Source organism: Methylosinus sp. sav-2, assembly GCF_004366495.1.
In the GTDB taxonomy this organism is placed as follows: Bacteria; Pseudomonadota; Alphaproteobacteria; order Rhizobiales; family Beijerinckiaceae; genus Methylosinus.
The window spans coordinates 1,182,813-1,295,961 of record NZ_SOEJ01000001.1; the positions used below are offsets into that span (position 1 = coordinate 1,182,813).

Annotated in this window: 103 protein-coding genes, 2 tRNA genes and 1 riboswitch (2 of these 106 only partly in view); of the genes, 60 read left to right on the plus strand and 45 right to left on the minus strand. The window is 65.4% G+C overall.

Annotated elements, in window-relative coordinates:
- The 14 genes from nifS to EDE12_RS05650 all read left to right on the plus strand — a co-directional run.
- Positions 1-357: the 3' end of a cysteine desulfurase NifS gene (gene nifS / locus EDE12_RS05590; protein WP_024881121.1), read on the plus strand. Its footprint begins 846 nt before the window's first position; the window shows 357 of its 1,203 coding nt (coding positions 847-1,203); its start codon lies beyond the left edge, outside the window; the stop codon is at positions 355-357.
- Between the two features lie 12 nt (positions 358-369).
- Positions 370-1,542, plus strand: a complete 1,173-nt coding sequence (gene nifV / locus EDE12_RS05595) for a homocitrate synthase (protein ID WP_026599432.1) — start codon at positions 370-372, stop codon at positions 1,540-1,542.
- A complete protein-coding gene (gene cysE, locus EDE12_RS05600; protein ID WP_026599431.1) occupies positions 1,539-2,282 on the plus strand; it encodes a serine O-acetyltransferase in 744 nt (247 codons plus the stop codon). The genes nifV and cysE (EDE12_RS05600) overlap by 4 nt, the downstream gene beginning before the upstream one ends.
- Positions 2,279-2,614: a nitrogenase stabilizing/protective protein NifW gene (gene nifW / locus EDE12_RS05605; RefSeq protein WP_018267935.1), complete on the plus strand. Its 336-nt coding sequence runs from the start codon at positions 2,279-2,281 to the stop codon at positions 2,612-2,614. The genes cysE (EDE12_RS05600) and nifW overlap by 4 nt, the downstream gene beginning before the upstream one ends.
- Positions 2,615-2,654: 40 nt before the next feature.
- Positions 2,655-3,506, plus strand: coding sequence for an electron transfer flavoprotein subunit beta/FixA family protein (locus tag EDE12_RS05610; protein WP_024881118.1), 852 nt, complete (start codon positions 2,655-2,657; stop codon positions 3,504-3,506).
- Positions 3,507-3,519: 13 nt separating this feature from the next.
- Positions 3,520-4,626: an electron transfer flavoprotein subunit alpha/FixB family protein gene (locus EDE12_RS05615; protein WP_024881117.1), complete on the plus strand. Its 1,107-nt coding sequence runs from the start codon at positions 3,520-3,522 to the stop codon at positions 4,624-4,626.
- A 15-nt stretch (positions 4,627-4,641) separates the two neighbouring features.
- Positions 4,642-5,949 carry an FAD-dependent oxidoreductase gene (locus EDE12_RS05620; protein WP_018267938.1) on the plus strand — a complete coding sequence of 436 codons (1,308 nt, stop codon included), beginning with the start codon at positions 4,642-4,644 and terminating at the stop codon, positions 5,947-5,949.
- A gap of 14 nt (positions 5,950-5,963) precedes the next feature.
- Entirely contained in the window at positions 5,964-6,257 is a 294-nt protein-coding gene (locus tag EDE12_RS05625) for a ferredoxin family protein (protein ID WP_024881116.1), read from the plus strand.
- A 157-nt stretch (positions 6,258-6,414) separates the two neighbouring features.
- A complete protein-coding gene (locus EDE12_RS21760; protein ID WP_166671825.1) occupies positions 6,415-6,582 on the plus strand; it encodes a hypothetical protein in 168 nt (55 codons plus the stop codon).
- Between the two features lie 97 nt (positions 6,583-6,679).
- Positions 6,680-6,769: riboswitch (glycine riboswitch) on the plus strand.
- A gap of 181 nt (positions 6,770-6,950) precedes the next feature.
- Positions 6,951-8,078 (plus strand): glycine cleavage system aminomethyltransferase GcvT, encoded by a 1,128-nt coding sequence (gene gcvT, locus EDE12_RS05630; RefSeq protein ID WP_026599430.1) that lies wholly within the window; start codon positions 6,951-6,953, stop codon positions 8,076-8,078.
- Positions 8,075-8,452, plus strand: coding sequence for a glycine cleavage system protein GcvH (gcvH, locus tag EDE12_RS05635; protein ID WP_024881114.1), 378 nt, complete (start codon positions 8,075-8,077; stop codon positions 8,450-8,452). Before gcvT ends, gcvH begins: the two co-directional genes overlap by 4 nt.
- A gap of 3 nt (positions 8,453-8,455) precedes the next feature.
- Positions 8,456-9,796, plus strand: coding sequence for an aminomethyl-transferring glycine dehydrogenase subunit GcvPA (gene gcvPA, locus EDE12_RS05640; RefSeq protein ID WP_024881113.1), 1,341 nt, complete (start codon positions 8,456-8,458; stop codon positions 9,794-9,796).
- Positions 9,796-11,307: an aminomethyl-transferring glycine dehydrogenase subunit GcvPB gene (gene gcvPB / locus EDE12_RS05645; RefSeq protein ID WP_024881112.1), complete on the plus strand. Its 1,512-nt coding sequence runs from the start codon at positions 9,796-9,798 to the stop codon at positions 11,305-11,307. Before gcvPA ends, gcvPB begins: the two co-directional genes overlap by 1 nt.
- A 232-nt stretch (positions 11,308-11,539) precedes the next feature.
- Positions 11,540-11,830, plus strand: coding sequence for a hypothetical protein (locus tag EDE12_RS05650; protein ID WP_026599429.1), 291 nt, complete (start codon positions 11,540-11,542; stop codon positions 11,828-11,830).
- A gap of 40 nt (positions 11,831-11,870) precedes the next feature.
- Here the strand turns inward: EDE12_RS05650 and cysE (EDE12_RS05655) are convergent, their stop codons facing one another.
- The 6 genes from cysE (EDE12_RS05655) to EDE12_RS05680 form a co-directional block, all read right to left on the minus strand.
- Positions 11,871-12,722: a serine O-acetyltransferase gene (gene cysE / locus EDE12_RS05655; RefSeq protein WP_026599428.1), complete on the minus strand. Its 852-nt coding sequence runs from the start codon at positions 12,720-12,722 to the stop codon at positions 11,871-11,873.
- Between the two features lie 70 nt (positions 12,723-12,792).
- Positions 12,793-14,277: a PLP-dependent aminotransferase family protein gene (locus tag EDE12_RS05660; protein ID WP_024881110.1), complete on the minus strand. Its 1,485-nt coding sequence runs from the start codon at positions 14,275-14,277 to the stop codon at positions 12,793-12,795.
- Between the two features lie 362 nt (positions 14,278-14,639).
- On the minus strand, positions 14,640-15,509 hold the full coding sequence (locus EDE12_RS05665; protein ID WP_024881109.1) for a LysR family transcriptional regulator: 870 nt from the start codon (positions 15,507-15,509) through the stop codon (positions 14,640-14,642).
- 6 nt (positions 15,510-15,515) lie between these two features.
- Entirely contained in the window at positions 15,516-16,559 is a 1,044-nt protein-coding gene (locus EDE12_RS05670; RefSeq protein WP_026599427.1) for a YeiH family protein, read from the minus strand.
- 99 nt (positions 16,560-16,658) lie between these two features.
- Positions 16,659-17,831 (minus strand): murein L,D-transpeptidase family protein, encoded by a 1,173-nt coding sequence (locus EDE12_RS05675; RefSeq protein ID WP_026599426.1) that lies wholly within the window; start codon positions 17,829-17,831, stop codon positions 16,659-16,661.
- A gap of 96 nt (positions 17,832-17,927) precedes the next feature.
- Positions 17,928-18,455 carry an adenine phosphoribosyltransferase gene (locus EDE12_RS05680; protein WP_024881106.1) on the minus strand — a complete coding sequence of 176 codons (528 nt, stop codon included), beginning with the start codon at positions 18,453-18,455 and terminating at the stop codon, positions 17,928-17,930.
- 187 nt (positions 18,456-18,642) lie between these two features.
- On the opposite strand from EDE12_RS05680, the gene EDE12_RS05685 reads away from it, so the two are divergent.
- Both EDE12_RS05685 and EDE12_RS05690 read left to right on the plus strand, forming a co-directional pair.
- Positions 18,643-19,278 (plus strand): transglycosylase domain-containing protein, encoded by a 636-nt coding sequence (locus EDE12_RS05685; RefSeq protein ID WP_084768584.1) that lies wholly within the window; start codon positions 18,643-18,645, stop codon positions 19,276-19,278.
- Between the two features lie 138 nt (positions 19,279-19,416).
- Positions 19,417-20,073 (plus strand): transglycosylase domain-containing protein, encoded by a 657-nt coding sequence (locus tag EDE12_RS05690; RefSeq protein WP_024881104.1) that lies wholly within the window; start codon positions 19,417-19,419, stop codon positions 20,071-20,073.
- Positions 20,074-20,083: 10 nt separating this feature from the next.
- Here the strand turns inward: EDE12_RS05690 and EDE12_RS05695 are convergent, their stop codons facing one another.
- Positions 20,084-21,046 carry an OmpA family protein gene (locus EDE12_RS05695; RefSeq protein ID WP_051592565.1) on the minus strand — a complete coding sequence of 321 codons (963 nt, stop codon included), beginning with the start codon at positions 21,044-21,046 and terminating at the stop codon, positions 20,084-20,086.
- A gap of 123 nt (positions 21,047-21,169) precedes the next feature.
- A complete protein-coding gene (locus EDE12_RS05700) occupies positions 21,170-22,051 on the minus strand; it encodes an S-methyl-5'-thioadenosine phosphorylase (RefSeq protein ID WP_026599424.1) in 882 nt (293 codons plus the stop codon).
- Between the two features lie 384 nt (positions 22,052-22,435).
- On the opposite strand from EDE12_RS05700, the gene EDE12_RS05705 reads away from it, so the two are divergent.
- The 5 genes from EDE12_RS05705 (at position 22,436) to EDE12_RS05725 (ending at position 27,559) form a co-directional block, all read left to right on the plus strand.
- Complete coding sequence (locus EDE12_RS05705; protein ID WP_026599423.1) at positions 22,436-22,999, plus strand: F0F1 ATP synthase subunit delta; 564 nt, start codon at positions 22,436-22,438, stop codon at positions 22,997-22,999.
- On the plus strand, positions 22,999-24,528 hold the full coding sequence (gene atpA / locus EDE12_RS05710) for a F0F1 ATP synthase subunit alpha (protein ID WP_024881100.1): 1,530 nt from the start codon (positions 22,999-23,001) through the stop codon (positions 24,526-24,528). The genes EDE12_RS05705 and atpA overlap by 1 nt, the downstream gene beginning before the upstream one ends.
- A gap of 153 nt (positions 24,529-24,681) precedes the next feature.
- Positions 24,682-25,563 (plus strand): F0F1 ATP synthase subunit gamma, encoded by an 882-nt coding sequence (locus EDE12_RS05715; protein ID WP_024881099.1) that lies wholly within the window; start codon positions 24,682-24,684, stop codon positions 25,561-25,563.
- 28 nt (positions 25,564-25,591) lie between these two features.
- Positions 25,592-27,028 carry a F0F1 ATP synthase subunit beta gene (gene atpD / locus EDE12_RS05720; protein ID WP_024881098.1) on the plus strand — a complete coding sequence of 479 codons (1,437 nt, stop codon included), beginning with the start codon at positions 25,592-25,594 and terminating at the stop codon, positions 27,026-27,028.
- 132 nt (positions 27,029-27,160) lie between these two features.
- On the plus strand, positions 27,161-27,559 hold the full coding sequence (locus tag EDE12_RS05725) for a F0F1 ATP synthase subunit epsilon (RefSeq protein ID WP_024881097.1): 399 nt from the start codon (positions 27,161-27,163) through the stop codon (positions 27,557-27,559).
- A gap of 181 nt (positions 27,560-27,740) precedes the next feature.
- Here EDE12_RS05725 and EDE12_RS05730 read toward each other — a convergent pair whose 3' ends face one another.
- Both EDE12_RS05730 and EDE12_RS05735 read right to left on the minus strand, forming a co-directional pair.
- A complete protein-coding gene (locus EDE12_RS05730) occupies positions 27,741-28,454 on the minus strand; it encodes a hypothetical protein (protein WP_026599422.1) in 714 nt (237 codons plus the stop codon).
- 59 nt (positions 28,455-28,513) lie between these two features.
- A complete protein-coding gene (locus tag EDE12_RS05735; RefSeq protein WP_024881095.1) occupies positions 28,514-29,347 on the minus strand; it encodes a hypothetical protein in 834 nt (277 codons plus the stop codon).
- A gap of 362 nt (positions 29,348-29,709) precedes the next feature.
- On the opposite strand from EDE12_RS05735, the gene EDE12_RS05740 reads away from it, so the two are divergent.
- The 8 genes from EDE12_RS05740 to EDE12_RS05775 all read left to right on the plus strand — a co-directional run bounded on the left by EDE12_RS05740 (position 29,710) and on the right by EDE12_RS05775 (position 36,583).
- Positions 29,710-30,027: a 2Fe-2S iron-sulfur cluster-binding protein gene (locus EDE12_RS05740; protein WP_018267966.1), complete on the plus strand. Its 318-nt coding sequence runs from the start codon at positions 29,710-29,712 to the stop codon at positions 30,025-30,027.
- On the plus strand, positions 30,024-30,362 hold the full coding sequence (locus EDE12_RS05745; protein WP_026599421.1) for a DUF2849 domain-containing protein: 339 nt from the start codon (positions 30,024-30,026) through the stop codon (positions 30,360-30,362). Before EDE12_RS05740 ends, EDE12_RS05745 begins: the two co-directional genes overlap by 4 nt.
- Positions 30,359-32,083 carry a nitrite/sulfite reductase gene (locus EDE12_RS05750; RefSeq protein WP_026599420.1) on the plus strand — a complete coding sequence of 575 codons (1,725 nt, stop codon included), beginning with the start codon at positions 30,359-30,361 and terminating at the stop codon, positions 32,081-32,083. The genes EDE12_RS05745 and EDE12_RS05750 overlap by 4 nt, the downstream gene beginning before the upstream one ends.
- On the plus strand, positions 32,067-32,567 hold the full coding sequence (locus tag EDE12_RS05755) for a DUF934 domain-containing protein (RefSeq protein ID WP_026599419.1): 501 nt from the start codon (positions 32,067-32,069) through the stop codon (positions 32,565-32,567). Before EDE12_RS05750 ends, EDE12_RS05755 begins: the two co-directional genes overlap by 17 nt.
- On the plus strand, positions 32,564-33,313 hold the full coding sequence (locus EDE12_RS05760) for a phosphoadenylyl-sulfate reductase (protein WP_026599418.1): 750 nt from the start codon (positions 32,564-32,566) through the stop codon (positions 33,311-33,313). The genes EDE12_RS05755 and EDE12_RS05760 overlap by 4 nt, the downstream gene beginning before the upstream one ends.
- Positions 33,310-34,227, plus strand: a complete 918-nt coding sequence (cysD, locus tag EDE12_RS05765; RefSeq protein WP_026599417.1) for a sulfate adenylyltransferase subunit CysD — start codon at positions 33,310-33,312, stop codon at positions 34,225-34,227. Before EDE12_RS05760 ends, cysD begins: the two co-directional genes overlap by 4 nt.
- Positions 34,227-35,855 carry a sulfate adenylyltransferase subunit CysN gene (cysN, locus tag EDE12_RS05770; RefSeq protein WP_026599416.1) on the plus strand — a complete coding sequence of 543 codons (1,629 nt, stop codon included), beginning with the start codon at positions 34,227-34,229 and terminating at the stop codon, positions 35,853-35,855. The genes cysD and cysN overlap by 1 nt, the downstream gene beginning before the upstream one ends.
- 257 nt (positions 35,856-36,112) lie before the next feature.
- Positions 36,113-36,583, plus strand: a complete 471-nt coding sequence (locus EDE12_RS05775; RefSeq protein ID WP_024881088.1) for a hypothetical protein — start codon at positions 36,113-36,115, stop codon at positions 36,581-36,583.
- 507 nt (positions 36,584-37,090) lie between these two features.
- On the opposite strand, the gene polA is transcribed toward EDE12_RS05775, so the two are convergent.
- The 3 genes from polA to EDE12_RS05785 all read right to left on the minus strand — a co-directional run bounded on the left by polA (position 37,091) and on the right by EDE12_RS05785 (position 41,368).
- Positions 37,091-40,069 carry a DNA polymerase I gene (polA, locus tag EDE12_RS05780; RefSeq protein WP_026599415.1) on the minus strand — a complete coding sequence of 993 codons (2,979 nt, stop codon included), beginning with the start codon at positions 40,067-40,069 and terminating at the stop codon, positions 37,091-37,093.
- 330 nt (positions 40,070-40,399) lie between these two features.
- On the minus strand, positions 40,400-40,567 hold the full coding sequence (locus tag EDE12_RS21765) for a hypothetical protein (RefSeq protein ID WP_018267973.1): 168 nt from the start codon (positions 40,565-40,567) through the stop codon (positions 40,400-40,402).
- Positions 40,568-40,690: 123 nt separating this feature from the next.
- A complete protein-coding gene (locus EDE12_RS05785; protein WP_245275809.1) occupies positions 40,691-41,368 on the minus strand; it encodes a LexA family transcriptional regulator in 678 nt (225 codons plus the stop codon).
- 257 nt (positions 41,369-41,625) lie between these two features.
- Here EDE12_RS05785 and EDE12_RS05790 point away from each other — a divergent pair, with 257 nt between their 5' ends.
- Positions 41,626-41,919, plus strand: a complete 294-nt coding sequence (locus tag EDE12_RS05790) for a hypothetical protein (RefSeq protein WP_026599413.1) — start codon at positions 41,626-41,628, stop codon at positions 41,917-41,919.
- Between the two features lie 76 nt (positions 41,920-41,995).
- Here EDE12_RS05790 and EDE12_RS05795 read toward each other — a convergent pair whose 3' ends face one another.
- From EDE12_RS05795 to EDE12_RS05805, 3 genes are all read right to left on the minus strand, one after another.
- Positions 41,996-44,710 (minus strand): valine--tRNA ligase, encoded by a 2,715-nt coding sequence (locus EDE12_RS05795; protein WP_026599412.1) that lies wholly within the window; start codon positions 44,708-44,710, stop codon positions 41,996-41,998.
- A 158-nt stretch (positions 44,711-44,868) separates the two neighbouring features.
- Positions 44,869-46,152, minus strand: coding sequence for a phosphopyruvate hydratase (gene eno, locus EDE12_RS05800; RefSeq protein WP_024881083.1), 1,284 nt, complete (start codon positions 46,150-46,152; stop codon positions 44,869-44,871).
- 116 nt (positions 46,153-46,268) lie between these two features.
- Positions 46,269-47,075 (minus strand): creatininase family protein, encoded by an 807-nt coding sequence (locus EDE12_RS05805; protein ID WP_026599411.1) that lies wholly within the window; start codon positions 47,073-47,075, stop codon positions 46,269-46,271.
- Between the two features lie 300 nt (positions 47,076-47,375).
- On the opposite strand from EDE12_RS05805, the gene EDE12_RS05810 reads away from it, so the two are divergent.
- The 3 genes from EDE12_RS05810 to EDE12_RS05820 are packed head-to-tail and all read left to right on the plus strand — an operon-like array spanning position 47,376 to position 49,950.
- Complete coding sequence (locus tag EDE12_RS05810; RefSeq protein WP_024881081.1) at positions 47,376-48,395, plus strand: ABC transporter substrate-binding protein; 1,020 nt, start codon at positions 47,376-47,378, stop codon at positions 48,393-48,395.
- Between the two features lie 2 nt (positions 48,396-48,397).
- A complete protein-coding gene (locus tag EDE12_RS05815; protein WP_026599410.1) occupies positions 48,398-49,165 on the plus strand; it encodes an ABC transporter ATP-binding protein in 768 nt (255 codons plus the stop codon).
- Positions 49,162-49,950 (plus strand): ABC transporter permease subunit, encoded by a 789-nt coding sequence (locus EDE12_RS05820; protein WP_026599409.1) that lies wholly within the window; start codon positions 49,162-49,164, stop codon positions 49,948-49,950. Before EDE12_RS05815 ends, EDE12_RS05820 begins: the two co-directional genes overlap by 4 nt.
- Before the next feature lie 239 nt (positions 49,951-50,189).
- On the opposite strand, the gene EDE12_RS05825 is transcribed toward EDE12_RS05820, so the two are convergent.
- Positions 50,190-51,506 carry a L,D-transpeptidase family protein gene (locus tag EDE12_RS05825; RefSeq protein ID WP_245275808.1) on the minus strand — a complete coding sequence of 439 codons (1,317 nt, stop codon included), beginning with the start codon at positions 51,504-51,506 and terminating at the stop codon, positions 50,190-50,192.
- A 313-nt stretch (positions 51,507-51,819) separates the two neighbouring features.
- On the opposite strand from EDE12_RS05825, the gene ychF reads away from it, so the two are divergent.
- Entirely contained in the window at positions 51,820-52,917 is a 1,098-nt protein-coding gene (gene ychF, locus EDE12_RS05830) for a redox-regulated ATPase YchF (RefSeq protein WP_024881076.1), read from the plus strand.
- Between the two features lie 48 nt (positions 52,918-52,965).
- Here the strand turns inward: ychF and EDE12_RS05835 are convergent, their stop codons facing one another.
- On the minus strand, positions 52,966-53,331 hold the full coding sequence (locus EDE12_RS05835; protein WP_018266706.1) for a hypothetical protein: 366 nt from the start codon (positions 53,329-53,331) through the stop codon (positions 52,966-52,968).
- A gap of 88 nt (positions 53,332-53,419) precedes the next feature.
- On the opposite strand from EDE12_RS05835, the gene EDE12_RS05840 reads away from it, so the two are divergent.
- The 4 genes from EDE12_RS05840 to EDE12_RS05855 all read left to right on the plus strand — a co-directional run bounded on the left by EDE12_RS05840 (position 53,420) and on the right by EDE12_RS05855 (position 55,102).
- On the plus strand, positions 53,420-54,112 hold the full coding sequence (locus tag EDE12_RS05840) for an HAD-IA family hydrolase (protein ID WP_024881075.1): 693 nt from the start codon (positions 53,420-53,422) through the stop codon (positions 54,110-54,112).
- 51 nt (positions 54,113-54,163) lie between these two features.
- A tRNA-Val gene (locus EDE12_RS05845) sits at positions 54,164-54,238 on the plus strand.
- 106 nt (positions 54,239-54,344) lie between these two features.
- Positions 54,345-54,419 (plus strand) — tRNA-Thr (locus tag EDE12_RS05850).
- A gap of 230 nt (positions 54,420-54,649) precedes the next feature.
- On the plus strand, positions 54,650-55,102 hold the full coding sequence (locus tag EDE12_RS05855) for an FKBP-type peptidyl-prolyl cis-trans isomerase (RefSeq protein WP_026599407.1): 453 nt from the start codon (positions 54,650-54,652) through the stop codon (positions 55,100-55,102).
- Positions 55,103-55,213: 111 nt separating this feature from the next.
- Here the strand turns inward: EDE12_RS05855 and ahpF are convergent, their stop codons facing one another.
- Together ahpF and ahpC are read right to left on the minus strand one after the other, a co-directional pair.
- Positions 55,214-56,767 (minus strand): alkyl hydroperoxide reductase subunit F, encoded by a 1,554-nt coding sequence (ahpF, locus tag EDE12_RS05860; protein WP_026599406.1) that lies wholly within the window; start codon positions 56,765-56,767, stop codon positions 55,214-55,216.
- 210 nt (positions 56,768-56,977) lie between these two features.
- Positions 56,978-57,541: an alkyl hydroperoxide reductase subunit C gene (gene ahpC, locus EDE12_RS05865; RefSeq protein ID WP_024881072.1), complete on the minus strand. Its 564-nt coding sequence runs from the start codon at positions 57,539-57,541 to the stop codon at positions 56,978-56,980.
- A gap of 152 nt (positions 57,542-57,693) precedes the next feature.
- Between ahpC and EDE12_RS05870 the strand changes: the two genes are divergently transcribed.
- Positions 57,694-58,677 (plus strand): hydrogen peroxide-inducible genes activator, encoded by a 984-nt coding sequence (locus tag EDE12_RS05870; RefSeq protein ID WP_026599405.1) that lies wholly within the window; start codon positions 57,694-57,696, stop codon positions 58,675-58,677.
- A 126-nt stretch (positions 58,678-58,803) separates the two neighbouring features.
- On the opposite strand, the gene EDE12_RS05875 is transcribed toward EDE12_RS05870, so the two are convergent.
- The 4 genes from EDE12_RS05875 to EDE12_RS05890 all read right to left on the minus strand — a co-directional run bounded on the left by EDE12_RS05875 (position 58,804) and on the right by EDE12_RS05890 (position 62,749).
- Positions 58,804-59,787: a threonine/serine dehydratase gene (locus tag EDE12_RS05875; RefSeq protein ID WP_026599404.1), complete on the minus strand. Its 984-nt coding sequence runs from the start codon at positions 59,785-59,787 to the stop codon at positions 58,804-58,806.
- A 14-nt stretch (positions 59,788-59,801) separates the two neighbouring features.
- Positions 59,802-60,596 carry an enoyl-CoA hydratase gene (locus tag EDE12_RS05880; protein WP_024881069.1) on the minus strand — a complete coding sequence of 265 codons (795 nt, stop codon included), beginning with the start codon at positions 60,594-60,596 and terminating at the stop codon, positions 59,802-59,804.
- The gene (locus tag EDE12_RS05885) at positions 60,593-61,984 is read right to left on the minus strand and encodes a DUF2252 domain-containing protein (protein WP_026599403.1); all 1,392 of its coding nucleotides are present in this window, start codon (positions 61,982-61,984) and stop codon (positions 60,593-60,595) included. The genes EDE12_RS05880 and EDE12_RS05885 overlap by 4 nt, the downstream gene beginning before the upstream one ends.
- A gap of 150 nt (positions 61,985-62,134) precedes the next feature.
- A complete protein-coding gene (locus EDE12_RS05890) occupies positions 62,135-62,749 on the minus strand; it encodes a hypothetical protein (RefSeq protein ID WP_026599402.1) in 615 nt (204 codons plus the stop codon).
- Between the two features lie 1,327 nt (positions 62,750-64,076).
- Between EDE12_RS05890 and EDE12_RS05900 the strand changes: the two genes are divergently transcribed.
- Both EDE12_RS05900 and EDE12_RS05905 read left to right on the plus strand, forming a co-directional pair.
- Complete coding sequence (locus EDE12_RS05900) at positions 64,077-65,021, plus strand: hypothetical protein (protein WP_026599401.1); 945 nt, start codon at positions 64,077-64,079, stop codon at positions 65,019-65,021.
- A gap of 108 nt (positions 65,022-65,129) precedes the next feature.
- Entirely contained in the window at positions 65,130-65,855 is a 726-nt protein-coding gene (locus EDE12_RS05905) for a HisA/HisF-related TIM barrel protein (protein ID WP_026599400.1), read from the plus strand.
- A gap of 61 nt (positions 65,856-65,916) precedes the next feature.
- Here the strand turns inward: EDE12_RS05905 and fae (EDE12_RS05910) are convergent, their stop codons facing one another.
- From fae (EDE12_RS05910) to mch, 5 genes are all read right to left on the minus strand, one after another.
- On the minus strand, positions 65,917-66,483 hold the full coding sequence (fae, locus tag EDE12_RS05910) for a formaldehyde-activating enzyme (RefSeq protein WP_024881064.1): 567 nt from the start codon (positions 66,481-66,483) through the stop codon (positions 65,917-65,919).
- 258 nt (positions 66,484-66,741) lie between these two features.
- Positions 66,742-67,251, minus strand: a complete 510-nt coding sequence (gene fae / locus EDE12_RS05915) for a formaldehyde-activating enzyme (protein ID WP_018266692.1) — start codon at positions 67,249-67,251, stop codon at positions 66,742-66,744.
- 137 nt (positions 67,252-67,388) lie between these two features.
- The gene (locus EDE12_RS05920) at positions 67,389-68,258 is read right to left on the minus strand and encodes a triphosphoribosyl-dephospho-CoA synthase (RefSeq protein WP_026599399.1); all 870 of its coding nucleotides are present in this window, start codon (positions 68,256-68,258) and stop codon (positions 67,389-67,391) included.
- Entirely contained in the window at positions 68,251-69,222 is a 972-nt protein-coding gene (locus EDE12_RS05925; RefSeq protein ID WP_026599398.1) for a RimK family alpha-L-glutamate ligase, read from the minus strand. Before EDE12_RS05925 ends, EDE12_RS05920 begins: the two co-directional genes overlap by 8 nt.
- On the minus strand, positions 69,176-70,153 hold the full coding sequence (gene mch / locus EDE12_RS05930) for a methenyltetrahydromethanopterin cyclohydrolase (RefSeq protein WP_036291185.1): 978 nt from the start codon (positions 70,151-70,153) through the stop codon (positions 69,176-69,178). Before mch ends, EDE12_RS05925 begins: the two co-directional genes overlap by 47 nt.
- Before the next feature lie 211 nt (positions 70,154-70,364).
- On the opposite strand from mch, the gene EDE12_RS05935 reads away from it, so the two are divergent.
- Entirely contained in the window at positions 70,365-70,559 is a 195-nt protein-coding gene (locus EDE12_RS05935) for a hypothetical protein (RefSeq protein ID WP_024881060.1), read from the plus strand.
- A 124-nt stretch (positions 70,560-70,683) separates the two neighbouring features.
- Here the strand turns inward: EDE12_RS05935 and EDE12_RS05940 are convergent, their stop codons facing one another.
- Entirely contained in the window at positions 70,684-71,301 is a 618-nt protein-coding gene (locus tag EDE12_RS05940; RefSeq protein WP_036291181.1) for an FMN-dependent NADH-azoreductase, read from the minus strand.
- Between the two features lie 77 nt (positions 71,302-71,378).
- Here EDE12_RS05940 and EDE12_RS05945 point away from each other — a divergent pair, with 77 nt between their 5' ends.
- From EDE12_RS05945 to EDE12_RS05955, 3 genes are all read left to right on the plus strand, one after another.
- Positions 71,379-71,789 (plus strand): helix-turn-helix domain-containing protein, encoded by a 411-nt coding sequence (locus EDE12_RS05945; RefSeq protein WP_024881058.1) that lies wholly within the window; start codon positions 71,379-71,381, stop codon positions 71,787-71,789.
- A 234-nt stretch (positions 71,790-72,023) separates the two neighbouring features.
- On the plus strand, positions 72,024-74,309 hold the full coding sequence (locus tag EDE12_RS05950) for a membrane protein (protein ID WP_026599395.1): 2,286 nt from the start codon (positions 72,024-72,026) through the stop codon (positions 74,307-74,309).
- Between the two features lie 31 nt (positions 74,310-74,340).
- On the plus strand, positions 74,341-75,963 hold the full coding sequence (locus tag EDE12_RS05955; RefSeq protein WP_026599394.1) for a cyclic peptide export ABC transporter: 1,623 nt from the start codon (positions 74,341-74,343) through the stop codon (positions 75,961-75,963).
- A 6-nt stretch (positions 75,964-75,969) separates the two neighbouring features.
- On the opposite strand, the gene hemH is transcribed toward EDE12_RS05955, so the two are convergent.
- The 4 genes from hemH to EDE12_RS05970 all read right to left on the minus strand — a co-directional run bounded on the left by hemH (position 75,970) and on the right by EDE12_RS05970 (position 78,614).
- Positions 75,970-76,965, minus strand: a complete 996-nt coding sequence (gene hemH, locus EDE12_RS05960; RefSeq protein ID WP_026599393.1) for a ferrochelatase — start codon at positions 76,963-76,965, stop codon at positions 75,970-75,972.
- Complete coding sequence (panB, locus tag EDE12_RS05965; RefSeq protein WP_024881054.1) at positions 76,962-77,771, minus strand: 3-methyl-2-oxobutanoate hydroxymethyltransferase; 810 nt, start codon at positions 77,769-77,771, stop codon at positions 76,962-76,964. The genes hemH and panB overlap by 4 nt, the downstream gene beginning before the upstream one ends.
- 67 nt (positions 77,772-77,838) lie before the next feature.
- Positions 77,839-77,964 carry a hypothetical protein gene (locus EDE12_RS22435; RefSeq protein ID WP_280949434.1) on the minus strand — a complete coding sequence of 42 codons (126 nt, stop codon included), beginning with the start codon at positions 77,962-77,964 and terminating at the stop codon, positions 77,839-77,841.
- Positions 77,965-78,035: 71 nt separating this feature from the next.
- Entirely contained in the window at positions 78,036-78,614 is a 579-nt protein-coding gene (locus EDE12_RS05970) for a L,D-transpeptidase (protein WP_198022777.1), read from the minus strand.
- A 184-nt stretch (positions 78,615-78,798) separates the two neighbouring features.
- Between EDE12_RS05970 and EDE12_RS05975 the strand changes: the two genes are divergently transcribed.
- The 5 genes from EDE12_RS05975 (at position 78,799) to EDE12_RS05995 (ending at position 83,017) form a co-directional block, all read left to right on the plus strand.
- Positions 78,799-80,013, plus strand: a complete 1,215-nt coding sequence (locus tag EDE12_RS05975; RefSeq protein ID WP_024881052.1) for an alpha/beta hydrolase — start codon at positions 78,799-78,801, stop codon at positions 80,011-80,013.
- A gap of 216 nt (positions 80,014-80,229) precedes the next feature.
- A complete protein-coding gene (rpsF, locus tag EDE12_RS05980; protein WP_024881051.1) occupies positions 80,230-80,676 on the plus strand; it encodes a 30S ribosomal protein S6 in 447 nt (148 codons plus the stop codon).
- Entirely contained in the window at positions 80,676-80,912 is a 237-nt protein-coding gene (rpsR, locus tag EDE12_RS05985) for a 30S ribosomal protein S18 (RefSeq protein ID WP_018266677.1), read from the plus strand. Before rpsF ends, rpsR begins: the two co-directional genes overlap by 1 nt.
- 162 nt (positions 80,913-81,074) lie before the next feature.
- Positions 81,075-81,743 (plus strand): hypothetical protein, encoded by a 669-nt coding sequence (locus tag EDE12_RS05990; protein WP_024881050.1) that lies wholly within the window; start codon positions 81,075-81,077, stop codon positions 81,741-81,743.
- A gap of 203 nt (positions 81,744-81,946) precedes the next feature.
- Complete coding sequence (locus tag EDE12_RS05995; protein WP_024881049.1) at positions 81,947-83,017, plus strand: ATP-binding protein; 1,071 nt, start codon at positions 81,947-81,949, stop codon at positions 83,015-83,017.
- Here the strand turns inward: EDE12_RS05995 and EDE12_RS06000 are convergent, their stop codons facing one another.
- The 6 genes from EDE12_RS06000 to EDE12_RS06025 all read right to left on the minus strand — a co-directional run bounded on the left by EDE12_RS06000 (position 83,018) and on the right by EDE12_RS06025 (position 93,416).
- On the minus strand, positions 83,018-83,884 hold the full coding sequence (locus EDE12_RS06000) for an ATP-binding protein (RefSeq protein WP_026599391.1): 867 nt from the start codon (positions 83,882-83,884) through the stop codon (positions 83,018-83,020).
- 313 nt (positions 83,885-84,197) lie between these two features.
- The gene (locus tag EDE12_RS06005) at positions 84,198-86,744 is read right to left on the minus strand and encodes a TonB-dependent siderophore receptor (protein WP_051592564.1); all 2,547 of its coding nucleotides are present in this window, start codon (positions 86,742-86,744) and stop codon (positions 84,198-84,200) included.
- A gap of 160 nt (positions 86,745-86,904) precedes the next feature.
- The gene (locus EDE12_RS06010; RefSeq protein ID WP_026599390.1) at positions 86,905-87,852 is read right to left on the minus strand and encodes a FecR family protein; all 948 of its coding nucleotides are present in this window, start codon (positions 87,850-87,852) and stop codon (positions 86,905-86,907) included.
- 80 nt (positions 87,853-87,932) lie between these two features.
- Positions 87,933-88,433, minus strand: coding sequence for an RNA polymerase sigma factor (locus EDE12_RS06015; protein ID WP_026599389.1), 501 nt, complete (start codon positions 88,431-88,433; stop codon positions 87,933-87,935).
- Between the two features lie 118 nt (positions 88,434-88,551).
- Positions 88,552-88,950, minus strand: coding sequence for a DUF2946 family protein (locus tag EDE12_RS06020; protein WP_134187999.1), 399 nt, complete (start codon positions 88,948-88,950; stop codon positions 88,552-88,554).
- Between the two features lie 290 nt (positions 88,951-89,240).
- Positions 89,241-93,416, minus strand: coding sequence for an SEL1-like repeat protein (locus tag EDE12_RS06025; protein WP_036291178.1), 4,176 nt, complete (start codon positions 93,414-93,416; stop codon positions 89,241-89,243).
- A gap of 402 nt (positions 93,417-93,818) precedes the next feature.
- Between EDE12_RS06025 and EDE12_RS06030 the strand changes: the two genes are divergently transcribed.
- The 7 genes from EDE12_RS06030 (at position 93,819) to pgeF (ending at position 103,097) form a co-directional block, all read left to right on the plus strand.
- Positions 93,819-95,609: an acyl-CoA dehydrogenase C-terminal domain-containing protein gene (locus tag EDE12_RS06030; protein ID WP_026599387.1), complete on the plus strand. Its 1,791-nt coding sequence runs from the start codon at positions 93,819-93,821 to the stop codon at positions 95,607-95,609.
- A gap of 92 nt (positions 95,610-95,701) precedes the next feature.
- Positions 95,702-96,910 (plus strand): acetyl-CoA C-acetyltransferase, encoded by a 1,209-nt coding sequence (locus EDE12_RS06035; RefSeq protein WP_024881040.1) that lies wholly within the window; start codon positions 95,702-95,704, stop codon positions 96,908-96,910.
- A gap of 110 nt (positions 96,911-97,020) precedes the next feature.
- On the plus strand, positions 97,021-99,228 hold the full coding sequence (locus EDE12_RS06040) for a 3-hydroxyacyl-CoA dehydrogenase NAD-binding domain-containing protein (RefSeq protein ID WP_026599386.1): 2,208 nt from the start codon (positions 97,021-97,023) through the stop codon (positions 99,226-99,228).
- A complete protein-coding gene (locus EDE12_RS06045; protein ID WP_026599385.1) occupies positions 99,228-100,274 on the plus strand; it encodes an aldo/keto reductase in 1,047 nt (348 codons plus the stop codon). The genes EDE12_RS06040 and EDE12_RS06045 overlap by 1 nt, the downstream gene beginning before the upstream one ends.
- A gap of 137 nt (positions 100,275-100,411) precedes the next feature.
- On the plus strand, positions 100,412-101,233 hold the full coding sequence (gene lgt / locus EDE12_RS06050) for a prolipoprotein diacylglyceryl transferase (RefSeq protein WP_026599384.1): 822 nt from the start codon (positions 100,412-100,414) through the stop codon (positions 101,231-101,233).
- A complete protein-coding gene (locus EDE12_RS06055) occupies positions 101,230-102,312 on the plus strand; it encodes an SAM-dependent methyltransferase (protein WP_026599383.1) in 1,083 nt (360 codons plus the stop codon). The genes lgt and EDE12_RS06055 overlap by 4 nt, the downstream gene beginning before the upstream one ends.
- The gene (pgeF, locus tag EDE12_RS06060) at positions 102,309-103,097 is read left to right on the plus strand and encodes a peptidoglycan editing factor PgeF (RefSeq protein ID WP_134188000.1); all 789 of its coding nucleotides are present in this window, start codon (positions 102,309-102,311) and stop codon (positions 103,095-103,097) included. Before EDE12_RS06055 ends, pgeF begins: the two co-directional genes overlap by 4 nt.
- 6 nt (positions 103,098-103,103) lie before the next feature.
- On the opposite strand, the gene EDE12_RS06065 is transcribed toward pgeF, so the two are convergent.
- The gene (locus EDE12_RS06065; RefSeq protein ID WP_134188001.1) at positions 103,104-103,847 is read right to left on the minus strand and encodes a hypothetical protein; all 744 of its coding nucleotides are present in this window, start codon (positions 103,845-103,847) and stop codon (positions 103,104-103,106) included.
- A gap of 85 nt (positions 103,848-103,932) precedes the next feature.
- Complete coding sequence (gene carA, locus EDE12_RS06070; RefSeq protein WP_026599381.1) at positions 103,933-105,123, minus strand: glutamine-hydrolyzing carbamoyl-phosphate synthase small subunit; 1,191 nt, start codon at positions 105,121-105,123, stop codon at positions 103,933-103,935.
- A gap of 135 nt (positions 105,124-105,258) precedes the next feature.
- Between carA and EDE12_RS06075 the strand changes: the two genes are divergently transcribed.
- The gene (locus EDE12_RS06075) at positions 105,259-105,708 is read left to right on the plus strand and encodes a GatB/YqeY domain-containing protein (RefSeq protein WP_024881032.1); all 450 of its coding nucleotides are present in this window, start codon (positions 105,259-105,261) and stop codon (positions 105,706-105,708) included.
- Between the two features lie 162 nt (positions 105,709-105,870).
- Here EDE12_RS06075 and metH read toward each other — a convergent pair whose 3' ends face one another.
- From metH to EDE12_RS06090, 3 genes are read right to left on the minus strand one after another with little or no spacing between them, the layout of a single operon-like run.
- Positions 105,871-109,593 (minus strand): methionine synthase, encoded by a 3,723-nt coding sequence (gene metH / locus EDE12_RS06080; protein ID WP_026599380.1) that lies wholly within the window; start codon positions 109,591-109,593, stop codon positions 105,871-105,873.
- Positions 109,590-110,486 (minus strand): methylenetetrahydrofolate reductase [NAD(P)H], encoded by an 897-nt coding sequence (gene metF, locus EDE12_RS06085; RefSeq protein ID WP_134188014.1) that lies wholly within the window; start codon positions 110,484-110,486, stop codon positions 109,590-109,592. Before metF ends, metH begins: the two co-directional genes overlap by 4 nt.
- The gene (locus tag EDE12_RS06090) at positions 110,486-111,499 is read right to left on the minus strand and encodes a metalloregulator ArsR/SmtB family transcription factor (RefSeq protein ID WP_024881029.1); all 1,014 of its coding nucleotides are present in this window, start codon (positions 111,497-111,499) and stop codon (positions 110,486-110,488) included. Before EDE12_RS06090 ends, metF begins: the two co-directional genes overlap by 1 nt.
- A gap of 143 nt (positions 111,500-111,642) precedes the next feature.
- Here EDE12_RS06090 and EDE12_RS06095 point away from each other — a divergent pair, with 143 nt between their 5' ends.
- Positions 111,643-112,836: a GGDEF domain-containing protein gene (locus tag EDE12_RS06095; RefSeq protein ID WP_024881028.1), complete on the plus strand. Its 1,194-nt coding sequence runs from the start codon at positions 111,643-111,645 to the stop codon at positions 112,834-112,836.
- Between the two features lie 178 nt (positions 112,837-113,014).
- Positions 113,015-113,149, plus strand: partial view of a transglutaminase family protein gene (locus EDE12_RS06100; protein ID WP_026599378.1) — the start only. Its footprint extends 3,201 nt past the window's final position; the window shows 135 of its 3,336 coding nt (coding positions 1-135); it begins with the start codon at positions 113,015-113,017; its stop codon lies beyond the right edge, outside the window.

Genomic DNA, 113,149 nt, shown 5'->3' on the forward strand with positions numbered 1-113,149 from the left:
TGCATCGTCAATGGCGATCGCCATGACCGTCTGCCCAACACGACCAATATCGCTTTCGAATATGTCGAGAGCGAAGCGATCCTGCTGCATCTCAATCGCGGGGGCGTCGCTGCTTCGTCGGGCTCGGCCTGCACCTCGGGCTCCATGGAGCCGAGCCATGTGCTTAAGGCGATGGAGATTCCCGAGGCTGCGCTGCATGGCGCGGTGCGTTTCTCCTTCTCGCGGGACAATGTGTCCGAGGATGTCGATCGCGTCGTCGAAGCCCTGCCGGGGATTGTCGAGAAGCTGCGCGAGATGTCTCCTTTCTGGGCGGATGCGGAGAAGAAGACCAACGACTCCAAGCCCGTTTTTGCGTGATAGGCGGCTCCCGTGAACGGCGATCAACCCCGCATCTTCATCAATGACACGACGCTTCGCGACGGTGAGCAGGCGCCGGGCGTCGCCTTCACCGCCGCGGAAAAGCTCGCGATCGCGCGCGCTCTTGCGGCCCTCGGCGTCGATGAGATCGAGGCGGGGACGCCGGCTATGGGCCGGGACGAAATCGAGTCGATCGCCGCGATCGCCACGGACGGTCTGCCGTGTCGGGTGATGGCCTGGTGTCGGCTGAGCGAGAGCGACGTCGACGCCGCGCTCGCAGCGAATGTCGCGCATGTGAACGTGTCGTCGCCCATGTCGCGATTGCAGATCGGCGTGAAACTGTCGACGGATGTCGATGGCGCGGCGGCGCGGGTGGAGCGTGTGGTCGCCTATGCGCGATCGAAAGGGCTGACCGTGGCTCTCGGCGGCGAGGATTCCTCGCGCGCCGACCCGCGCGACATCGGTCGCATCGCACGGGCGGCCGCGGCGGCGGGCGCGACGCGTTTTCGCTTCGCCGACACGCTCGGGACGCTCGATCCCTTCGCGACCTATGAGTCGATACGGCGCGTGCGCGAGGAGACCGATCTGCCGATCGAGTTTCACGGCCATGACGATGTCGGCCTCGCCACCGCCAACACGCTCGCAGCGGTGCGCGGCGGCGCGACGCATGCCTCCGTCACCATGCTCGGTCTCGGCGAGCGCGCCGGCAATGCGGCGCTCGAGGAGGTCGCGCTCGCGCTCGGCCATGTCGCGCATGGGCGCACCAATATCGATCTCAAGCGTCTGCAAGGCGTCGCGCGGCTCGTGGCGGCGGCGGCGCGCCGCAAGATCGGCCGCGCCAAGGCGGTGGTCGGGTCCGACATATTCACGCATGAATCCGGCATTCATGTCGCGGCGCTGATGAAGGATGTGCGCACCTATCAGGGCCTCGATCCCGCGCGGCTCGGACGGCGGCACCGCATCATCATCGCCAAGCATTCGGGCTTGAGCGCGATTCAGAAGAAATGCGCCGAGATCGGCGTCGATCTCGACCGTGAGACGGCCGCGCGCCTGCTCGATCACGTCAAGCGTCGCGCTCTGGACCAGAAGGGTCCAGTCAATCGCGGTGAGTTCATTCGCCTCGTCGATCGGGCGCAGGCGGAGGCGGCCGTAGCGGCGCGGCGTGATGTCGGAGGCGTGTCATGAGTCCCATTTCGATTGTTGACACGCCGCGCGTCGCTCCCAGCAAGGGGCTGTTCGCGCAGATTCGTGAGGATGTCGGCTGCGTCGCGCAGCGCGATCCGGCGGCGCGCAGCACGCTCGAGGTGGTTCTGCTCTATCCGGGCGTGCATGCGTTGATTTGGCATCGCATCGCCAATCGCCTGTGGCGCGGCGGACATAAGTTCGCGGCGCGCGCGCTGTCGTGGTTCGGCCGTCTGGTCACCAATATCGACATTCATCCCGGCGCGACGATCGGCGTGCGCTTCTTCATCGATCACGGCGCCGGCGTCGTCATCGGCGAGACGGCGACCATCGGCGACGATGTGACCATGTATCACGGCGTCACTCTGGGCGGCACCTCCTGGTCCGTGGGCCGGCGCCATCCGACAGTCGGCGATGGCGTGCTGATCGGCGCCGGCGCCAAGATATTAGGGCCGATCAGCGTCGGCCCGCGCGCGCGCATCGGCGCCAATTCGGTCGTCATCGAGGATGTTCCGCCAGAGATGACTGTGGTCGGAATTCCCGGCCGCGTGGTGCGCGAGCAGCGGCGCCGCTCGGGGGTCGATGGCCGCATCGATCTCGAGCATCACCTCATTCCCGATCCGGTCGGCGACGCGATCTCCGTGCTCATCGACCGCATCGATTTTCTCGAAGCGCGGCTCGCACATCTACAAGTGCGCGTCAGCGAAGGCTCCCATCGGCAAGTCGGAGACAACAAGCCATGAGCATATTGGACGATCTGCGCAAATTGTCGGCGGCCGAGGAATTCTTCGACCTTCTCGGCGTCGAATACGACCCCAACATCGTGCGGCACTCGCGTCTGCATATTCTGCGACGCATGGGCGAGTATCTTCACAAGGCGGCGCCCGAGGGCGCGTCCGACGACGAGGTGCGCGAAGCCTGCCGTGAATTTCTCGCGAAAGCGTATCAGGACTTCACGAAATCGTCTCCGATCGAAGAACGGCTTTTCAAAGTGCACAAGGACGCTGTAAAGCCGAAAGAGGAGCCGAAGAAGCCCTTCGTGCCGCTCACAACGGTCACGACGTCGAACGGATGAAGATCGAAACACAAGTCGGGATGGCGAGAGGAAGAGACACATGAAGATACTTGTCTGCATCAAGCAAGTTCCCGACAGCGCCCAGATCCGCGTGCATCCCGTCACCAACACGATCATGCGGCAGGGCGTGCCGACGATCATCAATCCCTATGACCTCTTCTCGCTAGAGGAAGCGCTGAAGCTGCGCGACAAATTCGGCGGCGAGGTCACGACCTTGACCATGGGTCCGCCCATGGCCGCCGATGCGTTGCGCAAGACGATGGCGATCGGCGCCGATCGCGCGATTCTGCTCACCGATCGTTTCTTCGCCGGCGCGGACACTCTGGCGACGACCTATGCGCTCGCTCAGGCGATCAACAAGATTCAGAAGACCTGGGGCGCTCTCGATCTCGTCTTCACCGGCAAGCAGACGATCGACGGCGACACGGCGCAGGTCGGTCCGGGTGTGGCGAAGCGTCTCGGCCTTCTGCAGTTGACTTATGTCTCCAAGATCGTCGAAGCCGATGAGGAGAAGCGCGAGGTCGTGATCGAGCGTCGCGCGGAAGGCGGCACGCAGGTTCTGAAGACGAAAATGCCTTGCCTCATCGCCATGCTCGAGGGGACGAACGAGGTGCGTCGCGGCTCCATTTCGGATTCGCTGCGCGCGGCGCGCGCCGATATCATCACCTGGAGCGCGAAAGACGCGGAGATCGAAGACCTCACGAAATGCGGGCTGAAAGGCTCGCCGACGATCGTGAAGAAAGTCTTCGCTCCGCCGGTGCGGACCGATCGCGCGGCCTTCGTGGAGCCGGGAAAGAACGCGGGCGATTCCGCCGACGTGCTGATCGAGGCGATCTTCAAGCGCCATCCTGCGCTCGAGGACGACATGACGAAACTGGCCAGTGGGTTCTAAAGGAGAAGCGAAAATGTCCGACAAGCCCGCCCCCGCCGCGCCGCAGCAGAGCCGCGCCAGCGCGAAAAAGGAGCTCCCGGAGCATTTCCGCGGCTACAAGCACGTCTGGGTGTTCGTCGAGCTGGAGCGCGGCGAGGTGCATCCGGTGTCCTGGGAGCTGCTCGGCGCCGGCCGCAAGCTCGCGGATCAGCTGAACGTCGATCTCGCCGCCGTCGTGCTCGGCTCGCCGGGAGACGCCACGCGCAAGGCCGTCAACGAGTCCTTCTTCTACGGGGCCGATCTCGCCTATCTCGTCGAGGATTCGATCCTCGGCGATTATCGCAACGAGCCTTACTCGAAGGCCGTCACGCAGCTCGTCAACACGCATAAGCCCGAGATCCTGCTGCTGGGCGCGACGACGCTCGGCCGCGATCTCGCCGGCTCGGTGGCGACGACCTTGCTCACCGGCCTCACCGCCGATTGCACCGAGCTCGCGGTCGACGCCGATGGTTCGCTGGCGGCGACGCGGCCGACCTTCGGCGGCTCGCTGCTCTGCACGATCTATACGTTGAACTATCGGCCGCAGATGGCGACCGTGCGTCCGCGTCAGCTGCCGACTCCTGTGCGCGACGAGACGCGCACAGGTCGTGTGATCGAGTTCAAAGCCGATCTCGACGAAGACACGATCATCACCAAGCTGCTGAAGTTCATTCCGGACCGCGAGTCGGCGAAGAGCAATCTCGCTTTTGCCGATGTCGTCGTCGCCGGCGGGCTCGGCCTGCAGAGCGCGGAGAATTATCAGCTCGTGCGCAATCTCGCGACCGTGCTCGGCGCCGAGTTCGGCGGCTCGCGTCCTCTGGTGCAGAAGGGCTGGATCAGCTCCGATCGCCAGATCGGCCAGACGGGCAAGTCGATCCGTCCTAAGCTCTATATCGCCGCCGGCATCTCCGGCGCGATCCAGCATCGCGTCGGCGTCGAAGGCGCCGATTGCATCGTCGCGATCAATACCGACAAGAATGCGCCCATCTTCGACTTCGCGCATATCGGCATAGTGACCGACGCCATTCGCCTGCTGCCGGCGCTGACCGAAGCATTCCGCAAACGTCTCTCGCCCGAGAACGCTGACCGGCTCGCCGGCTAACCCGAGGAGATCATCATGATCGAAGAGAAATTCGACGCGATCGTCATCGGGGCCGGCATGGCCGGCAACGCTGCGGCCTATACGATGGCCTCGCGCGGTCTGAACGTCCTGCAGCTGGAGCGCGGCGAATACGCCGGCTCCAAAAATGTGCAGGGCGGCATTCTCTATGCCGACATGCTGGAGAAGATCATTCCGGATTTCCGCGAGGAGGCGCCGCTCGAGCGGCATCTCATCGAGCAGCGGTTCTGGATGATGACCGACCGCTCGCACACGGGCATGCAATATCGTTCGGATGACTTCAACGAAGAGAAGCCGAACCGCTACACGATCATCCGCTCCCAGTTCGATCGCTGGTTCAACAAGCAGGTGCAGGGCGCGGGCGCGATCGTCATCAGCGAGACGACCGTCACCGAGCTGGTCAGCGACGCTTATGGCAAGGTGATCGGCGTGCGCACGGATCGCGCCGGCGGCACGGTCTTCGCCGATGTCGTCGTGCTGGCGGAAGGCGTCAACGGCCTGCTCGGCGCGCGCGCTGGTCTGCGGCCGACGCCGCGGCCCGAGCATGTCGCGCTCGCCGTGAAAGAAATGCATTTTCTCCCGCGCGAGACGCTCGAAGCCCGCTTCAATCTGCATGGCGACGAAGGCGTCGTGATCGAGGCGGCCGGCACCATCTCCAAGGGGATGACCGGCATGGGCTTCGTCTATACGAACAAAGAGAGCATTTCTGTCGGGTTTGGCTGCCTGGTGTCGGATTTCGCCGAAAACCAGGAGACGCCCTACGGCATGCTGGAGAATTTCAAAAAGCATCCGTCGATCGCGCCGCTGCTCGAGGGCTCGGAAGTGAAGGAATATGCCGCGCATCTCATTCCCGAGGGCGGCTTCAACACGATTCCGGAGCTGTTCGGCGATGGTTGGGTTGTCGTCGGCGACGCCGCGCAGCTCAACAATGCGATCCATAGAGAAGGCTCGAATCTTGCTATGACGTCCGGCAGGCTCGCGGGCGAGGCGATTTTCCAGGTGAAGTCCCGCCGCGATCCAATGACGAAGCAGAATCTGGCGCTCTACAAAAAATTCCTCGATGACAGCTTCGTCATGAAGGATCTGAAGAAATACAAGGACATGCCGGCGTTGCTGCATACGCAGGCGCAGAATTTCTTCCTCACCTATCCGACACTCGTGTCGAAGGCGATGGAGAATTTCCTACGCGTCGACGGCACGCCGAAGATCGAGAAGGAAAAGGCGTCAGTCCGTGCTTTCCGTGAGAAGCGCTCGCTGACGGGATTGTTCGGAGATGCATGGCGTCTGGCGCGCGCCTGGCGCTGAGAGGAGGAATCGCGATGTCGACGCAAGCTGCGCGAGTCGAGGAGAAGCTGTTCCAGAACCGCTATCTCGTCGATCAAGGAAAACCCCATATTGTCGTGCAACCGCACACGACGCCGTCCAAGAATCTCGTGGCGATGACCAAGATCTGCCCGGCTGGCTGCTATGAGCAGAACGCCTCGGGCCAGGTCGAGATCACGCCGGACGGTTGTCTGGAATGCGGCACTTGTCGTGTTCTCTGCGAGCCGCAGGGCGATATCGTGTGGAACTATCCGCGCGGCGGCTATGGCGTGCTGTTCAAATTCGGCTGAGCGCGACCGACGCGCCGCGCGTCGGCGCGTCGGCGAAGTGTGCATTTCCGGACGAGGCAGACGCCGGTTCGGCGTTCGATGCGCCTCGAAGCATGAGCCTAGAGTCTTGTTCCCGTTCCGCTGAGACGTGGAAAGACTCTAGACGCGAGGATGTTCGATGACGGTCGCGCAATTGATCGAAGTGCTGAAGGACATGCCGAGCGAAGCCGTGGTGATCCTCGAGGGAGACGGCGCCTTGGCGCGTCTCGTCGGGGTGAATTTGGAAAAAAGCGTGATGGTGGGATTGCCCGACGAGGTCGTCCTGTCCACCGACTGCGAAGAATAAGGCCGCCCCGCTCGGGGCGCGACCGTCCGACGCAGGATCTCGTCGCCGACGAGGCTTGACGAGCGCGCGTTTCGATCTCATCTTTTGAAGTGTCTCGACGATCTTCGCGGGAGAGGCCGGCGTTCGCGCCGGAGCCGAAGGCGCAACCGCCCCGGAAACGCTCAGGCAAAAGGACCGCGAGGAAAGAGACACTCTGGAAAGCGGCGCGGCCCATCCGCGCCCACCGAAGGGCGTAACCTGCGCTGCAGGGAAATCTCTCAGGTCTCCAGACAGAGGGGGCGCGAGCCGGGCGGAGCAATCCGCCCAATGCCGTACGCCGACTGTCGGAGCGCCCTTTGAGCGAAAGCCACGCCCCACCCACGTCCACGATGCCGGAGAAGACGCCGCTCGATGCGCTGCATCGCGCTCTCGGCGCGCGAATGACGCCTTTTGCCGGCTATGAGCTGCCGCTGCATTATCCGGCCGGCGTCGTCGCCGAGCATTCCCACACGCGCGAGAAGGCGAGCCTCTTCGATGTCTCCCATATGGGCCAGTCGATCCTCGGCGGCCGCGGAGCGGCGGAGCGGATCGAATCTCTGGTCCCCGCCGCCATCGCGGACCTTCACACCGAGCGCACGCGCTATAGCCAGCTGCTCGCGGAGGATGGCGGGGTTCTCGACGATCTGATGATCACCCGCCTGCCGGGGCGCGACGAGCGGTTGCTGCTCATCGTCAACGCCGCGGCCAAGCAGCAAGATTTCGCGCTTTTGCGCCAACAGTTGCCGCAGCTCGGCCTGTCGGTTCTCTCCGGTCGCGCGCTGATCGCGCTGCAGGGACCGCGCGCCGCCGCCGCGCTCGCGACGGTCCTGCAAGAGCTCGACCTCGAGAGCATGCCCTTCATGGGCTGGCGCGCCGCCGAGTTTCGCGGCGCCGGGCTTTTCGTGTCGCGTTCCGGCTACACGGGCGAGGACGGCTTCGAGATTTCTGTTCCCAATCATCTCGCCGAGCCGCTGGCGGAGGCTCTGCTGGCGCATCCGGATGTCGCGCCCGCCGGCCTCGCCGCCCGCGATTCGCTGCGGCTCGAGGCCGGCCTTTGCCTCTATGGCCACGATCTCGACGCGACGACCGATCCGGTCGAGGCGGGTCTCGCCTGGTCGATCGGCAAGCGCCGCCGCGAGCAGGGCGGCTTCCCCGGCTATGAGCGCATCCGCGCCGCTCTGGAGCATGGCCCTGCGCGTCTGCGCGTCGGCCTGCTGCCGGCAGGCCGCGCGCCATTGCGCGAGGGCGCGGCGCTGGCGGCGCCGGATGGCCGAATCATCGGCCGAATCACGTCCGGCGGCTATTCGCCGACGCTCTCGCGTCCCATCGCCATGGGCTATGTCGAATCCGGCTTCGCCACGCCCGGCGTCACGCTGGAGAGCCGCCTTCGCGACAAGCCTGTCGCGGTCGAGGTCACATCCCTGCCTTTCGTTCCCCATCGCTTTTTCCGCGGCCCAGCCGGAAAGGACAGATCATGAGCGGCGAGCGTTACACCAAGGATCATGATTTCGTGCGCGTCGAGGATGATGTCGCGATCGTCGGAATCACCGATTTCGCGCAGTCGCAGCTCGGCGATATCGTTTTTGTCGAGCTGCCGTCGCCGGGCCGGCGCGTCGCCAAGGGCGAGCAGCTGGCGACGATCGAAAGCGTCAAGGCGGCGAGCGAAATCTATGCGCCGATTTCCGGCGAGGTGGTCGCGATCAATGACCGCCTCGAATCGTCGCCCGATCTCGTCAATAAGGAGCCGCTCGGCGAAGGCTGGCTGCTGACCTTGCGCGTCGACGACGCCTCCGAGCTCGAAGATCTGATGGACGAGGACGCCTATCGCGCCTTTCTGGAAAGCGAGGGATGAGCCATGCGCTATCTGCCCTTGACGGATGTCGATCGCACGCAAATGCGCGAGGCGATCGGCGTCGCCGATTTCGCGGCGCTCTATGCCGATGTGCCGTCTGAGCTGCTGCTCGAAGCGCCGCTCGATCTCCCGCGCGCAAAATCGGAGATAGAGGTGGAGCGTCTGCTCTCCGCCATGGCGAAGCGCAATCTCTCGGCCGCGAGCGCGCCTTTCTTCATCGGCGCCGGCGCTTATCGCCATCATATTCCCGCGAGCGTCGATCATCTGATCCAGCGCTCGGAATTTCTGACCAGCTACACGCCCTATCAGCCGGAGATATCGCAAGGGACGTTGCAATATCTCTTCGAGTTTCAGACGCAGGTCGCCATGCTCACCGGCATGGAGATCGCCAATGCGTCGATGTATGACGGCTCCACCGCCTGCGCCGAGGCGGCGCTGATGGCGCATCGAATCACCAAGCGGCGCAAGGCGATTCTCTCCGGCGGATTGCATCCGCATTATGCGGATGTGCTGCGCACGATCTCGCATTTCGCCGGCGATGAGATTGTCGCGCTGGCGCCGGATGTGCGGGCGCGGGAAGACATTGCATCGGCGATCGACGACAGCGTCTCCTGCGTCATCCTGCAGACGCCGGATGTATTCGGCAATCTGCGCGATCTCGCGCCCATCGCCGAGGCCTGCCATCGGCATGGCGCGCTGCTCGTCGCCGTCTTCACCGAGGCGGTCTCGCTCGGCCTGCTGAAGTCGCCCGGCGAGATGGGCGCCGATATCACCGTCGGCGAAGGCCAGTCGCTCGGCAATCCGCTCTCCTTCGGCGGCCCTTATCTCGGCCTGTTCGCGACGCGGCAGTCCCATCTGCGGCAGACGCCCGGCCGTCTCATCGGCGAGACCGTCGACGCCGACGGACGCCGCGGCTATGTCGTGACGCTCTCGGCGCGCGAGCAGCACATTCGTCGCGACAAGGCGACGTCCAACATCTGCACCAACTCCAATCTCTGCGCGCTCGCCTTCAGCATTCATTTGAGCCTGCTCGGCGAAGCGGGCCTGCGTCGTCTGGCGCGCGCAAATCATGCGAGCGCCGTCGATCTCGTCGACCGGCTCGCGAGCGTTGCCGGAGTCGAGACGCTCAATGAGAGCTTCTTCAACGAATTCACGCTGCGCGTTCCGGGCGACGCCGCGCGTCTCGTCGAAGCCATGGCGGAACAGGGCGTGCTTGCGGGCGTTCCGGTCTCGCGCCTGCTTCCAGATGCGGGGCTCGATGATCTCCTCATCGTCGCCAGCACAGAGGTCGATACGGTGGAAGATCGTGAGGCTTTCGTCGCCGCAATGAGAGGAGCGCTCTGATGCTCGATCATCCGAAGGATTTTTCGTTCGAGACCTTCTCGGGAAATCGCGGGCTCGATCAGGAGGAGCCGCCGATCTTCGAGATCGGCCGCACCGATACGAGCGGCGTCGATATAGAAGAGCCGGCGCATTTGGAGCCGCGTCTCGGCGCGCTCGAGCGCAAAGGGCCGATCGGCCTGCCCGGCCTCTCGGAGCCGGAGGCGATGCGCCATTATGTGCGTCTGTCGCGCAAGAATTATTCGATCGACGCGGGCCTCTATCCGCTCGGCTCCTGCACGATGAAGCATAATCCGCGTCTCAATGAGAAGATCGCGCGGCTCGCGGGCTTCGCCGATCTGCATCCGCTGCAGCCGCAATCGACGGCGCAGGGCGCGCTGGCGCTGATGGAGGAGCTGTCGCGCTGGCTGCTGACGCTCACCGGAATGAGCGCCATAGCGCTCTCGCCGAAAGCCGGCGCGCATGGCGAGCTCTGCGGCCTCATGGCCATAGAGTCGGCGCTCGCGGCGCGCGGCGAGGCGCAGACGCGCAAGGTGGTTCTCATTCCGCAATCGGCGCATGGGACAAATCCAGCGAGCGCCGCTCTGCTCGGCTTTCAGCCGCGCGTGATCGAGGCCGGCGCCGATGGCGTGGTGAGCGAGGAGGCGGTCGCCAAAGCGCTCGGCCCCGATGTCGCGGCCATCATGCTCACCAATCCGAATACGTGCGGATTGTTCGAGCGCAATATCGTCGCCATTGCGCGGCGCGTGCATGAGGCGGGCGGTTATTTCTATTGTGACGGCGCCAATTTCAACGCTATCGCCGGCGTCGCGCGGCCCGGCGATATGGGCGTCGACGCCATGCATCTCAATCTGCACAAGACCTTCTCGACGCCGCATGGCGGCGGTGGGCCGGGCTCTGGTCCTGTCGTCTTTTCCGAACGCCTCGCGCCTTTCGCGCCGGTTCCGTTCCTGCTGCGCGAAGGCGAGACATTGCGTCTCGTCGAGCATGGCGATGGGGCGCAGAGCTTCGGCCGGCTCACTGCATTTCATGGTCAGTTCGGAACTTTCGTGCGCGCGCTCGCCTATATTTTGTCGCATGGCGCGGACGGGCTCGCGCAGGCGTCGCGCGACGCCGTGCTCTCGGCCAATTATCTGCGCGTGGCGCTGCGCGATGTGATGACGCAGCCTTTCGGCGATCGCCTCTGCATGCATGAGGTCTTGTTCGACGATAGCTTCCTCGAGGGGACGGGCGTCTCGACGCTCGATTTCGCCAAGGCGATGATCGACGAGGGCTATCATCCGATGACGATTTATTTCCCGCTCGTCGTGCATGGCGCCATGCTGATCGAGCCGACGGAATCGGAATCGAAACGCTCGCTCGATTTGTTCGTCGCGACGATGCGTGATCTCATCGCTAGCGCGAAACGCGGCGAGACGCGTCGCTTTACCGAGGCGCCGCGCCACGCTCCGCGCCGCCGCCTCGACGAGACCGCCGCGGCGCGCAAGCCTGTGCTGCGCTGGAGCGCCTCGTAATTCATCGCGCCATCCGAAGCTTCCCTCATCCTGAGGAGCCCGCATCGATCTCGGGCTTGCCCGAGATCGACAATTCAAAGAGCCGAAGTCGGGCAAGCCCGACTTTGGCGCGGGCGTCTCGAAGGACGAGGGAAGCGTCATGCGTGCTCGCCCTCATCCCAAAGAATTTTCTCCGCCGATGGATCGAATCCCCCCGCCGGCGGTTACGCTGAAGGGGCGCCGGAGGCGACATATGAACACGGCCAATCTTCAGCTCGAGGGCGTCTACGCCATACTGGCGGCGCTGTTCGGCGCATTGCGCGACAAGGGCGCGCTCGGACAGGAGGAGATCGACGCTCTGCTCGTCGATGTCGAGCTTTCGCTCGCCAATGATCCGCTGCGGCCGCGCGACATGCGCGACTCCAATGTGGAGGCGATCTGCTTTCCCGCGCGGCTGCTGCGTCTCGCTCTGCGCGAATCGGCCGCTGGAGAAAGCTTCTCCTTTGCGCAGCTCGCCGGGCGCGTCGGCCAGGAGACGCCTTGACGAGAGACGCCGTGACAAGAGACGCCGCCGCAGTGAGGCGTCAAATGGAATAGCTGAACGAATCGTACGACAGGCCGTTCAGAAACTGATCCATGTCGCGCGCCGGCTCGGCGCAGCCGGCCGTTCCCACCACTTTGGCCGGAACGCCCGCCACAGTGGCGTTGCGCGGCACGGGATGCAGAACGACAGAGCCGGCCGCGACGCGCGAGCAGGCGCCGATTTCTATATTGCCGAGAATCTTCGCGCCGGCGGCGATCATCACGCCGCGCCGCACCTTGGGATGGCGGTCGCCACTCTCCTTGCCGGTGCCGCCCAGCGTCACGCTCTGCAGAATGGAGACATCGTCCTCCACCACCGCCGTCGCGCCGACGACGAGTCCCGTCGCGTGATCGAGGAATATGCCGCGGCCGAAACGCGCCGCGGGGTGAATGTCGGTCTGGAACGCGTCCGACGAGCGGCTCTGCAGATAGAGCGCCAGATCGGTCTGGCCATTGGTCCACAGCCAATGCGCCAGCCGATGCGTCTGAATGGCGTGAAAGCCTTTGAAGAAGAGCAGCGGCTCGATCAGCCTTCCGCAGGCGGCGTCGCGCTCGACGACGGCCTTTATGTCGGCGCGAAAAGCTTCGCCGATCGCCGGATCGGCGTCCAGCGCGCGGGCGAAGGCGTCGAAGAGCAGATCTTCCGTCACCGCGCCGCCGAGACGCGCCGCGCAGCGCCGCGCCACCGCATCCTCGAAGGAGCGGCGATTGAGAACGAAGGTCAGCGCCAGGCTCGCCATCGCCGGCTCGCGCGCCAGCATGTCGTCGGCCTCGCGGAGGATATGCTCCCAGAGCGCGTCGCGACCCGTGGCGTCGGCGACGATCGCGCGGCTATTTTCCTGCGTCGCTCCCATCGGGCGTCTCCTCATTCGAAGGTCCTCAATGTGGCTCGAGCGGCCGTCTTCGTCCAGATCGGCCGAACGATCAGCAGGGTAGCGCGCTTTCGGCGATGCTGGCGCCGGCCGCGCGGCGTAGGCGCGCGATGACGCGCTCCGCCTCGCCGGCGTCGAGGCTGCCGAAGCCGAGCCGCAGCCCGCGCCCGCGCTGCGGCGGCGCCGCGAAGCAGCTGGAGGGCAGGAAGCGCAGGCCATTGGCGGGGGCGTCGCGCTCCAGCGCGTCGAGCGTCGCCTCGTCGCGGAACGTCGTCCAGAAGGCGAGCCCGCCCGCCGGGATGCGAAAGCGGATGGCGTCGCCAAAGGCGCGGGCGAGCGACGCGCCGAAAGCGTCGCGCCTCTGCGCATAGATCTGGCGCGCCTTGCGCACATGGCGGCGCAGCTCGCCGGAATCGACGAGAGCGGCCACGGCGAGCTCGGTCAGCGCATTGCCTTGGCGATCCACGCCGGCGGCGGCGTTGGCCATGGATTTCACCACCGGCGGCGGCGCGACGACATAGCCGATGCGCAATCCCGGCAGCAGCAGCTTGGACATGGAGCCGACATAGATCACCCGTCCGGGCGCATAGCTCGCCATGGGCAGCAGCGGCTGGCGCTCGAAATGATATTCGTGATCGTAATCGTCCTCGATGATCGCGAACTCATATTTGGCGGAAAGGTCCAGCAGGCGCAGCCGCCGCTCCGGGGTCAGCGGAACAGTGGTCGGAAACTGATGGTGCGGCGTCACATAGATCGCGCGCACCGGCCGCCCGCGGCACAGGCGCTCGACATCCTCCACATCGACGCCGTCCTCGTCCAGGCGGACGCCGATCACCTCGGCGCCCGCGGCGGCGAAGGCCGCGCGCGCCGCCGAATAGCCGAGGCCTTCCACCAGCACGACGTCGCCCGGCGCGACGAGAATGCGCGCGGCGAGGAAAATGCCCATCTGGCTGCCGCGCGTGACGCACACATCCTCCGCGTCCACGATGAGCCCGCGATGCGAGGCCAGCATCGCCGCTATGGCGCGGCGCAGCTCGCCGGTTCCGCGCGGATCGCCATAGCCGAGCCCGCCGCAGCGCGCGGCGCGCCGTCCGGCGTCGCGATAGGCGCCGAGCAGAGTGTCGATCGAGAAGAGCCGCGCATCGGGAAGCCCGTCGTCTATGGCCAGTCCCTCGCCGGCCGGAACAAAGGCGGGGTCGGGCGTCGCGCGGAAGGGAAAGCCGGGCGTGCGCGGATCGGTGGAGGCTTTGCGCGGCGCCGGCAGCGTCTCGGGCAGCTCGGCGGAGACGAAAGTGCCGCGCGTGCCATGGGTGGCGAACCAGCCCTGGGCGACCAGCTCGTCATAGGCGAGCACGATGGTCTTGCGATTGACGCCGAGCGATTCGGCGAGCTCGCGGCTGCTGGGCAGCGCCGCCCCCGGCGCGAGCCGTCCGCTCCTCACATCGTGAATGAGCGCGTGGACGATCTGCAGATAGAGCGGCGCGCCGCGGCGCGGATCGATCTCGCGCGACAGGCTATAGGCGAAGGGTCGCGACATTGGACCCCTCCACTCGGCATTATTGCTCTTTTCTCAGGGCCGCCGGCAGCTTCCTCCTGGCGCGCCGGCTCTGTCAAGTCACGGGGCCGCCTCGCGTCTTTGGACCCGTCGGCGCGCGAATCTTGGCGGTTTAACGCCGTTTTCGCTCCGCTAGCCTCGCTTTTGTCGCAACCGAACAAGGAGCTTGAGCCATGCAGACGAGCAGCGCGGGCGTCGTGAAAGCTTTGATGGGAATTGGCGGGGTGCTCGCCTTCTTCCTCATTGTGATGCACCAATTGTCGCAATTGTTCCGTTGACCGCCGGGCGCCGGGAAGAGTCCGGCGGCCGCGCGTCGGCGGGCGATCGGCGCGCCGACGCGCCTCTCAGCGCAGCAGCGCCAAAAACGCCTGCGCCGCATGGGTGATGTGGCGGCCCTCACGGCGCAGGGCGAGAAAGCGCCGCTTCGGCAGAGCGATGTCGATCGCCGCCAGCGCCCCGGCCGAGGCCCCGGCGACGAGGCTCGGCAGCATGGCGACGCCGGCGCCCGCCGCCACGGCCGCGGCGACCGCCTCATGCGTCGGCAGCTCCAGCGCGATGCGCAGCTCGCCGGGGTCGACGCCCTTCTCGCGTAGAACCGCCTCGAAAATCGCGCGCGTGCCGGAGCCTTTTTCGCGCAGCACCCAGCTCGCGGATCGATAATCTTCGACGCGCTTCGGCGCCGCAGCGGTCCAGGGATGGCCGGGGAAGGCGACGAGCTTCAGCTCGTCCCAGGCGACCGGCTCCACTGCGAGGGATTTGTCGTCGATTTCGCCTTCGACGATGGCGAAATCCACAATGCCCTCGCGCGCCATATCGGCGGCGGTCAGCGTGTTGCAGATTTTCAGCTCTATCGCGATCTTCGGATAGAGCGCGCGATAGCGATGCAGGATCGGCGGCAGCCAATAATTGCCGACCGTCTGGCTCGCGGCGAGGCTCAGCGCCCCGCATTCGAGCCCGGCGAGATCGAAGAGAACCGCCTCCGCCGCCGCGGCGCGCGCCAGCACGGCCTTGGCCTCGACGAGAAACAGACGCCCCGCCTCGGTGAGCGCGATGCGACGGCCGACGCGATCGAACAGCTTGGCGGCGTAGCGCGCCTCGAGCGCGGCGATGGCCGCGCTCGTCGCCGATTGGGTGAGGTTGAGCTCGCGCGCGCCGCGAGTCACATGCTCGCGCTCGGCGACGGCGACGAAAATGCGCAATTGCTCGAGCGTCATGACGCCTCAGCGAAAGAACGCCTCGATGAGCGCGAGGCTGAAGCCGGAGACGAAGACCGAGGCCGCCAGGCCCAGCGCCAGAGGGCGGAGCCCCTTGGCGCGCAGCGCAGTGATATCGGTCTCGAGCCCCATGGCGGCGAGCGCCATCGACAGCAAGACGGTGGTCGCCGTCGCGATGGCGGCCTTCGCGTCCGGCGGAATGGCGACGATGCTGGAGACGCCGACGAGAGCGAGAAAGCCTATCACGAACCAGGGGAAGGGCGGCGAAAACTTTTCCTCGCCGCGCGCGCCGCGCCCCGCCATGAAAGCCAGCGTCAGCAGCGTCGGCGCCAGCAGCATCACGCGCGACAATTTGGCGACGGCGCCGAAATCGCCGGCTTCGCGGCCGTGCTGAAAGCTCGCGGCGATCACTTGCGCGACCTCATGGATCGAGGCGCCGGCCCATAGGCCATAGGCGCGCGGGCCGAGCCGCGCGAGATCGGCGAGCGCCGGATAGGAGACCATAGCGAGCGTGCCGAAGACAGTGACGCAGGCGATGGCGTAGGCGACATCCTCGTCGCGGGCGCGGGTGATGGCGTTGGCCGCCACCACAGCCGAGGCGCCGCAGATCGACGTGCCGGCGGCGATCAATTGGGCGAGCTCGGCGTCGACGCCCAGCCAGCGGCCGAGGCGTGTGGTGAAGCAGAAAGTGGCGACGAGCGTCGCGGCGATGATTGCGAGGCCGGAGAAGCCGACATCGATGATCTGCGCCGCCGATAATTGCAGGCCGAGCAGCGCTATGGCGAAGCGCAAGATCTTGCGCAGCGAGAAGACGATTCCGGAGGCCGCCCAGGCGGGGACGCCGAAGAGATTGCGCAGGCCGACGCCGAGCAGAATGGCGAGGATCATCGGGCTGAGCGCGCCGACCGCGGGGAGCAGACGCGGCGCATAGGCCGCCGCCGCTATGGCCGCGGCGAGGGCGACGCCGGGGAGGATGGCGAGAAACGCCGGGGCGCGGAAGACGGGCGCCGCTTTCGGGAAAGCGGGCGCCGGAGACGAAATGGCTTCCATCGGACCGAACTCCTTTTTGAGGGCTCGGTTCAGATCGCAGCCGCAGACCGTTCGGTCCAACGCATTATATTTGTCGAATCATTCGATTTTTTCGATCGATCACCAGCCGGCGATGCGGCGGCAGGAGCCGCCAGCGGCGCCGAAGGCGTAGCGCGATCCGCAGGCATAGGCGGTCGGCGGCTCGCCGGTCTGCTCGAAGAGGTCGTAGCCCTCTTTCAAATTCTGCCAGAAGCCGCTCCATTGCTGGTGCTCCGGCGGCGCTGACCAGAGATTGGTCCAGTCGCCCTGCGTCTCCTTGGCCAGGGCCACATCGGTCATGCGGAATGGGAAGATGTGGACCGGCACCTCGTGCTGCCCGCCGCGCAGCGCGGCTTCCACCAGGCCGTAGATTTCCTCGATCACTCTGTCGGTCATGGCGAAGCAGCCGACGGATTTGCAGGCGCCATGGACCATCAGCGCGCCGCCGGTGCGGCCATTCTGCTTGTCATAGGCGTTGGGAAAGCCGACGTCGAAGGCGCGGTGATAATGGGAGTTCGGATTGAGCTGGCGCGCCGAGACGCTGTAGAAGCCCTCGGGCGATTGATAATCGCCGGATTTCAGCTTGGGTCCGAGATGGCCGGACCATTTGCAGATCGGATAGGTCCGGTAGAGCGTGAAATGGCCGCTCTGCCGGCGCCAGAGCTCGAGCTCGCCTTCCTTTTTGAAGATGCGGACATAGACCGCAGAGCCCATGCGGAAGTTGCCGTCGTCGCGGCTCATCAGCGGCGGCGGCTCATTGGCCGGCGGCGCGGCGGCGAGGGCGAGCGCCTGTGTCGGCGGCGAGACGGCGACCGGCGGCAGCGGGATCGTCCCCGCTTGCGTCTCGGCTGCGGTCACGGGCTCGACGGCGGCGAGATTGCGCGGCCGCGCCGGCGGAAGTGGCGCATCGACGGGCGGCAGGGCGAGGACCGGCTCCGGCTCCGACGGCCGCAAGGGAGGCAGCGCCGCGAGGAAGGAGGGCGGCCGCGCATCCGGCGCCGCTGGCGCAGCGGCGATCGCCGGCGGCGGCTCCTCGATCGGGGCCGGCTCCTCCAGCCGCGCGGTCTCGATGATGGCGCCGCGCAGATTTTGCACCAGCGCGCCGAAGGGATTGGCGTGTCTTTCGGCGACGACGCGCGCCTCTGCTGGCCGCGCCGGGCCACGCGAGGCGAAGGCGACGAAAACGCCGATTTCGACGAGGCTCAGAGCCAGCGCCGTGGCGAGGAGAAAGGGACGCGACGGTTTCGACGGCATGGGGTCGTTACGGAATCGGTGAAAAACACATTACGAAACGCGATATTGGCGAAGGAACGGCCGGGGCGCGGCCAAAAGCGCGCCCGGCCATGTAAATCAATGCCCTTCGAAGGTGACGAGCCGACGCACCGGCACGCCGAGCGATTCGATCTTCTTGGCGCCGCCGAGCTCGGGCAGATCGATGACGAAGCAGGCGGCGATGACCTCGGCGCCGATCTTCTGCAGCAGCTTCACCGCGCCTTCCGCCGTGCCGCCGGTGGCGATGAGATCGTCGACGAGAATGACGCGCTCGCCCTTCACCACCGCATCCTCGTGCACCTCCATCTCGTCCACGCCATATTCCAGCGAATAGGCGATGGAGACGGTGGTGTGCGGCAGCTTGCCCTTTTTGCGCACGGGCACGAAGCCGGCCGACAATTGATGCGCCACCGCGCCGCCCAGAATGAAGCCGCGCGCCTCCATGCCCGCCACCTTGTCGATCTTCGTGCCGGCCCAGGGCTGCACCAATTCGTCCACCGCGCGACGAAACGCCCTGGCGTCGCCGAGCAGAGTGGTGATGTCGCGGAACATGATGCCGGGCTTGGGATAATCGGGAATCGTGCGAATCGAGGAGGCGAGGGTCATGTTCGGGATCTCGTCGGAAATGGGTTCGGCTCTTCGGTTCTTAGCTCATTCTCGGCCGAAACGCATCTTGCTCGGCGCGAGGCGCATCTCGGCCGCCCCGCCTCATTGTGGCCGCGGGATCGCCGAGACGATACCCATTTTCGCTGCAACGATCGCCGGGTTCAAGTTTTCGAGAGGATTTCTTCACATGGCGGATTGGAAACGCAGAACTTTCTTCGTCGTCGTGGCGGTCGCCGTCGCGGCGCTTCTCGGCCTCGCCGGCTATGAGGCGGTCTCTGTCGCGCTCGCCCGCGTCGCGACGCCGGAGATTTTCGCACGCTATGAGGCGGCGACCGACAATGGCGCCACATTGCCCGCCGGGCTCTCGAGCGAGCGGGTGGAAACGCTGCTCGCCGTGCAGGATCCGAGCTTCTGGACCCATGGCGGCGTCGATTGGAGCGCGCCGCTCACCGCGACGACGGTAACGCAATCCGTCGTCAAGCGGCTCTATTTCGAGAACTTCCAAAAGGGCTTCTCGAAAATCCGCCAGACGCTGATCGCGCAATTCGCGGTCGGGCCGCTGACCTCCAAGAATGCGCAGCTCGCCGCTTTCATCGATGTGAACGGATTGGAGCCCGCCGCACAAAAATGGTTCGGCAAGAAGCTGGCGGAATTGGACGACGACGAGTTTCTCTCGCTCGTCGCCACCAACAATAATCCGAAGGATTATGCGCCCGGCACGCAAGCCAACGCCGAGCGTGTGCGCCGCATCGAGAAATATCTCGCCGGCCTCTGCGAGCGGCGCGGCTTTTCCGATGTGTGGCTGGAGAGCTGCGGGGGGTGATCCTCCGCTCGTCCCGCCGCATTCGCGTCGGCGGCGGCCGCGAGATGGCCACGGCCATGTCGCGCCGCCGCCCTTTTTCCTCGCAAAGCTCCTCGTCAGGAGAGGCGCGGCGGGGAGTTGCGGCGGGAGTTTGTTCTGATGCGGGAAGCGAAATTACGGGCGCGCTCATTCGCGGCGGCGACGGCCGGCTCGGCGCTGGCCGCCTTCGCCGGGGCGGCTTTCGCGGCCGTCGTCGGCTATGAGGCCGTCTCCGTCGCGCTCGCCCGTGTCGCCACGCCGGCGCTGTTCGCGCGCTATGAGGCGGAGACGAATCACGGCGCGAAATTGCCGCCCGGCTTCTCGCGCGAGCGCATAGAGACGCTGCTCGCGGTGCAGGACCCCGGCTTCTGGACGCATGGCGGCGTCGATTGGAGCGCGCCGCACGCCAACACGCTCGCGCAATCGGTGACGAAGAAGCTCTATTTCGCCGATTTCAAGCCGGGCTTCGGCAAGATTCGGCAGACGCTGATCGCGCAATTCGCCGTCGGCCCGCTGACCTCCAAGAGCGCGCAGATCGCCGCCTTCATCGATGTGAGCGGATTCGATTCCGCATCGCGGCAATGGTTCGGCAAGCCGCTCGCGGAATTGGACGACGATGAGTTTCTCGCCCTCGTCGCCGCCGGCAATGAGCCGAAGGATTACGCGCCGGGCACGCCCGCCAACGCCGAGCGTGTGCGCCGCATCGAGAAATATCTCGCCGGCCTCTGCGCGCGGCGCGGCTTCGCCGATGTGTGGCTGGAGAGCTGCGCGGATTGAGCCGCCTCGATCAGCGCTCGACCAGCTCGACGCGGCGATTTTTGGCGCGGCCGGCTTCGTCGTCATTGGCGGCGATCGGCGACGCCATGCCGGCGCCGAAGGGCGTGAGGCGCTGCGCCGCGACGCCATAGCGCTGCGCGAGATCGGCGACCACCGCAGCGGCGCGCCGCTTCGACAAATCCACATTGTAATCGAACTGGCCCTTGCCGTCGGTGTGGCCGGCCACGACGACGGAAATGGACGGATTCGCCTTCAGAAATTTGGCGATCTCGTCGAGCGTCGCGCGTGATTCCGGCTTGATCTGCGCATCGTCGAAATCGAATTGAATTCCGTAGAGCGCGACGCGTCCATTGCTCGCTATCGCGCGCGCCATGGCGTCGGCGTCGATGAAGGCGATCTGGCCGCTCTGCATCGGCTTCATATCGACGGCGATCACGCGCACCAGCGGTCCGCTCTTGCTGTCGCCGATGATGATCGCCGCATAGACGTCGCCGGTGGGACGCGTCGCCTTGGCGAGCAGATAGCGCACGCCGTCGCCATAGCGGTAGTTGATGGCGCTGTCGCCGCCGACGAAATTGAAGCGGTAGGCGCTCGTCTGGCCTTTGAAGCAGCTGGCGTCGGCGCAGCTGTAGACGATTTCGAAACCTTTGGATTTCAAGGATTCTTCGTAATTGGCGATGATCTCGAGCGACGAGCGCTCCTTGGGCGCGTCGTACCAGATGCGCGCGACTTTGCCTCTGACGGCGAAACTATTCGCTTCGGTGAAGGCTTCGCCGTCGGTCTTGATGTCGAGCGGCGCCCGCACGAAGCGCTGCTCGTCGAACTCCGCCGAGACATATCTCGTGATCTCCGCGCCCGCGTAGCGGCCGACCAATGGATGATCCTTGCCGCCCGCTGCATCCTTGCCGAGAGCGGGGCTCGTCAGCAGGCAGGCGACGAGGGAAAAGGCGATCTTGTTCGACGATATGGACACGAAAGCTCGCTCCTGGTTCGGCGTCGCGCCACCGCACGGATGGCGGGACTCCGCCTTTCAAAAAAAGGCGCGAACAAAGCTTGGATCGTCGATCGCTTCGCGTCTGTGCGGCCGCGCACGTCCTCACCCCGCCGCGCCGCTCGCCCGCGCGACGATGACGCCGAGCTTCTCCATCAGCGCCGGATCGCGCGCCTCGGGCGCCGTCAGAATGGCGGTGTCGAGCGCGCGGTCGGAGCCGATGGGGCAGGGCTCGTGCTCTTGCGGGAAATCCGTGAGCAGACGAGCGAGCAGACGGCTCGCCTTGTCGGCGTTGTCGCGCACCACTGCGATAACCGCAGCGACATCGACATTGTCGTGCTCTGGATGCCAGCAATCGAAATCCGTGACCATTGCGATGGTCGCGTAAGACAGCTCCGCCTCGCGCGCCAGCTTGGCCTCCGGCATTGCGGTCATGCCGATGACGTCATAGCCCGCGGCCTTATAGGTCAGCGATTCCGCATAAGACGAGAATTGCGGACCTTCCATGCAGACATAGGTTCCGCCGACGGAGTGCTCTATGCCTTCCGCTTTCGCCGCGGCGGCGATGCGCTTCGCCAGCAAGGGCGCCACCGGATGCGCCATCGACACATGCGCGACGCAGCCATTGCCGAAGAAGGAGGATTGCCGGCCGAAGGTGCGATCGACGAATTGATCCGGCAGCACGAAGAGCCCTGGATAGAATTCCGATTTGAACGAGCCGCAGGCCGAGACGGACACGAGATCGGTAACGCCCGCCTGCTTCAGCGCGAAAATATTGGCGCGATAATTTATGCCCGAGGGCGAGAACACATGACCGCGACCATGCCGCGGCAGGAAAACGACCTGCGTCTCGCCGATGCGGCCGAAATGCAGCGCGTCGGACGGATCGCCCCAAGGCGTCGTCACGCGCTCCTCGCGCAGATCCTGAAGGCCGGGCAGATGATAGACGCCCGATCCTCCGATGATGCCCACCACCGCTCGCGTCATCTTTCGTCTCCGACTGTGGATAGGATTTCGCAGTGCCATGGCCTTGCGTGCGGCGCAAGCGGCGACAGCGCGGCGGCCTGCGCCGAAAATTCGCGAAGCGCTAAAAAATTCAACGCCATCAAAGGCCAAGCCGAGGGTTCGCGCGTGACGAAGCGAGGGTGGCGCTTTTTTGTGCGATCGTCGAAACTGCCCTCTCCGCAGCCGTCGCAGGGTTGCGCCGCAAAATATGCTGTGTTAGGGGACGATCGCCTTGGAGCTGGGGCGTCGCCCTTGGCTCCTTCCCCCGACAATACGTTGTTCGAGGCCATTGCGGATTTCGTCGCACGCAGACCTGCGTTGCGCGCGAGGCGCCTCGAGTAACGGCGATCCGAGAGCGATACGCAAGTGGCTTCAGGCGGAGACGATCTATCCGGAGTAGCGGGGCGATACGCCTCGGCCCTTTATGATCTCGCGGTGGAGAAAGGCTCCACGGACGAGATCGCGACGGCGCTGCGCGGCTTTGCCGCGCTGATCCAAGAGAGCGCGGATCTCGAGCGCCTGATCGAGAGCCCGATCTATTCTGCCGAAACGCAGATCAAGGCTCTCTCTCCCATTCTCGACGCCGCTGGCGTCACGGGCGTCGCGGCCAATTTCGTGAAGCTCGTCGCGACAAAACGTCGCCTCTTCGTTCTCCCCGCCATCATCGAGGCCTATGGCAAGCTGCATGACGCCGCCAAGGGCATTGTGCGCGCCGACGTCACGGTGGCCGCGCCGCTCGCCTCTCATCACGAGAGCGCGCTGCGCGATGCGCTCGCTGGCGTCACCAGCGGCAAGACGATCGACCTCGAGGTGAAGGTCGATCCGGCGATCATCGGGGGGCTCGTCGTCAAAATCGGCTCGCGCATGCTCGATGCGTCGCTGAAGACCAAGCTCAATTCCATTCGAACACGCATGAAAGAGGTCGGCTGATGGCTATCCGCGCCGCAGAGATTTCCGCGATCCTCAAGAATGAGATCGCCAATTTCGGCAATGAGGCCGAAGTCGCAGAGGTCGGTCAGGTTCTGTCCGTCGGCGACGGCATCGCCCGCGTTTATGGTCTGGACAATGTCCAGGCCGGCGAGACGGTGCTGTTCGAGAACGGCATCACCGGCATGGCGCTCAATCTCGAGAGCGACAATGTCGGCGTCGTGATCTTCGGCTCCGACCGCGACATCAAGGAAGGCCAGACCGTCAAGCGCACCGGCACCATCGTCGACGTTCCGGTCGGCAAGGGCCTGCTCGGCCGCGTCGTCGACGCCCTCGGCAATCCGATCGACGGCAAAGGCCCGATCTTCTACGAGAGCCGCTCGCGCGTCGACGTGAAGGCTCCCGGCATCATTCCGCGCAAGTCGGTGCATGAGCCGATGGCGACCGGCCTCAAGGCCATCGACGCGCTGATCCCGATCGGCCGCGGCCAGCGCGAGCTGATCATCGGCGACCGCCAGACCGGCAAGACCGCCGTGGCGCTCGACACCATCCTGAACCAGAAGTCGCTGAACGACGGCGACGACGAGAAGGCCAAGCTCTACTGCGTCTATGTCGCGGTGGGCCAGAAGCGCTCCACCGTCGCGCAATTCGTGAAGGTGCTGGAGGAGCGCGGCGCGCTCGACTATTCGATCGTCGTGGCGGCCACCGCCTCCGATCCGGCGCCGATGCAGTTCCTGGCTCCCTTCGCCGGCTGCGCCATGGGCGAGTATTTCCGCGACAACGGCCTGCACGCCGTGATCGTTTATGACGACCTTTCCAAGCAGGCCGTCGCCTATCGCCAGATGTCGCTGCTGCTGCGCCGTCCTCCGGGACGCGAGGCCTATCCGGGCGACGTGTTCTATCTCCACTCCCGTCTGCTCGAGCGCGCCGCCAAGCTCAATGACGAGCGCGGCTCCGGCTCGCTGACCGCTCTGCCGATCATCGAGACGCAGGCCAATGACGTGTCGGCCTATATTCCGACGAACGTCATCTCCATCACCGACGGTCAGATCTTCCTGGAGACGGACCTCTTCTACCAGGGCGTCCGCCCGGCGGTGAACGTCGGCCTCTCGGTGTCGCGCGTCGGCTCCTCGGCGCAGACGAAAGCGACGAAGAAGGTCGCCGGCAAGATCAAGGGCGAGCTCGCTCAGTATCGCGAGATGGCGGCCTTCGCTCAGTTCGGCTCCGATCTGGACGCGGTGACGCAGCGTCTGCTCAATCGCGGCGCGCGCCTGACCGAGCTGCTGAAGCAGCCGCAGTTCTCGCCGCTGCAGATGGAAGAGCAGACGGTGGTGATCTACGCCGGCGTCAACGGCTATCTCGATCCGCTGCCGGTCGGCCGCGTGCGCGCTTTCGAGGACGGACTGCTGGCGCTGCTGCGCACGCAGCATCCGAACATCCTCGAGACGATCCGCACGACCAAGGATCTGCCGGATGCGACGGCCGCCGAGCTGAAGAGCGTCCTCGGCGCCTTCTCGAAATCCTTCGCCTGACGCGCGCAACCTCGAGGACTAGAGACAATGCCTCCGTCATTGCGAGCGAAGCGAAGCAATCCAGGGGCCGCATCGCGGCTCTGGCTCGCTTCGTCGCTTCGCTCCTCGCGATGACGGCGGCGTGGTCCTGGTCAGAATGAGACGGGTTCCCTCATGCCTTCGTTGAAGGATCTTCGAAACCGCATATCTTCCGTCAAGGCGACGCAGAAGATCACCAAGGCCATGCAAATGGTCGCGGCGGCCAAGCTGCGCCGCGCCCAGGCGGCGGCCGAGGCGGCGCGGCCCTATGCCGAGCGCATCGAGAAAGTGCTCGCCAATCTCGCCGGGGGCGTCTCCTCCGGCGCGCCGGTGCTGCTCGCCGGCAATGGCCGCGACGAGACGCATCTTCTCGTCGTGGCGACCGCCGAGCGCGGCCTCTGCGGCGCATTCAACTCCTCGATCGTCCGCCTCGCCCGCGAGCACATCCAGCGCCTGCAGGGCCAGGGCAAGACGGTCAAGATTCTCTGCGTCGGCAAGAAGGGCTACGACCAGCTCCGCCGCAATTATGAGAAGAACATCATCGAGCTCATCGAGCTGCGCGGCGTGCGCCAGCTCGGCTTCGAGCAGGGCGACGCGATCGGCCGCAAGGTCATCGATCTGTTCGAGAGCGGCGAGTTCGATGTGGCGACGCTGTTCTTCTCGCGCTTCAAATCTGTGATTCAGCAGTTTCCGACAGCGCTGCAGCTCATTCCGGCGCAGATTTCCGCCAATGAGAACGAGGCGGCCGTGGCCGGCCCTCAGGCCAATTATGAATATGAGCCCGGCCAGGACGAAATTCTGGCGACGCTGCTGCCCCGCAACATATCGGTGCAGATTTTCCGCGCATTGCTCGAGAACGCCGCTTCCGAGCAGGGCGCGCGCATGAGCGCGATGGATAACGCCACGCGCAACGCCGGCGACATGATCAAGAAGCAGACGACGCTCTACAATCGTTCCCGCCAGGCGATCATCACCAAGGAACTCATCGAGATCATCTCGGGCGCCGAGGCGCTCTGATCGGAACAACAGTCGAGAGGACGAGACAATGGCTACCCCCACGACCACGGGTCACATCACGCAGGTGATCGGCGCTGTCGTCGACGTGAAGTTCGACGATCACCTGCCGGAAATCCTGAACGCGCTGGAGACCACCAATCAGGGCGCGCGCCTCGTCCTCGAAGTGGCGCAGCATCTCGGCGAGAACTCCGTGCGCACCATCGCCATGGACTCGACGGAAGGCCTCGTGCGCGGCACGCCGGTGAGCGACACGGGCGCCCCGATCTCCGTGCCGGTCGGCGACGAGATGCTCGGCCGCATCATCAATGTCATCGGCGAGCCGGTCGACGAGGCCGGCCCGATCGTGACGGCGACCAAGCGCGCCATCCACCAGCCGGCTCCGTCCTACGCCGAGCAGGCGACCGAGGCGCAGATCCTCGAGACGGGCATCAAGGTCGTCGACCTGCTCGCGCCCTACGCCAAGGGCGGCAAGGTCGGACTGTTCGGCGGCGCGGGCGTCGGCAAGACCGTCATCATCATGGAGCTCATCAACAATATCGCCAAGGCGCACGGCGGCTATTCCGTCTTCGCCGGCGTCGGCGAGCGCACCCGCGAGGGCAACGACCTCTATCACGAGATGATCGAGGGCGGCGTCAACAAGAAGCCCGAGAACGGCTCCGCCGTCGGCTCCAAGGCCGCGCTGGTCTATGGCCAGATGAACGAGCCTCCGGGAGCCCGCGCCCGCGTCGCTCTGACCGGCCTCACCGTCGCCGAGGACTTCCGCGACAAGGGCCAGGACGTGCTCTTCTTCGTCGACAACATCTTCCGCTTCACCCAGGCGGGCTCGGAAGTGTCGGCTCTGCTCGGCCGCATTCCCTCGGCGGTGGGCTATCAGCCGACGCTCGCCACCGACATGGGCGCGCTGCAGGAGCGCATCACCACGACGACCAAGGGCTCGATCACCTCGGTGCAGGCCATTTACGTGCCGGCCGACGATCTGACCGACCCGGCGCCGGCCACCTCCTTCGCCCATCTCGACGCGACGACCGTGCTCAACCGCTCGATCGCGGAAAAGGGCATTTATCCGGCCGTCGACCCGCTCGACTCGACCTCGCGCATGCTCTCCGCGGCCATCGTCGGCGAGGAGCATTACGAAGTCGCCCGCAAGGTGCAGTCGACGCTGCAGCGCTATAAGTCGCTGCAGGACATCATCGCCATTCTGGGCATGGACGAGCTCTCGGAAGAGGACAAGCTGACCGTGGCGCGCGCCCGCAAGATCGAGCGCTTCCTGTCGCAGCCTTTCCATGTCGCCGAAGCGTTCACCGGCGCGCCGGGCAAGCTCGTCGCGCTCGCCGACACGATCAAGGGCTTCAAGGGCCTCGTCGAAGGCCAATACGATCACCTCCCGGAGGCCGCCTTCTACATGGTCGGCACGATCGAGGAAGCGGTCGAGAAGGCCGCCAAGCTCGCCAAGGAAGCGGCTTGATCCGTTAATCGCTGAGCGGACGCGCGTCGGCCCGCCGACGCCTGTCCGCCCAGAGCTTTTTGGTTTTGCAGGATTTTCTTGGAAAGCCGGTTCCCGCTTTTCCGAAATCCGGCATAGACGACGGAGCCCTTCATGGCCACGTTCCACTTCGAACTCGTCTCTCCCGAGAAGCTTCTGTTCTCGGGAGAGGTGGACGCCGTCGTCGCCCCCGGCGCCGAGGGCGTGTTCACGGTTCTCAAAGACCATGCGCCGGTGATGACGGTGCTGAAGCCCGGCGTCGTCGAGATCGACGGGGCCGGCAAGAAAGAGAAGCTGTTCGTGCGCGGCGGCTTCGCCGACGTCGGGCTCGGCGGCTTCACCATTCTGGCCGAATATGCCATTCCGGTGGCTGACCTCGACGCCGCTAAGATCGACGCCGACATCAAGGACGCCAGCGAGGATGTGGCCGACGCCAAATCCGACGAGGCGCGTCGCCTCGCCTCGGAAAAGCTCGGTCAGCTCCAAGAGCTGAAGGCCGCTCTCGGCCTCTGACGCAATCGGCGCCTGGAGCAAGTCTCCGGGCGCCGGCCGCGGCTCTCCGATCGTAATGCGAGCCTGTAGGCTCACGGTCCAGCATTTGCCTTGGACCGTGAGCCTACAGGCTCGTTTCTTTTTGTCGGAAGCCTCGGCCCGAAGCAGGGGCTCTCATGAAAATGCGCGACGGCGTGGCGCTTTATTTCAAGAACTGCGCGCCATCCAGCTCATGCCGCAGCTCGAAGCTGCGGAATTGCGTGAAGATCGGCGCGATCCAGGCTTTGAGCGCGGCGCGAATGACGATCGACATTTCCGGCGGCGGCGAGACCAGCAGCCGGCTCAGCGATAGATCCGGCTCATCCAGAGTCTTCGCCACCGCGCCGTCCAACGCGCCGATGAGGAATCTGCGCGTCGAAGGATAATGTCCGAGCGTCTCATGGGCATAGGCGCCGAGCGGCGCGGCGCCCTCGTTCTGCACGATCACCATGGGGACATCGCGCCACGCCGCCGAAAGCGATTTCGCGCTGGCGAGAGCGGAGTCGGTCTGGTCGACATGGAAGAGCACGATCGGCTCGACGCCGCGCGCCCGCGCCTCCTCGACGAAGCCGATCTCCTTCACCGTCTTGAAGAAGCGGTCATAGGCGCGCTGCCAGACATCGACGATCTTGGGAACTCCGTCATCGACCAGCAGCCGATCGAACAAGGAGATCTGCCCACGTATGTCGGCCGTGTCGATGACGCGCGTGCGGTCCGGGAACCATTCGTGATAGCGCGGCGCATGCGGATCGGTGTCGAAGCCTTCGACCTCGGTGAGACGCGAGAGATAGAAATCCGTCAGCAGCCGCGCGGTCGTCGAAACGCCCGAACGCGGATGCGGGGAACAGGCGACGAACACCAAAGTGCGTCGACTCATCTTTCACTCTCTCGGCGCCGCCCGAGGCTCTCTGTGTTGCCGCTCAACCACGTTCGGCGCTATGCGCCCTCCCTGCCGGCGATCCGATCCAGCAGATGGATGCGGTCGAACTCGTCGGCGATCCTGTTCTGCCAGGTGCGGACATAGCCGCGAAGGACGAAGGAATGGTCCGCCGGCTCCCCTTCCGCCGTCCGATTGGCGACGAAGGTGGAAAAAGGCGCGCCGGCGATCTCCACCTGTTCATAGGACAATTCGTTGAGCTTGGGGATGGTGATCTCGCCCGCGGTCTCCACTTTCTCGAAATATTTGCGGTGCGTCACCGGGTCCCATTCGAAAAAGGTGGTGTCGTTGACATGGTTCTTGACGAGGAAATAGTCCGCGTCCTCGACATAGGGCGCGACTTCTGCGATCTCGTCGAGCGAGGCGATGGACGATCCGAGCACATGGAACAGAATGAAGCCGACCTCTCCTTCCGCCACCGCATCCAGAAAGCCCGTGTCCTGCAGCGCCTGCAGGGCCGGCTCCAGCCCGCCGGCGCGAACATCGACGACGCTGACCTTGATCTCAGCCGTGGCGAGAGTATCGATGATCTTCATCTGGTCCGAGGTCGAGGTGAGATCGACGACGCTGGTCTGGTCGGGATGAAACCGATAGAGCGTGCCGCGCGGCGTCTCCGTGTCGAAGGCCCGGGTCAAGACATTATTGGCGGCGAGATAGTCGAGCAGCACGCGCGCGATCGTCGTCTTGCCCACGCCGCCCTTGTCGGCTCCGACCAGAATGAGCGTCGGCCGGCCTCTCTGAGGGGCGAGCGGAGGAACCTTCTCCCGCACGACCGGCGGCCGCTCCTCACGGGCCGAACTCTGCTTGGTTTCTTTGGTCGGTCTTTGAGCCATGGCCTAGCACCTATATCGCTCGCGCCCGCTTTCGGGCGGCAGGAACATAAAACTCTTACCATTTATGAGTTGCGCGCGCCGAGCCTTTTCTCGCCGCCACTGGCGCGATCGAGGCCTTTTCGGTTGATACCACGCGTAGCGTTTGTAGTTTTTCGAGGCGCGAGGCTACCTTATAGTGAATTGACATTCACGCGACCTCGAATAAGTAGGTCTCACATTTTCGAAGGATTGCGGTTCGTGCCGAGGTCTCCGCGCTTTGCGGCGATCGGCGCGCCCGCTTTGCTCGGCGCGAGGGGGTCGCGCAGGGCCGACAGCCGAAGGAAGGGCGCCTCGGCGGCGACCGCGCCTGTTCGGAGAAAAGGATGAGCGTGATCCGTGTCGAGGACGCAGACGGCGTCACCCACGAGCTGGAGCCTGTGGAAGGCTGGCGGTTGATGGAGATTTTGCGGGATTATGGGATGGGCATGGAGGGCACATGCGGCGGCGCGGTCGCCTGCGCCTCCTGCCACATCGTGCTCGATCCCGAATGGGCCGACAAGGTCGCGCCGCCGCGCGAGGACGAGATCGACAAGCTCGACGAGCTGCCCTTTCTGCACGAGACCTCGCGGCTCTCCTGCCAGATCATCTGGTCGGACGAGCTCGACGGGCTGAAGCTCACTCTGGTCAAGGAGCCGACATGACGCGGCCCGCCAATCCGAAATTCTCGCCCAAGATTCTGCTCGCCTCCGATCTCGCCGAGGGCGACGTCGTGTTTTGGGGGCAGGACGGCTGGGAGCGCGATCTCCTGCGCGCGAAAATTGCTTATGACGAGGCCGAGGCGGCGACGCTGGACGCGGCGGGCAAGGCGGCGGTCGCCGCCAATCGCGTCGTCGACGCCTATCTGGTCGATGTCACGGTGGATGCGGCCGGCGCGCCGGCTCCGTCGCATTTTCGCGAGAAGTTCCGCGCCGCCGGCCCGAGCGTGCGGCGCGATCTCGGCAAGCAGGCGTGGCTGCAAGGAGCGGGGAATCGATGACTGCGCATGATCCGGCCCTGCCGCCGCGCCCCAATTCCGCGCCGACGATCTACGCCTATGACGAATATGACCGCGCCTTCGTGCGCGAGCGCGTGGCGGAATTCCGTGGGCAGGTGGAGCGTCGCCTCGCCGGCGCGTTGACGGAGGAGGAATTCCGTCCGTTCCGCCTGATGAACGGGCTCTATCTGCAGCTGCACGCCTATATGCTGCGCGTCGCCATTCCCTATGGCTCGCTCACCTCGCGGCAGATGCGCCAGCTCGCCTATATCGCCGACAAATGGGACAAGGGCTACGGCCATTTCACCACGCGGCAGAACCTGCAATATAATTGGCCGAAGCTCGTCGATGTGCCGGATATTCTCGAGGCGCTCGCCGACGTCGACATGCACGCGATCCAGACTTCCGGCAATTGCATTCGCAATGTGACCGCCGATCATTTCGCCGGCGTCGCCGCCGATGAGCTGGAGGACCCACGGCCGACGGCGGAGTTTCTGCGCCAGTGGTCGAGCGCCCATGCCGAATTCAGCTTCCTGCCGCGCAAGTTCAAGATCGCGGTGAGCGGCGCCGAGCATGACCGCGCCGCGATCAAGATTCACGATATCGGCCTGCGCATCGTGAAGAATGCGCAAGGCGCGATCGGCTATGAGGTGATCGTCGGCGGCGGTCTCGGCCGCACGCCTTTCGTCGGCAAGCTGCTGCGGGAGTTCCTGCCGCGCGCCGATCTGCTCGCTTTTCTCGAGGCGATTCTGCGCGTCTATAATCGCTTCGGCCGCCGCGACAACAAATATAAGGCGCGCATCAAAATATTGGTGCACGAGACCGGGCTCGACGAAATTCGCACGCAGGTGGAGGCGGAGTTCGCCGCCATGGACCGCGCGCCTTTCGCCTATGACGCGCAGGAGCTGGAGCGCGTCGTCGCAGCCTTCGCGCCGCCGGCTTACGAGAGCTTGCCCGCACGCTCGGACGCGCTCGAAAAGGCCAAGGCGGAGAACACCGAATTCGCCGCTTTCGCCGCGGTGAATGTCGCGCCGCATAAGGTTCCCGGCTACGCCATCGTCACTGTCTCGCTGAAGCCGATCGGCGGCATTCCGGGCGACGCCACCGCCGCGCAGATGCGCGCGCTGGCCGATGCGGCCGACACCTATGGTTTCGGCGAATTGCGCGTCAGCCATGAGCAGAACATCATTCTTCCGCATGTGAAGCAGGATGATCTTTTCGCTCTGTGGCGCGATCTTTCGGCGGCTGGCCTCGCGACCGCCAACGCCGGGCTCATCAGCGATATCATCTCCTGCCCGGGGCTCGACTATTGCGCGCTGGCGACGGCGCGCTCCATCCCGATCGCTCAGGCGATCTCGGAGCGTTTCGCCGATCTCGAGCGCCAGCGTCTCATCGGCAAGCTGGGGATCAAGATTTCCGGCTGCATCAACGCCTGCGGCCATCATCATATCGGCGCGATCGGCATTCTCGGCCTCGAGAAGAAGGGCGTCGAATCCTATCAGATCACGCTCGGCGGCGATCCGACGCTCTCGGCCTCGATCGGCGAATTGCTCGGTCCCGGCGTGTCGGCGGAAGAGGTTCCCGACGTGATCGAGAGCCTGGTGCAATTCTATCTCGCCGAGCGGCGCGAAGGCGAGGCTTTCATCGACACATGGCGGCGCTTGGGCCATAAGCGTTTCAAGGAATCTGCGCGCCGGGAGGGCGAGGATGGCTCTGGTATCTGACGGCGCTTTCATCGCGGACGAGTGGCGCCGTCTCGCCGATGAGGAATCCCTGCCCGGCTCCGGCAAGGTGATCGTCTCGCTCGGGCGGCTGCCCGCCGCGCGGGAAGATGCGCGGCTGACGGCGCTCGGCGTCTATGTCGCCAATACGACGGATCCCAAGGCGCTGGCGCCTTATTTCGCGCGTCTCGCGCTCATCGACATCGCCTTTCCGGCCTTCACCGATGGGCGCGGCTTCTCGCTCGCGCGGCTGCTGCGCCGCGAGGGTTTCGTGGGCGAGTTGCGGGCGAGCGGCCGGCTGACGCCGGACCAATATTTGCACGCGGTCGGCGGCGGCTTCGACACGATCGAGATTCCCGATGAGCTCGCGGCGCATCACGGCGAGGCCAATTGGGCAAAGGCGCGTCAGGCGCGCAGCCTCTCCTATCAGCGCGGCGTCGCGGGCGGCGCATCTATACTCGAACGCCGGCGAAAGGGCGTGGCATGAAGACGTCGATCGTCGAAACGCTCGCGCCGCGCCTCGCGCCGCTCGATCTCGATCATCGCTTGAAGCTCACGCGCGAGGTCATCCCCGGCCGCATCGTCTTCACGACGAGCTTCGGCATAGAGGATCAGCTCGTCACCCATTCCATCTTCACCCAGGGCCTCGAGATCGATGTGGTGACGATCGACACGGGGCGTCTCTTCGAGGAGACGATCGCCCTTTGGGAGAAGACCGAGGCGCGTTATGCGCGGCGCATTCACGCCGCCTATCCGCAGGCGCTGCCGCTCGCCGATTATGTCGCCGAGCATGGCGTCAACGGCTTCTATCGCTCGGTCGAGAATCGCAAGGGCTGCTGCCATATTCGCAAGGTGGAGCCGCTGTCGCGCCTGCTCGCCGGCGCCTCCGCCTGGGTGACGGGCCTGCGCGCCGATCAATCGCAGGCGCGCGAGGGCGTGCATCTCATCGAGAGCGACGCCGAGCGTCGGCTGGTCAAGCTCAATCCGCTCGCCGATTACACGCGCGAGGCCATCGTCGCCGCGACAGAGGAATTCAGCGTGCCGGTGAACGAGCTGCACGAGAAAGGCTTTCTCTCCATCGGCTGCGCGCCCTGCACGCGCGCGCTGGAGCCCGGCGAGAGCGAGCGCGCCGGCCGCTGGTGGTGGGAAGAGGACGAGAAGAAAGAATGCGGCCTGCATGTCGGGCCGGACGGAAGGCTGACGCGCGGCGCGGCGCCGGAGGGCTCGCAATGAACGCGCTGGCGGCAAAGCCCCTCGGCCATTTGGATCGGCTGGAGGCGGAGAGCATCCACATCATGCGCGAGGTGGTCGCCGAATGCGAGCGGCCGGTGATGCTCTACTCCATCGGCAAGGATTCGGCAGTGATGCTGCATCTCGCCATGAAGGCCTTCTATCCGTCGAAGCCGCCTTTCCCGCTGCTGCATGTCGACACGACATGGAAGTTCAAGGAAATGATCGCCTTTCGCGACCGCCGCGCGGCCGAGACGGGCCTCGAGCTGCTCGTCCACACCAATCCGGAAGGGGTCGCGATGAATATCGATCCCACCGTGCACGGGTCGCAGCTCCATACGCAGATCATGAAGACCGACGCGCTGAAGCAGGCGCTCGACAAATGGAAATTCGACGCGGCTTTCGGCGGCGCGCGGCGCGATGAGGAGAAATCCCGCGCCAAGGAGCGCGTGCTCTCCTTCCGCAACGCGCAGCATCGCTGGGATCCGAAGGCGCAGCGGCCGGAGTTCTGGCGCCTCTACAACGCCCGCAAGGGACCGGGCGAGAGCCTGCGCGTCTTCCCTCTGTCCAATTGGACCGAGGCCGATGTGTGGGATTACATCGCGCGCGAGGGCATAGACGTCGTGCCGCTCTATTACGCCAAGGAGCGGCCGGTGATCGATCGCGGCGGCATGCTCATCATGGTGGACGACGATCGCCTGAAGCTGCAGCAAGGCGAGACCGTGCAGCAGAGGCTGGTGCGCTTCCGCACGCTCGGCTGCTATCCGCTGACCGGCGCGATCGAGAGCTCCGCGGCGACGCTGGAGGAGATCATCGCCGAAATGCGCGCGAGCCGCTCCTCCGAGCGTCAGGGCCGCCTCATCGATCACGACGGCTCCTCCTCCATGGAGCAGAAGAAGCAGGAGGGTTATTTTTGATGCACGGCGGCCTCGCCACGCCCGCGCCGCTGCGCGCTCCCGCCGGGCCGGCGCCCGCCGACAAGCCTTTGCTGCGCTTCATCACCTGCGGCTCGGTGGACGACGGCAAGTCGACGCTCATCGGCCGTCTGCTCTATGACGCCGATCTCGCGGCCGACGATCTCATCGCCGCGCTCGAGCAGGATTCGAAGAAGCACGGCACGCAGGGCGACGATCTCGATTTCGCGCTGCTCGTCGACGGCCTCGCGGCGGAGCGCGAGCAGGGCATCACCATCGATGTCGCCTATCGCTATTTCGCGACGGAGAAGCGCAAGTTCATCGTCGCCGACACGCCCGGCCATGTGCAATACACGCGCAATATGGCGACCGGCGCCTCGACGGCGGAGCTCGCCGTTCTGCTCGTCGATGCGCGCAGAGGCCTGCTGGATCAGACGCGCCGGCACAGCGTCATCGTCTCCATGCTCGGCGTTCGGCATGTCGTCGTCGCCGTCAACAAGATGGACCTCGTCTCCTATTCGCAGGAGATTTTCGCCGACATAGAGCGCGACTTCCGCGCCTTCGCCGAGCATTTGCGCTTTCTCACCATTCAGGTGATTCCGCTGGTCGCCAAGGACGGCGACAATCTCGTTCATGCGAGCAAGAAAATGGACTGGTATTCCGGTCCGCCGCTGCTCGCCTATCTCGAGAGCGTCGCCTCGGACGACAACGCCCGCGTGCTGCCCTTCCGTTTCCCCGTGCAATGGGTGAACCGGCCGTCCCATGATTTCCGCGGCTTCTCTGGCTTCATCGCCGGCGGCAACGTAAAGCCGGGCGACATCGTCCGCATTTTGCCGTCCGGCCGCGACACGACGATCGCGCGCATCGTCACCTATGACGGCGATCTCGCCCATGCGGTGGCCGGCCAATCGGTGACGCTGACCCTCACCGAAGAGATCGACATTTCCCGCGGCGACATGCTCGTCTCGCCGGTGTCGCCGGCCAAGATCGGCGATCGCCTGTCGGCCCGGCTGCTATGGCTGGTGCGCGAGCCGCTCACGCTGGACAAGAGCTATCTTTTAAAGCTCGGCGCGCGCATGACGCCCGCCTTTGTGAAGCAGGTCGCCTCGCACATACAGATCGAGACCGGCCTCGCCGAGCCGCTCGCCGATTCGTCGCAGACGCTCGCCTTCAACGAGATCGGCGAGGCGGAGCTGTGGCTCGACACGGCCATCGCCTGCGATCTCTATGAGGACAATCGCGAGACCGGCGGCTTCATTCTCATCGATCGCGTGACCAATGAGACGGTCGCCGTCGGCATGGTGAAGCAATCGGCCTGGACCGAGCGCAGCGCGCGCAATGGCGTGGAGGCGAGCTACGCCTCCATGGAAGGCGTGCCGCCGCCCGATCATCTGCTGCATCCGACGCCTTTGCGCAGCCTGGTGAAGTCGCTGTCCTGGCGCGTGCCCGGCAGCGTCATCACTTTCGGCGCGGCCTTCCTGTTCACGCAGGACACGGGCATATCGGCCGCGATCACCGGCACGGAGATCGTCTCCAAAATCGTGCTCTATTATCTGCACGAGCGCCTGTGGACGCGCTTCGCCGTCGGCCTCACCAAGAACGAACCGCCGCACGACGATACGGGGCTGTAAGGGCGCTCTCGCGACGAGACGCTGAAGCGCCCCCGACATTCATAGGGCGGTTTCCACCCTCCCCTTCAGGGGGAGGGTCGGATGGCGAAGCCATCCGGGGTGGGGTTCAGCAAAGTACGGGTGATAGCGGCCGGCGTCTCGTCTGCGCCAGACGCGCGGACCTCTCGCGGTGGGCCGCCGACGATCGCAGCAACCGCGTGGCTATTCGTGAGTTTTCGGCTAATTTGCATTTGTTGCTTGGTTCGCGGAATTACGACATGCGAATTGATCCTGCGCGTATCCAGAAATTCTCCTTCGCCGCCCTCGCCCTTTTTTCCATGACCGGCGGAGCGATCGCTCAGGAGGCCGCCGCGCGTGGACGCGCTTACTTCGCCGGCGCGACGATCCGTGGCTACGATCCGTTTCACGGAACGCAGGTCGAATATCATGTGCCGAATGGAAACTGCTATCTCTGGTATCCCGGCAACACCGTGATTCTGCATGGATACTGGCAATTCAACGGTGACGATCTCTGCTACCGCTATCCCGTGTCCGGCATCAATCCATCGACCGGAGAGCCGGGCGAGAAGTGGTCCTGCCGAAATGTCGACAGTCGGATGCGGCGCATTCGCGAACGCGCGCCCGGCGATATTCTCGGCCTGTCGCGCGCCTCGCGTCCGCGTTTCATCCTGCCGAAGGATGAAACCACGCTCGCGGACCTCTTACGCGAGGTCCGGTCCCGTCGCTGATCCGAACGTAAGGGCCTCTCTCTGGGCAGGTGCGCGGTTTCGAGAGACGCGCGGCGGCTACCCTCGTTCACGCGCTCGACGCCGCTCCGCCGGCGCGGCTTCTCCTTCGCGCGGAGGCATTTGGGAACAAATGCAAAAGCCGGCCGAATATCCCAGGCGCGCGCGGGAATAGCCGATGGCGGCCGCGGCGTCGCGAGCGACCTTGCATCACCTGCGCAACGCGGCGGGACGCTTTTGCGCGCCCTGGATTCGCCCTGTGGCCGTCATGGCCGGGCTTGTCCCGGCCATCCACGCCGCGCAGCCGAGGAACCGAAGGAAAGCGTCCGCTATCGACGGATGCGTCCCACGGCGTGTCGCTGGAGCTTCGGCGTCACGCCAAATGTCTTAAGACGCTTCGGCGTCCTGGCGTGGATGGCCGGGACAAGCCCGGCCATGACGTCGGGGGGCGACGAGGATGCGCGCATTCGATAGCCCGCTTCGCTGGCGCGACCGCAGCGTCGTTCCCCATCAATGCGCCTCGTCCCAATTCTGCGCGGCGCGGGCTTCCACTTCCAGCGGCACGGAGAGCGCCACCGCCGGATGCGGCGCCTCTTCCATCACGCGCTTGACGATGCGGATCGTCGCCTCGGCCTCTTCCTTCGGCGCCTCGAACACTAGCTCGTCATGCACTTGGAGCAGCATGCGCGCGCTGAGCTTCTCATGCGCGAGCGCCTCGTCCATGCGCGCCATGGCGCGGCGGATGATGTCGGCGGCCGCGCCTTGGATCGGCGCATTGATCGCCGCGCGCTCGAAGAAAGCGCGCTCCGAGGCGTTGGAGGAGCCGATGCGCGGGAAATGGCATTTGCGGCCGAAGATGGTGGTGACGAGGCCGTTCTCCCGCACGGCTTTGCGGGTCTTGTCCATATAGGCGCGAATGCCGGGGAATCGCTCGAAGTAGCGCTTGATATAGGCGGCCGCCTCCTCGCGCGGAATGGAGAGCTGATTGGCGAGGCCGAAGGCGGAAATGCCATAGATGATGCCGAAATTGATCGCCTTGGCGCGGCGGCGCACCTCCGACGGCATGCCCTGCACCGGCACGCCGAACATCTCGCTCGCCGTCATCGCGTGAATGTCGATTCCATCCGCGAAGGCCTGCCGCAATTGCGGAATATCGGCGATATGCGCGAGCAGCCGCAATTCGATCTGCGAATAATCCGCCGAGATGAGCACATTGCCGCGTTCGGCGACGAAGGCCGTGCGAATCTTGCGCCCAGCCTCGTTGCGCACAGGGATGTTCTGCAGATTGGGGTCCGACGAGGAGAGCCGTCCCGTCGTCGTCGCGGCGAGCGCGTAAGATGTGTGGACGCGATGCGTCGTCGGATTGACGAAAGTGGGCAGCGCATCAGTGTAAGTGGATTTGAGCTTGGAGAGCTGTCGCCAATCCAATATGCGCGCGGCGAATGTATTGCCGCTCTCGGCCAATTCGTCGAGCACGCTGGCCGAGGTGGACCAGGCGCCGGTCGCGGTCTTCTTGGCGCCGGGCAGGCCCATCTTGCCGAAGAGAATATCGCCCAATTGCTTGGGCGAGCCGAGGTTGAAGCTATCGCCGGCGAGCTCGTGGATCTCGGCTTCGAGCCGCGCCATATCCTGCGCGAATTCGCCGGAGAGGCGCGAGAGAATATTGCGATCGATCGCGATTCCGCGCCGCTCCATCTTGGCGAGCACGCTCACCATGGGGCGCTCCAGCGTCTCATAGACGCAGGTCATATGCTCGGCGGCAAGGCGCGGCCTCAGCGCGCGCCACAGACGCAGCGCGACATCGGAATCTTCCGCCGCATATTCGGTCGCTCTGTCGAGCGGCACGCGCGCGAAGCCGATGAAGCTGCGGCCGGAGCCGGCGACGGCGGAGAAGGGAATGCATTCGTGGCCGAGATGCTTCTTCGAAAGCTCGTCGAGGCCGTGATTATTGCGGCCGGCGTCGAGCACGTAAGAGATCAGCATCGTGTCCTCGATCGGCGCGACATCAATGCCGCAGCAGGCCAGAACGAGGAGATCATATTTCATATTATGCGCGATCTTCAGCACGCCGCGCGCTTCCAGCAGCGGCTTCAGATGCGCGAGCGCTTCCGCAAAAGGAATTTGCACGGGCGGCGGATCGCCGCCGAGCAGATCGGCGCCGGTGGGCGCGACATGCTGCAGCGGAATATAGCAGGCGCGTCCAGGCGCCGTCGCCAGCGAGACGCCGACGAGATCGCAGGACATTGGATCGAGCGAGGTCGTCTCCGTATCCATCGCGACGACGCCAATGGAGAAAGCTTCCGCGATCCAGGCGTCGAGCCGCTCGATCGTCGTCACCGTCTCATAGAGCGAGCGATCGATCTTGGTCGCGACGCCTTGCTCGCGCCGCGCCTCGGCGAGCGCGGCCGGGCCGAGCGCGCCCTTCTCTCCCGTGGGAGATGCTGGCGCGGCGATGTCCGGCGCGGGCAGAGCGGGCGCCTCGGCGACCTCGCCATTGCGGCCGCGCCATCCCGCCGGGCCGACAAAGGCCGGGTCCGGCTCTATCTCATTCGCCTCGACGCCATAGGTCTCCGCGGCGCGGCGCGTCAGCTGCGTGAACTCCATCGCCTGCAGAAAGCCGACCAGCGTTTTGCCGTCCGGCTGATGCAGGCCGAGATCGTCGAGCGGAATCTCCAGCGGCGCGTCGTCGACGAGCTTCACCAGTCTCTCCGACGTGCGGATCAGCGCGACGCTCGCAGGATCGGTCAGCGTCTCGCGGCGCTTTGGCTGCTTGATCTCGCCGGCGCGCGCCAGCAGCGTGTCGAGATCGCCGTACTCATTGATGAGCTGCGCTGCCGTCTTGACGCCAATGCCCTTGGCGCCCGGCACATTGTCGGTGGAATCGCCGGCGAGCGCTTGCACATCGACGACCTTCTCGGGCGGCACGCCGAAATAATCGACCACCTCGGCGACGCCGATGCGCCGCTCCTCGCGCGCGCCGGAAGCGGGATCATACATCGACACTTTATCGTCGATGAGTTGCATCAGATCCTTGTCGGCGGAGACGATCAGCACATCGGCGCCGCGCGCCCGCGCTTGCTTAGCGTAAGTGGCGATGAGATCGTCCGCCTCATAGACGTCCTGCTCGATCGGCAGCAGGCCGAAGGCGCGCACGGCGGCGCGCATCAGCGGAAATTGCGGAATGAGATCGTCGGGCGGGTCCTGACGATGCGCCTTGTAGTCCGGGTAGATTTCCTTGCGGAAGGAGTTCTCCGATTTGTCGAAGATGATGGCGAGATGCGTCGGCGTGAGATCGGCCGCGCCCTCGCGGATGAACTGAAACAGCTTGGCGCAGAACAGCCGCACCGCGCCGGTCGGTAGGCGGTCCGTGCGATAATTATATTTCGCGTCCTGCCGTATCGACTGGAAATAGGCGCGAAAGACGAAGGACGAGCCGTCGACGAGAAAGACGCGGCTGTCGGGACCGACGGGCTTATGTGTGAGAGTCATCGCGCGAGGAGCATGAACGCTAGGCCCTCATAGAGAGGGCGGAAAGGGCGCGCGCAAGATAGCCCCGATCCCTCGGCATGGATACCCCCGGCTCGTCTCCCGGCGCGGCGCCGCGCAGGCAAAAAGGCCTCGCGCGGCCGAAGCCGGCGAGGCAGTGGGGATCGTCACACTTACGGCGTCGACGGTAACGTCTCCGCCGCGCCGTTGAACCGCCAATCGGCGAGCGGCGACGGGTCCAGCGTCGCGCGCAAAAAAAATCGCCCCGCTCGGGCGCGCGGGGCGAAGCGAAACGAGACGAATTCAGATGAATTGCGGCTCGCCGCGCGTTCCTCAATTGATCATGCGCGTGGTGGCGCCGGTGTCGCCGGTCACGCTCGCGCTCTTGGGGGAGATCCATTCTGGAACCTTCGTCAGCGCGACGGCGACGAAGGCGACGAGGCCGACCGCCCATATGACGATCTTGCCGTAATTCGTGCCGCCATGAACGTTCAACGCCATTGTTCCCTCCGTTGGTTTTTCTTCATTGGTCGCACGGCCGAATGGCTCGGCCATGCTGACGATGGCGAGACGTCGGCGGCTTTGACACCGCCAATTCGCGAAAGCGGAGGGGTCCAGCGCGCGTCAGAGCAGCGATTCGGTCCAACGAATACGGCCGTGGACGCAGAGGCGCTCGGCGTCGGCGCGCTCCAGCCTCTCGGGCTCGTAGCAGGCGCGATTGTCGGAGATCAGAGTGATCGCGCCATCCACATTGCGGCGCACGCGACGGATCAACGGGCCATCGTCGAGCGAGACGAGATAGACGGCGTCGCCGATGATGTCGCGCTGCGAGCGGTCGATCAGCACGATCGCGCCATCCTCTATCGTCGGCCGCATGGAATCGCCGCGCGCGCGCAAAAATTCCAGCGCGTCGATCTCGGTTCCGAGGCGTCGCAGCAGAGCGCGCGGAAAGGCGATCCGCTCGCCGGCGATTTCGCGTTCCGCCGCCTCGCCGATCCGCAGCGGCGGGATTTGCGCCATATCCGGGCCGAGCGGAATCGCCGGCGGCGCGCCGGCCTCGAATATGGGAGCGCCGCGATCCAGCACCAGCCAGTCGAGCGAGACGCCCGTCACCTCGGCGATGCGGCCGAGCTTCTCGGCGGAGGCTTCGGTCTCACCGTTGAGATAGCGGCTATAAGTGGAGGAGGTGACGCCCGCGTCCCGCAAGATTCTGGCCGGACCGCCCGCCGCATCGACCGCCTGGCCCAATCTCTGCGCGAGGCCTGCTCTGTCGAATACGGGATTTACCTTCGTTTCCGGCACGCACTCTCTCATATTTGCTTGACAGAGACGCGCGAATGCGGGACCTTCGGCGCGGAGTTGGTTTCCATTTACGGTTAACACGCCGGATGTGGCGTGTCACCGTGCGGCTTGTTGCGCCCATGATTTGCAGTTGGAGAGATTTCGTCCGACGCGACGCGGATTGGTTTGGGCGTCGGGACCGTCGCCGTCCCACGGAAACGGGCGTCGCGCCGCTGTGCAATGACAATCAGGCGAGGGAACTCCCGGGCGCGGCGCGGATGGGCGACGCCGGCGATCGCCAATTCGCCCTGGTTCTCTCGCTCGCGCGCATGTTGTTGGCGACGCGCGGGCAATTCGCGCTCGCTCTGCGTGATCTCTCCTCGGCGCGATCGGGATGCGAGTCGCCGAATGGTTTCACGCTGCGGATAATCGAGCAAAAGACGGATGAGGCGATCTACGCCTTGGCGCGGGGCGGATCGGCGGTGCTCGAGGAGACGTTGCGGCGCGCGATCGACGACATTGCGAAGGAGATCGCAATGGAAAGGAGCGGCGCGCCTCGCCTCGCCGATTAGGCGGCTGTCTCTGCGAGGGCCGCGCGGCGATCCGAGCCGCCGTCCTTCGGGACGACGGCAGGACTCGGGATGAGGTTCAGCCGAGGCGCTTGGCCGCGGCTGTCAGTTTCTCGATGCGCTCGCGCGTCTCCTCGAGGCGTTCGCGATTTTCCTCCACCACCTCTTCCGGCGCGCGGGCGACGAAATCGGCGTTGCCGAGCTTGGCCTCGATCTTTTTCGCCTCGCCTTCGAGCTTGGCGGTCTCCTTGGCGAGACGCACCTTCTCCGCCGCGAAATCGATGACGCCTTCCAGCGGTATGGCGGCGAGAACGCCGCGCACGATCAATTGCGCGCTGCTCTTGGGCGCGGCGTCGACGAAGCCGATCTGCGAGAGGCGCGCGAGCTTGCGCAAAGTCTCGTCCCAGCGCGTCACGCGCGACTGCACATCAGCGTCGGCGCCGACGAGGACGAGAGGAACTTCCGCGCCGGCGGGCAAATTCATCTCCGAGCGCACGGAGCGCACTTCGGAGACGAGATCGACGATCCAGCCGATCTCCGCTTCCGCGGCGGCGTCCTCGAGGCCGGAAAGATCGGGCCATTGCGCCAGCGCCAGCGGCGTCTCGCGCGCGGGGCCTTCGAAACCTTTGACGCCCCACAGCTCCTCGGTGATGAAGGGCATGAAGGGATGCAGCAGCGCGTAAGTCTGATCGAGCAGGAACGCCGTGGTGGCGCGCGTCTCATCCTTGGCGGCGCCGTCCTCGCCTTGCAGCAGGGGCTTGGCCAGCTCGAGATACCAATCGCAGAGCTGGTTCCAGACGAAGCGGTAGGCCGCGTTGGCGGCGTCGTTGAAGCGATAGGCCTCGATCGCCGTGGCGATCTCGGCGGAGGCGCGCGCCGCCTCGCTGACGATCCAGCGATTGAGCGTGATCTGATTATTCTTGGGGTCGAATCCGGCCACGCGCGCGCAGCCGTTGATCTCGGCGAAGCGCGAGGCGTTCCACAGCTTGGTCGCGAAATTGCGGTAGCCCACGACGCGCTGCGTCGAGAGCTTTATGTCGCGCCCCTGCGCCGCCATGGCGGCGAGGGTGAAGCGCAGCGCATCGGCGCCATATTCGTTGATGAGGTGAACCGGATCGATGACATTGCCCTTCGACTTCGACATCTTGGCGCCCTTCTCGTCACGGACGAGCGCGTGAATGTAGACGTCGTGGAAGGGGACCTCCTTTTTGAAATAGAGGCCCATCATCATCATGCGGGCGACCCAGAAGAAGATGATGTCGAAGCCCGTCACCAGAACATTGGTGGGATAATAGCGATCGAGCTCCTTCGTCTCGTCGGGCCAGCCCAGCGTCGAGAAGGGCCAGAGCGCGGAAGAGAACCAAGTGTCGAGCACATCCTCGTCGCGCGTCAGCGCCACGTCGCGTCCGTGCTTCGCGCGTGCGGCGGCGAGGGCGGCCTCCTCGCTGTCCTCGACGAAGACATTGCCGTCCTCGTCATACCAGGCCGGTATGCGATGGCCCCACCACAGCTGGCGCGACACGCACCAGGGCTGGATGTTCTCGAGCCAATCGAAATAGGTCTTCTCCCAATTCTTCGGCACGAAATTGGTGCGGCCTTCGCGCACGGCGGCGAGCGCCGGCTGCGCCAGAGTCTTGGCGTCCACATACCATTGGTCGGTGAGGCGCGGCTCCAGCACGGCGCCGGAGCGGTCGCCATGCGGCACCATATGCTTATGGTCCGACACTTCGGCGAGCAGCTCATGCTCCTCCATCATCGCCACCACGCGCGCGCGGGCGGCGTTGCGATCGAGGCCGTGTAGAGCGGCGACCGTCAGGTCGAGCTCGGGCGAGGGCGCGACATGCTCGAAGAAATCCGCATTGTCCTTCAGCGTCACGGCGCCTTCGGCGTCGAGCACATTGATGAGGCGCAGACCGTGCCGGCGGCCGACCTCGAAATCGTTGAAGTCATGCGCGGGGGTGATCTTCACCGCGCCCGTGCCCTTCTCGGGATCGGAATATTCGTCCGCCACTATAGGGATGAGGCGACCGACCAGAGGCAGGCGCACATTCTTGCCGACGAGCTTGGTGTAGCGCTCATCCTCTGGATGCACGGCCACCGCCGTGTCGCCGAGCATGGTCTCGGGGCGCGTCGTCGCCACGGTGATGAACTCGCCGGTCGGCTGGCCGTCGTGATAGACCACCGGATATTTGAAGTGCCACAAATGGCCCTTCACCTCGATCTGCTGCACCTCGAGATCGGAGATGGCGGTCAGCAGCTTCGGGTCCCAATTGACGAGGCGCTTGTCCTTGTAGATCAGCCCATCGCGATAGAGCTGCACGAAGACTTTCACCACGGCGCGGGAAAGCCCCTCGTCCAGCGTGAAGCGCTCGCGTGACCAGTCGCAGGAGGCGCCGAGCCGCTTCAGCTGCTCGACGATGACGCCGCCCGACTCCGCCTTCCAGGCCCACACCTCTTCCAGAAATTTGGCGCGGCCCAATTCGCGGCGATGCTGCTGGCGCTCCATCAGCTTGCGCTCGACCACCATCTGCGTCGCTATGCCTGCATGGTCGGTGCCCGGCTGCCACAGCACATCGTCGCCGCGCATGCGATGATAGCGCGCGAGAATATCCTGCAGCGTATTGTTGAGCGCATGGCCCATATGCAGCGAGCCGGTGACGTTCGGCGGCGGAATGACGATGGAAAAGGGCTTCGCGCCGGCGCGCTCCGGCCGGCCGGCGCGAAAGGCGCCCGCCTCTTCCCAGAGCTCGCGCATCCGCGCTTCGATGGTCGAGGGGTCGAAGGTCTTTTCCATGGGCATGGGGGAGAGCCGAATATCCGTATCGAAGGCCCCCTCCCCAGCCCTCCCCCGCTTTGCGGGAGAGGGAGCAGATTCGGGCCCTCATCCAAAGTTCGCGCAACGTCGCGGAATTCCCTCTCCCGCGTGAGCGGGGGAGGGTGAGGGAGGGGGCTTTATACCAGCGCCTTCAGCGCGCTGCGGCCGGCGTAGATCGCCGCCGATCCCAGCTCCTCCTCGATGCGGATGAGCTGATTATACTTCGCCACTCTGTCCGAGCGCGCCAGCGAGCCGGTCTTGATCTGCCCGCTATTGGTGGCGACGGCGATGTCGGCGATGGTCGAATCTTCCGTCTCGCCGGAGCGATGCGAGATCACCGTCGTATAGGCGGCGCGATGCGCCATCTCCACGGCGGCCAGCGTCTCGGTCAGCGTGCCGATCTGATTGACCTTCACCAGCAGCGAATTGGCGACGTCCTCGTCTATGCCGCGCGCCAAGCGCTCGACATTGGTGACGAAGACATCGTCGCCGACGAGCTGGATCTTGTCGCCGAGCGTGTCGGTGAGAAGGCGCCAGCCTTCCCAATCATCCTCGGCCATGCCGTCCTCGATCGTGACGATCGGATAGGCCTCGGCGAGCTTGGCGAGATAGGCGACCTGCTCCTCTATGGTGCGCGTGACCTTCTCGCCCTCATAGACATATTTGCCGTTCTTGAAGAACTCGGTCGAGGCGACGTCGGCGCCGAGATAGATGTCCTCGCCCGGCACGAAGCCGGCGGTCACGATCGCCTCGACGATGATGTCGAGCGCCGCCTCGGCGGAGGGGAGATTGGGGGCAAAGCCCCCTTCGTCGCCCACGGAGGTGGAGAGGCCGGCCTTCTTCAGCGCCGCCTTCAACGTGTGGAAAACTTCCGCGCCCCAGCGGATCGCCTCGCGCACGGTGGGCGCGCCGACCGGCAGGATCATGAATTCCTGAAAGTCGATCGGATTGTCGGCGTGGGCGCCGCCATTGATAATGTTCATCATCGGCACCGGCAGCACGCGCGCCTGCACGCCGCCGATATAGCGATAGAGCGGCAGCGAGGAGGCGTCGGCGGCCGCCTTGGCGACGGCCAGCGAGACGCCCAGAATGGCGTTGGCGCCGAGCCGCGACTTGTTCGGCGTGTCGTCGAGCTCGATCAGCGCCTCGTCGACCGCCACTTGATCCTCGGCCTCGAAGCCGACGAGCTCGCCCGCTATGTCCTCATTGACGCTCTGCACGGCGTCCAGCACGCCCTTGCCGAGATAGCGGGTCTTGTCGCCGTCGCGCTTCTCCACCGCCTCATGGGCGCCGGTGGAGGCGCCCGACGGCACGGCGGCGCGGCCGAAGGAGCCGTCCTCCAGCACGACCTCGACCTCGACCGTGGGATTGCCGCGCGAATCGAGTATCTCGCGAGCGTGAATATCGATGATTTCGGTCATATCGGGGCCTCTTTGGAGCGTCTGGCTGCGCAGTTGCGCGCGTTGTAGACCGAACCGCGCCGAGGCGAAAGCCTCCAAAGACGGCGAAAGGCCGGTTCCCTGTTGCGTTTCCGGCGCTATTTCGGCGGCGCGCCGGCGAAACGCTCGAGATCGAAGGCCTCGACGTCGCGCAGCAGCTCGACGAAGGCGGTCGCCCAATAATCGGCCGCGGCCTCGCCCTTGGCGGCGCTGGCCGCCGCGGCGTCGCCGATCGCGCCTTCTTTCGAGAGGTCTTGCGTCTTCCAGCCGAAGCCGATCGGCCGGTCGGCGCGCAACCAGGTGAAATCGCGCTCGAAATCGGCGCTGGCGGAGCGAAAATGCCGCGCCCGCGCCATATCGACGAAATCCGGCGCGAGCGCGAGCATCAGCGAGGTCTCGATCTCCCCGCCATGGATGCCGAGGCGGATCTCCTCCTCGCCGAACAGACCGTCGGGATAGCCGAAGCGATGCCAGGAGCAGGCGACGGCGAGCAGCTCGTGGCGAATGCGCAGCTCGAGCGCCGCCTGGGAGATCAGCGCCGAGTTGCCCCCATGCGAATTGAGGAGTACGAGCTTGCGGCAGCCGGCGCGGGCGACGCCTTCGCCGATCTCGCAGAGAAGGCGCAGCGCCGTCTCATGCGAGAGGCTGAGCGTGCCGGGAAAATCGCCATGCTCGATGGAGACGCCGATTGCCTGCAATGGCAGGAACAGCGCGTCGAGATCGTCCGGCAGGCGGTCCACCACGCGCTCGATCATGCCGCGCATGATCTGCGAATCGACGCCGACCGGCAGATGCGGCCCATGCTGCTCGACGGCCGCGATGGGCAGCACGGCGATGACGCGCTCCATCTCGAGGTCGCGGAAGTCGATTGTGGCGAGGTCGATCCAATAGCGGGACGGGAGCATGGCGGAGAGGGTAGACCTTTCAGACGGGGATCGCCATAGCGGGGGCGAATCCTTCTGCGGCGATCGGGTGGAGGAATAATGACCTGCAACCCTCGTCCTGAGGAGCCCGCGAAGCGGGCGTCTCGAAGGACGGCAGCGGGCCGTATCCTTTGATTTCAGCTCGCGGCCGTCCTTCGAGACGCCGCCTACGGCGGCTCCTCAGGACGAGGGTTGGGGATATACTTCTTCACCGCCCTTCTCCCACAGAGTGGGAGAAGGGAGAACCCGAAGATCGTTGGAAAAATCGAGGTGAGGCAATCGATGACGAAACGCTTCGCAGCACAGATCGCGGCTTTGGCTTTCTTCCTCTCCGCCCTTCCGGCCCTCGCGCTGGACAAGGTCTCCTTCGCCACCAATTGGCGAGCGCAGGCCGAGCATGGCGGCTTTTATCAGGCCCTCGTCGACGGCACTTACGCCAAATACGGCCTGGACGTCACAATATTGCAGGGCGGTCCGCAATCCAACGCGCGGCTGCTGCTCGCCGCCGGCCGCGTCGATTTCTGCATGGGCGCCAATCTCATCCAGACCTTCTCCGCCGTGCAGCAGAAGGCGCCCATCGTCGCCGTCGCCAGCATGTTCCAGAAGGACCCGATCATCTTCATGTCGCATCCGGGCGAGGGGCTAGATCGCTTCGAGGATCTGCCCAAGGCGACGGCCTTCATCGGCAATGACAATCTCGTCTCGGTCTATCAATGGCTGAAGCAGGCCTATGGCTTCAAGGAAGAGAAGATCAAGCCCTACACTTTCAACTCGGCGCCCTTCCTCGCCGACAAGAAATCGATTCAGCAGGGCTATCTGACCTCCGAGCCTTTCGAGATCGCGCGCCAGGGCGGCTTCACGCCCAATGTGTTTCTGCTCGCCGATTACGGCTATGACAGCTATTCGACGACGATTGAGACGCGCAAGGAGACGATCGAGACCAAGGCCGATCTCGTGCAGCGTTTCGTCGACGCGTCGATCATCGGCTGGTATCATTACATCTATGGCGACAATAGCGCCGCCAACGCCGCCATCCGCAAGGACAATCCCGAAATGTCCGAGGGCCAGCTCGCTTATTCCGTCGAGAAGCTGAAAGAGCGCGGCATCGTCGACTCCGGCGATTCGCTCAGCCTCGGCATTGGCGCGATGACCGACGCGCGCCTGCGCAGCTTCTTCGACAAAATGGCCAAGGCCGGCGTCTTCCCCGCCGATCTTCCCATCGCCCAGGGCTATACGACGCGCTTCGTGAACAAGAAGGTCGGGCTGGAGCTGCGGCCGTCGCATGCGGCGGGGGCGCAGTGACGATGGGCGTCGCGGAGCCTCTGGTCTCGCTGCGCGGGATCGGCAAAAGCTTCGCCAATGGCGTCGCGGCGCTCGAGAATTTCCATCTCGACCTTCGCGACGGCGAGTTTCTGACATTGCTCGGCCCGTCGGGCTGCGGCAAATCGACGGCGCTGCGGCTCATCGCCGGCCTCGCGACGCCCAGCGCCGGCGCCATCGATTGGCGCGACTCGGCCGCGGCGCATAACATCGGCTTTGTGTTTCAGGAGGCGACGCTGCTGCCCTGGGCCGATGTCTTCGCCAATGTCTATCTGCCGCTACGCCTCGCCGGCAAGACGCGCGAGGCCGCCGCGCCGCTGGTGCGCGAGACGCTCGCTCTCGTCGGCCTCGCCGATTTCGAGACGGCGCTGCCGCGCCAGCTCTCCGGCGGCATGAAGATGCGCGTCGCCATAGCGCGCGGCCTGGTGACGCGGCCGAAATTGCTGCTGATGGACGAGCCCTTCGCCGCGCTCGACGAGGTGACGCGCTTTCGTCTCGGCGACGATCTTCTCGCGATGAAGCAGAGATTGGAGACGACGATCGTCTTCGTCACGCATTCCATTTACGAGAGCGTTTATCTCTCGACGCGCATTCTCGCGCTCGCCGCGCGCGGCGGCGCGATCATCGATACGATCGACATAGATGCGGCCATCGCGCGCGACGAAGAATTCCGCACGAGTCCCGAGTTCGCGCAATATTGCCGGCGCGCCTCCGCCGCTCTGCGCAGCGCCTATGGGGAGGAGCTGCGATGAAGCAAACGAGTCCGCTTCGCGAGGCGTTGTTGCCGCTGGCCGTGCTGGCGGCGGCGCTCGCCGCTTGGGAGGCGGCGGTGCGCTTCTGGGCCATTCCGGCCTATGTGCTGCCGGCGCCGAGCCTCATCGCCGAGACTCTGGTGAAGGACAGGGACATTCTCTTCGCCTCGCTCCTCGTCACGCTGACGACGGCGCTGGAGGCGCTGGCGCTGGCGACGATCGGCGGCGTGGCCCTCGCGCTGCTCATCTCGCGCTCGCGCTGGATGGAGCGCGCGCTGATGCCCTTCGCCATCGTGCTGCAGGTGACGCCCATCATCGCCATAGCGCCGCTGCTGCTGGTCTATCTCGCCCCCGCCGAGGCGGTGCTGGTCTGCGCCTTTCTCGTCGCCTTCTTCCCCATTCTCGCCAATACGTCGCTCGGCCTCGCCTCGGTCGATCGCTCATTGGTCGAGCTTTTCGATCTCTATCGCGCCTCGCCCTGGCGCAAGCTCGTCTATCTGCGTGCGCCGGCGGCGCTGCCGCAATTTTTCGCCGGGCTGCGCATCGGCGGCGGGCTCGCGCTCATCGGCGCCATAGCGGCGGAGCTGGCGGCCGGCGCCGCGGGGCAGGGGGCGGGCCTCGCCTTCCGCATCTCGGAGGCGGGCTACAGGCTCGACATTCCGCGCATGTTCGCGGCGTTGGCGCTGGTCTCGCTGGCGGGAATCGTCATTTATGCGGGGCTGACGGCGCTGTCGCGCCTCGCCCTGTCACGCTGGCACGAGAGCGCGCGCGGATTGGACGATTAGCGCCCGGCGCCCACCTGCGCGCAGCGCGCATCAGCGGTCTTGAAATAAGGCGGATCGCAGGGCGCGAAGTCCTGCGGGCACATTTTCTCGCAATATTGCACGGGGAGGACAACGACGGTCTCCGCCGTCCGCGGCGGAGGGGAGCGCCGCTCTGCGGCTGCCGCACAGAGAGCGCCTGAGAAGGCCAGGGCGAAAACGATCGAAGCGCCGCGCATCGTTCCTCCGAAGGGACGAGCGAATCAGCGATCTCCGCGCGCTTCGCCCACCGCGTCCACCCCATATATATCGTTGCGGAAGTGAACGGTTCCATTCGCGGAAGCCCATCCGGTCATATACACCCATACGACCGGCACGGGCTTGGGCAGGGTCACGTCCTGGCGCTCGTCGCCGATCTTGGACATGATCGCGGCCTTGTCCCATTGGCCCGGCGCGCCCTCCAGCAGCCAGGCGGCGAGGTCATAGACGCCCTCGACGCGCACGCAGCCATGCGAGAGAAAGCGGTAGTCGCTGGCGAAGAGCCGCTTGCTCGGCGTGTCATGCATATAGACCGCATGCTTGTTGGGCATTGCGATGCGGATCGAGCCGAGCGAGTTCTGCGCGCCGCTGTCCTGGCGCAGCGTGTAATTGACGGCCCGCTCGCTGGCCCAATTGATCGATTTCGGCTCGATCTCGGTCCCATGATTGTCGAAGACGCGAATGCGCGCCTTGGCGAGATAGGACGGGTCCTTCTGCATTTTGGGCATGATCTCGTTCTTGATGATCGAGACCGGGACCGTCCATGTGGGGTTGAGATTGACCGCGCCGATTTTCGCCTCGACCTCGGGCGAAGGATGCTCGACATCGCCGACGATCGCCGTATAGCGCCGCGCGACGCGGCCGTTCTCCACGGCGTCGACGGCGGCGGAGGGGATGTTGACGACGATATAGCGTGGGCCGAAGGGGAAATCATTGCCCGCGAGCCGCTGCGCCGAGGAGGCCAGCTGGCGGAAGCGCACCGAGGCCGGCACGTCCAATTCTCGTAGTGTCGCGCCGGCGACCACGCCGGTCTGCCTCAGCCCCATGCGGAATTGAAAATGCTTCACCGCTTGGGTGAGGCCCGCGTCCCAGGCCTCGCCGCCGGCCGCTTCCGCCGGCAGATCGCCCTCGGCGGCGAGGCGCTTGCGCAGCGCCGACACCGACTTGCCGCGCGCGCCGGGCTGCAATGGCGTCCCCACCTTGGGCCAGCCGCCGGCGTCGGCGATGGCCGCATAGCGCTCGGAGGCGAGCGAGGTGGCGAAGAAGGTCTCAGGCTGCAGCGCGGGGGTCGGATCGTCGGAGAGCGCCATCTCGCGCGGTGGCGCGGGCTTGGGCTTCGGCTTTGGTTTGGGCTTGGGCGCGGCGGCCGTCTGCGGGGCCGCCGTAGGCGCGGCGACGGGCTCGGCCGGGACTGCGGGCGCGGAGGCGGGAGCAGGGGCTTGGGCCGCCGGAGCGGGAGCCGGCGCGACAGGCGCGGCCGGAGCCGCCGAAGGCTCGGCGGCCGTCTGCGCCCACGCGGGAAAGAGCGGCGCTGCGAGCAATCCCGCCGCCGCGAATGTCGCGATTGCGCGACCAGCCTGCCCGATCCGTGCCTGTGACTTGTTTCGCATGTCGTTCCGCGCCAGAATCGCGCCCTTGAAATTCGCCGACGCTCTGCTTTTGTCGAAGCTTTTCCGCCTTGCGAGGCGCGCGGTCAACCCGCGCGGCGACGATGCGCCTTTCTGCGGGGCGGAATTATGGAGACGCGGCGACCCGCCGCGCCCGGCCGCGCCCCGCCGCGCCGCGCCCCTTGCCTTTTGCGCCGGTCCCGCCCATACCGCGCCGCAGCGAGATTGCGCGAGGAAACGGGACGCCATGGGCTTCAAATGTGGAATCGTCGGCCTGCCGAATGTCGGCAAGTCGACCCTCTTCAACGCGCTGACGCAGACGGCGGCCGCGCAGGCGGCCAATTACCCCTTCTGCACGATCGAGCCCAATGTCGGCGACGTCGCCGTGCCCGATCCGCGTCTCGAAAAGCTCTGCGAGATCGCCGGCTCCAAGCAGATCATCCCGACGCGCCTCACCTTCGTGGATATCGCCGGCCTCGTGCGCGGCGCCTCCAAGGGCGAGGGGCTCGGCAATCAGTTTTTGGCCAATATCCGCGAATGCGACGCCATCGCCCATGTGGTGCGCTGCTTCGAGGACGGCGACATCACCCATGTCGAGGGCGACGTCGATCCGATCCGCGACATTGAGACGATCGAGACCGAGCTGATGCTCGCCGATCTCGAGAGCCTGGAAAAGCGCGTGGTTCCGCTCGAGAAGAAGGCCAAGGGCGGCGACAAGGACGCCAAGGAGCTGCTCGATCTGATGCGCCGCTGCCTCGATCTGGTGCGCGAGGGCCGTCCCGCCCGCCTCGTCGTGATCGCGCCGGAGGAGCGCGAAGCGCTCGCCGGTCTCGGCCTGCTGTCGTCCAAGCCCGTTCTCTATGTCTGCAATGTCGAGGAGGGCGCCGCTGCGGAGGGCAATTCCTTCTCGCAGAAGGTCGCGGCGCGGGCGCGCGAGGAGGGCGCTGCGAGCGTCGTCGTCTCGGCCAAGATCGAGAGCGAGATCGCCGTGCTGCCGGCCGAGGAGCAGAAGGACTATCTCGAGGCGGTCGGGCTCGAGGAGCCGGGCCTCAACCGCGTCATCCGGGCCGGCTATACGCTGCTGCGCCTCGTCACCTATTTCACCGTGGGTCCGAAGGAGGCGCGCGCTTGGACGATCGAGCAGGGCACGCGCGCGCCGCAGGCGGCGGCGGTGATCCATACCGATTTCGAGAAGGGCTTCATCCGCGCCGAGACGATCGCCTATGAGGATTATGTCGCGCTGCGCGGCGAAGCGGGCGCGCGCGAGGCGGGGAAGTTCCGGCTCGAGGGCAAGGAATATGTCGTCGCCGACGGCGACGTGCTGCATTTCCGCTTCAACAATTGATCGGCGAAAGCGAGCCTTCGGGCTCGCTGTCTCCTATTCGGGGTCTCGCTATTTCGCCGGCGGCGTGCAGACCACCGAGCTCTCGTTCAAGACGAAGCAGATCGACATCTGTCCCGAGCGCAGATCGACGCGGAACACGCCGCCCTCGCCCGTATGGCGGGAGGCGATCAGCGCATATTCGCTGAACTGCCCCGCCTTGGCGCCCTCGCCCGGCGGATAGCACAGCGTCACGCCGACGGCTGCCCCCTCCTTCAGCCCATATTGGCAGGCCCCTACCTCGCCGCTGGCGCGGTCCAGGCGAAACACGCGGTTGAGATCGGTCTGCGGGGCGGCGAGAAACTCGTAATTGCCGGCGAGCGCCGCGGGCGCCGCCAGGGCGGCCCCGAGAGAGAGGAGACGAATGGCTGCGCGCAAGGTTACACTCCTTCGACGAATCACAGGGCGCAGTCTACACGCCGATGCGGCAATCGCGAGACGGCGCCGAATAGGGTAGGGGCAGCGAATGGTCGGCGCGCCGACTCTGGTCTTCGATCTCGACGGCACGCTGGCCGACACCGCCGGCGATCTCATCGCGACCTTGGGCGTGCTGCTGGAGCGCGACGGCCGCATGCCCGTGCCTCTCTCCGCCGTGCGCACGCTGGCCGGGGCCGGCGCGCGGGCGATGATCGAGCGTGGTTTCGCGGCCACGGGCGCGCCGCTCCCGCCGGAGCGGGTCGAGGCGCTGTTTCCCGAGTTTATCGCCCATTATCGCGAGCGAATCGCCGTCGAGACGCGGCTCTTCCCCGGAGCGGAAGCGGCGCTGGAGCGATTCGCCGAGGCCGGCTTCGCGCTCGCCGTCTGCACCAATAAATCCGAGGAGCTGGCCGTTCTGCTGCTGGAGCGCCTGGGCGTCGCCGGGCGATTCGCGGCCATTTGCGGCCGCGACACTTTTCCCGCGCACAAGCCCGACGCGAGCGCGCTGACGCTGACGATCGAAAGAGCCGGCGGCCATGCGGCGCGCGCGGTGATGGTCGGCGATTCGCAGACCGACATAGCGACGGCCAAAAACGCCGGCGTGCCTGTGGTCGCGGTGGATTTCGGCTATACGGAGACCCCGGTCTCGTCCTTCGGCCCCGACCGGGTGATCTCGCATTTCGACGAATTATGGGAGGCCGTGGCCTCGCTCGGCGTGCTGGAAGCCTCCGCATGCACTTGACGGGAGACGCCGTCGTCTCTTACAGAACTGTTCGGCCTCGGTGAGGCCCTCGGGCGGCTAGCTCAGCGGGAGAGCACTCCCTTCACACGGGAGGGGTCACAGGTTCAATCCCTGTGCCGCCCACCATTTGCTCCACTTTTCCCCTTTCGACGATTTTCCTCCTTCCGCTCGGCGGATAGGCGCGGCGAATGTCTTGCGCAGTCGCGATCACTGTGGCACAAGGCCGCCCGACGCTGCAGTAGCTCAGTGGTAGAGCACTCCCTTGGTAAGGGAGAGGTCGAGAGTTCAATCCTCTCTTGCAGCACCATCACACCCCGCACGACTTTCCCGCCCTCGAGCCTCGCCTCGCGTCATTTGCCGTTGGTTGACACCGGCCTGCGTCGCGGGCAGACAGGCCGTGGCGACGCTCTGCGGAAAGGTCATGAAGGCCGATAGGCGGGCCGAATGATCGGCGGCGCCGTTCACCCGCCCTCTCGCCGCCGCCCTCGCCGATGCGCGCAGGGCTGCTCGCCGCGCCCTATTCCCAAAGGACCCGACATGCGCGCCGTATTCCGTTTTCACGCTCTGCCCGTCCTCGCCGCATTGGCGCTCGTCGCCGCGCCGCTCCCGGTGATCGCGCAGAGCCCTGCGACGACCACCACCGCCACCGGAATCAAGATCACCGACACAAAGGTCGGGACCGGCGCCGGCGCGGAGCCGGGGCAGATGCTGAAGATGCATTACACCGGCTGGGTCGCGCAGAACGGCGCCAAGGGCAAGAAGTTCGACAGCTCGCTGGACCGCGGCCAGCCCTTCGAGTTCCGCCTTTCGGCCGGACAAGTGATTCCCGGCTGGGACAAGGGCATTCTCGGCATGAAGGTCGGCGGCAAGCGCACGCTCGTCATTCCGCCTGAGATGGGCTATGGCGCGCGCGGCGCCGGTGGCGTGATTCCGCCCAACGCCACGCTCATCTTCGATGTCGAGCTCTTGGAAATCAAAGGCCAGATCTGACCGGCGCGCGCCGTCGTCACTGCGAGCGGAGCGAAGCAACCCAGAGACGAGGGGCGCTCTGGATTGCTTCGCGGCTCACGCTTCTCGCAAAGACCGAGAAGCGAACTCGCATCACATTCTCACCAGATGATCGAAGGCCGACAGCGCCGCCGTCGCGCCTTCGCCCATGGCGATGACGATCTGCTTATAGGGAACGGTCGTCGCGTCGCCGGCCGCGAACACGCCCGGCGCGGAAGTGTGGCAGCGGCGGTCGATCTCGATCTCCTTATATTGCGAGAGCGTCACCGCGCCATTCAGCCATTCCGTGTTGGGCAGCAGTCCGATCTGCACGAACACTCCTTCCAATTCGACAGTGCGCGTCGCCTCGCTCTCGCGGTCGCGATAGACGAGACCCGTCACCTTGGCGCCGTCGCCGAGAATCTCCGTTGTCTGGGCCGAGACGAGAATCGTCACATTGGGCAGCGAGCGCAGCTTCTCCTGCAATATTCCGTCGGCGCGCAGCTTCGCGTCGAATTCGAGCAGCGTCACATGCGAGGCGAGGCCGGCGAGATCGATCGCGGCTTCCACGCCGGAATTGCCGCCGCCGATCACGGCGACGCGCTTGCCCTTGAACAAAGGCCCGTCGCAATGCGGGCAATAGGCGACGCCCTTGGTCATATATTCCGTCTCGCCCGGCACATTTATGCGCCGCCAGCGCGCGCCCGGCGCCAGAATGATCGTCTTCGATTTGAGCGTCGCGCCATTGGCGAGCTTCAGCTCCGCGAGACCGCCGGCCTCGGCTGCGGGAACCAGCGCCGAGGCGATCTGGCCGTTCATCACATCGACGGAATATTCCGCGACGTGACGCTCCAGCGCCGCCGCCATTTGCGGGCCTTCCGTGTGCGGAACCGAGATGAAATTCTCTATGCCCGCCGTGTCCTGCACCTGGCCGCCGAAACGCTCGGCGACAATGCCGGTACGCACGCCCTTGCGCGCGGCGTAGATCGCCGCCGCGGCGCCCGCCGGGCCACCGCCAACCACCAGCACGTCGAAAGGCTCCTTGGCGGAAATGGACGCGGCCTTCTTCTCGCCGGAGCCGGCGTCGAGCTTGTCGAGAATCTGCTCCAGCGTCGCGCGGCCATGCTGGAAGGGCTCGCCGTTCAGATAGACGGCGGGCACGGCCATTATGCCGCGCTCCTCCACCTCCTTGGGGAAGAGGCCGCCGTCGATCGCCACATGGCGCACGCGCGGATTGAGCGCCGCCATGGTGTCGAGCGCCTGCACCACCTCGGGGCAGTTCTGGCAGGTGAGCGAGAAATAGGTCTCGAAGCGATACTCGCCGTCGAGCGCCTTTATGCGCGCAAGGGTTTCCTCGTCCTCCTTCGGCGGATGGCCGCCGACATGCAGCAGCGCCAGCACGAAGGAGTTGAACTCGTGACCGCCCGGAATGGCGGCGAAGCGCAGGCCGACATCGGCGCCCTGGCGCTCGATTGCGAAAGAGGGGCGGCGCGAATCATCGTCGCTGCGCACATAGGAGATATTGTCCGAGACGCTCGCGACCTCCTGCAGCAGCTCGGCGAGCTCTGTGGATTTCTCGCTGTCGTCGAGCGAGGCGCGGAGCGTGATGGGCGTGACGATGCGCGCGAAATAGGCCTGCAACTGGGTTTTCAGAGCGGCGTCCAGCATCTTCGACTCCCGATTTTCGAGAACAATCCCCTCACCCTGAGGAGCCTGCGCAGCAGGCGTCTCGAAGGGTGCGCCGCAGCGCGTTCTGGAGCATCCTTCGAGGCTTTTTGCGTTCCGCAAAAAGCGCCTCAGGATGAGGGACGGAAGCTGCGGGCGAGGGGCAGGTAGAGCGCCCCCGGCCGGCGAACCGGCCGGAGGCGTGAAGCGAAATCAGATCTTGCCGACGAGGTCGAGCGAGGGAGCGAGCGTCTTCTGACCCTCTTCCCACTTGGCCGGGCAAACCTCGCCCGGATGCGCCGCGACATACTGCGCAGCCTTGATCTTGCGCAGCAGCTCGAGCGCATTGCGGCCGACGCCGCCCGCGTTGATCTCGACGATCTGAATCTTGCCGTCCGGATCGATGACGAAAGTGCCGCGGTCGGCGAGGCCGGCCTCTTCGATCAGCACGTCGAAATTGCGGCTCAGCGTCAGCGTCGGATCGCCGACCAGCGGATACTCGATCTTGCCGATCGCCGGCGAGGTGTCGTGCCAAGCCTTATGCGCGAAATGCGTGTCGGTGGAGACGCCGTAGATCTCGACGCCGACCGCCTTGAAGGCGGCGTAGTTGGTGGCGAGGTCCTCGAGCTCGGTCGGGCAGACGAAGGTGAAGTCGGCCGGATAGAAGAAGAACACCGACCACTTGCCCTTGAGCGTGGCTTCGGTGACGTCGACGAACTTGCCGGCGTGGAAGGCGGTCGCCTTGAACGGCTTGATCTCGGAGCCGATGAGAGACATTCGATTTTCTCCTCGAGTGGTGAAGGCGCGCGAGAGGCGGATGAGTCCGCGGGCCTTCGGGGAAGACGCCCGGGAACCTAGAGGGGTTTCACAATCGATAAAAGCGAAAAAAACAGGCTTCAATAATCGAATTTAACGATTATGCTGTGCGGATGGCGGTTTTGCCCACCCTCAGGCAGCTGCGTTTTCTGGTCGCCGTCGTGGACGAGCGGCATTTCGGCCGCGCGGCCGAGGTCTGCCTCGTCGGCCAATCGACGCTCAGCGCCGGAATATTGGAGCTCGAGCAATTGCTCGGCGTGCGCCTCTTCGAGCGCACCAAGCGCAAGGTCTCGCCGACGCCGGTGGGCCGCGAATTGGCCGAGCGCGCGCGCACGCTGCTGCGCGAGGCGCAGGACATCGTCGAGCTGGCGCGCGCCGCCCAGGCGCCCATGTCCGGGCCTTTGCGGCTCGGCGTCATTCCGACGATCGGGCCGTTTTTGTTTCCGCGCGTGCTGCCGCGGCTGCGCTCCGCCTTTCCCGAGCTGAAGCTCTATCTGCGCGAGGAGCAGACCGAGCCTCTGCTCGCGCGTCTCGACGCTGGCGAGTTGGACGCGGCCGTGCTGGCGCTGCCCTATCCCTCGCGCGGCATGGAGACCATCGACATAGGCGTCGATCCTTTTGTCGTCGTTTGCCCGCCGGGGCATAGGCTGAGCCGAATGGCGGCGGTCGGGCATGACGATATGGCGGCCGAGGATCTTCTGCTGCTGGAGGAGGGCCATTGCCTGCGCGATCATGCGCTCGCCGCCTGCGCGCTCGAGGGCGCGCGGCGCAATGTGGCCTTTCAGGGCACCAGCCTGCACACGCTGGCGCAAATGGTGGCCAATGGGCTGGGCGTGACGTTGCTGCCGCAAATGGCGCTGGACGCCGGAATATTGCGCGGGCTCGATCTCGTGGTGCGGCCGCTCTCGGGCGAGGCGCCTTTTCGCCGCATCGGCCTCGTCTTTCGCGCCTCCTCGGCGCGCAAGGAAACTTTCCGCAGCCTCGCCCGCGCGCTCGAGGGGTTTTTGGCGGAGTCCGCGCCGGCGGTGAAAGCGAAAGCGTCTACAGCGCCCGCGCGCGGCGTGAGGAAGAGCGCGGCTGGCCCACGTCGCAAGTGATGTGCGGCAACGGCCCTCCTCCGCTGCGCGGGAGAGGGGGCAGATTGCGCGTTTCATAAAGGTTTCGCGTAGCGTTTGCCGCTTCCCTCTCCCGCGAAAGCGGGGGAGGGTGAGGGAGGGGGCGCTTCAGCTCGAACGATCGAGAATTGCCGCAAAGTCCTTGCGATCGACATTGCCGCCGGAAGCGATGACGACCACCGTCTTTCCCGCGAAGCGCTCGCGCTCCTCGAGCGCGCAGGCGAGCGCCGCGGCGCCGCCCGGCTCCAGCACGATGCGGAAATGCTCGGCGGCGATGCGCATCGCAGCTTCGACTTGCGCATCTGTCGCCGCGAGTCCTCGCGCGCCACAGGCGAGCAGAATCGGCAGAGTGTGACGGCCGGGGGTCGGCGCGAGCAGAGCGTCGCAGATCGAGCCGGTGAGCGCTGGATTCACTTGCGCGGCGCCGCTCTCCAATGAGCGGCGCATGTCGTCGAAGCCCGCGGGCTCCGCTGTGAACATCAGCGGCGCGCGCTCGAAGAGTTGCAACGTCAGCGCAATGCCGGAGGCGAGCCCGCCGCCGCTGCAGGAGGCGATGATCGCATCCGGCGCAATGTCCTTCGCGCGCGTCTGCGCGAATATCTCGAGGCCGATGGTTCCTTGTCCGGCGATGGTGCGTGGATCGTCGTAAGGGTGAATGAAGCGCAGCCCGTCCTGCTCGGCGAGGCGGCGCGTCATCGCATCGCGATCATTGCTCAGACGATCATAGAATTCGACGCGCGCGCCCAGCGCCTTCGTGCGCTCGAGCTTCACGCGGGGCGCGTCGCGCGGCATCACGATCGTCGCCGCGACGCCCATCGCGCGCGCGGCGAAGGCGACCGCCTGCGCATGATTGCCGGAGGAGACGGCGATGATTCCACGGCGCCGCTCGTCTTCCGTCAATTGCAATATTTGATTGAAGGCGCCGCGCAGCTTGAAGGCGCCGATCGGCTGCAGATTTTCCGCCTTCACCAAAAGGCGAAAGCCGATCTCCTCGTCGAGCAGCGGCGCCGTGAGCAATGGCGTCGCCTCGATATAAGGAGCGATGCGTTTTGCTGAGGCTTCCACATCGGCGATCGTGAGCGGCGCGCTCATGTCATTTCCCCAGCTCATTTCCCATTGAATTTCGGCTCGCGCTTCTCGAGAAACGCCGTGCGGCCTTCTGCATAATCGGCGCTGTCGAAACAGGCTGCGGTGAGCTTCTCGCAGTCTTCCGCCGAGAGCGCATGCGGCAATCCTGCCGCGCGTCTTATCGCCGCCTTCGCCGCGCGGAGAGTGAGCGGCGCATTGGCGGCGATCCCGCGCGCGATCGTCATGATCGTCGCGTCGAATCCGTCTTTCGGCAGCACGCGCGAGACGAAGCGCGCGGCGCGCGCTTCCTCGGCGTTTATGCGCCGCGCGGTGAAGAAGAGATCCATGGCGTTCTGCGGGCCGACGGCGGCGACGACATAGCTCATCGCTTCCGGCGGATAGCCGACGCCGAGCCGTCCCGCCGGAATGCCGAACACGCAAGCCTCCGCCGCTATGCGCAGATCGCAGGCCGCCGCGAGCCCCATGCCGCCGCCCATGCAATAGCCGGCGATCGCCGCGATCACCGGCTTGCCCAGCCGCGACAGCGCGTCGAAAGCCTCGACATTGGCCTGCTCATAGGCTCGGCCGCCTTCCGCCGTCGCGCGCACGGTGGAGAATTCCGAAATATCGGCGCCGGAGCAAAAGGGCAGGGAGGGCGCGCCGGTCAGCACCACGACGCGCACCGTCTCGTCCGCGTCGAGCGCGGCCAGCAGCGGCGGCAATGCGCGCCACATCGAGAAATCGAAAGCGTTGCGTCGCTCGCCATTGTCGATGAGGACGCGCGCGACGCCCTCTGCGATGACGGCGTGCAGCTTCGGTGTCGAATCGCTCATCGGCCTTTGTCGCTCCCTTGCGTTTCGTTTTTCGCCTTGGCGCGCCAGGCGAGGAATTCGGCGTGATCGCATGTGTTGCGCGCCGCGTAGAGCATGGCGAAGGACGCCATCGCGTCGTCGAAGGCGGCGCTCTTGCCCATATAGCCGCAGATGATCGCAGGGTCGGCGGAGCGCGCATGCGCGCGCGCCAGCACGCTGCCGCAGAGCGCGGCGTAATCGTCGAGCGCATGCTCCTCGAAGAGCTCCGCGACCGAGCCGAGGCGACGGTTCTTCAAATGGCGCACATAGAAATGCCGGCCGGTGGATTCGTCCTTGGTCCAGCCGAGGAAGAGATCGGTCGAGGCCTGCATCACGCGCTGGCCATGCACGACGCGCTTGCCCTCGGCGTCCTTCCATTGCGCCGCGGCTTCCGGCGCGAGCCGCGCCAGCACGGAGGGGCGCGCTTCCTTCAATTGCAGGAACAATGGCTCGTCGTCGGCGGTGGCGAAGAGGCCGATGGCGCAGAATGTGCCGACGCTGCCGATGCCCACGACCTTGAACGCAGTGTCGGTCAGCGCATAGCGGCGCAGCAGCGCGACGACCTCCGGATTGAGCGTCGCGCCGCAGCTCGTGAAAGTCGCGGGTATGTCGAAACGCGTGGCGTCGCAGCCGCCATTGCCGATGTGATAGATGAGCGGCGGCCGCTCCTCTATGCGCAGGCCCATGGGCGTCGATTCGAGATGCGGGAAATTATCGTCCTCGCGATCGGGCCGCGTCGCGGCGACGAGACCGCGCAATTTGCGCGCGAGCCGCTCGTGGAGCCCATCCGCGACATGGACGAGATCGATGCGGTCGCGCCACGCCTTCAGCGGCGACAGACGCGAGAGGCCGCGCATATGTCGGCGATAGCCCCGCGCGGCGAGCTCGGCCGCATGGCGCGCGCGCTTTTCCGAGCGGCCGGCGTCCAGAGCGGCGACGGCGAAGCTCGCGCAGAGGCGCCGCAGATCGACGGTGAAGTCGATATTGGGCAGCGTCTCGTCGAAATCATTGATGTCGAAGAGCACATTGCCTTCAGACGACAGAAGCGCGCCGAAATTCATCAAATGGCAGTCGCCGCAAGATTGCGTCGAAAGGCCCGGCGTCGGCAGAGCGGAGAGATCCTGCGCCATGATCGAGGCGGCGCCGCGCAGAAACGAAAACGGCGAATGCGCCATGCGCTCATAGCGAATGGGCAGCAGCGAGGCGACGCGGCCTTCGTCCGTGGCGGCGAGAATAGCAGTGGGGTCGCGCTCGACGGGCGAGAAATCCGCGAGGCTCTCGCGCGGCACGAAGCGCCGCCGCTCCTTGCCGGCGGCATAGCGCTCCACCAAGACCAGACGATGCGAAGGCGCGGCTCCATATTCCTGCATCGCAATTCTCCATGCAATCGAGCAAAAGCGCGTCGCTGGGAGGTCCCTCCCTCACCTCCCCCGAGAGGGGATGGCGAATGCTGCGCGAAATCTCGTTGAAGCGCCGAATCTGGGCCGGGGAGGGGCGCGAGCCGCTTCCCCTCATCGACGTCAATCGATCGCCGCCTCTATGACGCGCGCCAGCGCGCCGAGCCTCTGCTCGATGAGCGCGGGCGTCTCGCAGACATAGGAGAGCGCATGGCGCCGCTCGTCGAAGACGCGCAAATCCCATTGCAGCGCCTCGCTGGCGTCCTTGAGCTTTTGCGCGTCCTGCGTCGGCTTGTCCTGCTCGGCGCGCATGGCCTGCGTCTCCTCGCGCAGCCTCTCGGCGAGCAGCTTCTGCTTGGCGCCATAGCGGTCGAGCCCGGAGAGCACTTCGCGGCGCTCGGCCTCGAGCGTGTCATAGACGCCGGCAAATAGCGCCGTCAGCCGCTCCTTGCGCTTGTCTCCCGTCGCCGCGGCGAAATCCGCGACGAGCTTTTGCGCGGTCTCGATCGGCGTGCGCCGCGCGCTGACGCGGGCCACGAGATCGCCGAGCGCGGAATCCTCGCGCCAGCTCTTGGCGCCGTCGAGCGAGGGGCCGGTCCAGACGCCGGCGACGGCGACGCTCTGCACCTTCACCTGACGGCAGGGCCAATCACTCTGACCCGCCGCCTGCGGCTGCGCATGCGCAGCAAAGGCGCAAGAAAGAGCGAGAGCCAGAGCGGCGGAAAGGTAAGTCTTCATGGGGGAACGATCTGCGGCTGTGAGCGACGGGCCTCGTTTACGCCTTTTCGCCGCGCGCCGCAAAGGCGCGCCGATGCGCCCGGCGCCTCGCGGCGGCGGGGGAGGAAGGGCGGTTCGGGACGCTCCGGCCCCTTTCGGCCGCAGCGCGAAGAGATATTCGTCGGTTCCGGAGCGTCCCGAAACGTGGCTTCGCCTTCTCGTCGACGTCCCGAGGCGTTTTCGGACCCGCGAATCCTGGGTTTTCACATTCAGGACCCGATCGCTTCCGAATGCCTGGGCTCACGGAACGGCTCTCGCTCTCCCTATGGACGGGAGAGAAACGCCGGTCCGGCGACGCGCCGCCTGTCCAGGGACGGGGGTCGCCGTCCCGGATGGAGCCGGCCCCCGCCCGCGTTCCCTGACCCGAGAAACGCGCCCTTGCGTCGGCGGGAGCGAGGGCAGAGATAGGAATATTTTCAGCATGTGTCAAGGGGCGGGCTGTAGGGAGGTTCGGCTTTGACCCTTTCCGGGCGTTCACGATCGAATTTTGCTGCTTGAAAGCGGACCGTCTACAACGCCAGCTCTGCGTGGAGTTCGAGAGATAGGGGAAATTGGCTAAGCCGCGTGTTTACAAAGATATCCGAGCAACGAAACCAGCAGCAGACCATAAGTTCATGATTGATACGCCAGAAAATCTCTCGGATTTAGCGCACAGAGTTTGTGAGCTGGGCTGGTTGCCTATGCGTGCCTCGTTGTCGCACGACCGCTTCGGCGATGAAATCTTAAGCCTCGCTCGTACTCTCGGTGAACCATGCGTGGGTCGCAATGGCCGTCTTTTAGAAAGGCTTGCGCCAAGAGAGTCGAGCAAGGCGAACACGAACTCTCTGAGCGCTACACATGGGGTCTCGGCGTTCCCTCTGCATATCGACGGCGCTCATAAACCCGGGCCACCGCGCTTTGTCATTCTGGCTTGCGAGCGCCCTGGTTCTTTACCCGTGCCGACAATCCTTGCGCGCTTCGACGCGCTTGATCTAACGTCAGCCGAGCGCCACCAGTGCGAAACGGCTCCATTCCTTATTCGCAACGGACGTCGATCGTTCTATTCAACGATTCTAGATACGTCCCGGCCATTCCTCCGCTTCGACCAGGGATGCATGACAGCTCTGAGTGAGGCAGCTTCAGATGTCTTTCGGACCATTGCCGCTCGCCTGGTCAAGCTCGGCCCAACCGTGATTGAATGGGCGGCCGGGGACATTCTTATCGTCGACAATTGGCGCGTCCTCCACGGTCGGGGGCTGCCAAGCTCCACTGCCTCGACTGACCGTCGCCTCATACGTGTGAGCGTCCAATGACAACAAGAAACTTCGCGCTGGCCTTTTCTCCGGACGCACTCATGGGAAAGTCGCGCGCATATATCGTCCGCGCCCTTGCGGCCAAGTCCCGGGGGTCACTGGGCGAGTACCAACTATGGGCCTCACTCGCCCTGGAGTTGCTCGGGAAGTCTGCACTGGCGGGCATTCACCCTTGCTTGATCGCTGATCCACAGAGCTCCGAATCCCTGTTTGCAGCGGCGGGAATGACAGTTGGCACCGACTTGAAAACCATCACTGCCAAAACCGTCTTTGAGCGGCTGACCCATATATCGACTCGCTTCGATAAAAAAACACAGGTCTACTGCCAGAATATGAGTTTGAAGCGGAACGCCGAGCTGCACTCGGGCGAAGCGCCCTTTGAAGCTGCAACTCTCAGTTCATGGGAGGGCCGCTACTGGCACACCGCCGAGATCATCCTGGAGACAAAGAAGCTAACAATCGAGACGTGGCTCGGAGCAGACCAAGCCAAAGCCCCCAAGGAGTTGCTGGCGGAGTACACGCACGCGATTGTCGAGGCGGCGAAGGTCCGTATCGAGACAGCGCGCGAAGCGTTCAGTCAGTTATCCAAGAAAGCGCGGGACGCCGCCTTCTCCAAAGCGGATGCGCTAAGACCTTGGGAATTCTCTCGTAGCTTTCACCTGCTCGCGGACAGCATCTGGGAAACGAAGTGCCCGGCCTGCGGATCGCGGGCATTTCTGGCCGGGGTGAAGTATGCGGAGGAAGTGTCCGAAGACCTCGACGATGAGCATTCTGACGAGGAGACGGTAGACGTCTTTTTCGCCGCCGAGGAATTCCAATGCCCCTCTTGCGGTCTGCATCTCGATAGCCGCGACGAAATCGAAGCGGCGGGCCTCGATATAGAGCACACTGAGATCGAGACGCGACAGCGCGAGTATGAACCTGACTATGGGAATGACTGAATGTCTGGTTCCTGGAACGAAGCAACTTCCGTTTTTGGCGCCTCTCGGAATTTCAAATCGCGGCGCCGCCGTCGCGCGGGCGTGGGTTATCCCTTATAAGGCGCGCCTATGCGGATCATTCCGGTCATCGATCTGAAGGGCGGCCATGTCGTGCGCGCCTTTCGCGGCGAGCGCGCCGCCTATGCGCCGATAGATACGCCGCTCGCCGCCGGCAGCGCGCCGGGGGCGATCGTCGCGGGCTTTTTACGGCTCTTCGATTTCGATACGATCTATATCGCCGATCTCGACGCGATAGAGCGTTGTGGCGATCACGCCGAGGCGATCGACGCGCTGGCGCGGAGCTTTCCGCAAATCTCGTTCTGGGTCGATGATGGCGCCGCATGCGAGCCTGAAGGCTCGCGGTCCGATGCGGCGCCTGGACCGCGAGCCTTCAGGCTCGCTCATGCCGAGCGCAATATCGATCATGTTGTCGGCAGCGAGAGTCTCGCGCAGCATGCCGCTCCCGATCTCTCGCATGACGCGCGCGCGATTCTCTCGCTCGATTTTCGCGGCGACGCTTTTCTCGGGCCGCGCGCGCTTCTCGACGATCCACGGCTCTGGCCGCCGCGAATCATCGCCATGACTCTGGCGCGCGTCGGCGCCTTTGCGGGGCCGGATGTCGCGCTTTTATCCTCGCTGGCGCGCCGCGCGCCGGGCCGGGAAATCTACGCCGCCGGCGGGCTGCGCGATGCGCGCGATCTCGAGGCCTTGGCGCGTATCGGCGTCGCCGGCGTGCTCGTCGCCTCGGCGCTGCATGACGGGCGGCTGTCGCCAGACGATTTGCGTAGAGCATAAAAAGAAAGAGGAGCCGCGGTCGGCGGCTCCTCTTTAGTCGATTGCAAGCCTGCGCTGCGCCTCAGTCGGCGGCGGCGAAGGGGTGCTTGGCGGTCACGCGCTCGGAGAGCACCTTGGTGGCGCTCGGATCGCCCTTCAGCGCGCGGGCGATGGCTTCCTTGGTGGCGCGATAGTTGAAGTCCTGGATCTTCTGGTCGTCATTGGCTTCCCAATGAATGAACACGCCGACCGAGATGAAGAGGTCGTCGGCCTGCTCGATCGGGATGATCCCCTCGGCGACGCTGTCGGCGACGGCCTTGGCGACGCCATATTGCGCCGGGCCGAACATCTGAACCGCCTGCTTGGCGTTCTTGATCGTCACTTTGTTGAAGAGGATCGTGTAGGGCTTGACCAGGAGGTTCGGCGCGACGACGGCGAGAAGCGTCGTGAAGCCGTCCTTATTGTTGACGAGCGCATTGGCGAAAGCCGTTTCGGCGGAGCTGCCGCGCGGTCCGATCAGCAGATCGATATGTGCGACCTCATTGCCCTCGCCGACGAGCGATTCGCCGACCAGCAGCTTGGGGGTCGAGGAGCTGGCGCCGGCCTTCGGAAAGAGGGCGCCCAGAATCTTATCCAGTATCGAAGCCATATTCGATTTCCTTTCGGTCTGTTCGTCACGCCTTGGCGGCGTTGTTCTCGGCCTGCGCGAGGCCCCCCAATCTCGCTGCAACTTCCGTCAGGAAGCCGACTGGTGACGCGCCGACCGCGGATCGATTCGCTTCAATTCGAGTCGACGAAGAGGAGCCGCGGACGGCTCCTCGAAAATCCGGCGACGAGGCGCCGCATCGCAGCGAGGCGACGACGCGCGCGAGGCGCGCCGACGCTCGCCGGCCGAACGAGCGTGAGCTCAGTTCGCGCCGAAAGGATGCTTGACGTCGTTGCGCTTGGCGACGACCTCGGCGGCCTTCGGCTCGCCCTTGACGGCGCGCGCGATGGCTTCCTTCGTGGCCTGATAGTTGTACTCCTGGATCTTCTTGTCGTCGTTGGCTTCCCAATGGATGAACACGCCGACCGAGATGAACAGGTCATCGGCCTCGGCGAGCGGGATCACGCCTTCGGCGACGGAGTCGGCGACGGCCTTGGCGACGCCGGCCTGCGCCGGTCCGAACATCTGAACGGCCTGCTTGGCGTTCTTGATGGTGACCTTGTTGAAGAGGATCGTGTTGGGCTTGGCCAGCAGATTCGGCGCAACGACGGCGAGCAGCGTGGTGAAGCCGTCCTTGTTGTTGACGAGCGCATTGGCGAAGGCGGTCTCGGCCGCGCTGCCGCGCGGTCCGATCAGGAGGTCGATGTGAGCGACTTCATTGCCTTCGCCGACGAGCGACTCGCCGACCAGGAGCTTGTTGATCAGGGCCATGTTTCTTCCTTTCGATAAACTCGACTTATCGCCCACGCGGCTGCCGGCGCGGGCGCCTCCCTCTCCTCGCCGGCGTCAGGCCGAAATGCGGCCGAGCCGGACGAGCCGGTCGCGAGACCATCTCGCGCGGCGCGAACTCAACCATTTTTGTGGACGTTCGGCAAGATGGCGAGGAGATAATCGACAAAAAGCGCGGCGACCGTCAGGTCCGCGCAGGCGCCCGGATTATAGCCGCTTTTTTTGAGAGAATGATCCAATTCCAGAGCGATCCGGAACATGGACTCTCTATCGCGCGCGGCGTCTAGAAGAGAAGCCGCTTCTTGGAAGCGCGTCAAGGTCTCTAGAGCGACTTTTTCGCCGAATTTCCGCTGGATATGCGTGTCGGCAAAATGTCGTGCGTAAGTCATGAAGAGAAGCAGCGTCACCGTCTCGCGATCGCGTCCGCGCGCCCGCGCGTCGCGGATCGCCTCCTGGCCCAGCCCGAAAATGTCAGCGAATCCATTCGCATATTGCCGGGCGACGAGGTCGCGGTCGGCGGCGAGCGCCATGGCGTCGCTCAGCGAAATTTGCGCTGGCGCGGCGACGTCGTGCTGTGGCGCCGAGCCGAGTCCGGCGGGCGAGGCGCGCAGTATGGCGCGGAAAGCGAGATCGGCGTCCGACGAATCGAGCGATTCCAGCGTCGCTGCGAGCTTCTCCGTGAGTCCGCCCTCGCCCTCTCGCAGCGCGGCGTGAGCGAGCGGCGCGCATAAGAGAATAATGCCGAGATTTGTGTTGCAGCCGACGCGCGCCCAGGTCGCGTCCACCGCGCCGAAGATGCGCTCGCCGACGCTCGCGTCCGTCGCGGCGAGATGCGGAGCCGCGGCGGCGGCGCTGGCGATGAAGTCCTGCGCCTCCATGCCATGGCCGGGCGCATATATATGGACATTGCCGGGCTTGGGCGCGGCGAGCTCGTCCTCGCAGGCGGCGATAAAGGCGCGCGCGATCTGCTCCGAAAGGGACTCAGCCATTGGCGCGGCGCGCGGCGGCGCCGATCGCCGCCATTATGTCGCCGGCGATGCGCTCGGCGATCTGATAGGGGGTCACGCTCTGCAGCCCGCTCCATCCCGGCATGCTGTTGACCTCGAGCACCATGGGCAGGCCGTCGGCGCCGCTGATGATATCGACGCCGGCGAAATCCGCGCCCAGCGCGGCGGCGGCGCGCAGCGCCAATTCGCGCTCGCGCGCGCTCGGCTCGCAGGGCGTCGGCTTTGCGCCCTGGCGGATATTGGTGATCCAGCGCCGCGACCGGCGCCGCATCGCGCCGATGATCTCGCCATGGGAGACGAGAATGCGCATATCCTCGTACCAGACGTCCCGCGGCGGGACGAAGCGCTGCAGATAGAAGACGCCGCGCGCCTCCTCCGTCGTCGGCAGATCCTCCTCGCGGCGGATGAGCTTCAAGCCCCAGCCCTGCGCGCCGAACAGCGGCTTCAGCACCAGTGGCGCGAGCCCGCATTCGCTGCGGATGATGCGCAGCGCCTCGCTGCGCGAGCCGGTCACGAAGGTGGCGGGAGTCGGAATGCGCGCGGCGGCGAGCAGAAAGCTCGCGGCCGATTTGTCGGTGCACCGCTCGATCGCGCGCGCACTATTGACCAGCGGAACGCCGAGCGCGCCGAGCGCGTGCAGCACGCCGAGCCGCAGCGTGATCGTCTCCAGCGAGCCGTCGCCGATGGCGCGTACGACGGCGGCGTCCGGCACGCCGCCGTGAAAGCCCGGAATGGCGAGCGCCTGCGGCCGCGTCGTGTCGATCTTGCAGGCGCCGAGCCGCACGGGAATGGCCCGCGCGCCGTGACGCGCGAAGCCCTTGATGAGGCGCTCGACATGCCAGTCGAGCTCGTCGGTGAAGATCGCGATGCGCGGCGCCCCCTCACGGGGGCGCGCGGGCTCAGCCGAAAGAGGCTTCGAGCAGTTTTTCGTCGATGGCTCCGCCACGGAAAGTCTCGCCTGTCTCCACTGCCGTCACGATCGCCTCGGCGGGCGAGAACAGGCTGGGGTCGATCTTGTAGAAGTCGCCCTTATACGCTTTGAAAATTTCCGCGAAAGGCCGTCCGTAGTCGCGTGAGGTCGAGCTCGGCAGTTTCTCGGCCAGCTCCTTGGCCGCCGCCGCCGATCCGCGCACGAAGAGATGGGCGCGGCCGGAATAGATGATCGCGTCATTGGTGCGGCCCATGGCCGTGACGAAATCCGGGTGAGGCGGCGAGAGCGGCGCGGCAGCGATGCCGTCCACAATATGCTCGAGCGGGAATTTCAGCTCATGCGCCTTGTGCAGCGCCACCTCGAGCACGCGGCCGACGACCTGCACGCTGCCGGCGAGGCTCTGCGTCGGCGCATAGACGAAGGCGAGCTTGTCGGGCGAGACACCGCAATCATTGGCGACCTTGGCCACGACGGCCTCCGGCGGCGGCGCGCCGGCCTCGAGCACGATGGTCGAGCGATCGGCAGAATCCTTATAGGGAAGCTCCTGGAATAGCGCCTCCTTGCGCGCCAGCGAGCGGCCGGGGCCGGAGCCGAGCGCGAAGAATTTCTCATGGGAGAGGCTCCAGCCGGCATATTGGCTGGCGAGGCAGGCGACGACCGGATCATTGCTGGAGACGGTGAGCCAGAAGGGCCAGTTCTTCTGGCCCGGAGCCGGCGAGAGCGTGACCTTGCCGAGGCCGCCGAGGCAGATTTCCGTCAGCAGAAGGCCTGCGTCTATGCCGCCCGCCACCTTGGCGCCGGCGTCGATCAGCAGCTCTCCGAGGCTTCCGCGCGAAACGGCGAGGCGATAGCGCTCCGCGCCCGCGACGAGCCTGTCGACGATCTCGCCCGCCAGCGCATTGACGCTCGCCGTGGCGCGCCCGCTCGTATCCAATGTCCCTGTCACGTCTTTTGTCCTCGATTGGGGACCGGCTCCTCGGGCCGGCCGAAATTGCGGCGCGACTTTACTAAGCTTTCGTCCCGGGCGAAAGCCGCGCCGGGCGAAAGGCCTGTCACTCCCCCGTCAAGAGACTCACACGAGAGCATTACACGCGCCTGCTAGGAGAGGAGCCGTGATGCGGCGTCCGAGGGCTTACTCTTCTCGAGGAGAAGCGCAAATGGCCGACAATATCGCGGAAAAGTCCGGCGAGGCCGGCAAGAAGGACAATAACACTGGCAAGCTGATCGTCGGCGGCATAGCCGCGGTCATCGGCGGGGTGGTGGGCTATGGCCTGTTGGGCGGCCCGGCCATCCTCGCCAGCGCAGTGGTTTTCGGTCTCATCGGAGCAGCGCTGGGCTCCGTGTTCGACTGAACGCGTCAGTCGTGTGTGGCGTCGCGAGTCGCCGCCCTTCGGGCGGTTGTGCGGAATTCTAGGACGTAGTCATTTCCCCTTCAGGTCGCGGCCCCACGTTGTTCCGTGGGGCCGTTTTTTTGCTTCAGGCGGCCGCCAGCGCGGCGATGTCGCGGCGGGCCGAGGCCAGCGCCTCCTCCTTCTGCGCCGGGCCGAGGCCGACGCCCTCGGCGCGGACGAAGGCGAAATCGGTGACGCCGAGATTGCCGAAGGTCGTGCGCAGATAGGCCTCCTGATGATCCTGCGCCGAAAGCGTCGCATTGCCCGCATAGAGGCTGCCGCGCGTCGAGACGACGATGACGCGCTTGCCGGTCACGAGGCCTTTGAGCCCGTCGGCCGTATAGGCGAAGGTCTTGCCCGGCACGACGAGATGGTCGATCCAGCCGCGCAATTGCGTGGGAATGGAGAAATTATACATTGGCGCGCCGATCACGACGATATCGGCGGCGAGAAATTCCTCCAGAATCGTGCGGGCGGTGGAAAGCTCGGCCCGCAGCGCCGCATCCTCCGGCTCCGAGCCGGCTCCGCGAGCGAAAAAAAGCGCGCTGGAGAGCATTGGCGGCGCCGCGGCGGCGACGTCGCGATAGACGACCTCGAGACCGGGACGATCGCCGCGCAGCTTCTCCACCAGCTCGGCGGTGAGCCGGCGGCTCAGCGATTTCTCTCCCATAATGCTCGAATCGATCTGCAAAAGGCGGGTCATCCGGCTCGCTCCTGGTATCAAAGGGTAACTTAGGCTAGGTTGCCCCCTGTCGCTGCGGCGCGCAAGGAGGCACATTTTTGGAACGGGGTCACATTCATGTTCCTGCCCAATGCGGGCGCATTGCGGCCATTCTGTCACGCATCGGCGACAAATGGACTGTGCTGGTCGTCGAATCGCTCGGGAACGGGCCTTTGCGGTTCAACGAGCTGCGGCGTCGCATCGGCGGCATTTCGCAGCGCATGCTGACGCTGACGCTGCGCGCGGCCGAGCGCGACGGCTTCGTGACGCGCACCGTCTATCCCATAATTCCGCCCCGCGTCGATTATGAGCTGACGCCGCTCGGCCGCTCCTTGCGCGAGCCGCTGCATAGGCTGGGCGATTGGGCGCTCGAGAATGTCGAGACCATCGAGGAATCGCGGCGCCGTTTCGATGGCGAGGCGGAAAAGCAGGCCGCGGCGCCACGGCCGCAGCGCGCCGTCGGCGCGTGAAGGCGAAAGCAATGCCGGATGCGCGGTTCCACCTCCCCCTCGAGGGGGGAGGTCGAGCGCGAATGCGCTCGGGAGGGGGTGACGCCCGAGTCTCGGGGGCTCCCCACCCCGTCCGGCTCACGCCGGCCGACCCTCCCCCTGAAGGGGAGGGTGGGGGTGCGGCCTTCTCCTTTGCGCTTTTGAAAAAATCATGCGCAATGCAGCGCGAATGAGATTCGTCGGAGTGAGCCCAGAGTGACCGAGCGTCCGCAGACCAATGTTTCCTATGGCGCCGCTGCGCTCGTCTTTCTGGCGGCGGCGGTGGTGCTCGCTTTTCCGTGGCTGTCCGGCCGCGTCACCGTCCCATGGGACGCCAAGGCGCATTTCCAGCCGCAATTCGCCTTTCTTGCCCATGCGCTGCATTCTGGACAATCGCCCTTCTGGACGCCCAATGTCTTCGCCGGCTCGCCGCAGCTGGCCGATCCGCAATCGCTGATCTTCTCGCCCTTTTTCCTCCTCGCGGCCTGGCTCGTTCCCGAGCCCAGTTTCGCGCTCGAGGACGGCATCGTCTTCTCGATGCTGGCGATGGGCGGGCTCGCCTTCATCGCCTATTTCCGCGACCGCAAATTCTCGGCGGAAGGCGCGCTGCTCTGCGCGCTGGCTTTCGCCTTCGGCGGCTCGGCCGCCTGGCGCATTCAGCATACGGGGCAGGTGATGAGCCTCGCCTGGTTCCCGGTGACGCTCTTTCTGCTCGCGCGCGCGCTCGATCGCCGCTCGGCGCAATGGGGCGCCTATGCCGGCGTGGCGGCGGCCTTTCTCGTGCTCGGCCGCGATCAGGTCGCCTTTCTCGAAGTGCTCATCCTCTCGGCCTACGCCGTCTTCCGCGTCTTTTCCGACGACGCGAAGATTTCCACCGCCGTCGCGCCGCTCGCGGCCGGCGCGGCCTGCGGCGTCGCCATCATCATCGTTCCGCTGTTGCTGACGATGGAGCTGGCGTCGCAATCCAATCGGCCGGCCATCGATCTCGAAGGCGCCTTGCGCGGCTCGCTGCATCCGGCGGCGCTGCTCACTTTCGTCTCGGCCAATCTCTTCGGCACGGATGGTCCGCTCGCGAATTTCTGGGGTCCGCCGGCGCTCGTCTTCGGCTCGCCGGATCTCTTTCTCGCGCGCAACATGTGCGACGTCTACATTGGCGCGCTGCCGCTGCTCTCGCTCATCGCTCTGACGCGTCACGGCCTGCCGTCCAATCGCGAGATCAGCTTCTTTTCCGCCGCGGCGCTGGCGCTGCTGCTCTATGCGCTCGGCCGCTTCACGCCGGCCTTTGCGCTGATGTTCCATATACCGGGCGTCGATCTCTTCCGCCGCCCGGCGGACGCGACCTTCCCGCTCTGCGCAGTGCTCGCCATTCTCGCCGGCTTCGGCCTCAATGTCGTCGCCAATGCGCCGAGCAGACCGCCCTTGCGCTATCTCGCGGCGGCGCTGGGCGTGCTGTTCGCGCTCGCCATTGCGCTCGCCTGGAGCAAGGATCATCTCGCGGCGGCGCTCCTGCCGCTCGCCGAGAGCGCCGGCTTCGTGGCGCTGGCCTTTCTCGTCATCGCCTTCGCGCCGTGGCTCGCCGCGCGCCGCTATGCGCTGCTCGCCGCCGTCGGCGCGACGATGACGCTCGATCTCGCCGTCAACAATGGCCCCAATGAATCGACCGCGCTGCCGCCGCAGAATTTCGACGTGCTGCGCGCCGACACGCAGAACGATACGATCGCTCTGCTGCGGGCGCGTCTCGCGGCGACGGCGGCGCCGGATCGGCGCGACCGCGCCGAGCTCGCGGGCATTGATTTCCACTGGCCCAACGCCTCGCTCGTGCATGGCTTCGATCAGGAGTTCGGCTACAACCCGGTGCGCCTGCGCCTGCTCGAGGAGGCGACCGGCGTCGGCGATCATCTCGCGCTTCCCGATCAGCGCGTCTTCTCCAAGCTCTATCCCTCCTATCGCTCGACGCTCGCCGATCTCATCGGGCTGCGCTTCATCGCGACCGGCGTGCCGATCGAGGAGATCGACAAAAATTTGAAGCCCGGCGATCTCGAATTCATCGGGCGCACCAAGGACGCCTATGTCTATGAGAATAAGCGCGCGCTGCCGCGCGTGCTGCTCGCGACCTGCGCCACGCGCGTCGATTTCGCGCAGATGATCGAGGATGGCGTCTGGCCCGATCTCGACTATCGCGCCAGCGTTCTGCTGCAGGAGCCGCCCGTCTGCCGTCATTCTCGGCCGGAGGAGGGCGAGGCGAGCGGCGCGCGCATCCGCTCTTACGCCAATACGGAGGTGGTCATCGACGCCGACGTTCCGCGCGGCGGCGGCTATGTGGTGCTGAACGATATTTTCCATCCGTCCTGGACTGCGGAAATCGACGGCGAGCCGGCGGAAATTCTCCGCGCCAATGTGATGTTCCGCGCCGTCGCCGTGTCGCAGGGCAAGCATGAGGTGCGTTTCGTCTATCGGCCCTTCGACGAGCTGTGGCGGCGGCTGACGGGGCGAACGCAGTGATTTTATTCCATTCATTTCAACGAGGCCATAGATGCGGAACAGGTCTCTTCTGCGCGCGTCCGCTCGTCTGCTCGCGCCCTATAAAAGGCAGGCATTCGCCGCGGCGCTGACGGGAGGCGCAGCGAGCCTCGCGACAGTCGGTGTTCTCGCCATGATCGAGCGCGCCCTCGGCAATGGCCTCGCCGCCGCCGAGATCGCGATTTTCGCCGGGCTCTGCGCGACGATTCTCGCAGGCGAAATCGTCGCGAACCGCTCGAACAGCGAGGTCGTCCAGGGCGCTGTCGCCGATCTTCGCAAGGAGCTGGTCGACAAGATTCTCTGCGCGCCGGTGGCGGCGCTCGAGCGCTTGCAGCGGCATCGCATCGTCACCGCGCTCAATCACGACGTCGATGAAATCTGCGAGTTCGTGCGCGGACTTCCCTTTCTATTCGTGTCCGTGCTCACCGCGCTCGGCTGCGCGGCCTATCTCGTTTTTCTGTCCTGGCGCCTCGCGCTGGTCGCCGTCGCCTTCGCCTGCCTGCCGATCTATCTCATGCGGCGCGCCCTTTCGAGCGGCTTCGAGCTATTCGACGCCGAAAGACGCGCGCGCGACGAGCTGCAGAAGGATTACGACGCGCTGATCGAGGGCGCGAAGGAGCTGCGCCTCAATCGCGTGCGGCGCGCGGCGTTCCGCAATGATCGGCTGTTTGCGCGGATCGAACGCATACGCGATTTGACGACGCGCAATTTCGTGATTTTCTCCACCGTCGAGGCGATCGACACGACGTCTATCTTCATCGTCATCGGCGCGCTGACCGCCGCGCAATCGGCGCTGGGGGAAGCGCCCGCCACGACAGGGACGTTCATCGTCGCGCTTCTCTATATGCGCGCGCCCGTCACTGCGATGATCGCCACTGTCCCGATGTTCGGCCGCGCCGCGACGTCGTTTCGCCGTGTCGTCGATCTCTCCGAGAGCTTCACGACGGCGGAGCCGCGGCTCGTCGAAAGCGCAGCGCAGCCGGCTTCGCCGTTCTTCGGCTCGGTGGAATTGCGCGGCGTGACCTTCCAATATTCGCAGAAGGAGAATGTCGCCGGTTTCACGCTCGGGCCGGCGGATTTTCACATTCGCCCCGGCGAGATCGTGTTCATCATCGGCGAGAATGGCGGCGGCAAGACAACGCTGCTCAAGCTCATTCTCGGCGTCTATCCGCCGACGAGCGGCGAAATCCTCGTCGATGGCCGGCCGGTCTCCGACGCCGAGCGCGACGATTATCGCCAGCTGTTCTCCGCCGTTTTCTTCGATTATTTCCTTTTCGACGATGTGAGCGTCTCGCAGGAGTCGGCCGCCGCGGCGCAGGATTATCTCGCGCTCATGGAGATTTCGGAAAAGACTGCGATCGAGAATGGCGTCTATACCACCACCGCGCTCTCCGCCGGACAGCGCAAGCGTCTCGCGCTCGTATCCGCCTTCGCCGAGGGGCGGCCGGTGATGGTCTTCGACGAATGGGCGGCGGAGCAGGACCCGGCGTTTCGCCGCGCTTTCTATCGCGAGATTCTTCCCGATCTGAAGCGGCGCGGCAAGACGCTCGTCGTGATCTCGCATGACGATCGCTATTTCGACGCCGCCGACCGCATCGTCACGATCAGCGGCGGAAAGATTTCGGCAGAAGCTTGACGCCGCTCACGAGTCCAGCCAGCCGGCGAGCTCTCGTCGCGCGATCGTCTCTAGCGCGCGCAATCCATCCTCGCTGTCGTTGAGGCAATCGAGCCGCGCGAATTTTTCGCCGCCGGCCGCGAGGAAGGCGTGGCGCAGCTCGACGCCGATCTCCTCGAGCGTCTCCAGACAATCGGAGACGAAACCCGGCGTCAGCACGGCGACGCGCTTCACGCCGCTCTGCGCCAGCTCCCGCAGCACATTCACCGTATAGGGGCCGGTCCATTGCGTGCGGCCGAAGCGCGATTGAAAGGCGAGGCGCAAATGCTGCGTCGACATGCCGAGCGCGGCGCGCAGACGATCGTATGTCGCCTCGCAATGGCGGCGATAGGGATCGCCGCGGTCGATCTGCGCTTGCGGCAATCCGTGAAAAGAGGCGACCAGAACATCCGGCGTAAAATCCAGCGCGGCGAGTTGCGCGCGCGTCGAGGCGGCGAGCGCTTTTATATAGGCGGGATCGTCATAGAAGGGCGGGACGATGCGCAATGTCGGCTGCTCGCGCAATAGCGCCAGCGCGCGCGCCGCATCGTCGAAGACGGAGGCCGTCGTCGAGGCCGCATATTGCGGATAGAGCGGAAACAGAAGAATGCGCTCGCAGCCCTTTGCGCGCAGCGCGTCGATCTTCTCGCCGATGGAAGGCCCGGCGTAGCGCATGGCGAAATCGACGATGACGCCCGTATCCGTGAAGCGCGCGCCGAGCTTTTCCGCCTGTGCGCGCGTGATCGTCTTCAGCGGGCCTTCGTCACGTTCATTGTTCCAGACGGAGCGATAGGCGCGCGCGGAGCGGCGCGGCCGAAAGGTGAGCACGAAGCTCTCGAGAATGGGACGCCACAGCACGGGCGGCAGATCGACGACGCGGCGATCCGACAGAAACTCGCGCAAATAGCGGCGCACCGACCAATAATCGGCGCCCTTCGGCGTGCCGAGATTGACGAGCAGAAGGCCTATTCGAGACGCGCTCATGCGATGATCTTTTCCAAGGCCGCGAGTTCCGCCGCCTCCATTGAGAAACCATTTTCCTCGGCCGGAAAGCGCCCCTCGCGCACATCGCGCGCGTAAGAGGCGACCGCCGCGCGTAGCGCGGCGCCCAGCTCCGCATAGCGGCGATTATGCTTGAAGTCGCGGGTTCCCAGCGCGGCGAGATCATGCACGACCAGCACTTGCGCGTCGCAATCGGCGCCGGCGCCGATTCCGATCGTCGGCGCGCGCAGACGCTCTGTGATCTTCGCCGCGAGCTCGCGCGGGATGAGCTCGAGAACGAGAAAATCGGCGCCCGCAGCATCTAGCGCCAGCGCGTCGGCGAGGAGCTTGGCCGCGGCTTCGGCGGTTTTGCCCTGGCGGCGCTTGCCCTCTTGATGCTGCGACTCGAGCCCGATGTGGCAGCACACCTCATATCCCTCGCGCTTCAGCGCGCGCACGATTTCCGGCCGCGCGCCTTCGAATTTCACGCAATCGGCGCCGGCCTGCGCGAGCCGCGCAGCGCTGGCGAGAGCCTGCGCCTCGCTGTCATAGGTGGCGTAGGGGAGGTCGCCGATGAGATAGACGCCCGGCGCGCCGCGGCGCACGGCGGCGATGTGATGCGCCATATCGTCCAGCGTCACCTCGCGCTCGCTGGCGTAGCCCAGCACATTGGTGCCGACGCTGTCGCCCACCATGACGATATCGACGCCCGCCTCCACCTCGAGTCGGGCGGTCGGCGCGTCATAGGCGGTCAGCACGACGAATTTCTCGCCGCGCTTCTTCATCTCGACGAAATGGCCAGCCGCCATCTGCGCTCACCTTTCCCGATCCGCGTCAGGGCGCTCTATAGAGCAAAGGCGGCCGCAGAAAAAGCGTTCAGCGCGCGCAGGCCTGCGGCGGCAGCGGCAGGCGTATGTCCTGCAGCTCGTGGGTGCATTTGTCGCAACCCGCGAGCAGCGCATAGGCGACGATGAGACCCGCCAGAATGCAGAGCTTGCGCATGATCCTCTTCCTCGAAACTCCGCCGCCGTGAATAGGGCTGCGCGGTTGATAGCTCGAGAAGGGCGCCCCTGTCATTTCAGCACGACCACGCGGGTTCCGACCTTCACCCGATCATAGAGATCGGCGACGTCGCGATTGGTCATGCGGATGCAGCCGGAGGAGACGGCCTCGCCGATCGTCTCGCCCTCATTGGAGCCGTGGATGCGATAATCGCTGGAGCCGAGATAGAGCGCTCTCGCGCCGAGCGGATTGTCCTGGCCGCCCGCCATATAGCGGGGCAGGTCCGGCCGGCGCTTCAGCATGGCGGCGGGCGGGCGCCAATCGGGCCATTCCTTCTTGGCGGTGATCGTCTTCACGCCGGACCAGGTGAAGCCCTCGCGGCCGACGCCGACGCCATATTCGATCGCCCGCGTGGGGCCGAGCACATAATAGAGCCGCCGCTCCTTGGTGGAGACGACGATCGTGCCCTTCTTATATTGCGGATGGCTCCAGGCCACCTCCTGGCTCGGGATCGACTGCAGGCGGAAATTATTGACGAAATCCGCGACTGGGCCGCGATCGAGAAAATTGGCCGCCTGCGCGCTCCCCGAAAGGACGAGGCCGAATGCGATAGCGCCCGCGCAGCGCGCCCAGCTCGAGATCATGCCCATTGCTCTCCGTTCCGTTTACGTCCGCGTCGTTTCTCGGGAGCAAATGCGGCCGAAATGGGATGACGACGCCGACGGCGCATTTTCGGCGACGGATGCGATTTGGAAAATATTGCGGTCTATAGATCACTTGCGCCGCTCGGCGCGCCGACGGCTTATCTACCCCCGAAACCGAAAAGGCTCCCTCATGCCGATCACTCTTCGTGTGCTGATCCTAATCTCGGCGCTGCTCTTCGGCGCGGCCGCGCAGGCGGCGCCCGCCTCGCGAAATGCGCCGGTCGAAGTCTCTTCCGGCGTGAAATACGAGCTCGTGGCGCGCTGGGACGCACATCGGCTGAACCAGATAATGGAGACCGACACGCCGAAATTCGCGGGCGTCAAAGTGGACTACACGCCGGCGCGCAATGGCGTGAGGCTCTATAGAATCACTTATTCCTCCGTCATACCGGAGAAGGGCAACGCCCCGACCGTCGCCTCCGGCCTGCTCGCCGTGCCGGACACGAAGGAGACCTCGTTTCCCATGGTCTCCTACCAGCATGGCACGGTCTATGGGCGCCACGAGGTGCCCTCCTTCGCCGAGGAATCTCCCGAGACGCAGCTGATGATCGCGCAATTCGCCGGGCAGGGCTATGCCGTGATCGGCGCCGATTATTTCGGCCTCGGCGTCTCGCGGGAGCCCGAGGGCTATATGGTGAAGGCCAGCCATCAGCAGGCCTGCTACGATCTGCTGGTCGCCAGCCATGCCGTGCTCGACCATTTGAAGCTGAAGAGCGACAAGCTTTTCCTCTCGGGCTGGTCGCAAGGCGGCTTCGTCACCATGGCCTTTCTGGAGAAGCTCGAGAGCGCGGGCGTCGCCGTGCGCGGGGCGGCCACCGCCAGCGCGCCGCTGGATCTCTACGCCGCCATGGAGGGCTTTCTCGACTTTCCGCGGCCGAACGACGCCGTCTGGCTGAACAGCATCTTCATCCTGTCGGCCTTTTCCTACGAGAACTACTATGGCGTTCCGGGCCTCGCCCGCTCGCTCTTCGCCGAGGAGCACTACGACATCGCCAAAAAGGCCTATGATCGCCAGCCGATCGATGCGGCCGCCGTGCCGACCGATCTGCGCAAGCTCATCAAGCCGGATTATTTCGATCCGCATTATTTCGCCAATTCGGCCTTCGGCCGGCTCATTGCGGCGACGCAGGCCTATCGCTGGGTGATAAAATCGCCGGTTCGCAACTATTACGGCGAGGCGGACGAGGCGATCACCCAGGGCGTTGGCCGCATGGCGATGACCTATGCGCAGGCTTTCGGCTCCGGCAATAAGGTCGTCGAGGCCGTCTCCACCGGGCCGACGACGCATCGCGGCACTTTCGCGACCGCGGTCCCGCAATGGAAGGCCTGGTTCGACGGCCGCTGAGCGCGGCCCTTGCATCCTGCGCCCACGCCGCTATAAAGCGCGCTTCGCGACGCTTCCGGCCGGGGGCTGAACGGAAGGCCTTTGGCTCCGCCACAGGCAGGGTTCGCCCGTCTTCCAGTGTCTCCGCCTTCGAACTTCCCGATCGAGCCTTTCCTTTGAAGGCTCGAAGGGCTCTGCGCCGAGAGCGGGCTCGCGACGATGAGGAAAGGCAAGAGAATGGCTCTCTACGAGCATATCTATCTTGCGCGCCAGGACGTTTCGCCCCAGCAGGTGGAAGCGCTGACGACGCAGTTCAAGGGCATCATCGCCTCGCTCGGCGGCAAGGTGACGAAGACCGAATATTGGGGCGTCAAGTCCCTCGCCTATCGGATCAAGAAGAACCGCAAGGCGCATTTCACCCTTCTCAACATCGACGCCCCGCCGGCGGCCCTCGCCGAGGTCGAGCGTCAGCAGGGCCTGAGCGAGGACGTTCTGCGCTTTCTCACTCTGCGCGTCGATGCGCTGGAGGAGGGCCCCTCCGCCCAGCTGCGCAAGCGTGACGACGACGACCGTGGCGACCGCCGCGGCCCCGGCGGTCCGCGCCCCGACCGTGGCGATAGAGGCGACCGTGGCGACCGCCGCCCGCGCCGTGACGAACCCCGCGCCGAAGGAGAGACTTTCTGATGAGCGCCGCAGCCCGCCGCCCCTTCTTCCGCCGCCGCAAGTCCTGCCCCTTCTCCGGCGCCAACGCCCCGAAGATCGACTATAAGGACACGCGCCTGCTCTCGCGCTACATCTCCGAGCGCGGCAAGATCGTGCCCTCGCGCATCACGGCCGTCTCGGCCAAGAAGCAGCGCGAATTGGCCCAGGCCATCAAGCGCGCCCGCTTCCTCGGCCTTCTGCCCTACGTGATCCGCTGAGGCTTCGGGCCTTTCGGCCCGTCCGCTGGAATTTCACGGCCGCGCGATGAGCGCGGCCGTTTTTTTGTCTCGGTGATACGCGTCCAGCTTCATGGAAAAGCCATTTTATCTGCCGAAATTCCTAGTCGCATATTTTCATGTTCTATCTTTCGAAGGTTCGTCATGTGCGAGATCGACAAGCGCTATCCGGTATTCGGGCTGCATTTTCGGCGTTACGCGCCTTTCGCCAAATTCGGCCGGGCCAATCCCCTGACGATGGGCTTCGGCTACTTCGCCGGAGACGACCGGGGCGTCTCCACCTCATTGAAGGACACTTCTCGGACCTATGCGGCCGTGATGTTCAACAAGTCTGGCGTCGTGCATCAATTTGCCGGCTCCAGCGGCACTGAGTTCCATCCCGCCATAGGCTCCGTCATCAAAGGCATGGCCGTTGTGAAGAGCAACCTCGTGCGGACAAAGCTGGAAGGGCCGAGTTTGTTCGAATTTCGCGCGAGCACAGCGGGAGGCAATCCGCTCGTTCCCGGCGCTCCAGACATAGACACCTTCATCGACGCACGGATCGATTTCGGCATGGCGAAGCGGCTGCGCGTCAGCGGCCACGTCTATGGCGACGATTTTCCCAATCTCGAAGTGTTCCTCATTTGCTATCGCACCGGCCGAACCGCTCTGCTGGTCGATGGTCAGACCGAGGGCGGGCGCAACACCGGCCCTATGGGACATCTGTTGGGCGATGGCGCGGATAATCTGCTCGCCGTTTTTCGCGGCGATTTGCCGCTCGACGACGAAGGGCGGCTGGCGCGCTCATCCACTGTGGAGCCGAAGACAATCTGAGAGTTTCTAACAATTGAATCGAACTATCATAGAATTCGACGAAAGCTGCATTTCCTCGAAAGCAATGAGGTCTCAATTTCTTCTTTACCTCGGCGGCGCCACGGGCCAATATCCCTCTCGGGAGACTGCATCCGGCGAGACGAGAGCTCGACAATGCGCGCGGAGAAACCGCAGCGCGGCCGGAGGCGACCAGAGGAGGGTGAATGTCGGAGGCCGCGACGGCCGACGATTGGCGTCGCCTCGTGTTCGACGAGACAGTCGCGGGCCTCGTGCTCGTCGACCAACGCGGCGCGATCATCGGCGCCAATCCCTGCGCGCGGCGCATGTTCGGCTTCGGCGCGGAGGCGGAGATCATCGGCCTGCCGCTCGCCCGCCTTCTGCCGCAGGCGTCGCCAGTGGTCGTAGGCTCTGGCCTCGGCCTGCAGGGCGTCCGCCGCGACGGCGCGCGTTTTCCGGTCGGTGCGCGCTTCTCCGCCATTGCGCGCGACGGCGAACCCCTCGTTCTGGCGACGATCGTCGATCTGTACGAGACGAACGCCGAGGAGGCCGCGCTCGTCGCTCATGCGGAGGAGCTGGAGCGCCTCAATGAGCGTCTGGCGCGTTTCGCCTTCGTCGCCTCGCAGGATCTTCAGGAGCCGCTGCGCAAGATCGCCGTCTTCGGCGATCTGATGGAGGAGGCGATCCGGCGCGGCGATACTGACGAGATCGCCCGCGCCAATGAGGTGATGCGTTTTTCGGCGCTGCGCGCGCGCGCGCTGGTGCAGGATCTTCTGTCCTTCTCGCGCATCGTGAACGACGAGCTGGAGCTCGCCTCGCTCGATCTGCGCGACGCCATCGCGCTTTCGCTGGCGGCCTTGTCGCCGACGATCGCCGAGACCGAGGCGCGGGTGGAGATCGATCTGCCTGAAGTCTCCATCACGGCCGACGCCACGCAATTTCAGCGGCTGGTGCAGAATATTCTCGCCAACGCCATCAAATATAGAAAGCCCGGCCGACCGGCGGCGGTCGATATAAAGGGCTTTTGCGACGAGAGCTCGCTCCGCCTCGCCATCGCCGACGACGGCATCGGCTTCGAGGCGCAATATGCGCAGAAGATATTCGAGCCGCTGAAGCAATTGCACAGCAAGGTCGATTATCCGGGCTCGGGCGTCGGCCTCGCCATCTGCAAGGCGATCGCCGATCGCCATGGCTGGCGCCTCAGCGTCGAGGCGGAGCCCGGCGTCGGCGCGACCTTCTTCATCGTGCTGCCGATCCGCGACGCGCAGGCGCGCTGATCAGCCGTCGAGCCGCTTGCCCAGCCGCCCGGCGAGGTCCTGCACATATTGCCACGCCACGCGGCCGGAGCGTGCGCCGCGCGTGATCGACCATTCGAGCGCCTCACGCTCGATCGTCTCCTGCGGCGCGTCGAGCCCGTGATGGCGCGCATAGCCGAAAACCATGGCGAGATATTCCGCCTGGCTGCAATTGTGGAAGCCGAGCCAGAGGCCGAAACGGTCGGAGAGCGAGACCTTCTCCTCCACCGCCTCGCCGGGATTGATGGCGGAGGAGCGCTCATTCTCCATCATGTCGCGCGGCAGCAGATGGCGGCGGTTGGAGGTGGCGTAGAACAGCGCATTGCGCGGCCGCCCCTCGACGCCGCCCTCGAGCGCGGACTTCAAGGATTTGTAGCTCGTCTCCGCCGCATCGAAGGAGAGATCGTCACAAAACAGCAGAAAGCCGAACGGCTTTTCGCGCAAGGTGGAGAGCAGCATGGGCAGGCTCTCTATGTCCTCGCGATGAATCTCGATGAGCTTCAGCGGCCGCACGCATTCCTTTTCGCGCGCGATCGTCGCATGCGCCGCCTTGACGAGCGAGGATTTGCCCATGCCGCGCGCGCCCCACAGCAGCGCATTATTGGCCGGCAGCCCGCGCGCGAAGCGGCGCGTGTTGTCGATGAGCTGATCGCGTTGCCGCTCGACGCCCTCGAGCAGCGCGAGATCGACGCGATTGATCGCTACGACGGGCGAGAATTCGCTGCGCGCCGCCCGCCAGACGAAGGCCTCGGCGCAGGAAAAATCCACCGCGCGCGGCGGCGGCGGGGCGAGCCGCTCGAGCGCTGTGGCGATGCGCTCGAGCAGAGCGAGCTTGGTTTCTTCCGACATGAGGGCTCCTCGCTGCGGCGCGAATGGCGCGGGCGAGGCGGCTTATAGCAGAGGATGCGGATGCGCGCTCGTCGTCACGCTATCCGCGCGGGCATGCGGCGGCGCGTCATCGCTCGGCCTCCGGCAAGCGTCCCGAGTTCGAGCGGCGCCGCGCCCGGCCGCGGCTTTGCGAAGAGCTGCTGCGCGAAGATATGCTCCAACGCGGTGTTGAAGGCCTGTGAGTCCGACGATGACGAGGAGGACATCATCAGCAGCCCTGCCCAGCTATCCAGCCACTGGCTTTGTGCGGCGCGCGGCCGGGCAGGGCGCGCGCTCAGAACTCCGCGCGCAGCGAGCCGAGGATAGTCCGCGGCGCGCCATAGAGGCGGTAGCCTAATCCCATTCCCGAGGCGGTCGGGTCGAGAGCCGTTTCCGCATAATAAGTCGTGTCCAGGAGATTGGAGACATTCACCTGCGCCGTGAGCTTCAGTCCGGAAAACGTGAAGCTATAGGCCGCCATCAGATTGATCGTGGCGTAAGCGGGATTGGACATCTGCAAGCCGAGGCCCGACAAATCATAAATCGGCTGCCGGTCGCGATAGATGGCTCCGCCGCCGATCTTCAGCCCTTTCAGCATTTCGGTCTGGAACTCATAGGTCGACCAGAGGCTCGCCATATTTCTCGGATCGCGTCCGAACCGTTGGCCGATCTGGGCCCGATTTTCGTCCTTGGTGGTGCGCACCTCTTGATTGGTGTAGGTCGCGATCATGCTCCAGCCCGGCAAAATTTCGCCCTGAATGTCGACTTCCACTCCCTTGCTGCGCACCTCGCCGGTCAAGACCACGAAGCCGAGACCCGGATGCGCATAATCGGTCGAGGGGACATTGGTCTTGGCGAGATTGAAGTAATCGGCGGTCGCCCGCAGCCTCCCGTCGAACCATTCGAGCTTGACGCCGGCCTCGAATTCCTGCGCTTTGCTCGGGGCCGCCGGCGTTCCGGGGAAGATCCGGCCGGCGCCCGCGCCGAAGCCGTCGGCGTAATGGCCATAGACGCTGACCCATTGTTCCGGCCGCCACAACAGACCGAAGCGCGGCGTCACGGCTTCGGCCGTCGTCACCTTGTCGCTCGGCGTCAATGCGTCGGCGGTCAGGCCGGACGCGCTCTTTTGCTGGATATATTGATATCTCGCGCCCGCCAGGATCGAGAAATCATACGGCAGCTTGATTTGATCCTGAAGATAAAAGCCCGCCGTGTCCTGCAGATTGGAGACCGCGCCGGAAGGGACCGGGGCGGCGAGAAACGGCGTGCCGGGATGGACTGGATTGAAGAGGTCGATTTCCGAGAACGACGTGAAGTTGATGAAGTTCTGGCTTCCGGTGCTGGACCTGTAGAAGTCGCCGCCGAGTAGCAAAGTGTGCTTCGCTCCGAAAGTGTCGAAATGTCCGACGACATCGACATTGGTCGAAAAAGCGGTTTGCTGTCTGGCGGATTCTCCGCTGTATCGCTCGACGAGATATCTGGTTCCGGTATCTTGGACGAAGGCGGGCAGTCGGAAGGAGCTAGCGTCTTCCGCGCGCTTAAAGGCGATCTGCTGCTTGATCGACCAGTCGTTGTCGAATTGGTGTGACCAGGTGAGCGCCGAAAAGAAGGTTTTCAGCGTGTCTGGAGAATGCTCGCTATAATTTCGATTGCGCGGCAACGACAAGAACTGCCCGTTGAATGCAGGAGTGGAGCCGAAAGTGATCGCGCTGCGATTTTCATCATATTGGACTTCGAGCTTCACAGACGTCGCCGCATCGATGTTCCATTTGAGCGTCGGCGCGATGAAAATATCCTGGCCGTGAATGAGCTCGATCGGTGAGCCGAATGGCGCGCCATTGTTCTGGTAGGACATGTTCAGCCGATAGAGCCAGTCCCCGTCTTTGGTGACGGGTCCGGTTGCATCGATGGTGGTGCGGTAATTGGCGAAAGAGCCGATCTGCTGGTCGATTGAATAATAGGGCGCGTTCAGCGGCTCTTTGGTGACGATATTGACGACGCCGCCGGGCTCGAGCAGCCCGTAGAGCGTGGCTCCGGGACCCTTGAGCACCTCTATGCTCGAGATATTGGCGAGCTGGATGGTGGAGATGCCGTCGATTCCGCTGCCGTTGGGACCCATGCGGAACCCGTTGCGGAAATAAACGTCACTGGCGAAACCACGCAAATTGATGTCGCCGTAGGGCGTGCCGCCGCCGAAAGCGCCGCCGCCGCCGACCGCCACGCCGCTGACATTCTGCAGCGCTTGCTCGATAGTGATCGCCTGCTGATCTCGCAGCACCTGCTGGGTCACCGATTGAATGTTCAGCGGCGTCTCCATCACCGGCGTGTCGGTCTTGGTGCCCGTCGAGGCGTTCGGCAGCACATAGCTTTTGTTGTAGGGGTCCTGTCCGGCGCCGGCGCCGCCATAGTCGCGACCCCGTCGCTCCGCCGGCGTCCTCGCCTCCGCCCCCACGTCGATCGGCGGCAGCGCCTCCGCGCCGACAGCGTCGCTGCGCACGCCATCGTTCTGCGCCAGCACGATCAGCACGGATTTTCCGTCCGCCGCCACGTCGTAATTCAGCCCCGAGCCCGACAGCAGCTCTTCCAGCGCCGCATTCAGCGTATGCGTTCCCTCGAGCCCGCGCGTCGTCAGCGTCCGCGTCAGCGTCGTGTCGTAGACGATCAGCACGCCGCTCGTATCGGCGAGCCGCGTCAGCGCCGTCGACATGCGGCCAGCGGGGATGGAATAGGCGCGAACGATCTCGACGATTTCTTTGTCGGGAATTTGCGCATGCGCGCGGGCGTCGTCGGCGCCGCCGATCGCCAATGCGCCCAACACTGTGGCCAGCGCCGTCGCGCTCATGAGCACACTCCCGGCGTCGCCGCCGCTCCGCCTCGAAACCCGTCTCGCCATCGGCGCCCCCTCGCATTTTTTCGGGGGCTCGAACGTCCCCTCACCGAGTTGGACGCGGCTCGGCGTACGGGGAGGAGGTCGCTCGATGAAGTTTTTTGCGCGGCTCCTCTCAGCCTCCGATCAGCGTGACGAAGCCAAGGGAGACGGCGCGAAGTCCGAGCGATTTTTGAATCGCGCGTAGCGCCGCCTCGGGATCGCGGGTCTCGAAGACGCCGGTCACGCGCCGCCCGCGCAGGCTAGGGTCGACGAGCGCCACATATCCGCGGCGGTAGCGCGAGAGAGTCGCCAGCACCTCGGCGAGCGGCTTGTCGTCGAAGATGAGCTTGCCGCGCCGCCATGCCGTCACCTGATCCGTATCGACCGGATAGGGCGAAACCGCCGCCACGCCCGGCGCGAAGGCGCTCTGCGCGCCTTGCTCGACGATGACGCTCGGGCCGGCGCCCGACAGCCGCACGCGATGCTCGGTCACCGTGACTTCGGTGCGTGCGCCCTGGATCGAGACGTCGAAGGCGGTGCCGAGCGCGGTCGCCGTTCCCGCCGGAGTGGCGACCGAAAAGGGCCGGGCGGAGTCGGGCGCCACGGCGAACCAGGCCTCGCCCCGGAGCAGCGTCACGCGCCGCTCGCCGCCGGCGAAATTCGTCTCCAAAGCGGAATCGGGGCCGAGCTCCACGCGCGAGCCGTCCTCGAGGACGAGGCTGCGCAGCTCGCCGGTTCCGGTGAGATGGCCGGCGCGCCAGCGGATCGCCAATTCGTCATAGGAGAACGCGAGGGCCAGAGCGAGGCCGGCCAGCGCTGCGCCGATGCGCAACCGCGTGAGACGGGGCGGGCCGGACGCGTGGGCCGCCGGCTGGAGGCGCGGGCGCACGACCTCGAGATTGCCCCACAGGCGGCAGATATCGTCGAAGGCGGCCTTGTTGGCGGCCTCCGCGGTCAGCCAGGCGGCGAAGGCCTCGCGCTCCGCCGGCGTCGAGGCGCCCGAGTCGAGCCGCATCCACCAGGCGATGGCGGCGCGCCGTCGCTCCAATTCCGCTTCGCTGGGGGCGTGGTCCGCGCTCATGGTCTCCGCAGAGGGCTCGAGAACAAGGCTCTCATAGGGTAGGACGCGCCCGACATGCAAAAGGGGAGGTCGGCGCCCAATCAATCGAGCGCCGCCCGGCAGCGCTCCATGGCGAGCCGCAGATGCTTTTCCACCATATTGCGGGAGACGCCCATGCGCGCCGCGATCTCCTCATGGGTGAGGTCCTCGAAGCGGCGCATGACGAAGGCCTGCCGGCATTTGGGCGGCAGCGCCTCTATCGCCTCCAGAAGGCGACGGGCCAGCTCCTCCGTCTCATAGAGCGCATCCGGCGCGACGGCGGGCTCTATGACCTCCTCGGGCGCGTCGCCGGGGACGAAATATTTGGCCTCGCTGTCGCGGCGGCGGGCGAAATCGCGCGAGAGATTGATGGCGATCTGCTTCAGAAATGCCGGCGGATCGGCGACGTTCTCGAACCCGTCGCGGCGAATCGCGCGCACGAAGGTCTCCTGCAGCAGGTCCGGGGCGTGGTCCGGCCCCACGCGGCGCTTGAAATAGTCGAGCAGCGCGCGCTTGTTGCGGCGAAACAGCTCGCGAAAACGTTCGGATTTTTGATCGGGCATGATCGCCTTTCGGCGGCGGAGCGGCTCCGCTCGGCGCGGAGGACTCGGCGCGGCTCGCTATGCGCTTGTCGAAGGTCGGCGGCTGCGGGCCGGGAGAGCTCTGGCCGCCTGCTGACGCTCAGACGAGCGCCGGGGGCGCGCGCGAAAATTGCCGGAAGCCGGTCGCTCCCGCCACCGGCCGCGCATCGATCTCCACCGCGCGGCCCGTCGCCGCTGCGTCGCGCGGGAGGAGCAGGAGGAGCGTCGCCGCCACCAGCGTCGGGAGCCCGGCGCCGCCATGGGCGCAGGAGAGCGGGCAGTAGAGGCAATGGCCGGGCTGGTCGGGCGCGGTCGGCGCATGGCCGCCTTCGGGCGTGACGCTGCAGAGGCGGGCGGCTGAAGCTAGTCCCGGCTCCATTGGCGCGGGACGAGTCTCGGAAAAGGCGAGGGCGACGATCTGAATCAGCAGCAGCGCCGCCATCCCCCTGGTGAGGAGGGCGCGCGCGAACCGCCACAGGCCGGGCCGAAACTTCACCATGGCGGCAGGGTCGGCAATGGCGGAAGGAGCGTCAAGAGGCAAAACGCCCCGCGGCTGGCGCGGGGCGTCGAATTTCCGGTCGCTGTCGCCGTGGCGACACAGCGGCGCTTCCGTCGTCAGTTGCAGAGGAGGGGGACGACCGATATCCCGTCTCGGCCGGGCGCGCTGGTCTCATAGAGGCCGCGCTGCGGCCGCAGGCATTTCCGCGAAACGAAAATGGCCGCGTCCAGCGTGGACGCGGCCATTATGATCTAAGTTTCTCTCTATTTCGCGGTTCTATCGCGCCTTTTTCAAAGCGCGGAGACTTTCGGCTTGCCGGCGGCGGGCTTCGTCTCCGGCTTGGCGGGGGCCTTGGCGTTCTCCCAGCCGCCGGGGGGCGGCGGGACGTCATTGGCCGCATTGTCCGGCTGCTTGGGACGGAAGCCGTCGACGAGCGCCTTGGCGGCCGCCATGTCCTTGGTGTCGAGACGGGCGCGGACCTCGTCGCGCTTCTTGCCGGCGTCCTCGTCGCCCTGAGTGGCGGCGGCCGAGAACCACAGATAGGACTGCGTCAGACTCTGCGGAACGCCGAGCCCGCGGGCGTAGAGAATGGCCAGATTGAACTGGCTGTCGCGCACGCCATATTCGGCCGCCTTGCGGAACCATAGCGCCGCCTGGTCGTAATCCGGCTTGCCGTCGCCGCCGCCGGCGTGCAGCACGGCGAGATTATGCATCGCGCGGGCGTTGCCGGCGTCGGCGGCGCGCTTGTACCAGGAGAGCGCCTTGGCGTAGTCGCGCTCGACGCCCATGCCCTTCTCATAGATGGAGCCGAGCCGGTATTGCGCCGGAGCGAGGCCCTTGTCGGCCGCCTTCTCGAACCATTGGAAGGCGATTTTGGGATCGCGCGGGGCGCCGCCGCGACCCTCGGAGTAGCGCAGGCCGAGCTCATATTGGGCGCTGGCGTCGCCGGCTGCGGCGATCTCCTTGATGACGCTGAAAACGTCCTGCCGCGGCGCGGCGGGCGCATTGGCCGCCGGCGTTCCGATCGCGCCGACCGGCATGGGATCGATCGTCTGCGAGCCGAAACGTCCGGGCGTCGGAGCCTGCGGGCCGGGAGCGAAGGAGCCGACGCCGGAGCCGCCGGGCGCGAGCGCCGGAAGGCCGATTGGCCTCGGCGCGGCGGCGGGCGCCTTGGCGGGCTCGGCCGCCGAGACCGTCGCGGCGGCGGGAGCGTTCGGAGCCGCGGCGGCGTCCTTGGGGGCCGCGTCCTTGGGCTCGGCGGCCGCGTCCTTGGCGGCAGGCTCGGTGGAGGCGGTCGCCTCGTTCGGCTCCGCCTGAATGGCGGAGGCCTGCGGAGCCGGATTGTCGAGCGTGACGCGGGCGATTTGATAGGCGCCATAGAGCAGCACCAGCACGCCGACGCCGAGCAGCAGCGGCCGGCGGCGGGATTGCAGCGCCGCGCCGACGCCGCCCGTCGCGGCGACGCGCTCGGGCTCCTGCTTCTGCTCGGCGGCGATCTTCTTGGCCGCCTTGCCTTGGGCGGCCTTGCCCTGCGCCGCTGCGGCCTGGGCGTCGACCGCGGCCTGCTGGGCGGCGCGGCGCGCGGCCGCGATGAAATCCTGCTGCACCGAGCCGGAGCGATCGTCGTCGCGGGAGACCATCGGCTCGCGGCGCGGGCGGCCGCCCGGCTCCAGCAGAATGTCCTCCACATCGCCGACCGGCGCCGCGGATTTCACGCGCGCGGCGCGGCGGGGATCGGTCCCGTCCTTGGCGCGCTGCGGCTCCGCCGCTGCGCCCGGCTTGGCCTTGCGCAGATCGGTCAGCTCGTCCTCGAACATGGAGAGGCGCTCGACGACGCGCTGCAGCGTCTCATGGACGGCGGCGAGCGTCTGATTGGTGCGATGGCCGGCCTCGTCCTGGAAATGACGCAGCTCGACCAGCTCCTTCTCCAGCGCGTCCTGCAAGCCGCCGTGAACCGTCGCGTCGCGCAGGACATCCTGAGCCGCCTCGCGCGCGGCGATCTCGGCGACGCGCATTGTGGAGCTGCGCGTCTCCTCGACCTTGGTCGACAGCGCGCCCAGCGCCCGCTCTATGGCGGCGAAGGAATCGGCGTTCATGTCGGAGTGGTCGAGCCGTTCCGCGAGCCGGCCGATCTGCTGCTCGAGCGCGCCGAAGGCGCTGCGATCGGCCTCCGGATCGAGCGCCGCGTCCATCTTCTGCGCCAGCTGCCCGACCAGCTCCGCCAAATGCAGATTGGCGTCGTCGCCGCGTCGGCGCGCGGTCGAATCGATGCGCGCGGCGAGCTCTGCGTGGACATGGTCGATGCGCTCGGCCAGCTCGCGCAATTGCTCGGAGCCGGCGGATTTCTGCGCGCTGGCGGCGACGGGCTGGAGCCGCTGCTCGAGCTTCTCGATCTTGCGGCCGAGCTCGTCGAAGCCCGGATGAACGATCCGGGCCTCGCTCGCCGCGTCGATCTTCTTGGAGAGGGAGCTGAACAGCCGCTCGAACTGATTGGGATCGACGCTGGCGCCGCCATTGCCCTTGCGCTCGACCTCGGAGCGCAGCGCGTTCATCGCCGCGGCGATCTCGCGCAGCTGCTCGGAATCAGCGGATGTCTGCGCCGCCGTGGCGGGCTGGAGCCTCTGCTCGAGCTTCTCGATCTTGCGGCCGAGCTCGCCCACCGGATCGACGATCTTCGATTGCGCGGCCGCGTCGATCTTCTTGGCGAAGGAGGCGAAGAGCTGCTCGACCTTGCTCGCATCGACGCCCGAGCCGCTGCGCTCTATGCGCGCGGCGAGCGATTTATGGACCTGCTCGATGCGCTCGTTGATCTCGTCGAAGCGCTTGCCGCCGCCCGATTTCGTCGAGATGTTGTCGAGCTTGGCTGCGAAATATTCGAGCCGGCGCTCGAGCGCGGCGAAGGAGCCGCCGATCTCGGTCGAGACGATGGAGCGAATGCTCTGCACGAGCTCGCTCACATCCTTGGCCGTGGCGACATTGGCGCCGGCGGCGCTCAGCTCGTCGACCTGCGTGGTCAGCGCGGCGATGCCGGCCTCGAGCTTCTCGATCGGCAGAGGACGGCGGGAAACCGCCTTCAGCAGCTCGTGAATCTCGCGCGTCTCGCCGGCGATCGCGTCTATGGCGGCGCGATCGGCGCCGCCGGCGGCGTGATGCTCGGCGAGCTTGTCGTTCAGCGTTCGCACTTCCTCATAGAGGACGGCGACGATGCGGCTCGGATCGAGCTCGCGCAGGATGGAGGCGAGATCGGCGGTGAGGCGCTCGACCGGCGCCAGCACCATCTCCTCGACGCCATAGAGACGCTGCGCCTCGACGCGCTCGGTCAACTCGCGCAGCGCCGATTCGACGGCGGCGACGGAGGCCCGCGGCGCGAGATCGACGAGCGCGCGGGAGAGGCCTTCGAGATCGCAGCGCAACAGGTCGATCTGGGCGACGACGGCCGCCTGCTGCTCGCCCTGAATGCTCTGCTCGGCGCGGGCCGACATCAGCTGGCGCGACAGCGACTCGATCGATTCGGCGAGACCGTCGAAGATCGCCGGCCGCGCCTCGATTGCCGCTCTGGCGACGAAATCGCCGCCCGCCTGGTCCTCGAGCGCGCGCTGGCGCTCGGTGATTTCGGCGACGGCCTCCGACAGCGGACGCCGCGCGGCGGCGCGACGCTCGCGCTCCTGCCGGCTGTCGCGCTCCAGTCTCTCGCGTTCCTGCTGCTGCTCGCGCTCCGAATTCTCGCGCTCTTGCTTTTCTCGTTCTTGACGCCGGCGTAGCTCGACGGCGCGGCGCTCCTCGGCTTCCTCGTCCAGCCGCGCCGCAATTTCGGCGAGCCGCTGATCGAGCGAGCCGAGCGCATTCTCGAACTCATAGGCGCGATCGTCGTTGGAGAGGCTGTCGATGCGCGCCTCGAGCCGCGCCAGCGCGTTGCGGATCGGCCGCACGCTCTCGTCGGGGCGGGTGGCGATGCGCTCCTCTATGTGGCCGAGCCGATCCATCACCGCGCCGATATCGTCGCCGAGGCGAGCGCGGCTCGTATGATTGCGGTCGATCAGCTTGGCGAGGCCGGAGAGGGCGTTGGCCGTCTTGCGCTCGCTCTCGGCGGAGCGCCGCTCGAAGAGCGCGACGGCGTCGTCGACGATGGCTTTGGCGTCGACCTCGGCGCGGCCGCGCGGCGCGAGCGAGCGGAAATCGTCTTCCGGCTCCTCGTCGCGGATGTCGCGTCTCGGCGCGGCGTCGCGGCGCATGCGGCCGCGATCATTGCGTCCGTAGAGACGCGAGCGCAGCGCGCGTCGGCGCGCCGGAGCGTTCGGCTCCTCGTCATCGACGCCGGATGAGCGGTCGTCGAAATTGGCTTTTTCTTGGATCACATCATCGAGCCAAGCGGAAAGGCTCTTGCCCGATCGTCGTGCGGCGGCGCGCGCGACATCGCGGGTTTCGTGATCTATGCCCTTGAAGCTCCAGGGAAATGCCTCTGTCATCGGATATCCGGCGGGCTCGACCCGTGTTGGCTGGGGAAAACTGGACGAGCGACGACTCGAGAGGCGCGAATCGCGCCGGAACGCTGTGAGGGCGGGGTACGCCGTCGCCGGGGACTTTCCTTCGAAGAAGGTAAATAAATGGTTAACGCTTGCGCGGAGCCGACCGTGTGGCTCCCCTATTGCGCAGGAGGGGCCGGCTCTCTACCTATTGCTGCGCAGGACGCACCTAACGAACCCCTGATTCGCACGCATTATGAACGACTTGTCTTTCGGCGTCCAAACGCGTTCGACGTTGCGTTTTCGTAACCGAGACAGGCGCATGATCGTCGATGAGCCGGCCGAGCGCCGGGAAAACGCCTATATCGAGATATCACCTAAGCGATCCGCGCAGGGAGGGCTCTCATGCCGATCTACAAGGCCCCGGTGGACGACACTCTCTTCCTCTTGAACGACGTCCTGCATTTCGAGCGCTATGGCAATCTGCCCGGATTCGCCGACGCCACGCCCGACGTTCTGGCGCAGATCATCGGCGAGGCGGGCAAAATCTGCGAGGAGCGGCTGCAGCCACTGAACCGCAGCGGCGATGCGGAAGGATGCCGGCTGGACGCCGAGGGCGATGTCACGACTCCCGCCGGCTTCAAGGAGGCCTATCGCGAGTTCGTCGCCGGCGGCTGGGTGGGGCTGGCGGTTCCGCCCGAATATGACGGACAAGGCCTGCCTTATACGTTGGCCGTGGTGATGAACGAGTTCGCCTCGGCGGCCAACATGTCCTTCGCAATGTATCCGGGCCTGACGCAAGGCGCGCTCGCCGCGCTGCTGCGCCATGGCGGCGAGGAGCAGAAGCGCCTCTTCGCGCCGCCCATGGCGGCGGGCCGCTGGACCGGCACGATGAATCTCACTGAGCCGCAATGCGGCACCGATCTCGGCCTGCTCACCACCAAGGCGAGCCCGCGCGAGGATGGCTCCTACGCCATCAGCGGGCAGAAGATTTTCATCTCCGCCGGCGAGCATGATCTTTCCGAGAATATCATTCATCTCGTGCTCGCGCGTATCGACGGCGCGCCGGCCGGGGTGAAGGGCATTTCCCTTTTCATCGTGCCGAAATACGAGGTGAATCCCGATGGGACTCTCGGCGCGCGCAATGCGGTGCGCTGCGGCGCGCTCGAGCATAAGATGGGCATTCACGGCAACGCCACATGCGTGATGAATTATGACGGCGCCAGGGGCTTTCTGGTCGGCGAGCCCAATCGGGGCCTCAATGCGATGTTCGTGATGATGAACGAGGCGCGGCTCGGCGTCGCCGTGCAAGGTCTCGCGCAATCGGAGGTCGCCTATCAGAATGCGGCGGCCTACGCCAAGGAGCGCCTGCAAGGACGCGCGCTCACCGGCGCGAAGAACGCCGGCGGCGGCGCCGATCCGATCATCGTGCATCCGGATATTCGGCGCGGCCTCATGGAGATGAAGGCCTTCAACGAGGCGGCGCGCGGCCTCGCTCTCGCCACCGCGCTGGACAGCGATATCGCGCATCGGTCCGAGGACGCCAAGGCGCGTCAGATCGCGGAGGATCGTCTCGGGCTGCTGACGCCGGTGCTGAAAGGCGTGCTCACCGATCTCGGCTTCGAGAGCGCGGTGAAGGCGCAGCAGATATGGGGCGGGCACGGCTATATAGACGAGAATGGCGTCGAGCAATTCGTGCGCGACGCGCGCATCACCATGATTTATGAGGGCGCCAATGGCATTCAGGCGCTCGATCTCGTCGGCCGCAAATTGCCCAAGGACAATGGCCGCGCCGCAATGGCCTATTTCGCCGAAATGAGCGAGTTTATCGCTCATGAGAGTTCCGACGAGATGAAGCCCTTCGTGGAGCCGCTGAAGGCCGCGCTCGGCGATTTGCAAAAGGCCACGATCTGGCTGATGCAGAATGGGCTCGCCAAGCCCGACAATGGCGCCGGCGCATCTTATGATTACATGCATCTCTTCGGCCGCGTGGCGCTCGGCTACACATGGGCGCGCATCGCCCGTGCGGCTCTCGCCAAGAAAAAGGAGGCGCAAGGCGACGGCGCATGGCTCGACGCCAAGCTGACGACGGGCAAATTCTATATGGAGAAGATGCTGCCCGAGACGGGCTTTCGTCTGGCGCGCATCACGGCAGGGGTCGATACGCTGATGAGTCTGCCGGCGGAGATGTTTTGATGAAGCGAATAGCGAATAGGGAGTAGCGAATAGAGAGAGGCGAGCTACTCGCTACTCCCTATTCGCTATTCGCCCAGCAACGGAGTTGCTTCATGCCCGAAGCCTATATCTACGACGCCGTGCGCACGCCGCGCGGGCGCGGCAAGCCCGACGGCTCGCTGCATGAGGTGTCGAGCCTCGGCCTCGCCGTCACCGCTCTTTCCGCGCTGAAGGAGAGGAACAATCTCGACGGCGCGCCGGTCGATGATGTGATCCTCGGCTGCGTCGATCCGGTCGGCGAGGCGGGCGGCGACATTGCGCGCGCCGCGGCGATCTCCGCCGGCTATGGCTATGGGGTTCCCGGCGTGCAGATCAATCGCTTCTGCGCTTCCGGCCTCGACTCGGTGAATTTCGCCGCTGCGCAGATCATGTCCGGCCAGCATGAGCTGACGATCGGCGGCGGCGTCGAGAGCATGAGCCGCGTCGGCATCGGCGCTTCCGGCGGCGCCTGGCCGGTCGATCCGACCATCGCCATTCCCTCTTACTTCATGCCGCAAGGCGTCTCCGCCGATCTTATCGCGACGAAATATGGTTTCTCGCGCGACGATGTCGACGCTTATGCGGTGCAGTCGCAGCAGCGCGCCGCGCGCGCCTGGGAGGAGAAGCGCTTCGCCAAATCCATCGCGCCGGTGAAGGACGTCAACGGCCTTACCATTCTCGATCGCGACGAGCATATGCGCCCCGCGACGGATATGCAGTCGCTCGCCGCGTTGAAGCCGTCATTCGCATTCTTCGCCGAGCAGGCGGGCTTCGACGCGGTGGCCATTCAGGCGCATCCTGACGTCGAGAAATTGACCCATGTGCATCATGCCGGCAATTCGTCCGGCATCGTCGACGGCGCCGCTGCGGTGCTGCTCGGCTCGCGCGAAGCGGGCGAGCGTCATGGGCTGAAGCCTCGCGCGCGCGTGCGCGCTTTCGCCAATATCGGCTCCGAGCCGGCGCTGATGCTGACCGGCCCGGTGGATGTGACGAAGAAGCTGCTCGCCAAGGCGGGCATGAGCCTTTCCGACATCGACCTCATAGAGGTCAACGAGGCTTTCGCCGCCGTGGTGCTGCGCTTCATGCAGGCTTTCGGCCTCGACGATTCCAAAGTGAATGTGAATGGCGGCGCCATCGCTCTCGGCCATCCGCTCGGCGCGACGGGCGCGATGCTGGTGGGCGCGGCGCTCGACGAATTGGAGCGCAGCGGCAAGTCCACGGCGCTGGTGACGCTCTGCATCGGCGCGGGAATGGGAACCGCGACGATCATCGAGCGCGTGTGAATGTGCAAAGCCGCGCCGTCATTGCGAGCGAAGCGAAGCAATCCAGAGCAGCGAGGCGGCTCCTGGATCGCTTCGTCGCGAGACGTGTCTAGTTTTCAGGGAGCGACCCGATGAACCTCGTCAATTTCCGTTTCGAGACCGGCGCCGACGGCGTCGCCCTGCTCACTTGGGACAGCCCCGACCGCTCGATGAATGTCATCACCTTCGAGGTGATGGACGAGCTGGAAAAAGTCATCGACGAAGTGGCGAGCAATCCGCAGATCAAGGGCTGCGTGATCGCATCGGGCAAGCCGGCTTTCTCCGGCGGCGCCGATCTCTCCATGCTGCAGAAGAGCGCGGTGGAATACGCCAAAGCCGTGCGCGAGCAGGGCGAAGAGGCTGCGATGAAGCAGTTCTTCGAGGGCGCGCGCAGACTGTCGCTGCTCTATCGCAAGCTCGAGACCAATGGCAAACCCATCGCCATCGCCATTCACGGCGCCTGTCTCGGCGGCGCTTTCGAGCTGGCGCTCGCTTGCCATTATCGCGTGCTCTCCGACTCGGACAAGACCAAGGTCGGCCTGCCGGAAATCAAGGTCGGCCTCTTCCCCGGCGCCGGCGGCACGCAGCGCGTCGCGCGGCTGATGCAGACAGGCGACGCACTGCAATTGCTGTTCAAGGGCGAGCAATTGAAGGCGTCCAAAGCCAAGGCCGCTGGACTCGTCCACGAACTCGCGCCGCAAGCCGAGATCGTCGAGCGGGCGCGTGCGTTCATCGTCGATGGCGGCAAGGGCAAGGCGCCTTGGGACGTCGAAGGCTTCAAGCCGCCGTCGGGCCGCGTGTTCTCGCCGGGCGGCATGATGGTGTGGCCGGCCGCCAACGCCATCTACCGCCGCGAGACCTTCGACAATTATCCGGCCGCCAAGGCGATTTTGCACAGCGTCTTCGAGGGGCTGCAATTGCCCTTCGATCTCGGCCTGCGCGTCGAGGCGCGCTGGTTCGCGCATATTCTGCGCTCCAAGCAAGCGGCGGCGATGATCCGCTCGCTGTTCCTTTCGAAGAATGAGCTGGAGAAGGGCGCGCATCGGCCCAAGGAGATTCCGCCGGCGAAATTCGCCAGGATCGGCGTGCTCGGCGCCGGCTTCATGGGCGCGGGCGTCGCCTATGTCAGCGCGCTCGCCGGCATAGAAGTGGTGCTGATCGATCGCGATCAGGAGAGCGCCGACAAGGGCAAGGCGGTGATCGACAAGCTCATCTCCGGCCAGGTGTCGCGCGGCCGCGCCTCCGCCGCCGATAAGGAGGCATTGCTCGCGCGCATCACCGCGACGCCCGATTATGAGAAGCTCGCCGGCGTCGATCTCATCGTCGAGGCCGTGTTCGAGGAGCGCGGCGTGAAGGCGGACGTGACGAAGAAGGCGCAAGCGATCGTCGGTCCCGATGTGATCTTCGCTTCGAACACCTCGACGCTGCCGATCACCTCGCTCGCCGAGACGTCCCTGAAGCCGGACAATTTCGTCGGCATTCATTTCTTCTCACCGGTCGAGAAAATGCTGCTCGTCGAAGTAATCCGCGGCAAGAAGACGAATGACCGCGCCGTGGCGACGGCGCTGGATTTCGTGCGCGTGTTGAAGAAGACGCCGATCGTCGTCAATGATTCACGCGGATTCTACGCCAATCGCTGCGTGCTGAATTTCGTGCGCGAGGGGCATATCATGCTCACCGAAGGCGTGCCGCCGGCGATGATCGAGACCGCCGCGCGCATGGCCGGAATGCCGGTCGGCCCGCTCTCGCTCAATGACGAGATCGCGCTCGACCTCGCCTGGAAGATTCATCTCGCGACCAAGAAGGATCTCGGCGAGGCCGCCGTCGATCCGACGCAAGAGCGCGTGCTGCGCTTCATGGTGGAGCAGGAAGGGCGCCTCGGCCGCAAGAATGGCAAGGGCTTTTATGATTATCCGGCGAGCGGAAAGAAGAGCCTTTGGCCGGGGCTCGAAGCTCTCGCCGATCAGAAGCTCGATCCAGACGCCATAGATGTGGAGGAGCTGAAGCAGCGCTTCCTCGTCGTGCAGGCGGTGGAAGCGGCGCGCGTCTTGTTCGAGGGCGTCGTCACCGATCCGCGCGAGGCGGATGTCGGCTCCATTCTCGGCTTCGGCTTCGCGCCCTTCACTGGCGGCACTTTGTCTTACATCGACGGGATCGGAACCGGGGCCTTTGTCGCGATCTGCGACGCGCTCACGCAGAAATATGGCGAGCGCTTCGCCGCGCCCGCCGAGCTGCGCGAGATGGCGAAGAAGGGCGAGAGCTTCTACGGCAAATATGGCGCGCAGGCGAAGGCGGCGTGATGCGATACAATCAGCTCGGCCGCACTGGCCTTTTCGTCTCGGAAATCTGCCTCGGCGCGATGACGTTCGGCGAGGCGGGCGGCGCTGGAATATGGGGCGCGATCGCCGATGTCGATCAGCAGGCGGCGACGCGCATCGTCGAGCGCGCTTTTGCGGCCGGCGTCAATTTCATCGATACGGCCGATGTCTATTCCTTCGGCCGCTCGGAGAAAATGGTGGGGCAGGCGCTCGCCGATCTCGGCGTGAAGCGCAAGGACGTCGTCATCGCCACCAAATTCTATGGCGAGACCGGCGCCGGTCCCAATGATCGCGGCGCCTCGCGCGGACATATAATGGACAGCATCGAGGCGAGCCTCGAGCGCCTGCAGACCGATCATATCGATCTCTATCAGATCCACGGCAATGACGCCGTGACGCCGATAGAGGAGACATTGCGCGCGCTGGACGATCTCGTCTCGCGCGGGCTGGTGCGCTACATCGGCCTCTCCAATTGGCAGGCGTGGCGCATCGCCAAGGCGCTCGGCGTCTCGGAGCGGCTGGGCTTTGCGCGCTATGAGACGGTGCAGGCCTATTATTCCATCGCCGGCCGCGATCTCGAGCGCGAGATCGTCCCGCTGCTCGCAGAAGAAAAGCTCGGCCTCATGGTGTGGTCGCCGCTCGCCGGCGGCCTGCTCTCGGGCAAATATGGGCCGGGCGCGCCGGAGGGCGCCGAGGGCCGCCGCGTCTCCTTCGATTTCCCGCCCGTCGACAAGGGTCGCGCCTGGGCCTGCGTCGCCGCCATGCGCGAGGTCGGCGCTAAGCATGACGTCAGCGTCGCCGAAGTGGCGCTCGCCTATGTTCTCGCCAAGCCTTTCGTCACCAGCGTCATCATCGGCGCCAGGCGCATCGATCAGCTCGAGCAAAATCTCGCCGCAGTGAAGCTGCAGCTCACAGCCGACGATCTCGCGCGGCTCGATGCGGTGAGCGCGCTCCCCGCGGAATATCCCGGGTGGATGCTGGAGCGTCAGGGCGCTTTTCGCCGCCCCGGTCCCTTCGAGGCGAAGTGACCGGGGGCCTTTTGCCCTTTCGGAGCCGAAATCCCGGCTGATTTTTCGCTTCGAGGCGCTTTCCGAGCGCAGCGGCGATTCCGTTTGCGCCAAAAGCGCTCTAATCTCGCCGCCATCGGATGCAACGACGAGTCGTCATGCCTATTCTCGCGCTTCCCTTTCCGATGATCGACCCGGTTCTGGTCGAGCTCGGACCGCTGCCCATACGCTGGTATGCGCTCGCCTATATCGCCGGGCTCGCGCTCGGCTGGCTCTATGCGCGCCGCCTCGTCTCGCGCGAGCATTTGTGGGGCGAGGTCGCGCATCCCTCGCGCGAGAGCCTGGACGATCTCCTCGTCTATGTCGCGCTCGGCGTCATCATCGGCGGACGGCTCGGCCATGTGCTCTTCTATGAGCGCGCTTTCTACTTCGCGCACCCGGAAGAGATCGTGAAAACCTGGAAAGGCGGCATGGCCTTTCACGGCGGCCTCATCGGCGCGATCGTGGCCATGACGCTGTTCGCATGGCGCGAGAAGATTCTCGCGCTCACTGTCGCCGATATTTGCGCGACCGTCGCGCCGATCGGCATTTTCTTCGGCCGCCTCGCCAATTTCATCAAGCCGGAGATGTGGGGCCGCGAGAGCGACGTTCCTTGGGCCATGGTGTTTCCCGGCGCCGGCGATGCGCCGCGCCATCCGAGCCAGCTCTATGAGGCGGGGCTCGAGGGCGTCGCGCTCTATATTCTGCTCGCCATCGCCGCGCAGCGCGGCGCGCTGAAGCGGCCGGGCCTCGCCACCGGACTCTTCGGCGTCGGCTATGGCGCGGCGCGCATCGTCAGCGAATTCTTCCGCGAGCCGGATCCACTGTCGGAGGCGTTGGACAATGGCCTCACAATGGGCATGGCGCTGTCCGCGCCGATGATCGTGATCGGCGCGGGATTGATCCTCTACGCGCTGCGCCCGCAGAGAGTCGAAGCATGAGCGCTCTGCGCGAAGACATTGTGGAACTCATCGCGCAAGAGGGGCCGATCACGCTCGAGCGCTACATGACGCTCGCTCTGTCGCATCCCACCAAGGGCTATTACACGACGCGCGATCCATTCGGCGCGGGCGGTGATTTCATCACCGCGCCGGAGATCAGCCAAATGTTCGGCGAGCTTATCGGCCTCTTCGCGCAAGAGGCGTGGCGCGCCGCGCGCTCTCCTGCGCCGCTGCGGCTGGTCGAGCTCGGTCCGGGCCGCGGCACGCTGATGGCGGATGCGCTGCGCGTCGCGCGCATCGCGCCGGATTTTCTCTCCGCTCTGGATGTTCATCTCGTCGAGACGAGCCCTGTGCTCGAGGCGCGGCAGCGGCAGACGCTCGCCAATGCGCCGGCGCAAGTCTCCTGGAGCGCGGACGTCGCGCGCATTCCCGAAGGGCCGGCGATCATCATCGCCAATGAGTTTTTCGACGCGCTGCCGGTGCGCCATTTCGTGCAGACGGAGCGCGGCTGGAGCGAGCGGCTCGTCGGCATGGACGAGAATGACGCGCTCGCTTTCGGCGTCGGCGAAAGCGTCGAGGCCGATCTGACCGTCGCGGCGCCGGAGGGCTCGATCATAGAGATCGGCGCGATCGGCGCGCGCATCATGCGCGATATCGCCGCACGTCTCGTCGCGCAAGGCGGGGCGCTGCTCGTCATCGATTATGGCTATACGCAGACGGCGCTGGGCGAGACATTGCAGGCGGTGTCGCGCCACGCCTATGTCGATCCGCTGGAGGCGCCGGGCGAGGCCGATCTCACCACCCATGTCGATTTCGCCGCGCTCGCGCGCGCCGCGACGGCCGCCGGCGCGAAAGTGCAAGGGCCGGTGACGCAGGGCGCCTTTCTGCGCCAGCTCGGCGTCGTCGAGCGCGCTGAAGCGTTGAAGAAACGCGCGACCACAGAGCAGAGCGCCGAGATCGACATTGCGCTCGCGCGTCTCATCGGCGCCGGCGATCCCAAGCGCGACATGGGCGAATTGTTCAAGGTCATCGCCGTGACGCATCCCGACATGCCGCTTCTGCCAGGGTTTTTCCAATGACCGAGACGATGGAGGCGCCGGGTGCGCTCGGCGCCGGCAATCTCGCTCTGCCGGGCGTTCGCCACGCTTTCTTCACGCGCGCGGGCGGCGTGTCGGAGGGCGTCTACGCTTCGCTCAATGGCGGAGTCGGCTCCAGCGATGAGTCCGCGCGCGTCGCCGAGAATCGCGCGCGCATGGCGCAGCGGCTCGGCGCGGAGACGCATCGGCTGCTCGTGCCCTATCAGATTCATTCGCGCGACGCGCTCTACGTCGCTGAGCCCTGGACCGAGACGGAGCGGCCGCGTTGCGATGGCCTCGTCACCGATGTCGAAGGCTTGGCGCTCGGCGTCACCGGCGCCGATTGCGGCATGCTGCTCTTCGCCGATGCGCGCGCCGGCGTCATCGGCGCCTGCCATGCGGGATGGAAGGGCGCGCTCGCCGGCATGATCGAGGCGACGATCGCTCTGATGGAGACGCGCGGCGCACATCGCGCCGATATTCATGTCGCGCTCGGCCCGGCCATCGGACGCGAGAGCTACGAGGTGGGCGGCGAGTTCGTCGAGCGGTTCCTCGCCGAGGATGCGGGTTTTGCGCGCTTCTTCACGCCTTCGACGCGCGACGGGCATTCCATGTTCGATCTGCCCGCTTTCATCACGCGGCGCGTCGAGGCGGCGAATGTCGCTTCTTTCGAGAATTTGCGCATCGACACTTATGCGGACGAGGCGCGCTGCTTCAGCTATCGCCGCAGCGTGCATCGCAAGGAGCCGGATTACGGGAGGCTGTTGTCGGCGATCGCGATCGGGTGACGTGGTTCAAAAAAAGCTTGCGACGTAATCGGCTACACGTTTGGCCGTTTCTTTGGCGATCTCACCAACTATCGATGAGCCAAAAATTGCGGAGACTCGTTGAAAAGGCCTAACAATTGTTGAGAAAATTATCTCCTTGCTAGGGGATCTTTCTTTTAGCCACTGTAAACCACTGCGAAGCGTGTCCAAGATCCCTTGTCTTTCGCTTGGATGCGCAACAGCAAACCCGTTGTCTTGCTCAATAGCTTCTATTCCCTTTTCGATACTCTCGATTGTTTCCTGGTATGCCTCTTCTGTGCGATCAATAGGGAGAGGCGCCCAATCTTCGGCCTCCTCCCGTTCTTCCTGAGTTAAAAATACCGTTCCGAGTCCTGCGACTTCCTCTAGAGCGTCGTCTCCGTGCAAGTGGTAGTAAAATATGAGCGTATTTGTCCGCCGGAGGTCGTTCTCTACAGCAATTATTCCCCTCTCATTGATTGAAAACGAGTATCCTTTTTCTGCGGTCCCATGGCGGTTGACCAGTCCGCGGTATCCTCTCGTTCTTAATAGCTCTATAGAGCTACGAACGAGATTTGTTGAAACGGTATTGTTGAACATCTCTTTTATTTCGCGTGGCGTTAATTTAATATAGTCGTCGCTGTCGATGTGTTTCTCATATAGTTTGTACAGAATAACTTGTGAGAAATTTGAAATTCGATATCGTGCGTGCTTTCCATTTCCTGTTGTAGTTGATGCCTCGACGTTGGTCATTAGTGTCCCCGGCCGTCAAAAATCGATCAAGTCAGATCGCACGCTGGCGCTTTTGTATGCTTGATTCATGCGCCATTACCAAAAATCAGCTCCGCGCCTTCTCCATCATATCCACAAATCGCGCGAAGAGATAATGGCTGTCCTGCGGGCCGGGGGAGGCTTCCGGGTGGTGCTGCACAGAGAAGGCTGGGCGGTCGGCCAGCGCAATGCCGCAATTGGAGCCGTCGAACAGCGAGCGATGCGTCTCCGCGACATTGGCCGGCAGGCTGTCGCGATCCACGGCGAAGCCGTGGTTCATCGAGACGATCTCCACCTTGCCGGTGGTGAAATCCTTCACCGGATGATTGGCGCCGTGATGGCCCTGCGGCATTTTCTGCGTCTTCGCGCCGACGGCGAGCGCCATCATCTGATGGCCGAGGCAAATGCCGAAGGTGGGCACCTTCGCCGCCAATAGCTCGCGAATGGTCGGCACGGCGTATTTGCCGGTCTCGGCCGGATCGCCCGGCCCGTTGGAGAGAAACACGCCATCCGGCGAGAGGGCGAGAATATCCGTCGCGCTGGTCGTGGCCGGCACGACGATCACCTCGCAGCCGGCCTCGGCCAGCAGCCGCAGAATATTGCGCTTCACGCCATAATCCACGGCGACGACGCGGAGCTTCTTCCCGTCGCGCTTGCCATAGCCGGAGGCCTGCCGCCACACGGTCTCGTCCCACTCATAGCGCGCGGGCGCGGTGACGGAGGGCACGAGATCCATGCCGTCTATGCCCGGCCAAGCGGCGGCCTCGGCGCGCAGCGCCGCGAGATCGAAGACGCCGTCCGGCGCATAGGCGATGACGGCGTTGGGCATGCCCTTCTCGCGGATCAGCGTCGTCAGCGCGCGCGTGTCCATGCCGCAGAGGCCGATGATCCCGCGCGCGGCGAGCCATTCGCCGAGCGGCCGCAGCGCCCGATAATTGGACGGATCGCCCGAGGGCGCCGCCACGATGACGCCGCGCGCGCCGGCCCGGTTGTCGAGATCGACGGTTTCGACATCCTCGTCATTGACGCCGACATTGCCGATATGGGGAAAGGTGAAGGTGACGATCTGCCCGGCGTAGGAAGCATCGGTGAGGATTTCCTGATAGCCGGTCATGGCGGTGTTGAAGCAGACCTCGCCGACGGCCGAGCCCACGGCGCCGAAGCCGAAGCCGAAAATCGCCTCGCCGCTGGCGAGAACCAGAACCCCCGTGTGGACCGGAACCGTCCAACCCGTCGCTGCGTCTTGATCCGGGCTCATCCGCGCTCTATGCCTCACCCTCATCCGCCGGCGCGCCGCCATCGGGCGCCCGCCATCCCTCGAAAAATCTAGATTGCCGCGATCCTTTCAGATCGCAAGCACGTCTAGAACATTTCACTGCGAAGTGGAAATACAATGCGCGAACGTTTCACGGCCGACCTCAAGGCGGCGATGAAGAGCGGCGAAAAGCAGAAGGTCGAGACGATCCGCATGATCACAGCGGGGCTCAAGGATCGCGACATTGAGGCGCGCGCCACGGGCAAGACGCTCGGCGACGACGATATTCTCGCTCTGCTGCAGAAAATGGTGAAGAGCCGCCAGGAATCGGTGGAAATCTACGAGAAGGGCGGCCGCCCCGAGCTCGCCGAGAAGGAGCGCGCCGAGATCGCGGTGATCACGGAATATCTGCCCCAGCAGCTCGGCGAGGCCGAGGTCGCCGAGGCGATAAAGGCCGCCATAGCCGAGACCGGCGCCGCCTCGATCAAGGATATGGGCAAGGTCGTCGCCGCGCTCAAGGCGAAATATACGGGCCGCATCGATTTCGGCAAGGCGAGCGCCGCGGTCAAGGCGGCGCTCGGCGGGTAGGGCAATCGAGTGAACGAGAGGCGTTGCCACCTCACCCTAGAGGGGGGAGGTCGAGCGCCGAAGGCGATCGGGAGGGGGTGACGCCCCGAGTCTTTGCAGTGAACCCCACCCCGGACCGCTTTGCGGTCCGACCCTCCCCCTGAAGGGGAGGGTGGGCACTCCTCACTCCGCCGGCTCGGCGACGCGCGTCTCGTAATTGAGTACCGGCGCGAGCCAGCGCTCGATCTCGGTGGCGGAGACGCCCTTGCGCGCGGCGTAATCCTCGACCTGATCGCGCTCCACTTTGGCGACGCCGAAATAATGCGCCTGCGGATGCGCGAAATAGAGCCCGCTGACCGATGAGGCCGGCGTCATGGCGAAGCTCTCCGTCAGCGTGACGCCGGTGCGCTTCGTCGCCTCCAGCAGATCGAAGAGCGTCGCCTTCTCCGTATGGTCGGGCTGCGCCGGATAGCCCGGCGCCGGGCGAATGCCGCAATAATCCTCGCCGACCAGCTGCTCCGGCGTCAGCGTCTCATCCGCAGCATAGGCCCAGAACTCGCGGCGCACGCGCTGATGCATGCGCTCGGCGAAAGCTTCGGCGAGGCGATCGGCCAGCGCCTTCACCATGATCGCTCCGTAATCGTCATTGGCGCGGGCGAAGCGCTCGGAAATTTTCGCCTCCTGCGCGCCGGCGGTGACGACGAAGGCGCCGAGGTAATCGGCCTTGCCGGAGCCCTCCGGCGCGACGAAATCGCTCAGCGCGACATTGGGCTTGCCGTCGCGCCGCGTGAGCTGCTGGCGCAGCGTATGCAGCGTCGCCAGCCGCTCGACGCGGCCCTCGCCCGTATAGAGCGCGATATCGTCGCCCACGGCGTTGGCGGGCCAGAAGCCGATGACCGCCTTGGGATTGAACCAGCGCTCTTCCACGATGCGCGTCAGCATCGCCTGCGCATCCTCGAACAATTGCCGCGCCGCCGGCCCGCGCTCGGGATCGTCGAGCAGAGCGGGATAGCGGCCCTTGAATTCCCATGTCTGGAAGAAGGGCGTCCAATCGATATAGGGAACCAGCTCCGCGACATCATAGGAAGCGAAGACGCGCGCGCCGAGGAATGTCGGCTTGGGCGGCGCATAGGCGGCCCAATCGATTTTCAGCGCATTGGCGCGCGCGGAAGCGAGGGAGACGCGCTGCTTGTCGGCTTGCGCGCGCGCATGAGCGTCGGCGACCTTCTCATATTCCTCGCGCGTCTTGGCGACATAATCGGCGCGCGACGATTGCGACATCAGCGCCTGGGCGACGCCCACCGCGCGCGAGGCGTCGGTCACATAGACGGCCTGACCCTTGGTGTAATTGGGGCTGATCTTCACCGCCGTATGCACGCGGCTCGTCGTGGCGCCGCCGATGAGCAGCGGCGCGTCGAAACCTTCGCGCTCCAGCTCCGAGGCGACGAAACACATTTCGTCGAGCGAGGGCGTGATGAGGCCGGAGAGGCCGATGATATCGACCTTTTCGGCTTTCGCCGTCTCGAGAATTTTGGCGGTCGGCACCATCACGCCGAGATCGATGATCTCGAAATTATTGCAGCCGAGCACGACGCCGACGATGTTCTTGCCGATGTCGTGGACGTCGCCCTTCACCGTCGCGAGAAGAATCTTGCCGGCGGTGGAGCGCGTCTCCTTGTTCTCTTCCATGAAGGGCAGGAGATGCGCCACCGCCTGCTTCATCACGCGCGCGGATTTCACCACTTGCGGCAGGAACATTTTGCCCTGGCCGAAGAGATCGCCGACGACATTCATGCCAGCCATCAGCGGACCTTCGATCACATCGAGCGGACGTGTGCTCGAGAGACGCGCCTCTTCCACATCCTGCTCGATATAATCGGCGACGCCATTGACCAGCGCATATTCCAAACGCTTTTCGACGCTGGCCTCGCGCCACGCCGCATCCTTCTCCGCCGTCTTCGCGCCCGCGCCTTTGAAGCGCTCGGCCATCTCGACGAGGCGCTCTGTCGCGTCGGGACGGCGATTCCGCACCACATCCTCGCAGGCTTCGCGCAGCTCGGGGTCGATCTTCTCATAGACGGCGAGCTGGCCGGCGTTGACGATGCCCATGTCCATCCCCGCCGCAATGGCGTGATAGAGGAAGACGGAGTGCATCGCCTCGCGCACCGGCTCATTGCCGCGGAAGGAGAAGGAGAGATTGGACACGCCGCCGGAGACATGCGCATGCGGCAGCGTTGTCTTGATCGCGCGCGCGGCGTCGATGAAGTCGACGCCGTAATTGCAATGTTCTTCTATGCCCGTCGCGACCGCGAAAATATTTGGATCGAAGATGATGTCCTGCGGCGGAAAGCCCACTTGCTCCACGAGGATCTTATAGGCGCGGCCGGAGATCTCCACCTTGCGCGCGAAAGTGTCGGCCTGGCCCGCCTCGTCGAAGGCCATGACGACGACGGCGGCGCCATAGCGGCGCACCTTGGTCGCGGCCTCGATGAATTTCTCCTCGCCTTCCTTCAGCGAGATGGAGTTGACGACGCCCTTGCCCTGCAGACATTGCAGGCCGGCTTCGATCACCTCGAATTTCGACGAATCGACCATCACCGGCACGCGCGCGATATCGGGCTCGGCGGCGAGCAGATTGAGGAACTCGACCATCGCCTTTTTCGAATCGAGCAGGCCCTCGTCCATATTGATGTCGATGACCTGCGCGCCATTGGCCACTTGATCGCGCGCCACATCCAGCGCCGCGGCGTAATCGCCGGCGGTGATGAGCTTGCGGAATTTCGCCGAGCCGGTGACATTGGTGCGTTCGCCGACATTGACGAAAGGAATGTCCTTCGTCAGCGTGAAAGGCTCGAGGCCGGCGAGGCGCAGCAGCGGCGCTATGGTCGGAATCGCGCGCGGCGCGACGCCTTTCACGGCGCCGGCGATGGCGGCGATATGCGGCGGCGTCGTGCCGCAGCAGCCGCCGACCACATTGACGAGACCGGATTTCGCAAATTCGCCGACCAGCTCGGCCATATATTCCGGGCTCTCGTCATAGAGGCCGAATTCATTGGGCAGGCCGGCGTTGGGGAAGGCGCAGATGCGCGTGTCGGCGATGCGCGCGACCTCGGCGATGTGCTGGCGCATTTCGCGCGCGCCGAGCGCGCAATTGAAGCCGATGGAGAAGGGCTTCGCGTGTTGAATCGAGTTCCAGAAGGCGGCCGCCGTCTGGCCGGAGAGCGTGCGGCCGGAAAGATCGGTGATGGTGCCGGAGATCATCACCGGAAAGCGCGTGCCGACCTTCTCGAATGCGTCCTCCACGGCATAGATCGCCGCTTTGGCGTTCAGCGTGTCGAAAATGGTTTCGATCAAGAGAATATCGGCGCCGCCTTCCAACAGGCCGAGCGCCTCCTCGAGATAGGCGGCGCGCAGATCGTCGAAGGTGACGGCGCGAAAGCCGGGATTGGAGACATCCGGCGAGATGGAGGCGGTGCGATTGGTCGGCCCCATGGAGCCGGCGACGAAGCGCGGCACGCCCGTCTCGCGCGCGACTTCATCGGCCGCTGCGCGAGCGAGGCGCGCGCCTTCGTAATTGAGCTCATAGACGATGTGCTCGAGCCCGTAATCGGCCTGCGCGATAGAGGTGCAGGAGAAAGTGTTGGTCTCGATAATGTCGGCGCCGGCTTCGAGATAGGCGCGATGAATCGCCTTGATCGCCGCCGGCTGCGTCAGCGTCAGCAGATCATTGTCGCCGCGCAAATCCTTCGCATGATCCTTGAAGCGCTCGCCGCGAAAATCGGCCTCGGTGAATTTGTGGCGCTGGATCATCGTGCCCATGGCGCCGTCGAGCACGAGAATGCGCTCGCTCGCCGCCTTCTCCAGCGCTGCGAGAATCTTCGGTCCGTGGTTCTTGTCGAAACTCATGCTGCGACTTTCTCGGTGACGGGGCGCACGCCCAGAAGATGGCAGATCGCGAAGACGAGATCGGCGCGATTGTTTGTGTAGAAATGGAATTCCTTCACGCCGCCTTCGGCGAGGCCGAGCACCTGCTCGGCGGCGACAGAGGCGGCGATGAGCCGGCGCGTGACGGGATCATCGTCCAATCCCTCGAAGCGATGCGCGAGCCAATCAGGCACGCTCGCGCCCGCCTTGCGCGCGAAATTCGCCGTCTGCTTGAAGTTCTGCACCGGCATGATGCCGGGCACGATGGGAATTTTGATTCCCCGCGCGCGCGCCTTGTCGAGAAAGCGGAAATAGACGTCGTTCTCGAAGAAGAATTGCGTGATGGCGCGCGTCGCGCCGGCGTCGATCTTCGCCTCGAGCGCGTCGAGATCGTCCTCGATCGTGCGGCTCTCGGGATGGCCTTCTGGATAGGTGGAGACGGAAATCTCGAAATCGCGGATGGCGCGAATGCCGCGCACCAGCTCGGTGGAGCTGCGATAGCCTTGCGGATGCGGCTCGAAACGCGTGCCGACGCCGGTCGGCGGATCGCCGCGCAACGCCACGATATGGCGGACGCCGACGTTCCAATAGCCGCGCACGATTTCGTCGATCTCGGCGCGCGCGGCGGAGACGCAGGTGAGATGCGCGGCGGGCAGAATATCGGTCTCGGCGGCGAGGCGCGCGACGATATTATGCGTGCGCTCGCGCGTGGAGCCGCCGGCGCCGTAAGTGACGGAGACGAATTTGGGCTTCAAAGGCGCGAGCCGCGCGATCGAATCCCAGAGCTGCGCCTCCATTTCCGGCGTCTTCGGCGGGAAGAATTCGTAAGAAATATCGAAATGGCCCGGAGGCCACAGGCTGCGATTGTCGGACATCATGCGGTCTCGAAGCTGGCTTTGGGCAAGGGATCGGCGATGACGCGAGGATCTTGCGCCAGCCACAGGGAAACGGTGAGCTTCGCGCCGTCGTCGGCGGAAGGCGCGAGATCGCGATGGCGCAGAATCTCGAGCCCGGCCTGCTCCAGCAGAGTCGTGACCTCCTGCTGCGAGAAGCCGAGGCGGCGATGCGCATGCTCGTCGCGCAAGGTCTCCTCGCGATGCGGCGCGAAATCGACGACAAGCAGCCTGCCGCCGGGCGCGAGCGTGCGCGCCGCCTCGCGCAAGGCGCGGCCGGGATCGTCGAGATAATGCAGAACCTGATGCACGATGACGAGATCGCAGCTGCCCCGTTCTATCGGCAGCGCATACATGTCGCCTTGGCGCAGCTGCACATTGCGCGCGCCGGCTTTTTCCAGCCGTCCGCGCGCGACGCCGAGCATTGCGGAAGAGAGATCGACGCCCACGGCCTGCTCCGCCTGCGGCGCGAACAGCTCCAGCATGCGGCCGGCGCCGGCGCCGAGATCGAGCAGGCGGCGCAGCGGCTTCTCGCCCACCGCCTCGCGCATGGCGGCCTCCACTTGCGCCTCCGGCACATGCAGCGAGCGGATCGCGTCCCATTCGGGCGCATGCTCGGCGAAATAGCGGGCCGCGGCGTCGGCGCGGGCCTGCCGCACCTCGGCGAGACGGGCGCGGTCGCCGGCGATGCGCGGGTCCAGCGGATCGAGCCAGGAGACGACGCTGCGGGCGATCTCGCCGGGCGCGTCGGCGGAGGCGAGGCGGAAGAAGGCCCAGGCGCCCTCGCGGCGGCGCTCCACCAGGCCCGCCTCGACGAGCAGCTTCAAATGGCGGGACACGCGCGGCTGCGACTGGCCGAGAATGGCCACGGCCTCGCTCACCGTCAGCTCCGTCTCGGCCAGCAGGCCGAGCAGGCGCAGACGCGTCTCCTCGCCCGCCGCATTGAGGGCGGCGAGCGCGGGTTCGAGAAGAAGAGGTCGCCTCATATCGGTCATTTCGCGTCGGCCATGGGCTTCGCTGATTAGATATAAAGATATCTATATGCGTCGTCTCGCGGGAAATCAAGACGCGGCCCGTCCAGTGCGCCGAGCTGGAAATGCGAGCCGGCGGCCATAGATGAGACTGCGTTGGGGTGAGCATGTGGCGTCGGCTAGGACATACGTCTCGAAATTCGGCGCCGCTTCCCGACGCCGCTTATGTCGAGCTGGTCGACATGGTCGCCCGGCCGGTCATGCCGGTGGCGTTCATGGGCATGGCGCTCGCCTGCGTCGGTCTGCTGCTCGCCTCGCGCAAGCAGGATGCATTGCTCCTCGCTCTGACGCTGGCCGGAATCGCCGTCGACATAACGAGCGTTTTCTTGGTTCTCGCCTATCGGAGGCGCGTGGCGCAGGCGACGATTCTCGCCGATGAGGCGCGGGTCTGGGAGCGCCGCTATGCCATCGGCCTCTTCTCTTTCGCCGCTCTGCTCGGCGCGATCAACGCGCGCGGCCTGATGATAGCGCATCCGCCCGACTCGTCGCTGGTGCCGATGCTGACATCCGGGCTCGCCTTCGTCTTCGCCGGCGGGGTCGTGTCCAATGTCGCCTTCCGCCCGCTTCTCTGCGCGATCGGCCTCGCCTTGTCGGCGACGCCGACGGTCATCGGCCTCGTCGATCGCGCGATGGAGGCGAGCGACATCCACGTTCTCTTGGGCTTCGTCCTGCAGGCGGTGCTTCTTTCCGCTTTCGCCGTCGTCGGTCTCTTTTGGGCGGCCGACACGCATGCGGCGACGCGCCGGCAAATCATCTCCAAGCTCGATTTCGCGAAAATGGCGCGTCATGACGATTTGACCGGCCTCGCCAATCGCGTCGAGCTGCGCGACCGTTTCGACGAGGCTTCGGCGCGCCTCGGACCGAATGAATATTTGGCGATTCACTGCCTCGACCTCGACCGTTTCAAGGCCGTCAACGACGCCTATGGCCATTTGACCGGCGATCTCCTGCTCTGCGCCGCCACCTCGCGTCTGCTGACCATGGTGCGGCGGGAGGATACGGCGGCGCGGCTCGGCGGCGACGAGTTCGTCATCGTCCAGACCGGCGTCCGCCACCCGGACGAGGCGCTGCTGCTCGCCCGCCGCATCATCCGCGTTCTCGGCGCCCCCTATGAGATCGAGGGCCGCAGCATTCAGATCGGCGTGAGCATCGGCGTCGCGCTCGCGCCCCGCGACGGCGCCGCTCTCGAGCAGCTCATCGCCAGCGCCGATGCGGCGCTCTACCAGATGAAGCGCGGCGGCCGCGGCGGCGTCGTCTTCGCGGACGCGCCGCTCCCGCCCTCCGCCGCCAATGATTCGTGACGGGGAGAGCGGGCGCCGAAAGCCGCGGCGCCCGCCGCCCCGGCAGAATGCGTCATGCGGCAATTTCCGGCAAAGAGCCGAGCTTTTCGGCGCGCGCGATTGACACGCCGCCGAGCGCGTAAGCTAATCGCCTGTCGCCGCTTTCCCGGCGTCGTTATGAGGAGGCGAAGCAGCTCCCGTGTCGATCAAGGTCGCGCTCCACCATCTCACCCATTACAAATATGATCGGCCGGTCGCGCTCGGGCCGCAGGTGATCCGGCTGCGGCCCGCTCCGCATTGCCGCACCCGCGTGCCGAGCTATTCGCTCAAGATC

Bases quoted from the DNA above. Each gene is read 5' to 3' on its own strand.
- cysE (WP_026599431.1), top strand. From the start codon at position 1,539: ATGAGTCCCATTTCGATTGTTGACACGCCGCGCGTCGCTCCCAGCAAG.
- nifW (WP_018267935.1), top strand. From the start codon at position 2,279: ATGAGCATATTGGACGATCTGCGCAAATTGTCGGCGGCCGAGGAATTC.
- EDE12_RS05610 (WP_024881118.1), top strand. From the start codon at position 2,655: ATGAAGATACTTGTCTGCATCAAGCAAGTTCCCGACAGCGCCCAGATC.
- EDE12_RS05615 (WP_024881117.1), top strand. From the start codon at position 3,520: ATGTCCGACAAGCCCGCCCCCGCCGCGCCGCAGCAGAGCCGCGCCAGC.
- EDE12_RS05620 (WP_018267938.1), top strand. From the start codon at position 4,642: ATGATCGAAGAGAAATTCGACGCGATCGTCATCGGGGCCGGCATGGCC.
- EDE12_RS05625 (WP_024881116.1), top strand. From the start codon at position 5,964: ATGTCGACGCAAGCTGCGCGAGTCGAGGAGAAGCTGTTCCAGAACCGC.
- EDE12_RS21760 (WP_166671825.1), top strand. From the start codon at position 6,415: ATGACGGTCGCGCAATTGATCGAAGTGCTGAAGGACATGCCGAGCGAA.
- gcvT (WP_026599430.1), top strand. From the start codon at position 6,951: ATGCCGGAGAAGACGCCGCTCGATGCGCTGCATCGCGCTCTCGGCGCG.
- gcvH (WP_024881114.1), top strand. From the start codon at position 8,075: ATGAGCGGCGAGCGTTACACCAAGGATCATGATTTCGTGCGCGTCGAG.
- gcvPA (WP_024881113.1), top strand. From the start codon at position 8,456: ATGCGCTATCTGCCCTTGACGGATGTCGATCGCACGCAAATGCGCGAG.
- gcvPB (WP_024881112.1), top strand. From the start codon at position 9,796: ATGCTCGATCATCCGAAGGATTTTTCGTTCGAGACCTTCTCGGGAAAT.
- EDE12_RS05650 (WP_026599429.1), top strand. From the start codon at position 11,540: ATGAACACGGCCAATCTTCAGCTCGAGGGCGTCTACGCCATACTGGCG.
- cysE (WP_026599428.1), bottom strand. From the start codon at position 12,722: ATGGGAGCGACGCAGGAAAATAGCCGCGCGATCGTCGCCGACGCCACG.
- EDE12_RS05660 (WP_024881110.1), bottom strand. From the start codon at position 14,277: ATGTCGCGACCCTTCGCCTATAGCCTGTCGCGCGAGATCGATCCGCGC.
- EDE12_RS05665 (WP_024881109.1), bottom strand. From the start codon at position 15,509: ATGACGCTCGAGCAATTGCGCATTTTCGTCGCCGTCGCCGAGCGCGAG.
- EDE12_RS05670 (WP_026599427.1), bottom strand. From the start codon at position 16,559: ATGGAAGCCATTTCGTCTCCGGCGCCCGCTTTCCCGAAAGCGGCGCCC.
- EDE12_RS05675 (WP_026599426.1), bottom strand. From the start codon at position 17,831: ATGCCGTCGAAACCGTCGCGTCCCTTTCTCCTCGCCACGGCGCTGGCT.
- EDE12_RS05680 (WP_024881106.1), bottom strand. From the start codon at position 18,455: ATGACCCTCGCCTCCTCGATTCGCACGATTCCCGATTATCCCAAGCCC.
- EDE12_RS05685 (WP_084768584.1), top strand. From the start codon at position 18,643: ATGGCGGATTGGAAACGCAGAACTTTCTTCGTCGTCGTGGCGGTCGCC.
- EDE12_RS05690 (WP_024881104.1), top strand. From the start codon at position 19,417: ATGCGGGAAGCGAAATTACGGGCGCGCTCATTCGCGGCGGCGACGGCC.
- EDE12_RS05700 (WP_026599424.1), bottom strand. From the start codon at position 22,051: ATGACGCGAGCGGTGGTGGGCATCATCGGAGGATCGGGCGTCTATCAT.
- atpA (WP_024881100.1), top strand. From the start codon at position 22,999: ATGGCTATCCGCGCCGCAGAGATTTCCGCGATCCTCAAGAATGAGATC.
- EDE12_RS05715 (WP_024881099.1), top strand. From the start codon at position 24,682: ATGCCTTCGTTGAAGGATCTTCGAAACCGCATATCTTCCGTCAAGGCG.
- atpD (WP_024881098.1), top strand. From the start codon at position 25,592: ATGGCTACCCCCACGACCACGGGTCACATCACGCAGGTGATCGGCGCT.
- EDE12_RS05725 (WP_024881097.1), top strand. From the start codon at position 27,161: ATGGCCACGTTCCACTTCGAACTCGTCTCTCCCGAGAAGCTTCTGTTC.
- EDE12_RS05730 (WP_026599422.1), bottom strand. From the start codon at position 28,454: ATGAGTCGACGCACTTTGGTGTTCGTCGCCTGTTCCCCGCATCCGCGT.
- EDE12_RS05735 (WP_024881095.1), bottom strand. From the start codon at position 29,347: ATGGCTCAAAGACCGACCAAAGAAACCAAGCAGAGTTCGGCCCGTGAG.
- EDE12_RS05740 (WP_018267966.1), top strand. From the start codon at position 29,710: ATGAGCGTGATCCGTGTCGAGGACGCAGACGGCGTCACCCACGAGCTG.
- EDE12_RS05745 (WP_026599421.1), top strand. From the start codon at position 30,024: ATGACGCGGCCCGCCAATCCGAAATTCTCGCCCAAGATTCTGCTCGCC.
- EDE12_RS05750 (WP_026599420.1), top strand. From the start codon at position 30,359: ATGACTGCGCATGATCCGGCCCTGCCGCCGCGCCCCAATTCCGCGCCG.
- EDE12_RS05755 (WP_026599419.1), top strand. From the start codon at position 32,067: ATGGCTCTGGTATCTGACGGCGCTTTCATCGCGGACGAGTGGCGCCGT.
- EDE12_RS05760 (WP_026599418.1), top strand. From the start codon at position 32,564: ATGAAGACGTCGATCGTCGAAACGCTCGCGCCGCGCCTCGCGCCGCTC.
- cysD (WP_026599417.1), top strand. From the start codon at position 33,310: ATGAACGCGCTGGCGGCAAAGCCCCTCGGCCATTTGGATCGGCTGGAG.
- cysN (WP_026599416.1), top strand. From the start codon at position 34,227: ATGCACGGCGGCCTCGCCACGCCCGCGCCGCTGCGCGCTCCCGCCGGG.
- EDE12_RS05775 (WP_024881088.1), top strand. From the start codon at position 36,113: ATGCGAATTGATCCTGCGCGTATCCAGAAATTCTCCTTCGCCGCCCTC.
- polA (WP_026599415.1), bottom strand. From the start codon at position 40,069: ATGACTCTCACACATAAGCCCGTCGGTCCCGACAGCCGCGTCTTTCTC.
- EDE12_RS21765 (WP_018267973.1), bottom strand. From the start codon at position 40,567: ATGGCGTTGAACGTTCATGGCGGCACGAATTACGGCAAGATCGTCATA.
- EDE12_RS05790 (WP_026599413.1), top strand. From the start codon at position 41,626: ATGGGCGACGCCGGCGATCGCCAATTCGCCCTGGTTCTCTCGCTCGCG.
- EDE12_RS05795 (WP_026599412.1), bottom strand. From the start codon at position 44,710: ATGGAAAAGACCTTCGACCCCTCGACCATCGAAGCGCGGATGCGCGAG.
- eno (WP_024881083.1), bottom strand. From the start codon at position 46,152: ATGACCGAAATCATCGATATTCACGCTCGCGAGATACTCGATTCGCGC.
- EDE12_RS05805 (WP_026599411.1), bottom strand. From the start codon at position 47,075: ATGCTCCCGTCCCGCTATTGGATCGACCTCGCCACAATCGACTTCCGC.
- EDE12_RS05810 (WP_024881081.1), top strand. From the start codon at position 47,376: ATGACGAAACGCTTCGCAGCACAGATCGCGGCTTTGGCTTTCTTCCTC.
- EDE12_RS05815 (WP_026599410.1), top strand. From the start codon at position 48,398: ATGGGCGTCGCGGAGCCTCTGGTCTCGCTGCGCGGGATCGGCAAAAGC.
- EDE12_RS05820 (WP_026599409.1), top strand. From the start codon at position 49,162: ATGAAGCAAACGAGTCCGCTTCGCGAGGCGTTGTTGCCGCTGGCCGTG.
- ychF (WP_024881076.1), top strand. From the start codon at position 51,820: ATGGGCTTCAAATGTGGAATCGTCGGCCTGCCGAATGTCGGCAAGTCG.
- EDE12_RS05840 (WP_024881075.1), top strand. From the start codon at position 53,420: ATGGTCGGCGCGCCGACTCTGGTCTTCGATCTCGACGGCACGCTGGCC.
- EDE12_RS05855 (WP_026599407.1), top strand. From the start codon at position 54,650: ATGCGCGCCGTATTCCGTTTTCACGCTCTGCCCGTCCTCGCCGCATTG.
- ahpF (WP_026599406.1), bottom strand. From the start codon at position 56,767: ATGCTGGACGCCGCTCTGAAAACCCAGTTGCAGGCCTATTTCGCGCGC.
- ahpC (WP_024881072.1), bottom strand. From the start codon at position 57,541: ATGTCTCTCATCGGCTCCGAGATCAAGCCGTTCAAGGCGACCGCCTTC.
- EDE12_RS05870 (WP_026599405.1), top strand. From the start codon at position 57,694: ATGGCGGTTTTGCCCACCCTCAGGCAGCTGCGTTTTCTGGTCGCCGTC.
- EDE12_RS05875 (WP_026599404.1), bottom strand. From the start codon at position 59,787: ATGAGCGCGCCGCTCACGATCGCCGATGTGGAAGCCTCAGCAAAACGC.
- EDE12_RS05880 (WP_024881069.1), bottom strand. From the start codon at position 60,596: ATGAGCGATTCGACACCGAAGCTGCACGCCGTCATCGCAGAGGGCGTC.
- EDE12_RS05885 (WP_026599403.1), bottom strand. From the start codon at position 61,984: ATGCAGGAATATGGAGCCGCGCCTTCGCATCGTCTGGTCTTGGTGGAG.
- EDE12_RS05890 (WP_026599402.1), bottom strand. From the start codon at position 62,749: ATGAAGACTTACCTTTCCGCCGCTCTGGCTCTCGCTCTTTCTTGCGCC.
- EDE12_RS05900 (WP_026599401.1), top strand. From the start codon at position 64,077: ATGACAACAAGAAACTTCGCGCTGGCCTTTTCTCCGGACGCACTCATG.
- EDE12_RS05905 (WP_026599400.1), top strand. From the start codon at position 65,130: ATGCGGATCATTCCGGTCATCGATCTGAAGGGCGGCCATGTCGTGCGC.
- fae (WP_024881064.1), bottom strand. From the start codon at position 66,483: ATGGCTTCGATACTGGATAAGATTCTGGGCGCCCTCTTTCCGAAGGCC.
- fae (WP_018266692.1), bottom strand. From the start codon at position 67,251: ATGGCCCTGATCAACAAGCTCCTGGTCGGCGAGTCGCTCGTCGGCGAA.
- EDE12_RS05920 (WP_026599399.1), bottom strand. From the start codon at position 68,258: ATGGCTGAGTCCCTTTCGGAGCAGATCGCGCGCGCCTTTATCGCCGCC.
- EDE12_RS05935 (WP_024881060.1), top strand. From the start codon at position 70,365: ATGGCCGACAATATCGCGGAAAAGTCCGGCGAGGCCGGCAAGAAGGAC.
- EDE12_RS05940 (WP_036291181.1), bottom strand. From the start codon at position 71,301: ATGACCCGCCTTTTGCAGATCGATTCGAGCATTATGGGAGAGAAATCG.
- EDE12_RS05955 (WP_026599394.1), top strand. From the start codon at position 74,341: ATGCGGAACAGGTCTCTTCTGCGCGCGTCCGCTCGTCTGCTCGCGCCC.
- hemH (WP_026599393.1), bottom strand. From the start codon at position 76,965: ATGAGCGCGTCTCGAATAGGCCTTCTGCTCGTCAATCTCGGCACGCCG.
- panB (WP_024881054.1), bottom strand. From the start codon at position 77,771: ATGGCGGCTGGCCATTTCGTCGAGATGAAGAAGCGCGGCGAGAAATTC.
- EDE12_RS22435 (WP_280949434.1), bottom strand. From the start codon at position 77,964: ATGCGCAAGCTCTGCATTCTGGCGGGTCTCATCGTCGCCTATGCGCTG.
- EDE12_RS05970 (WP_198022777.1), bottom strand. From the start codon at position 78,614: ATGGGCATGATCTCGAGCTGGGCGCGCTGCGCGGGCGCTATCGCATTC.
- EDE12_RS05975 (WP_024881052.1), top strand. From the start codon at position 78,799: ATGCCGATCACTCTTCGTGTGCTGATCCTAATCTCGGCGCTGCTCTTC.
- rpsF (WP_024881051.1), top strand. From the start codon at position 80,230: ATGGCTCTCTACGAGCATATCTATCTTGCGCGCCAGGACGTTTCGCCC.
- rpsR (WP_018266677.1), top strand. From the start codon at position 80,676: ATGAGCGCCGCAGCCCGCCGCCCCTTCTTCCGCCGCCGCAAGTCCTGC.
- EDE12_RS05990 (WP_024881050.1), top strand. From the start codon at position 81,075: ATGTGCGAGATCGACAAGCGCTATCCGGTATTCGGGCTGCATTTTCGG.
- EDE12_RS05995 (WP_024881049.1), top strand. From the start codon at position 81,947: ATGTCGGAGGCCGCGACGGCCGACGATTGGCGTCGCCTCGTGTTCGAC.
- EDE12_RS06000 (WP_026599391.1), bottom strand. From the start codon at position 83,884: ATGTCGGAAGAAACCAAGCTCGCTCTGCTCGAGCGCATCGCCACAGCG.
- EDE12_RS06005 (WP_051592564.1), bottom strand. From the start codon at position 86,744: ATGAGCGCGACGGCGCTGGCCACAGTGTTGGGCGCATTGGCGATCGGC.
- EDE12_RS06010 (WP_026599390.1), bottom strand. From the start codon at position 87,852: ATGAGCGCGGACCACGCCCCCAGCGAAGCGGAATTGGAGCGACGGCGC.
- EDE12_RS06015 (WP_026599389.1), bottom strand. From the start codon at position 88,433: ATGCCCGATCAAAAATCCGAACGTTTTCGCGAGCTGTTTCGCCGCAAC.
- EDE12_RS06020 (WP_134187999.1), bottom strand. From the start codon at position 88,950: ATGGTGAAGTTTCGGCCCGGCCTGTGGCGGTTCGCGCGCGCCCTCCTC.
- EDE12_RS06025 (WP_036291178.1), bottom strand. From the start codon at position 93,416: ATGACAGAGGCATTTCCCTGGAGCTTCAAGGGCATAGATCACGAAACC.
- EDE12_RS06030 (WP_026599387.1), top strand. From the start codon at position 93,819: ATGCCGATCTACAAGGCCCCGGTGGACGACACTCTCTTCCTCTTGAAC.
- EDE12_RS06035 (WP_024881040.1), top strand. From the start codon at position 95,702: ATGCCCGAAGCCTATATCTACGACGCCGTGCGCACGCCGCGCGGGCGC.
- EDE12_RS06040 (WP_026599386.1), top strand. From the start codon at position 97,021: ATGAACCTCGTCAATTTCCGTTTCGAGACCGGCGCCGACGGCGTCGCC.
- EDE12_RS06045 (WP_026599385.1), top strand. From the start codon at position 99,228: ATGCGATACAATCAGCTCGGCCGCACTGGCCTTTTCGTCTCGGAAATC.
- lgt (WP_026599384.1), top strand. From the start codon at position 100,412: ATGCCTATTCTCGCGCTTCCCTTTCCGATGATCGACCCGGTTCTGGTC.
- EDE12_RS06055 (WP_026599383.1), top strand. From the start codon at position 101,230: ATGAGCGCTCTGCGCGAAGACATTGTGGAACTCATCGCGCAAGAGGGG.
- pgeF (WP_134188000.1), top strand. From the start codon at position 102,309: ATGACCGAGACGATGGAGGCGCCGGGTGCGCTCGGCGCCGGCAATCTC.
- EDE12_RS06065 (WP_134188001.1), bottom strand. From the start codon at position 103,847: ATGACCAACGTCGAGGCATCAACTACAACAGGAAATGGAAAGCACGCA.
- carA (WP_026599381.1), bottom strand. From the start codon at position 105,123: ATGAGCCCGGATCAAGACGCAGCGACGGGTTGGACGGTTCCGGTCCAC.
- EDE12_RS06075 (WP_024881032.1), top strand. From the start codon at position 105,259: ATGCGCGAACGTTTCACGGCCGACCTCAAGGCGGCGATGAAGAGCGGC.
- metH (WP_026599380.1), bottom strand. From the start codon at position 109,593: ATGAGTTTCGACAAGAACCACGGACCGAAGATTCTCGCAGCGCTGGAG.
- metF (WP_134188014.1), bottom strand. From the start codon at position 110,486: ATGTCCGACAATCGCAGCCTGTGGCCTCCGGGCCATTTCGATATTTCT.
- EDE12_RS06090 (WP_024881029.1), bottom strand. From the start codon at position 111,499: ATGACCGATATGAGGCGACCTCTTCTTCTCGAACCCGCGCTCGCCGCC.
- EDE12_RS06095 (WP_024881028.1), top strand. From the start codon at position 111,643: ATGTGGCGTCGGCTAGGACATACGTCTCGAAATTCGGCGCCGCTTCCC.